The 115,343-nt window shown below is 63.0% G+C and carries 107 protein-coding genes and 1 tRNA gene (1 of these 108 only partly in view); 43 read left to right on the top strand and 65 right to left on the bottom strand.

Annotated elements, in window-relative coordinates; all coding sequences use genetic code 11:
- Positions 1-126 precede the first annotated feature (126 nt).
- Entirely contained in the window at positions 127-1,065 is a 939-nt protein-coding gene (gene rarD / locus AOP79_RS02375; RefSeq protein WP_062070058.1) for an EamA family transporter RarD, read from the top strand.
- Between the two features lie 6 nt (positions 1,066-1,071).
- Here rarD and AOP79_RS02380 read toward each other — a convergent pair whose 3' ends face one another.
- From AOP79_RS02380 to AOP79_RS02465, 18 genes are all read right to left on the bottom strand, one after another.
- Positions 1,072-1,488: a hypothetical protein gene (locus tag AOP79_RS02380; RefSeq protein ID WP_152647963.1), complete on the bottom strand. Its 417-nt coding sequence runs from the start codon at positions 1,486-1,488 to the stop codon at positions 1,072-1,074.
- Between the two features lie 437 nt (positions 1,489-1,925).
- Complete coding sequence (locus AOP79_RS02385; protein ID WP_161794210.1) at positions 1,926-2,456, bottom strand: GNAT family N-acetyltransferase; 531 nt, start codon at positions 2,454-2,456, stop codon at positions 1,926-1,928.
- A gap of 113 nt (positions 2,457-2,569) precedes the next feature.
- Entirely contained in the window at positions 2,570-3,601 is a 1,032-nt protein-coding gene (locus AOP79_RS02390) for a polyprenyl synthetase family protein (protein WP_082093287.1), read from the bottom strand.
- Positions 3,570-5,150 (bottom strand): NADH-quinone oxidoreductase subunit NuoN, encoded by a 1,581-nt coding sequence (gene nuoN, locus AOP79_RS02395; RefSeq protein ID WP_062070065.1) that lies wholly within the window; start codon positions 5,148-5,150, stop codon positions 3,570-3,572. Before nuoN ends, AOP79_RS02390 begins: the two co-directional genes overlap by 32 nt.
- Positions 5,147-6,640: an NADH-quinone oxidoreductase subunit M gene (locus AOP79_RS02400; RefSeq protein WP_082093288.1), complete on the bottom strand. Its 1,494-nt coding sequence runs from the start codon at positions 6,638-6,640 to the stop codon at positions 5,147-5,149. The genes nuoN and AOP79_RS02400 overlap by 4 nt, the downstream gene beginning before the upstream one ends.
- A 3-nt stretch (positions 6,641-6,643) precedes the next feature.
- Entirely contained in the window at positions 6,644-8,524 is a 1,881-nt protein-coding gene (nuoL, locus tag AOP79_RS02405) for an NADH-quinone oxidoreductase subunit L (protein ID WP_082093289.1), read from the bottom strand.
- 3 nt (positions 8,525-8,527) lie between these two features.
- The gene (gene nuoK, locus AOP79_RS02410) at positions 8,528-8,827 is read right to left on the bottom strand and encodes an NADH-quinone oxidoreductase subunit NuoK (RefSeq protein WP_062070067.1); all 300 of its coding nucleotides are present in this window, start codon (positions 8,825-8,827) and stop codon (positions 8,528-8,530) included.
- On the bottom strand, positions 8,824-9,585 hold the full coding sequence (locus tag AOP79_RS02415; RefSeq protein WP_062070069.1) for an NADH-quinone oxidoreductase subunit J: 762 nt from the start codon (positions 9,583-9,585) through the stop codon (positions 8,824-8,826). The genes nuoK and AOP79_RS02415 overlap by 4 nt, the downstream gene beginning before the upstream one ends.
- Positions 9,578-10,264: an NADH-quinone oxidoreductase subunit NuoI gene (gene nuoI / locus AOP79_RS02420; protein ID WP_062070071.1), complete on the bottom strand. Its 687-nt coding sequence runs from the start codon at positions 10,262-10,264 to the stop codon at positions 9,578-9,580. Before nuoI ends, AOP79_RS02415 begins: the two co-directional genes overlap by 8 nt.
- Positions 10,257-11,618, bottom strand: coding sequence for an NADH-quinone oxidoreductase subunit NuoH (gene nuoH / locus AOP79_RS02425; RefSeq protein WP_439644664.1), 1,362 nt, complete (start codon positions 11,616-11,618; stop codon positions 10,257-10,259). Before nuoH ends, nuoI begins: the two co-directional genes overlap by 8 nt.
- Positions 11,618-14,107 carry an NADH-quinone oxidoreductase subunit G gene (locus AOP79_RS02430; RefSeq protein WP_062070073.1) on the bottom strand — a complete coding sequence of 830 codons (2,490 nt, stop codon included), beginning with the start codon at positions 14,105-14,107 and terminating at the stop codon, positions 11,618-11,620. The genes nuoH and AOP79_RS02430 overlap by 1 nt, the downstream gene beginning before the upstream one ends.
- On the bottom strand, positions 14,104-15,432 hold the full coding sequence (nuoF, locus tag AOP79_RS02435; protein ID WP_062070075.1) for an NADH-quinone oxidoreductase subunit NuoF: 1,329 nt from the start codon (positions 15,430-15,432) through the stop codon (positions 14,104-14,106). Before nuoF ends, AOP79_RS02430 begins: the two co-directional genes overlap by 4 nt.
- Entirely contained in the window at positions 15,429-16,082 is a 654-nt protein-coding gene (gene nuoE, locus AOP79_RS02440; protein ID WP_062070077.1) for an NADH-quinone oxidoreductase subunit NuoE, read from the bottom strand. Before nuoE ends, nuoF begins: the two co-directional genes overlap by 4 nt.
- Positions 16,079-17,422: an NADH-quinone oxidoreductase subunit D gene (locus tag AOP79_RS02445; RefSeq protein WP_062070079.1), complete on the bottom strand. Its 1,344-nt coding sequence runs from the start codon at positions 17,420-17,422 to the stop codon at positions 16,079-16,081. Before AOP79_RS02445 ends, nuoE begins: the two co-directional genes overlap by 4 nt.
- Entirely contained in the window at positions 17,419-18,096 is a 678-nt protein-coding gene (locus AOP79_RS02450; RefSeq protein WP_062071023.1) for an NADH-quinone oxidoreductase subunit C, read from the bottom strand. Before AOP79_RS02450 ends, AOP79_RS02445 begins: the two co-directional genes overlap by 4 nt.
- A 14-nt stretch (positions 18,097-18,110) precedes the next feature.
- Positions 18,111-18,662 carry an NADH-quinone oxidoreductase subunit B gene (locus AOP79_RS02455; protein ID WP_062070081.1) on the bottom strand — a complete coding sequence of 184 codons (552 nt, stop codon included), beginning with the start codon at positions 18,660-18,662 and terminating at the stop codon, positions 18,111-18,113.
- Positions 18,663-18,665: 3 nt separating this feature from the next.
- The gene (locus AOP79_RS02460; RefSeq protein ID WP_082093290.1) at positions 18,666-19,025 is read right to left on the bottom strand and encodes an NADH-quinone oxidoreductase subunit A; all 360 of its coding nucleotides are present in this window, start codon (positions 19,023-19,025) and stop codon (positions 18,666-18,668) included.
- Between the two features lie 46 nt (positions 19,026-19,071).
- The gene (locus AOP79_RS02465) at positions 19,072-20,352 is read right to left on the bottom strand and encodes a geranylgeranyl reductase family protein (RefSeq protein ID WP_062070083.1); all 1,281 of its coding nucleotides are present in this window, start codon (positions 20,350-20,352) and stop codon (positions 19,072-19,074) included.
- Between the two features lie 216 nt (positions 20,353-20,568).
- Here AOP79_RS02465 and AOP79_RS02470 point away from each other — a divergent pair, with 216 nt between their 5' ends.
- On the top strand, positions 20,569-21,825 hold the full coding sequence (locus AOP79_RS02470; protein ID WP_062070085.1) for an FAD-binding protein: 1,257 nt from the start codon (positions 20,569-20,571) through the stop codon (positions 21,823-21,825).
- A 298-nt stretch (positions 21,826-22,123) separates the two neighbouring features.
- Here the strand turns inward: AOP79_RS02470 and AOP79_RS02475 are convergent, their stop codons facing one another.
- A complete protein-coding gene (locus AOP79_RS02475; protein WP_062070086.1) occupies positions 22,124-22,351 on the bottom strand; it encodes a hypothetical protein in 228 nt (75 codons plus the stop codon).
- Positions 22,352-22,538: 187 nt separating this feature from the next.
- Between AOP79_RS02475 and AOP79_RS02480 the strand changes: the two genes are divergently transcribed.
- The 4 genes from AOP79_RS02480 to AOP79_RS02495 all read left to right on the top strand — a co-directional run bounded on the left by AOP79_RS02480 (position 22,539) and on the right by AOP79_RS02495 (position 25,434).
- Positions 22,539-22,901, top strand: a complete 363-nt coding sequence (locus AOP79_RS02480; protein WP_062070088.1) for a hypothetical protein — start codon at positions 22,539-22,541, stop codon at positions 22,899-22,901.
- Entirely contained in the window at positions 22,898-23,551 is a 654-nt protein-coding gene (locus AOP79_RS02485; protein ID WP_062070090.1) for a hypothetical protein, read from the top strand. The genes AOP79_RS02480 and AOP79_RS02485 overlap by 4 nt, the downstream gene beginning before the upstream one ends.
- A gap of 586 nt (positions 23,552-24,137) precedes the next feature.
- A complete protein-coding gene (locus AOP79_RS02490) occupies positions 24,138-24,794 on the top strand; it encodes a hypothetical protein (RefSeq protein ID WP_062070092.1) in 657 nt (218 codons plus the stop codon).
- A 448-nt stretch (positions 24,795-25,242) separates the two neighbouring features.
- Positions 25,243-25,434: a hypothetical protein gene (locus tag AOP79_RS02495; RefSeq protein WP_062070094.1), complete on the top strand. Its 192-nt coding sequence runs from the start codon at positions 25,243-25,245 to the stop codon at positions 25,432-25,434.
- Positions 25,435-25,455: 21 nt separating this feature from the next.
- On the opposite strand, the gene AOP79_RS02500 is transcribed toward AOP79_RS02495, so the two are convergent.
- Positions 25,456-25,665, bottom strand: a complete 210-nt coding sequence (locus AOP79_RS02500; protein ID WP_062070096.1) for a hypothetical protein — start codon at positions 25,663-25,665, stop codon at positions 25,456-25,458.
- Positions 25,666-25,745: 80 nt separating this feature from the next.
- Between AOP79_RS02500 and AOP79_RS11665 the strand changes: the two genes are divergently transcribed.
- Positions 25,746-26,534 carry a hypothetical protein gene (locus tag AOP79_RS11665; RefSeq protein WP_152647964.1) on the top strand — a complete coding sequence of 263 codons (789 nt, stop codon included), beginning with the start codon at positions 25,746-25,748 and terminating at the stop codon, positions 26,532-26,534.
- A gap of 364 nt (positions 26,535-26,898) precedes the next feature.
- Here AOP79_RS11665 and AOP79_RS02510 read toward each other — a convergent pair whose 3' ends face one another.
- The 4 genes from AOP79_RS02510 to AOP79_RS02525 form a co-directional block, all read right to left on the bottom strand.
- On the bottom strand, positions 26,899-29,211 hold the full coding sequence (locus AOP79_RS02510; RefSeq protein ID WP_062070100.1) for a hypothetical protein: 2,313 nt from the start codon (positions 29,209-29,211) through the stop codon (positions 26,899-26,901).
- A gap of 1 nt (position 29,212) precedes the next feature.
- Entirely contained in the window at positions 29,213-29,521 is a 309-nt protein-coding gene (locus AOP79_RS02515; protein ID WP_062070102.1) for a hypothetical protein, read from the bottom strand.
- 139 nt (positions 29,522-29,660) lie between these two features.
- Positions 29,661-29,957: a WXG100 family type VII secretion target gene (locus AOP79_RS02520; RefSeq protein WP_062070104.1), complete on the bottom strand. Its 297-nt coding sequence runs from the start codon at positions 29,955-29,957 to the stop codon at positions 29,661-29,663.
- A 148-nt stretch (positions 29,958-30,105) separates the two neighbouring features.
- The gene (locus tag AOP79_RS02525; protein WP_062070106.1) at positions 30,106-34,704 is read right to left on the bottom strand and encodes a type VII secretion EssC family protein; all 4,599 of its coding nucleotides are present in this window, start codon (positions 34,702-34,704) and stop codon (positions 30,106-30,108) included.
- 210 nt (positions 34,705-34,914) lie between these two features.
- Between AOP79_RS02525 and AOP79_RS02530 the strand changes: the two genes are divergently transcribed.
- Positions 34,915-36,174, top strand: a complete 1,260-nt coding sequence (locus tag AOP79_RS02530; protein WP_062070108.1) for an isochorismate synthase — start codon at positions 34,915-34,917, stop codon at positions 36,172-36,174.
- A 56-nt stretch (positions 36,175-36,230) separates the two neighbouring features.
- Here the strand turns inward: AOP79_RS02530 and AOP79_RS02535 are convergent, their stop codons facing one another.
- Positions 36,231-36,662: a magnetosome magnetite crystal formation protein family gene (locus tag AOP79_RS02535; protein WP_062070110.1), complete on the bottom strand. Its 432-nt coding sequence runs from the start codon at positions 36,660-36,662 to the stop codon at positions 36,231-36,233.
- A 159-nt stretch (positions 36,663-36,821) separates the two neighbouring features.
- Between AOP79_RS02535 and AOP79_RS02540 the strand changes: the two genes are divergently transcribed.
- From AOP79_RS02540 to AOP79_RS02550, 3 genes are all read left to right on the top strand, one after another.
- Complete coding sequence (locus tag AOP79_RS02540; protein ID WP_152647965.1) at positions 36,822-37,481, top strand: class I SAM-dependent methyltransferase; 660 nt, start codon at positions 36,822-36,824, stop codon at positions 37,479-37,481.
- A gap of 81 nt (positions 37,482-37,562) precedes the next feature.
- Positions 37,563-38,540, top strand: a complete 978-nt coding sequence (locus AOP79_RS02545) for a zinc-binding dehydrogenase (protein WP_062070114.1) — start codon at positions 37,563-37,565, stop codon at positions 38,538-38,540.
- A 112-nt stretch (positions 38,541-38,652) separates the two neighbouring features.
- A complete protein-coding gene (locus AOP79_RS02550) occupies positions 38,653-39,078 on the top strand; it encodes an HNH endonuclease (RefSeq protein ID WP_062070116.1) in 426 nt (141 codons plus the stop codon).
- Here AOP79_RS02550 and menD read toward each other — a convergent pair.
- Together menD and AOP79_RS02560 are read right to left on the bottom strand one after the other, a co-directional pair.
- The gene (gene menD, locus AOP79_RS02555; protein WP_062070118.1) at positions 39,071-40,735 is read right to left on the bottom strand and encodes a 2-succinyl-5-enolpyruvyl-6-hydroxy-3-cyclohexene-1-carboxylic-acid synthase; all 1,665 of its coding nucleotides are present in this window, start codon (positions 40,733-40,735) and stop codon (positions 39,071-39,073) included. The two genes, AOP79_RS02550 and menD, sit on opposite strands and share 8 nt — an antisense overlap.
- Positions 40,732-41,622 carry an o-succinylbenzoate synthase gene (locus AOP79_RS02560; RefSeq protein ID WP_062070120.1) on the bottom strand — a complete coding sequence of 297 codons (891 nt, stop codon included), beginning with the start codon at positions 41,620-41,622 and terminating at the stop codon, positions 40,732-40,734. The genes menD and AOP79_RS02560 overlap by 4 nt, the downstream gene beginning before the upstream one ends.
- Positions 41,623-41,832: 210 nt before the next feature.
- On the opposite strand from AOP79_RS02560, the gene AOP79_RS02565 reads away from it, so the two are divergent.
- A complete protein-coding gene (locus AOP79_RS02565) occupies positions 41,833-42,762 on the top strand; it encodes a 1,4-dihydroxy-2-naphthoyl-CoA synthase (RefSeq protein ID WP_062070122.1) in 930 nt (309 codons plus the stop codon).
- 27 nt (positions 42,763-42,789) lie between these two features.
- Here the strand turns inward: AOP79_RS02565 and AOP79_RS02570 are convergent, their stop codons facing one another.
- The gene (locus AOP79_RS02570; RefSeq protein ID WP_062070124.1) at positions 42,790-43,866 is read right to left on the bottom strand and encodes a DUF3048 domain-containing protein; all 1,077 of its coding nucleotides are present in this window, start codon (positions 43,864-43,866) and stop codon (positions 42,790-42,792) included.
- Between the two features lie 35 nt (positions 43,867-43,901).
- Between AOP79_RS02570 and AOP79_RS02575 the strand changes: the two genes are divergently transcribed.
- Together AOP79_RS02575 and AOP79_RS02580 are read left to right on the top strand one after the other, a co-directional pair.
- On the top strand, positions 43,902-44,921 hold the full coding sequence (locus AOP79_RS02575; protein WP_062070126.1) for an AMP-binding enzyme: 1,020 nt from the start codon (positions 43,902-43,904) through the stop codon (positions 44,919-44,921).
- 2 nt (positions 44,922-44,923) lie between these two features.
- Positions 44,924-45,793 (top strand): 1,4-dihydroxy-2-naphthoate polyprenyltransferase, encoded by an 870-nt coding sequence (locus AOP79_RS02580; RefSeq protein WP_062070128.1) that lies wholly within the window; start codon positions 44,924-44,926, stop codon positions 45,791-45,793.
- A 10-nt stretch (positions 45,794-45,803) separates the two neighbouring features.
- Here AOP79_RS02580 and AOP79_RS11765 read toward each other — a convergent pair whose 3' ends face one another.
- Complete coding sequence (locus AOP79_RS11765; protein WP_062070130.1) at positions 45,804-46,061, bottom strand: DUF4229 domain-containing protein; 258 nt, start codon at positions 46,059-46,061, stop codon at positions 45,804-45,806.
- A 598-nt stretch (positions 46,062-46,659) separates the two neighbouring features.
- On the opposite strand from AOP79_RS11765, the gene AOP79_RS02590 reads away from it, so the two are divergent.
- The gene (locus tag AOP79_RS02590) at positions 46,660-50,748 is read left to right on the top strand and encodes a family 78 glycoside hydrolase catalytic domain (protein WP_161794211.1); all 4,089 of its coding nucleotides are present in this window, start codon (positions 46,660-46,662) and stop codon (positions 50,746-50,748) included.
- A 204-nt stretch (positions 50,749-50,952) separates the two neighbouring features.
- A complete protein-coding gene (locus AOP79_RS02595) occupies positions 50,953-51,231 on the top strand; it encodes a PLDc N-terminal domain-containing protein (RefSeq protein WP_062070134.1) in 279 nt (92 codons plus the stop codon).
- 68 nt (positions 51,232-51,299) lie between these two features.
- Here the strand turns inward: AOP79_RS02595 and AOP79_RS02600 are convergent, their stop codons facing one another.
- The 8 genes from AOP79_RS02600 to AOP79_RS02635 all read right to left on the bottom strand — a co-directional run bounded on the left by AOP79_RS02600 (position 51,300) and on the right by AOP79_RS02635 (position 58,231).
- Positions 51,300-52,025 (bottom strand): sugar isomerase domain-containing protein, encoded by a 726-nt coding sequence (locus AOP79_RS02600; RefSeq protein WP_062070135.1) that lies wholly within the window; start codon positions 52,023-52,025, stop codon positions 51,300-51,302.
- 185 nt (positions 52,026-52,210) lie between these two features.
- Positions 52,211-53,323, bottom strand: coding sequence for a glycosyltransferase family 4 protein (locus tag AOP79_RS02605; protein ID WP_062070137.1), 1,113 nt, complete (start codon positions 53,321-53,323; stop codon positions 52,211-52,213).
- 6 nt (positions 53,324-53,329) lie between these two features.
- The gene (gene ccsB, locus AOP79_RS02610) at positions 53,330-54,298 is read right to left on the bottom strand and encodes a c-type cytochrome biogenesis protein CcsB (protein ID WP_062070139.1); all 969 of its coding nucleotides are present in this window, start codon (positions 54,296-54,298) and stop codon (positions 53,330-53,332) included.
- Positions 54,295-56,031: a cytochrome c biogenesis protein ResB gene (resB, locus tag AOP79_RS02615; RefSeq protein ID WP_062070141.1), complete on the bottom strand. Its 1,737-nt coding sequence runs from the start codon at positions 56,029-56,031 to the stop codon at positions 54,295-54,297. Before resB ends, ccsB begins: the two co-directional genes overlap by 4 nt.
- A complete protein-coding gene (locus tag AOP79_RS02620; protein ID WP_236683230.1) occupies positions 56,031-56,789 on the bottom strand; it encodes a cytochrome c biogenesis CcdA family protein in 759 nt (252 codons plus the stop codon). The genes resB and AOP79_RS02620 overlap by 1 nt, the downstream gene beginning before the upstream one ends.
- A complete protein-coding gene (locus AOP79_RS02625) occupies positions 56,789-57,349 on the bottom strand; it encodes a TlpA family protein disulfide reductase (protein ID WP_062070143.1) in 561 nt (186 codons plus the stop codon). Before AOP79_RS02625 ends, AOP79_RS02620 begins: the two co-directional genes overlap by 1 nt.
- A complete protein-coding gene (locus tag AOP79_RS02630) occupies positions 57,346-57,966 on the bottom strand; it encodes a histidine phosphatase family protein (protein ID WP_062070145.1) in 621 nt (206 codons plus the stop codon). Before AOP79_RS02630 ends, AOP79_RS02625 begins: the two co-directional genes overlap by 4 nt.
- 31 nt (positions 57,967-57,997) lie before the next feature.
- Complete coding sequence (locus tag AOP79_RS02635) at positions 57,998-58,231, bottom strand: glutaredoxin family protein (RefSeq protein WP_062070147.1); 234 nt, start codon at positions 58,229-58,231, stop codon at positions 57,998-58,000.
- Between the two features lie 49 nt (positions 58,232-58,280).
- On the opposite strand from AOP79_RS02635, the gene AOP79_RS02640 reads away from it, so the two are divergent.
- Complete coding sequence (locus AOP79_RS02640) at positions 58,281-59,132, top strand: HAD family hydrolase (protein WP_062070149.1); 852 nt, start codon at positions 58,281-58,283, stop codon at positions 59,130-59,132.
- 96 nt (positions 59,133-59,228) lie between these two features.
- On the opposite strand, the gene AOP79_RS02645 is transcribed toward AOP79_RS02640, so the two are convergent.
- The 3 genes from AOP79_RS02645 to AOP79_RS02655 all read right to left on the bottom strand — a co-directional run bounded on the left by AOP79_RS02645 (position 59,229) and on the right by AOP79_RS02655 (position 60,505).
- Positions 59,229-59,597, bottom strand: coding sequence for a hypothetical protein (locus AOP79_RS02645; RefSeq protein WP_062070156.1), 369 nt, complete (start codon positions 59,595-59,597; stop codon positions 59,229-59,231).
- Between the two features lie 2 nt (positions 59,598-59,599).
- Positions 59,600-59,839, bottom strand: coding sequence for a hypothetical protein (locus tag AOP79_RS02650; RefSeq protein ID WP_152647967.1), 240 nt, complete (start codon positions 59,837-59,839; stop codon positions 59,600-59,602).
- 162 nt (positions 59,840-60,001) lie between these two features.
- Entirely contained in the window at positions 60,002-60,505 is a 504-nt protein-coding gene (locus AOP79_RS02655) for a hypothetical protein (RefSeq protein WP_062070161.1), read from the bottom strand.
- A 38-nt stretch (positions 60,506-60,543) separates the two neighbouring features.
- Between AOP79_RS02655 and AOP79_RS02660 the strand changes: the two genes are divergently transcribed.
- Positions 60,544-60,768 carry a hypothetical protein gene (locus AOP79_RS02660; protein ID WP_152647968.1) on the top strand — a complete coding sequence of 75 codons (225 nt, stop codon included), beginning with the start codon at positions 60,544-60,546 and terminating at the stop codon, positions 60,766-60,768.
- A 274-nt stretch (positions 60,769-61,042) separates the two neighbouring features.
- Here the strand turns inward: AOP79_RS02660 and AOP79_RS11520 are convergent, their stop codons facing one another.
- Together AOP79_RS11520 and AOP79_RS02665 are read right to left on the bottom strand one after the other, a co-directional pair.
- Positions 61,043-61,141, bottom strand: a complete 99-nt coding sequence (locus tag AOP79_RS11520) for a 30S ribosomal protein bS22 (RefSeq protein ID WP_005504750.1) — start codon at positions 61,139-61,141, stop codon at positions 61,043-61,045.
- A 68-nt stretch (positions 61,142-61,209) separates the two neighbouring features.
- Positions 61,210-61,449: a helix-turn-helix domain-containing protein gene (locus AOP79_RS02665; protein WP_062070165.1), complete on the bottom strand. Its 240-nt coding sequence runs from the start codon at positions 61,447-61,449 to the stop codon at positions 61,210-61,212.
- A gap of 184 nt (positions 61,450-61,633) precedes the next feature.
- Between AOP79_RS02665 and AOP79_RS02670 the strand changes: the two genes are divergently transcribed.
- From AOP79_RS02670 to AOP79_RS02680, 3 genes are all read left to right on the top strand, one after another.
- Positions 61,634-63,013 carry a TrkH family potassium uptake protein gene (locus AOP79_RS02670; RefSeq protein WP_062070167.1) on the top strand — a complete coding sequence of 460 codons (1,380 nt, stop codon included), beginning with the start codon at positions 61,634-61,636 and terminating at the stop codon, positions 63,011-63,013.
- Complete coding sequence (locus tag AOP79_RS02675; RefSeq protein ID WP_062070169.1) at positions 63,006-63,671, top strand: potassium channel family protein; 666 nt, start codon at positions 63,006-63,008, stop codon at positions 63,669-63,671. Before AOP79_RS02670 ends, AOP79_RS02675 begins: the two co-directional genes overlap by 8 nt.
- Positions 63,672-63,763: 92 nt before the next feature.
- Positions 63,764-64,882: a glycosyltransferase gene (locus AOP79_RS02680; protein ID WP_161794212.1), complete on the top strand. Its 1,119-nt coding sequence runs from the start codon at positions 63,764-63,766 to the stop codon at positions 64,880-64,882.
- Between the two features lie 14 nt (positions 64,883-64,896).
- On the opposite strand, the gene AOP79_RS02685 is transcribed toward AOP79_RS02680, so the two are convergent.
- The 3 genes from AOP79_RS02685 to AOP79_RS02695 all read right to left on the bottom strand — a co-directional run bounded on the left by AOP79_RS02685 (position 64,897) and on the right by AOP79_RS02695 (position 69,630).
- Positions 64,897-66,663, bottom strand: coding sequence for a glycosyltransferase (locus tag AOP79_RS02685; protein ID WP_062070174.1), 1,767 nt, complete (start codon positions 66,661-66,663; stop codon positions 64,897-64,899).
- Positions 66,660-67,781 (bottom strand): glycosyltransferase, encoded by a 1,122-nt coding sequence (locus AOP79_RS02690; RefSeq protein ID WP_062070176.1) that lies wholly within the window; start codon positions 67,779-67,781, stop codon positions 66,660-66,662. Before AOP79_RS02690 ends, AOP79_RS02685 begins: the two co-directional genes overlap by 4 nt.
- A gap of 103 nt (positions 67,782-67,884) precedes the next feature.
- Positions 67,885-69,630: a glycosyltransferase family 4 protein gene (locus AOP79_RS02695; RefSeq protein ID WP_161794213.1), complete on the bottom strand. Its 1,746-nt coding sequence runs from the start codon at positions 69,628-69,630 to the stop codon at positions 67,885-67,887.
- Between the two features lie 88 nt (positions 69,631-69,718).
- Between AOP79_RS02695 and AOP79_RS02700 the strand changes: the two genes are divergently transcribed.
- Together AOP79_RS02700 and AOP79_RS02705 are read left to right on the top strand one after the other, a co-directional pair.
- Positions 69,719-71,029 carry a glycosyltransferase gene (locus tag AOP79_RS02700; RefSeq protein ID WP_062071026.1) on the top strand — a complete coding sequence of 437 codons (1,311 nt, stop codon included), beginning with the start codon at positions 69,719-69,721 and terminating at the stop codon, positions 71,027-71,029.
- Positions 71,026-71,454 (top strand): hypothetical protein, encoded by a 429-nt coding sequence (locus AOP79_RS02705; RefSeq protein WP_062070180.1) that lies wholly within the window; start codon positions 71,026-71,028, stop codon positions 71,452-71,454. The genes AOP79_RS02700 and AOP79_RS02705 overlap by 4 nt, the downstream gene beginning before the upstream one ends.
- A 78-nt stretch (positions 71,455-71,532) precedes the next feature.
- On the opposite strand, the gene wecB is transcribed toward AOP79_RS02705, so the two are convergent.
- Positions 71,533-72,588, bottom strand: coding sequence for a non-hydrolyzing UDP-N-acetylglucosamine 2-epimerase (gene wecB / locus AOP79_RS02710; RefSeq protein ID WP_062070182.1), 1,056 nt, complete (start codon positions 72,586-72,588; stop codon positions 71,533-71,535).
- A gap of 102 nt (positions 72,589-72,690) precedes the next feature.
- On the opposite strand from wecB, the gene dcd reads away from it, so the two are divergent.
- Positions 72,691-73,266 carry a dCTP deaminase gene (dcd, locus tag AOP79_RS02715; protein WP_062070184.1) on the top strand — a complete coding sequence of 192 codons (576 nt, stop codon included), beginning with the start codon at positions 72,691-72,693 and terminating at the stop codon, positions 73,264-73,266.
- On the opposite strand, the gene gdhA is transcribed toward dcd, so the two are convergent.
- The 6 genes from gdhA to AOP79_RS02745 all read right to left on the bottom strand — a co-directional run bounded on the left by gdhA (position 73,263) and on the right by AOP79_RS02745 (position 78,189).
- Positions 73,263-74,606 (bottom strand): NADP-specific glutamate dehydrogenase, encoded by a 1,344-nt coding sequence (gene gdhA / locus AOP79_RS02720; RefSeq protein WP_062070186.1) that lies wholly within the window; start codon positions 74,604-74,606, stop codon positions 73,263-73,265. The two genes, dcd and gdhA, sit on opposite strands and share 4 nt — an antisense overlap.
- A gap of 78 nt (positions 74,607-74,684) precedes the next feature.
- Positions 74,685-75,095, bottom strand: a complete 411-nt coding sequence (locus AOP79_RS02725; protein WP_062070188.1) for a GreA/GreB family elongation factor — start codon at positions 75,093-75,095, stop codon at positions 74,685-74,687.
- 135 nt (positions 75,096-75,230) lie between these two features.
- Positions 75,231-76,007 (bottom strand): anti-sigma factor, encoded by a 777-nt coding sequence (locus AOP79_RS02730; protein WP_062070190.1) that lies wholly within the window; start codon positions 76,005-76,007, stop codon positions 75,231-75,233.
- Entirely contained in the window at positions 75,994-76,542 is a 549-nt protein-coding gene (locus tag AOP79_RS02735) for an RNA polymerase sigma factor (protein WP_062071027.1), read from the bottom strand. The genes AOP79_RS02730 and AOP79_RS02735 overlap by 14 nt, the downstream gene beginning before the upstream one ends.
- Positions 76,543-76,580: 38 nt before the next feature.
- Positions 76,581-77,300, bottom strand: coding sequence for a class F sortase (locus tag AOP79_RS02740; RefSeq protein WP_062070192.1), 720 nt, complete (start codon positions 77,298-77,300; stop codon positions 76,581-76,583).
- An 85-nt stretch (positions 77,301-77,385) separates the two neighbouring features.
- A complete protein-coding gene (locus AOP79_RS02745; RefSeq protein WP_062070194.1) occupies positions 77,386-78,189 on the bottom strand; it encodes a DUF4397 domain-containing protein in 804 nt (267 codons plus the stop codon).
- Positions 78,190-78,474: 285 nt separating this feature from the next.
- Here AOP79_RS02745 and AOP79_RS02750 point away from each other — a divergent pair, with 285 nt between their 5' ends.
- Positions 78,475-79,416 carry a DUF4349 domain-containing protein gene (locus AOP79_RS02750; protein WP_062070196.1) on the top strand — a complete coding sequence of 314 codons (942 nt, stop codon included), beginning with the start codon at positions 78,475-78,477 and terminating at the stop codon, positions 79,414-79,416.
- Between the two features lie 124 nt (positions 79,417-79,540).
- Here AOP79_RS02750 and AOP79_RS02755 read toward each other — a convergent pair whose 3' ends face one another.
- Positions 79,541-81,964 carry a glycoside hydrolase family 94 protein gene (locus tag AOP79_RS02755; RefSeq protein ID WP_062070198.1) on the bottom strand — a complete coding sequence of 808 codons (2,424 nt, stop codon included), beginning with the start codon at positions 81,962-81,964 and terminating at the stop codon, positions 79,541-79,543.
- 145 nt (positions 81,965-82,109) lie between these two features.
- Positions 82,110-82,664 (bottom strand): TetR/AcrR family transcriptional regulator, encoded by a 555-nt coding sequence (locus AOP79_RS02760; protein ID WP_062070200.1) that lies wholly within the window; start codon positions 82,662-82,664, stop codon positions 82,110-82,112.
- Between the two features lie 75 nt (positions 82,665-82,739).
- Between AOP79_RS02760 and AOP79_RS02765 the strand changes: the two genes are divergently transcribed.
- The 4 genes from AOP79_RS02765 (at position 82,740) to AOP79_RS02780 (ending at position 86,793) form a co-directional block, all read left to right on the top strand.
- Positions 82,740-83,096, top strand: a complete 357-nt coding sequence (locus AOP79_RS02765) for a DsrE family protein (protein WP_062070202.1) — start codon at positions 82,740-82,742, stop codon at positions 83,094-83,096.
- A 288-nt stretch (positions 83,097-83,384) separates the two neighbouring features.
- Entirely contained in the window at positions 83,385-84,476 is a 1,092-nt protein-coding gene (locus AOP79_RS02770) for a thiamine ABC transporter substrate-binding protein (RefSeq protein WP_062070204.1), read from the top strand.
- Between the two features lie 23 nt (positions 84,477-84,499).
- Positions 84,500-86,146 carry an ABC transporter permease gene (locus tag AOP79_RS02775; RefSeq protein WP_062070206.1) on the top strand — a complete coding sequence of 549 codons (1,647 nt, stop codon included), beginning with the start codon at positions 84,500-84,502 and terminating at the stop codon, positions 86,144-86,146.
- Entirely contained in the window at positions 86,143-86,793 is a 651-nt protein-coding gene (locus AOP79_RS02780; RefSeq protein ID WP_062070208.1) for an ABC transporter ATP-binding protein, read from the top strand. Before AOP79_RS02775 ends, AOP79_RS02780 begins: the two co-directional genes overlap by 4 nt.
- A 107-nt stretch (positions 86,794-86,900) precedes the next feature.
- Here AOP79_RS02780 and AOP79_RS02785 read toward each other — a convergent pair whose 3' ends face one another.
- Positions 86,901-87,425, bottom strand: a complete 525-nt coding sequence (locus AOP79_RS02785; RefSeq protein WP_082093295.1) for a rhodanese-like domain-containing protein — start codon at positions 87,423-87,425, stop codon at positions 86,901-86,903.
- Positions 87,426-87,509: 84 nt separating this feature from the next.
- Positions 87,510-88,082, bottom strand: coding sequence for a hypothetical protein (locus tag AOP79_RS02790; protein ID WP_062070209.1), 573 nt, complete (start codon positions 88,080-88,082; stop codon positions 87,510-87,512).
- A gap of 161 nt (positions 88,083-88,243) precedes the next feature.
- On the opposite strand from AOP79_RS02790, the gene AOP79_RS02795 reads away from it, so the two are divergent.
- The 7 genes from AOP79_RS02795 to AOP79_RS02825 all read left to right on the top strand — a co-directional run bounded on the left by AOP79_RS02795 (position 88,244) and on the right by AOP79_RS02825 (position 96,327).
- Positions 88,244-90,328, top strand: coding sequence for an LGFP repeat-containing protein (locus tag AOP79_RS02795; RefSeq protein WP_062070211.1), 2,085 nt, complete (start codon positions 88,244-88,246; stop codon positions 90,326-90,328).
- Between the two features lie 181 nt (positions 90,329-90,509).
- Positions 90,510-91,430 (top strand): DUF559 domain-containing protein, encoded by a 921-nt coding sequence (locus tag AOP79_RS02800; protein WP_062070213.1) that lies wholly within the window; start codon positions 90,510-90,512, stop codon positions 91,428-91,430.
- Positions 91,431-91,937: 507 nt separating this feature from the next.
- Entirely contained in the window at positions 91,938-93,815 is a 1,878-nt protein-coding gene (gene dnaK / locus AOP79_RS02805) for a molecular chaperone DnaK (protein WP_062070216.1), read from the top strand.
- 63 nt (positions 93,816-93,878) lie between these two features.
- On the top strand, positions 93,879-94,442 hold the full coding sequence (locus AOP79_RS02810) for a nucleotide exchange factor GrpE (RefSeq protein ID WP_082093368.1): 564 nt from the start codon (positions 93,879-93,881) through the stop codon (positions 94,440-94,442).
- A 26-nt stretch (positions 94,443-94,468) separates the two neighbouring features.
- On the top strand, positions 94,469-95,437 hold the full coding sequence (locus tag AOP79_RS02815) for a DnaJ C-terminal domain-containing protein (protein ID WP_062070220.1): 969 nt from the start codon (positions 94,469-94,471) through the stop codon (positions 95,435-95,437).
- Between the two features lie 49 nt (positions 95,438-95,486).
- The gene (locus AOP79_RS02820) at positions 95,487-95,933 is read left to right on the top strand and encodes a heat shock protein transcriptional repressor HspR (RefSeq protein ID WP_062070223.1); all 447 of its coding nucleotides are present in this window, start codon (positions 95,487-95,489) and stop codon (positions 95,931-95,933) included.
- Positions 95,934-95,958: 25 nt separating this feature from the next.
- Positions 95,959-96,327, top strand: a complete 369-nt coding sequence (locus AOP79_RS02825; RefSeq protein ID WP_062071028.1) for a VOC family protein — start codon at positions 95,959-95,961, stop codon at positions 96,325-96,327.
- Between the two features lie 70 nt (positions 96,328-96,397).
- On the opposite strand, the gene AOP79_RS02830 is transcribed toward AOP79_RS02825, so the two are convergent.
- On the bottom strand, positions 96,398-97,162 hold the full coding sequence (locus tag AOP79_RS02830) for a hypothetical protein (protein WP_062070225.1): 765 nt from the start codon (positions 97,160-97,162) through the stop codon (positions 96,398-96,400).
- Between the two features lie 170 nt (positions 97,163-97,332).
- On the opposite strand from AOP79_RS02830, the gene AOP79_RS11525 reads away from it, so the two are divergent.
- The gene (locus AOP79_RS11525; RefSeq protein ID WP_082093296.1) at positions 97,333-100,284 is read left to right on the top strand and encodes a sigma-70 family RNA polymerase sigma factor; all 2,952 of its coding nucleotides are present in this window, start codon (positions 97,333-97,335) and stop codon (positions 100,282-100,284) included.
- A gap of 28 nt (positions 100,285-100,312) precedes the next feature.
- Here AOP79_RS11525 and AOP79_RS02840 read toward each other — a convergent pair whose 3' ends face one another.
- From AOP79_RS02840 to upp, 5 genes are all read right to left on the bottom strand, one after another.
- Positions 100,313-100,918 (bottom strand): DJ-1/PfpI family protein, encoded by a 606-nt coding sequence (locus tag AOP79_RS02840; protein WP_062070227.1) that lies wholly within the window; start codon positions 100,916-100,918, stop codon positions 100,313-100,315.
- Positions 100,919-100,948: 30 nt separating this feature from the next.
- Positions 100,949-102,205 (bottom strand): multidrug effflux MFS transporter, encoded by a 1,257-nt coding sequence (locus tag AOP79_RS02845; RefSeq protein ID WP_062070229.1) that lies wholly within the window; start codon positions 102,203-102,205, stop codon positions 100,949-100,951.
- A 249-nt stretch (positions 102,206-102,454) separates the two neighbouring features.
- The gene (locus AOP79_RS02850) at positions 102,455-103,441 is read right to left on the bottom strand and encodes a ribonucleotide-diphosphate reductase subunit beta (RefSeq protein WP_062070231.1); all 987 of its coding nucleotides are present in this window, start codon (positions 103,439-103,441) and stop codon (positions 102,455-102,457) included.
- A gap of 29 nt (positions 103,442-103,470) precedes the next feature.
- Positions 103,471-106,473: a ribonucleoside-diphosphate reductase subunit alpha gene (locus AOP79_RS02855; RefSeq protein ID WP_082093297.1), complete on the bottom strand. Its 3,003-nt coding sequence runs from the start codon at positions 106,471-106,473 to the stop codon at positions 103,471-103,473.
- Positions 106,474-106,832: 359 nt separating this feature from the next.
- Entirely contained in the window at positions 106,833-107,474 is a 642-nt protein-coding gene (upp, locus tag AOP79_RS02860; RefSeq protein ID WP_062070233.1) for a uracil phosphoribosyltransferase, read from the bottom strand.
- A gap of 104 nt (positions 107,475-107,578) precedes the next feature.
- On the opposite strand from upp, the gene tadA reads away from it, so the two are divergent.
- From tadA to AOP79_RS02890, 6 genes are all read left to right on the top strand, one after another.
- Positions 107,579-108,022: a tRNA adenosine(34) deaminase TadA gene (gene tadA / locus AOP79_RS02865; protein WP_062070235.1), complete on the top strand. Its 444-nt coding sequence runs from the start codon at positions 107,579-107,581 to the stop codon at positions 108,020-108,022.
- An 8-nt stretch (positions 108,023-108,030) separates the two neighbouring features.
- Positions 108,031-109,173 carry an FUSC family protein gene (locus AOP79_RS02870; protein ID WP_152647969.1) on the top strand — a complete coding sequence of 381 codons (1,143 nt, stop codon included), beginning with the start codon at positions 108,031-108,033 and terminating at the stop codon, positions 109,171-109,173.
- A 33-nt stretch (positions 109,174-109,206) separates the two neighbouring features.
- Positions 109,207-109,297: transfer RNA gene (locus AOP79_RS02875), tRNA-Ser, on the top strand.
- A gap of 141 nt (positions 109,298-109,438) precedes the next feature.
- Positions 109,439-109,951 (top strand): LURP-one-related family protein, encoded by a 513-nt coding sequence (locus AOP79_RS02880; protein ID WP_062070238.1) that lies wholly within the window; start codon positions 109,439-109,441, stop codon positions 109,949-109,951.
- Between the two features lie 172 nt (positions 109,952-110,123).
- The gene (locus AOP79_RS02885) at positions 110,124-110,411 is read left to right on the top strand and encodes a helix-turn-helix domain-containing protein (protein ID WP_062070240.1); all 288 of its coding nucleotides are present in this window, start codon (positions 110,124-110,126) and stop codon (positions 110,409-110,411) included.
- Positions 110,408-111,643, top strand: a complete 1,236-nt coding sequence (locus AOP79_RS02890) for a type II toxin-antitoxin system HipA family toxin (RefSeq protein ID WP_062070242.1) — start codon at positions 110,408-110,410, stop codon at positions 111,641-111,643. The genes AOP79_RS02885 and AOP79_RS02890 overlap by 4 nt, the downstream gene beginning before the upstream one ends.
- Positions 111,644-111,729: 86 nt before the next feature.
- On the opposite strand, the gene AOP79_RS02895 is transcribed toward AOP79_RS02890, so the two are convergent.
- The 3 genes from AOP79_RS02895 to AOP79_RS02905 all read right to left on the bottom strand — a co-directional run.
- Positions 111,730-113,148 (bottom strand): aldehyde dehydrogenase family protein, encoded by a 1,419-nt coding sequence (locus AOP79_RS02895; protein ID WP_062070244.1) that lies wholly within the window; start codon positions 113,146-113,148, stop codon positions 111,730-111,732.
- The gene (locus AOP79_RS02900) at positions 113,145-114,842 is read right to left on the bottom strand and encodes a SulP family inorganic anion transporter (RefSeq protein ID WP_062070247.1); all 1,698 of its coding nucleotides are present in this window, start codon (positions 114,840-114,842) and stop codon (positions 113,145-113,147) included. The genes AOP79_RS02895 and AOP79_RS02900 overlap by 4 nt, the downstream gene beginning before the upstream one ends.
- Before the next feature lie 91 nt (positions 114,843-114,933).
- Positions 114,934-115,343: the 3' end of an SDR family oxidoreductase gene (locus AOP79_RS02905; RefSeq protein ID WP_062070249.1), read on the bottom strand. The gene runs 454 nt beyond the window's last position; the window shows 410 of its 864 coding nt (coding positions 455-864); its start codon lies off the right edge, out of view; its stop codon occupies positions 114,934-114,936.

The raw sequence follows: 115,343 nt of genomic DNA on the forward strand, positions 1-115,343 counted from the left end.
GGGCGGAGATGCGGGGGCGGGGCGAGCGGGCTGAGGGCAGGCCAGGCATCCACAGACTGGCACCGGAATGCAGGATCCACCCCCGGATCGGCCCGATGGAGAGCTCAGCAGTGCAACACTCAACGAGTGAACGCAACACTGTCCCGCTCCGGACTCGCCTTTGGCGCCAGCGCATACCTGGTGTGGGGAATGTTCCCCCTGCTGATGGTCGCGTTAAAGCCCGCTGGAGCAATTGAAATCACTGCGCATCGTGCCATCTGGGCGCTCGTAGTGTGCCTCATCATCGTGGCGTTGATGGGCGGCTGGGCGCGGCTGACATCGGTGCTCCGCAATCGTCGTACGGTGTTGGTACTCGCCCTCGCCGCGCTCTTTATCGGCATCAACTGGCTACTGTACGTCTACGCCACTGTCAACGATCAGGTCAATGCGGCAGCGCTGGGCTACTACATCAATCCGCTCATCACGGTCATGCTCGGCGTGGTGGTGCTTGGGGAGCGACTCCGACGAGCCCAGTTGGTGGCCATCGGAATTGCAGTGGTGGCCGTGATCGTGATTAGCGTCGGGTTGGGTGAAGTGCCATGGCTGTCGCTGGCGCTCGCCGGCTCGTTTGGGATGTACGGCTTGCTGAAGAAGCAGGTTGGCGCCTCAGTTGATGCGGTGACCGGGATGACCGTCGAGACTATGGTGCTTGCTCCCCTGGCGCTGGTGGGATTGTGGTGGATCCACGCGGCAGGGCTGCAGACCTTTGGAGTCCGGGGCGAGCCTGGCTTGGGTGTGGGCCACGATTTGCTGCTGATGTCGACAGGTATCTTCACCGCCGGTGCACTGATTCTGTTTGCTGCGGGCGCCCGGCGACTTCCGCTCTACGTGACGGGCCTTTTGCAGTACATCGCTCCGACGCTCATGTTCATCCTGGCGGTATGGCACTTCGGAGAGCCGATGCCCGTCTCACGCTGGGTGGGCTTCGCTTTGGTGTGGGTGGCGCTGGTGGTGCTGACGGTCGATGGCTTGCGTTCACGTCCCCGGAAGGCCGATGCCCGGGTGCAGCCTGCCGAGCCGGTGTGAGTCGCGCTACTGCTCTAGGGATTCGCTGCGAGCCACTAGAACATTAGGTCCGTCGTAGACCTGGAGCTCGACCTGATAGTCAGACGGAAGGTCTCCACCCACCATGTCCGCTAGGTCCGCTGCAGTCACGGTGGGTGTCGCTGTCGCCGCGACGTACATGCGGTGGCCCGACTCGTCCACCACCATCACGTACGGCTCCACAGGCGCGTCAAACTGCGCATCCACTTCATAGGTCACCTCTGCCCCGCTACCGGTGCGCTCCACCCCAGCCGGGCCCTCCGGTGGCGCAATGTCCTCTTGCCCGACCACCTCGCCATGCCACCGCACCTCCACCCGGGTCGCGCTCGCTGTCGTGCCGTAGCGAATGACGTCCGCCTGGGTGATGTCACCCTCCATCTCAGCGGAACTTGGGCCAAGAGGCACTGCTCCTGCCAGCGGCAAGCCCTCGGAATCGACGAACGTGACGATGTAGGAATCTTCGTCGCTGAACCCTGTGTTGTGGACGACACCCCCGCTGGGCTCCGCGTGAGATCGCGTGCCCTCAAAGCGAATGTGCCCTCGTCCGGCTGCCCTTCTAGCGACGCATCAAGCTCCACGAAGATCAGACCGTAGTGGTGATCGTGCATCACATCACCAGCACCTGCACTCACCGTTCAGGGGTCCAGTTGCACAACCGGCCAACACCAGCAACGCGGCGGCAAGCGGCGCCCCGCGCGCAAGCGTTCCGCCACAGCTGACACGCCTCAATGCCTGGATGACGTCATATCGCGACACTCTCCCACGCCCTATGCAACTCGTGCAATGCGCCGCTGAAGGAGCTCGCAGAACCGGCTGAGCATTGCGGCATCTGGTCGCCTGCTCTAGTCCTTGGCCGGGCGCTCCATGACCATGACCGGCACGATGTCTTTCCAGATCAACGACTCCCCCGTCGCGGTGAACCCGTGGCGCGCGTAGAACCTTAGGGCACGGTCGTTGTACGTCATGACCTCCAGACGGGCGGGCACCGCACCGGCCCACTCGTCGAAGACCCGCATGAGTCGCGACCCGAGGCCGCTGCCGTGGAGGTCTTTGCGGACGTAGATCGCTTCTAGCGAGACGTCCGCCTCCTGCCGCTCGCCGTGGAGGAACCCAACAACCTCGCCTCCCAGGTGCACCACGCGGTAGAGGACGCGCGCGGGGTCTTCCTTCTGTTGCGCGAAGACGCCCTGACGGTGCTCCGTCCCCGAGGGCTCAGCGACGAAGGCCAGGTTGTGCATAATCCACTCAGCAGTGATGCCTCGCTCGATGTTGACGTGGGTGTCCAACCACGCCTGCAGGTGCACAGGTCCGACGGCGGCGGCATCGGCTGCAGTGGGGATGTCGATCGTGGGCCCGTCGCCAGGTTCGTTCACTTTGCCCACGCTACACCAGTGCCGCGGGCGCCCCTGTAGCTGTACGGTCAGGGCGCGCGGGGCGCGGCACTCTCGCCGGGCAAGTCCAGCCAGGCGAAGGCCGGGAAACAAGGTTAGGCGGCGCGGGCGACGAGTGCCTCGGCGAACGAGTTGAGCGCATCCTTGACGGCGCCCGCAGGGAGCGAATCGATGGATTCGGACGCGCGCACTGCCCATTCACGAGCCTTCGCACTGGTCTCGTCGACCACTGGGTGACTCGCAAGCCGGGTGACGACATCCGCGAGAACCTCGTCCGAGGACAGATCCCCATCAATGTCAGCGAGCAGTTGCTCGTCTTCAGCAGTGCCTCGGCCGTCCGCGATCCGCGCACGTAGGAGCAGCACCGGCATGGTGGGAACGCCCTCACGCAGGTCTGTTCCAGGAGTCTTACCTGTCTCATCTGCGCTGGATCGAACGTCGATTACGTCATCAGCCAACTGGAACGCCACTCCGGCAAGTTCGCCGTAGCGCGTCAGGCGCTCAACGACCTGGGGCTCACATCCGGCGAACAGTGCTCCGAAGCGCGCCGACGTACCGATCAGTGAGCCGGTCTTGTCGGCCAGCACTTGAATGTAGTGATCGACGGGGTCTTCACCCTCGCGAGGTCCCACGGTCTCGTGGAGTTGACCCAGGCACAGGCGTTCAAAGGTCTGTGCCTGAATGCGCACGGCCTCGGGCCCAAGGCCTGCCACCACACGCGATGCGCGTGCGAACAGCAAGTCGCCCGTCAGAATTGCGACAGAGTTGCCCCAGACCTCGTGGGCTGCTGGCGCACCTCTACGGGTGGGAGCGGAGTCCATGACGTCGTCGTGATACAGCGTTGCGAGGTGGGTGAGTTCCACCACGACGGCGGCCTCGACCACCTCGGGACGCAGGCCGTTGCCCAGCTGTGCGGTAAGCAGGGTAAGCATGGGCCGGAGCCGCTTGCCGCCAGCATTCACCAAGTGCTTGGACGTGGAGTCCGCAAGCGAATCAGCTTGGCCGACGGCGTCCCGCAACCGCTCCTCAACAAGGTCGAGGCGCGGGGTCAGAACAGCGTCAAGCTCTTCGCTATCCAGAGGAAGTTTCATGTGATCAGCTGCCGCTGACGAGGAACACAGCGGCATCCTCCATCACGGTCAAGACACCCGCAGGCACGATGCCGAGAATCAGAGTTGCCGCGGCGGTCACGTAGATCACTGTGCGGGACAGCGGCTCCTGCTCGACAACGACCGTGTCCTCTGCGCCCTCGGGGATGTCCGTGAAGAACATCAGCACGATGAGGCGCACGTAGAAGAACGCGGCAACGGCCGATGCGATGACGGCGATGAGAACGAGGGGCCATCCGCCACCGGCTACAGCAGCGGAGAAGACCTCGAACTTACCGATGAATCCTGCGGTCAGCGGGATACCGGCGAACGACAGCAGGAACAAAGCCATTGCAGTCGCTAGCGCAGGTGAGCGCTTGGCAAGGCCAGCCCACTGTCCGAGACGCACCGCTTCAGCCCCGGCGCCGCCTTCAGCGCTACGCTCGCGCACCTGCGTGATGATGGCGAACGCTCCGATGGTGGCGAGGCCATAGGTCAGCAGGTAGAACGGCAGTGCGGAGATGGCTTGCTGTTCGAGCCCGGCGAAGGCCACGAGGATGAATCCAGCGTGAGCGACTGCCGAGTAGGCCAGCATGCGCTTGATATCGGTCTGGACAAGCGCCAGCACGGTGCCGACTGCCATCGACACGATCGCGACGGCCCAGAACATCCATGACAGTTCCCACTCGAGGGGGGCGAACGCAAGATACATCACACGTACGAGTGCCGCAGTGGCCGCCGCCTTGGTCGCAGCGCCCATGAAGGCTGTGACTGGGGTAGGTGAGCCCTGGTAGACGTCGGGAACCCACGAGTGGAATGGTGCGGCACCGATCTTGAACATGAGTCCCACGAGCACCATGACGGCACCAGTGAGCAGGATTCCGTCCTTGTCACCGATGACGTTGACGGCGATACCGATCGATGCCATATCCGTCTGGGTGGTCGCGCCGTAAATGAGTGCGGCACCGAAGAGGTAGAACGCGGAGGAGAAGGCTCCCAGAAGGAAGTACTTCAGCGCGGCTTCCTGTGAGAGGAGCCTGCGACGGCGTGCAAGCGCCACCAGGATGTAGAGCGGTAGCGAGAACAGTTCCAGCGCGACGAACAGGAAGATCAGGTCCGTGATGCAGGTGAACAGCATCATGCCACCTACGGCGAACAGTGCCAGCGGGAACACCTCGGTGACTTTGAGTCCCGCACGGCGTGCGAGTTTCTCTTCCACCGAGCCCGGCGGCACGGAACCCAGAGCAGTGAAGGACTCCTCCCCTGCGCTGGTGCGCGAGGCGAACAGCAGTACGCTCAGGAAGCCGAAAATCACCAGCATCAGTTGCCATACGAGCGACTGCCCGTCGACGGTGATCTTGGTAGCCATGACTTCTGTTCCTGCGGAACCGTCGAGCGCCATCCACTGGGCGACGATGGCCACGCCGGCAACGATGAGCGCGGCACCGCTGAGCCACAGTTGCGTCACTCTACGCAGGTGGGGGCTCTTGACGAAGGACTCGACGAGCACGCCAACAGCAGCGGCTCCCAGGACGATCATGATGGGCAACAGTGGTGCCCATGCGATCTCGGGGGTCACGAAGTTCACGCGTTCGCCTCCTCGATGGTGACGTGCGCCACTGTGTCAGCAGCTGGTTGTCGCACGTAGTCAATGGCTAGACCCGGAACGAATCCGAGGATGAGCATGGCAACGATCAGCGGCCAGACGACCAACTTCTCTCGCAATGTCATCTCTCGAGTCTTCTCACTGCCAGGCAGCGTGGGTCCGGTGAAGACCTTCTTGTAAGTCAGCAGGATGTACAGCGCGGCCAGCACCACAGAAATCGCGGAAACGATCACAGCGGCCTTGGCCACAGGGTAGGCGCCGACGAACACCATGATTTCGGAGACGAAGGGCGACAGACCTGGCAGCGCGGCTGCGGACATACCGACGATGAGGAACGATCCTGCGAACACGGGGATGACCTTCTGGAGGCCGCCGTAGTCGGCGAGGTCCGCGCTGCCCGTGCGTTCGATCAGGAAGCCCACGAGGAAGAACAGCGCCGCCGTGGAGAGTCCGTGATTGAACATGTAGAGCGCAGCACCCTCGACGGAGGTCTGCTGGAAGGCAAAGATACCGAGGATCATCACACCGAAGTGGCTGACGGAGGTGAAGGCCACGAGGCGCATCATGTTCTTCTGCCCGATGGCCAAGAGAGCTCCGTAGATGACCGAGATCACGGCGAGGACGATGATGACCGGCGCGGCCCACTGCGATGCGTTGGGGAACATCACGAGACACAGCGCCAGCATGCCGAACGTACCGATCTTGTCCAGGACCGCGACCAAGAGCGCGGTGGTGCCTGGGCGTGCTTCTTCGGCGACGGTGGGCAGCCACGTGTGCAGCGGCACCATGGGCGCCTTGATCGCAAAGGCGATGAAGAAGCCGAGGAACAGCAGACGCTCGGTGGTGGCAGACATCTCGAGACCGGTGAGGTTGTCGATCAGGAATCCCTGGTCTCCTCCGGGGCCCACAAAGTACAGCGCGACGACGGCGACCAGCATGATGAGTCCACCGACAAGCGAGTACAGCAGGAACTTCACTGCGGCGTAGCGGCGCTGTGCGCCACCGAAGCCACCGATCAGGAAGTACAACGGCACGAGCATCGCCTCAAAGAGGACGTAGAACAAGAAGACGTCGCGGGCGGCGAAGATGCCGATCATGAATGCCTGGCTCAGCAGGATCAATGCCAGGTAGTGGCGGCGGCGGTTCTCGTCTTTTTCCTCGCGCCAGCCAGCCATGATGGCCAGGGGTACCAAGATGACGGCAAGTGCGATCATCAGAAGCCCGATGCCGTTGACGCCTACGGCCCAGGAGGCGCCGATCTGGGGAATCCACGAGGTGGTCTGCTCGAACTGGAAGGCGCCGGCATCGGCCTTATCGAACTGTGCCGCCATGGCGACGAACAGCACGGCCACCAGCAGCGTGACGCCCAGTGCGATTTCGCGGGCCTTGCCGCGTGCTCCTTGTGGGAGTGCCCACAGCAGGGCTGCGCCCACTGCAGGTACGGCGATGAGAACTGTCAGGAAGGGGAACACGGTTTACATACCCCCCAGCACGATGACAAGTGCAATCAAGACGACTCCTACGAGCATGGTCAGGGCGTAGGAACGCACCTGGCCAGTTTGAAGCTTGCGGGACGATTCGCCCAGGCGAGCCCAACCGCGAGCTTGCTTGTTGACGGCGCCATCGACAATTGCCGCGTCTCCGTACACAAGCGTGCGGGTGAGGTGCTGGCCGGGACGCTGGAACACAGCGCGGTTGACCGAGTCCTGGAAGAAGTCGTTGCGCGCTGCGATGGTGACGAGCGAGCCTGCGGGTGCTTCCTCGGGGACGTCGGCGCGCCCGTACTTCATCCAGGCGATGACGGTGCCCACGAGCACCAAAGCCAAAGTAAGGCCGATGATCACGGGGATCGCAATCACGGGGTCGTGGTGTTCGGCGTGTCCGGTGACTGGCTCCAGGAAGTGCGCGAAGCGGTCGCCGGTGGCGAGGAACAGACCGAGGAACGCCGAGCCGACAGCCAGGATCATCATCGGAATGGTCATCAGGAGTGAGGACTCGTGCGGGTGCGCGTCGTCAGTCCAACGGGCCTTGCCGTGGAACGTCATGAAGAACAGACGCGACATGTAGAACGCGGTCAGGCCTGCACCCACCAGTGCGGCTCCACCGAGAACCCATGGCTGCCATCCGTCGCCCACAAATGCGGCTTCGATGATTTTGTCCTTGGACCAGTAGCCGGAGAACGGCGGGATGCCGAGAATTGCGAGCCACCCCAGACCGAAGGTCACCCAGGTGATGACCATGACACCACGCAACGCACCGAAGCGTCGCATGTTGACCTGGTCGTTCATGGCGTGCATGACGGATCCGGCCCCGAGGAACATGCCGGCCTTGAAGAAGCCGTGGGTCACGAGGTGGAAGATCGCGAAGGCGTAACCGATGGGGCCCAGGCCCGCGGCCAACATCATGTAACCGATCTGGGACATCGTGGAGGCGGCGAGCGCCTTCTTGATGTCGTCCTTGGCCATACCGATGAACGCACCGAGCAGCAGGGTGATGGCACCGACGACGGCGACCACCAGTTGCGCATTGGGCGCACCGTTGAAGATCGGTGCGGAACGCACGATGAGGTAGACACCGGCGGTCACCATGGTGGCGGCGTGGATCAGTGCGGATACTGGCGTGGGGCCAGCCATCGCGTCTCCGAGCCACGATTGCAGTGGGAACTGTGCCGACTTACCGCAGGCGGCAAGCAGCAGAGCCAGGCCGATGGCGGTGAGGGTGGCCGTGGATGCTTCCGGGGCCTCAGCAAAGACCGTGGTGAAGTCGAGTGCACCGAAGGCGGCGAACATCATTCCCATCGCGATGATGAGGCCGATGTCACCGATGCGGTTCACTACGAATGCCTTGTTGGCTGCGGTGGCGTATTCGTTCTTCTGGTTCCAGAAGCCGATCAGCAGGTACGAGGCAAGGCCCACACCTTCCCAACCGAAGAACAGCAACAGGTACGAGTCTGCGAGCACCAGCAGCAGCATGGCTGCGATGAACAGGTTGAGGTATGCGAAGAAGCGTCGGCGTGCGGGATCGTGCTCCATGTACGCCACGGAGTAGATGTGGATGAGCGTTCCGACGAAGGTGATGAGCATCACGAACGTGATGGACAGCGGGTCCACAAGCAGACCGACGTCAACACTCAACTCGGAGCCGGGAATGAACTCCCACAGCGTCAGCGTCGTGCCGGGGTGGGCTCCACCTTCGGAAATCATCTCCATCAGCGCGCCAGCGCCAATCAAGAAGGCCGCCGAGGAGGCGATGACGCCTACCCAGTGACCCCACGCATCTGCCCTGCGGCCGGCCAGCAGCAAGATTGCTGCGCTGGCCAGCGGAATGGCGATGGCGAGCCAGATCAGTGACTGCATTCCCTACCCCTTCAGCTCGGCGGGTTCGTCGAGCGAGATGGTCTGACGTGCGCGGAACACGGTGATGATGATCGCCAGCCCCACAACAACTTCAGCGGCCGCGACCACCATGACGAAGAACGCCATGATTTGTCCGTCCAGGTGCCCGTAAATCTTGGAGAACGCCACCAACGCAAGGTTGGCTGCGTTGAGCATGAGTTCCACACCCATGAAGGCGACGATCGCGTTGCGGCGCAGCAAGACTGCCGCGGAGCCGATCGAGAAGAGGATCGCCGCAAGGATGACGTAGTTCATCGGGTTCATTTGTCGTCACCGTCCTTGGATTCTGCGACATTGCCCGGATGCCCTGGATCCTCCAGTTGCGCGCGGAACTCTGCTCCGTCTTGCGTCTGGCTGCGGATCTTAAGGACACGCGACACCGAGTGCTCGATGGGCTTGCCCTCGGGGTCGAGTGCGGGAATGTCGAGCGCGTTGTGACGGGCGTAGACACCGGGCATCGGCTTGTTGACCGGGTCTGCGCCGGCAAGGACGCGAGCCTTGGCCACATCGACCTGAGCACGACGTGGCTTGAGACGCGGCACATGGGTCAGAACCAGTGCGCCAACTGCGGAGGTAATGAGCAGGAAGCCCAGCACTTCCATGACGAGCACATAGTCCTCGAACAGTTGGATGGCGATCGGGTATGGGTCACCGACGGGGCCTTCGTTGCGGGGTTGCACAGTGACTTTGCCGATGACCGCGATCAGCAGGATCGCGAGGCCGATGGATCCCGCGAACGCGATCCACTTCTGTCCCTTGATGGTTTCCTTGAGGTCCTCGGTGCTGTCCACACCGACGAGCATCAGCACGAAGAGGAACATCATCATGACCGCACCGGTGTAGACGACGATCTGCACGACGCCCAGGAATGGGGCGCCGAGCCCCACATAGGCGGCTGCGAGACCGACCATCACGGTGACGATGGACATGGCGATGTGCACGGGACGCTTCGCAAACAGCAGGCTCAGTGACGGAATCACCGTCATCACAGCCACGATCCAGAACAACACCTCGTTAACCACGGGCGCTCTCCGCCTTCCGGTTCTCGGGAAGAGTGGGCTCCTCGGGACGGTTCTCACGAACCCAGTCCACCTGCTCGTCCACTACCTGGGTCACATCACCCTTGTAGTAGTCGTCGTCGACAGTGCCGGGAACCATCGGGTGAGGCGCGTTGAGCATGCCGTCCTCGAGGGGTGCCAGCAGGTCCTGCTTCTCGTAGATCAGTCCCTCACGCGTGGGGCCAGCCAACTCGAAGTCGTTGGTCATGGTCAATGCGCGCGTGGGGCAGGCCTCGATGCACAGGCCGCAGAAAATGCAGCGTAGGTAGTTGATCTGGTAGACGCGGCCGTAGCGCTCTCCTGGAGAGAACTGCGCGTCGGGAGTGTTCGAATCCGCTTCAACGTAGATAGCGTCCGCGGGGCACGCCCACGCACACAGTTCACAGCCGATGCACTTCTCGAGCCCGTCCGCGTACCGGTTGAGCTGGTGACGGCCGTGGTACCGGGGCATCGCGGTGTCTTGGTTCTCCGGGTACTGCTCGGTGACAGTTGGCTTGAAGAAGTTACGGATGGTCACACCGAAACCAGCGACCGGGGCAAAGACCTTGCCTACTGCGCTGGGCTCGGGGAAGTTCGACACGAACTGCTCGGACTTGCCGTCGCGTTCGCGGTTCACCTTCCATACGTCATCTGACTCAGTCATCGTCGCCTCCTTCGGTGGCGGCTCGGCTGGCACTTGCCTCAACGGTGCGACCCGATCGAGGCGAGGGGGGCAAAGTCTGGTGCGGTAGCGGCGGCACGGGGTATCCGCCCGCAAACGCGTCGAGCACCTCGGGCTCGGGATCCGTTTCTTCTGGCTTCTTGGAATCCTTGGCGTCCTTCACGAAGCTGATCACGGAGATCGTGAGGAGAATTCCGACAAGTCCAGCGACAGCGTCGTAGACCGCAAGGTCGCGACCCCACGAGTCGAAGATCTGACGGCCAACGGAGAAGAACACCAGCCAGCCCAGACCCACGGGGATCAGGACCTTCCAGCCGAGCTTCATGAACTGGTCGTAGCGGAAACGCAGTACTGAGCCACGGATCCACACGAACAGGAACATCAGTAGCCAGATCTTGATGATCAGCCAGATCGGGGCAAGCCACCAGGAGTTGAGGAACTCGCCGCCCACCCAGTCCATAGGCCACGGCGCATGCCATCCACCCAGGAACAGTGTGGCTGCGACAGCCGACACGTTAATCATGTTCATGTACTCGGCGAGGAAGAACCACGCGAACTTCATCGACGAGTACTCAGTCATGAAGCCTGCCACCAGCTCGCCCTCGGCCTCGGGGAGGTCGAACGGCAGACGGTTGGTCTCACCAATCATCGAAATGACGTAGAGGACAAACGCTGGGAACAGGGGCCAAATCCACCATCGCGCATCTTGAGATTCGACGATGCCGGAGGTCGACATGGTCCCGGCCAGCAGGAACACGGTGACGAGCGAAAGGCCCATCGCCAACTCGTACGAGATGACCTGGGCCGTGGAACGAATGGCACCCATCAGCGGGTAGGTGGAGCCCGAGGCCCAACCACCAAGAACGATGCCGTACACACCGACTGCTGCGCAGGCAAGGATGTACAGCACTGCGACCGGGAAGTCAGTAAGTTGCATGGCCGTGGTGATGTCCGTTCCCGGAATCGTCACCACGGGGCCAAAAGGAATCACAGCAAAGATCAGGAACGCAGAGAACACGGAGATCATCGGCGCAGCGATGTACAGCACCTTGTCCGCGGCCCGCACGGTGATGTCTTCCTTAAACATCAACTTCATCGCGTCAGAGACGGACTGCAGCAAACCAAAGGGTCCCAGACGGTTGGGGCCGGGGCGCAACTGCAAACGACCGATGACGCGGCGCTCAAACCACACAGCGAACAGCACGCTGAGCAGCAAGAAGATCAGCAGACCGACGGCCTTGACGATCGGAATCCACAACGCGTCGTCCGCGAGGGCTTCCATGGTGTCGACCGGAACTCCGCCCGGGTCAACCGCAGTCAACAACGATGACACCATCACACGCCTCCCTTAACCATGACGCGAGCTCCCGGCTCAACACCGAGTTCCTGTGCCACCCACGAACCGGGCGACTTCGCTGGCACCCACACCACACCATCGGCCATCTCCGTGATGACGACAGGGAGTTCGAGTGCGCCCGTCTGCGTTGAGACCGTGACGAGACCGTCCTTGACGCCCACGGCATCGGCTGTCTTGGCGGACAAACGCGCCACTGCGGTGCGGCCGGTTCCTGCAAGGTAGGGCTCGCCGTCCTGTAGCGCGCCTTCGTCAACCATGAGGTGCCACGACGCCAGGATGAGTTCTTCGCCAGGCTTCGCGTCGACCTTGGGGGCGTCGATCTTGGGGGCTGCGGGACGGTGCTTGGTCGCCGCGGCGCCGAGCGCACCGAGCTGCTGGGAAACATCCCCCACCGTCGCGGTATTCAGCGTGACGCCAAGTTCGCGAGCAAGGATGTCGAGCACACGGTGGTCCGACATTGCATCGGTCTTGAGTGCCGTGGCGAATCCGCGCAGACGCCCTTCCCAGTTCACAAACGTGCCGGACTTTTCTGACGGCGGTGCAACAGGCAACACGACATCGGCGTACTCCGCGACCTCGGTGCGACGCACTTCGAGGGACAGGACAAAGCCCGTACGCTCCAGAGCGGCTGAGAGGTTGCTGGTGAGGTCGGACGGCGTCACACCACCGACGATGAGCGCATCGACCTTGCCCTGGTGGGCGGCAGCGATGATGTCGGCTGCACCACGTCCCTGCTTTCCGGGAAGTGCGTCGACTCCCCAGGCTTTCGCCACAGCGTCACGGGCCGATGCCTCGGACACCGCACGGCCGCCCGGCAAGAGACCAGGGAGAGCGCCCGCTTCGACGGCTCCACGTTCTCCAGCGCGGCGCGGAATCCACACCAGCTTGGCACCCGTGCGCTTGGCCAGCGCCAGTGCCTGCGTGAACGCTCCGGGCGAACCCGCGAGGCGTTCACCAACGATGATGACGGAGCCGGCTTCCTTGAGTGCTTCCGAAGCTGCGGTCGAGCCCTTCACTGCGGCGAGCGCCTTGCCTTCACCACCGGGTGCGGTGGAGAGCAGGGTCGCGTCGAGCTTCTCTGCACCACGGCTGAGGAACGGTGCCACGGTGAAGACCTGCTGACGTCCCAGCGCCTTGCGCAGACGCAGGAAGACGATGCCGCCCTCATCTTCAGGCTCGAAGCCCGCCATGAGCACAGCGGGAGCCTTCTCGAGGTCGCCGAAAGTGACGCCCAAGCCCGTGGCCGCTACCGAGGAACCTAGGAAGGCCTCTTCCTCGTCGGACGCGGTGCGAGTGCGGATGTCGACATCATTGGTGTCGAGAACCAGGCGCGCAAACTTTTGGTAGGCGTAGGCGTCTTCCATGGTGAGGCGACCACCGGGGAGCACTGCTGCGCCCTGAGCGTCCTCACCAGTGATGGCGGCACGCAGGCCCTTGGCGGCTGCGGCGAGAGCATCGGGCCATGAAGCCTCGTGCAACTCACCGTCGTCACCGCGGACCAGGGGTCGCGTGATGCGGTCGTTAAGGTTCTGCCACGAGAACGCGAAGCGGTCCTTGTCAGTAATCCACTCTTCGTTGACCACTGGGTCATTGTCCGCAAGGCGGCGCAGGATCTTGCCACGACGGTGGTCGGTGCGCAGCGCGGCGCCTGACGAGTCGTGCTCGGAAATGCCGGGGCTCGAGACGAGGTCGAACGGACGCGAGCGGAACCGGTAGGAGGCGCTGGTGAGCGCGCCCACTGGGCAGATCTGCACCGTGTTGCCGGAGAAGTATGAGGAGAATGCGCGGCCGGACTCGTCTTCCGCCGCGACACCGATGGGCTCGTAGCCATCGAACTCGAGAACGTCCTCGTTAAACGTTCCGATCTGCTGCATCGCGCCGCGGTTCTGCAGGTCGATGAACGCGTCGCCGGCGATCTCCTTGGAGAAGCGGGTGCAACGCTGGCACAGGATGCAACGCTCACGGTCGAGGAGGATCTCAGAGCTGAGGGCGAGGGGCTTTTCGAAGACGCGCTTGACGTCAATGAAGCGGCTCTCTGGGCGGCCGTTGCTCATGGCCTGGTTCTGCAGAGGGCATTCGCCGCCCTTGTCGCAGACGGGGCAGTCCAGCGGGTGGTTGATGAGCAGCAGCTCCATCACACCCTCTTGAGCCTTCGCGGCGGTCTCCGACGAGTGCTGGGTGTTGACGATCATGCCGTCCATCACCGTCATCGTGCACGATGCCTGGGGCTTGGGGAACGGACGAACGTTGCCCTCGCGGTCCGGTGCGGCAACATCCACGAGGCACTGGCGGCAGGCACCGGCAGGCTTCAGCAACGGGTGGTCGCAGAAGCGGGGAATGTCGATACCGACCTGCTCGGCAGCGCGAATGATCAACGTTCCCTTGGGAACGGTCACCTCAGAGCCGTCGATCGTCAGTGAGACGGTGTCGACCACTGCTGGGGTGGCTTGGTCCGCGGTCGAGGTCATGCGTGGGCCTCCTCAGTCGCCTTCGTGCTCTCGGTGACCTCAAAGAGGGCCGATGCGGAGTGGTCGAACGGGCACGCACCATCAGTGATGTGCTGCTCGAACTCCTCGCGGAAGTACTGGATGGAACTGGAGATACAGCTGGTAGCACCGTCGCCGAGGGCACAGAATGCGCGGCCCAGGATCGACTCACAGGTGTCGAGTAGCTGCTGGATGTCGGCGTCAACTCCCTGGCCACCCTCGACCCGCTTGAGGATCTGGGTGAGCCAGAAGGTGCCTTCACGGCACGGGGTGCACTTGCCGCAGGACTCGTGCTTGTAGAACTCGGTCCAGCGGGTCACGACGCGCACCACACAGGTGGTCTCGTCGAAGATTTGGAGGGCGCGGGTACCGAGCATCGAACCGGCTGCCCCTACAGACTCGTAGTCGAGCGGGGTGTCGAGGTGCTCGTCGGTGAAGATCGGCGTCGAGGAACCACCGGGGGTCCAGAACTTCAGCTTCTTGCCGCCGCGCATGCCGCCGGCCATCTCGAGGAGTTCACGCAAGGTGATCCCAAGCGGTGCCTCGTACTGTCCGGGGCGCTCAACGTGGCCGGACAGGGAAAACAGACCCATGCCCTTGGAGCGTTCGGTGCCCATCGAGGTGAACCATTCCACGCCACGATCGATGATGGCCGGGACGGAGGAGATGGACTCCACGTTGTTGACCACCGTGGGGCGGGCATACAGACCCGCGACTGCGGGGAACGGCGGCTTCAGTCGGGGCTGACCGCGGCGTCCTTCCAGCGAGTCCAGGAGTGCGGTCTCTTCACCACAAATGTAGGCACCGGCACCGGCGTGAACTGTGACGTCGAGGTCGAAGCCAGAGCCGTGGATGTTCTTGCCCAAGTGTCCGGCGTCGTAGGCCTCGCGCACGGCCTGCATGAGGCGACGGTAGACGTGGGTGACCTCGCCGCGCACGTAGATGAAAGCGTGGTTGCAGCCGATCGCATAGGACGTGATGGCCACACCCTCAACAAGCACCTGTGGCGCCGAGAGCATGGTCGGAATGTCCTTGCAGGTTCCTGGCTCGGACTCGTCAGCGTTGACCACGAGGTAGCGGGGGCCGCCATCGTCGGGGGGCAGGAAGCCCCACTTCATGCCGGTCGGGAAGCCCGCACCGCCGCGGCCGCGGAGACCGGAGTCTTTCACGGCCTGGATAATGTCTGCCTTGTCCATGCCGAGCGCTTTCTTGAGCGCACGGTAGCCGCCGTGTTCCTCATACGTGGAGAGCTTCCACGACTGCTCGGCATCCCACGTGGCCGAGAGCACTGGGGTCAGATCAGTCACTTGCTTTCCTTCCAGCCCTGCTCGCGTGCGACTTTGAGGCCCACCAGCGTGGGCTCGCCCACACCTTGGTCCTCGTCAACCTTGCCGTCTTCGAAACCGGCGAGCACTCGCTCGGTCTCCTTGAACGTCGAGACCTTGTTGGGGCCACGGGTTGGCTTGACGTCGCGGCCTTCGAGGATGTCATCCACGACACGCAGTGCGCGGTCGGGCGTCATGTTGTCGAAGAACTCCCAGTTGACCATCATCACGGGTGCGTAGTCGCACGCCGCGTTACATTCGATGCGCTCCAGCGAGATCTTGCCGTCCGCGGTGGTCTCGTCGTGGCCTACGCCGCACTTGTCTGACAGTTGGCGCCAAATCTCGTCGCCACCCATCGTCGCGCACAGAGCCGTGGTGCACACGCCCACCTGGTACTCGCCGTTGGGGCGGCGCTTGTACTGGGTGTAGAACGTTGCAACTGCTGAGACCTCGGCGCTTGTCAGATCCACGGCATCGGCGCAAAACGCGATGCCGTCGGGGCTGACGTAACCGTCGACCGATTGCACGAGGTGCAGCAGGGGCAGCAACGCGGAGCGCTGCACTGGGTAGCGACCCAGAATCTCGTCGGCATCCTTGCGCAGCTGCGCGAGGGTGTCTGCGTCGTAGGTCATCGGTCTACGCCTCCCAGAACCATGTCGATCGATGCGATGGCGACCACGACATCGGCTACCTGTCCGCCTTCGCACATGAGCGAGAGCGCCTGCAGGTTGTTGAAGCCGGGGTCACGGAAGTGTGCACGCCACGGCTTGGCGCCGCCGTCAGACACGAGGTGCACACCCAGTAGACCCTTGGGTCCCTCAGTTGCCTGGTAGACCTGGCCTGCGGGCACGTCGAAGCCTTCGGTGACGAGCTTGAAGTGGTGGATGAGTGCTTCCATCGACTCGCCCATGATGTGGCGAATGTGCTCGGGCGAGTTGCCCTGACCGTCGCCACCGATGGATAGCTGAGCGGGCCACGCAATCTTCTTGTCGGCGACCATGACAGGGCCGTCGCCGAGTGCTTCGAGACGGTCGGCACACTGCTCGACGATCTTGAGCGACTCGTAGCACTCCTCCATGCGCAGGACCATACGAGCCCAGGCATCCGCGTCGGTCGAGGTCGGGACCTGGAAGTCGTAGGTCTCGTATCCGCAGTACGGGTCGGACTTGCGCAGGTCGTATGGCAGGCCTGTGGCACGCAGAATCGGGCCGGTAATGCCCAACGACATGGCGGAGGGGAGGTCCACGACGGCGACATTCTTCAGACGGCCCTTGAGGATCGGGTTTTCCATCTGCAGCGCGACCAACTCGTCAAGGCGCAGACGCACCTGAGGAATCATGTCGCGAATGGCCTTGATGCCGCCCTCGGGGAGGCCCTGTGCCACACCGCCGGGACGGATGTACGCGTTGTTGGTGCGCAAACCGGTGATCATTTCGATCACCTTGAAGGTTTCTTCACGACCAATGAAGCTGGTGGTCATGATAGTGGTGGCGCCCAGTTCGTTACCACCGGTGCCGATGGCAACCAGGTGTGAGCCGATGCGGGTCAGCTCTGACATCAGGACACGCAAGATCGAGGCGCGCTCAGGGATGTCGTCAGTGATGCCCAAGAGCTTCTCGATACCGAGGCAGTAGACGAGTTCCTGTGCCATGGAGGCCACGTAGTCCATACGGGTGCAGAACGTCACGCCCTGCGTCCACGTGCGGTATTCCATGTTCTTTTCAATACCGGTGTGGAGATAGCCGATGCCGGCACGGGTTTCCGTGACCGTCTCACCTTCGATCTCGAGCATGACGCGGAGCACGCCGTGCGTCGAAGGGTGCTGGGGGCCCATGTTCATGACGATGCGCTGTTGGCCGAGGCGGACTGCCTCTTCGACAGTCTCGGACCAGTCCGCGCCGTACACGTTGTACTCGGGGACGTCGGGATCCTCGGTAAACGCGCCAGTGGCCTGTGCGGTGGGGTTGTTCATCGGTACTGCCTCCGCTCGCCGGGCGAATCTACTTCGGCGCCCTTGTATTCGATCGGGATGCCGCCCAAGGGGTAGTCCTTGCGTTGCGGGTGGCCGACCCAGTCGTCTGGCATTTCAATGCGTGCCAGTGACGGGTGGCCGTCGAAGATGATGCCGAAGAAGTCCCAGGTCTCGCGTTCGTGCCAGTTGTTCATCGGGTAGATGCTGCACACGGAGGGAATGTGGGGGTCGTTCTCGTCGACCGCAACTTCAACGCGCAGGTGGCGGTTGTGCGTAATGGACAGCAGTGGGTATGCGGCGTGGAGCTCGCGGCCCTTGTCTGCTGGGTAGTGGACGCCGGAGACGCCGAGGCACATTTCGAAGCGCAGGTCTTGGTCGTCGCGCAGGTGGGTGACAACTTCCAGTAGGTGCTTGGCGGCGATGTAAAGCGTCAGTTCGCCACGGTCAACGACCACCGACTCAATAGCCTCGTCGGCACGGTCGCCCAGCAACTCCGTGAGGATGTCAACGACACCGTCGAACCATTCGCCATAGGGGCGTTCGGTCGCGCCGGGCATCGGCACTGGCTTGATGAGTCCGTCGAAGCCGGAAGTGTCACCCTTCGCGGAGAACAGTCCCTCACGAACGTTGATGAGGGTCAGCGGCTCGCGGCCCTGCGGCTCTACAGCCTGCATGTCCTGGGAATCGGTCACCGCAGCAGACCCTTCTGATCGGAGGTCGGGGTGGCCTTGAGGGCAGCGGCCTCGGCGGCGGCTGCGATCTGGCGGCGGTTCTCGCCCATCGGCGTGGTCTTGACCTGCTCCTGCAACTCGAGAAGCGCGTTGATCAGCATCTCTGGGCGGGGCGGGCAGCCAGGGAGGTAGATGTCAACGGGAACCACGTGGTCGACACCCTGAACGATGGCGTAGTTGTTGAACATGCCGCCCGATGATGCACAGACACCCATAGAGAGGACCCACTTGGGGTTGGCCATCTGGTCGTAGACCTGGCGGACGATCGGTGCCATCTTGTTGGACACACGGCCAGCGACGATCATGATGTCGGCCTGGCGGGGGGAGCCTCGGAAGACCTCGGAGCCGAACCGGGAGATGTCGAACCGGGACGTACCCGTACCCATCATCTCGATCGCACAGCACGCGAGTCCGAACGTTGCTGGCCACAGCGAGCCCGCACGGGCCCAGCCAACAAAGTTCTCGACAGTGCCGAGCATGAACGGAGGTGCGCTTTCTTCAATACCCATAAGTCAGTCCCACTCAAATCCGCCGCGGCGCCACTCATACACAAAGGGAATCGTGATGAGGGCGAGGAAAGTCATGATTGCAATGAGGCCGAACCATCCCAATGCCCCGTGCGCGACAGCCCACGGGTAGAGGAAGACGACCTCGATGTCGAAGATGATGAATGTCATGGCCACGAGGTAGTACTTGATTGGCACACGACCGCCGCCACTGGCTCCGGGCGTGGGCTGCAGGCCAGACTCGTACTGGTCAACCTTGGCGGAGTTGTAGCGCTTGGGACCAGTCAGGTTGCTGATCACCAGGCCCGCTATCGCCATCAGCGCGGCAACGCAGACCATCACCACGATGGGGACGTAGGGATTCACTGGTCGACTCCTTTGTTCGCTTGCTCGGGACTGGGGTGCACCATCATCATGCCGCTGGTGCCACCTTAGTGAGAGTGACCATCAGGCGATCGGCCCAGTCCCCTCCGCTCGGTTCGTAGACGTCCGCTAGCAGTTTATGCGTAAAGTGCATCACTAGGGGGCGAGGTAGACCGTATCGCGTACACAGCCGCATGACGGACGGATGGTCAATCAGTTCGGCGAAAACGCGGCCGAGTGAGAAGTATCCGCCCAGGTCTTCCTTCATTTGGTCGGCATAGCTTTCAAGCGCCGCTTCCCGGGCGCCATCGGTGCGAGCTTCGCGCCACGCCACCACTGCTTCGCTGGCTCGGCGCGCAGACTGCATGGCGTATGCGATGCCCTCCCCGTTGAAGGGGCTGACCATTCCACCGGAGTCGCCTACCAGCATCAGGCCGGGAACGTAGTGGGGCTGACGGTTGAAGGCCATGGGGATCGCAGCGCCTTGGACCTTGCTGACTGGGGCGTCGGGGTCGATACCCCAGTCCTTGAGGTCTTCACGCACCCAGTTGTCAAAGAGCGCACGGTGGTCGAGTCCTGACGGTGCACCGTTGGGGCTCAGTGTTCCTAGGCCGATGTTCGCGGTGCCGTCGCCGAGCGGGAAAATCCAGCCGTAGCCGGGCAGGAGGTGGGATTCGCTGTCACGGATGGTGAGGTGTCCCTCCATCCACTCTTCGTCGTGGCGAGGTGTTTCGAAGTATGTGCGGACGGCCACACCCATCGGCCGGTTGTCCATACGCTCCATACCGAGGCCGAGCGCGATACGTGCGCTCACACCATCGGCCGCGATCACGAGCGGAGCGCTGTAGGTGACTTCGTCGCCAACCTTGCGCCCCTTCTCGTCCGTGGCCTTGGCGGTAACGCCGATGACACGGCCGGTGAGGTCGTCGCGTACTGAGCCGGTGACGAACCAGCCTTCGCGGATGTCTGCGCCGGCTGAGCGGGCGTGTTCCGCGAGTGTGTGGTCAAAACTGGAGCGGGTGAGGCTCAGCCCATAGTTGGGGAACGACTCTTGCTCGTGCCACGGGAACTCGAGCCGGTGGCCGCCGCCCACCATGCGCAATCCCCAGTTGGGGATCCATCCGTCTTCGCGGGGCGTTGGGAGATTAAGAAGTTGCAGCTCCTTGACGGCCTTGGGCGTCAGACCGTCGCCGCAGACCTTCTCGCGCGGGAAACGGGACTTCTCCAAAGCGATGACATTAAAGCCTTCGCGTGCCAAGTAGTACGCGACAGCGGAGCCTCCAGGCCCAGCGCCCACCACGATTACATCGGCTTGCGTTTTCACGCCCATAGCCTACGCGCTTTGGGACGATGGTCACGCACACAAAATGCGCTGAACATGCGGAGAAAACGCAAGAGTCGCGTTGCGTAAATCCGTGCATGGTGACCCGCTGCAAGCGCCTCCGGAGCGTGACTCGCCGACCCGTGACCCCACGTCACCACGCCCCCACACCTCTGCTGCGCTCGCAAAACTCCCTGTCAACGGTGACCCCCGTACGCTGGCCGAATGAGCATCGGCGCTAACTGGGCAGGCACACACTTCTTTGGCGCATCGGCGATGGTCGAGGCCCGCACCATTACCGAGGTACAGGAAACGGTCAGCACGACCCGTGGCCCTATCCGCGCGCTGGGGACCCGGCATAGTTTCAACGACCTGGCAGACACCGCCGGCACACTGATCACGGTCACACGCATCGACCCCAACCCTGTTCTCGACACCGCCACTCAGACGGTCAACGTAGGGGCGGGAATCCGCTACGGCGAACTTGCAGTGTGGCTGCAAGAGCGCGGCTGGGCGCTCCACAACATGGGCTCCCTTCCCCACATTTCTGTAGGAGGGGCCGTGGCCACCGGCACCCACGGTTCAGGCGTCACCAACGGCTGCCTGTCCGATGCCGTGGCCGGCCTCGAGTATGTCAACGCATCCGGGGCTCTGGTCAAAGCCACGCGAGGCGACCCCGGCTTCGAGGGTCTTGTCGTGGGCCTCGGCGCCTACGGCATCGTGGTACGAATCACCCTCGACATCCAGCCGACATTCCTGGTGCGCCAAGATGTCTACCGCGATCTGCCCTGGGCCACGTTCCTAGACGATGTGCCCGCCGTGATGAGCGCAGGATACTCAGTGAGTGCCTTCACTATGTGGGCCGAAGAGAACCTCCAGCAGATATGGCGCAAGACCCGCATCGGTGCAGACGAGACGCCCACAGAACCGTGGCTAGGCGCCCGCATGGAGCGCGCCAACGAAGCGGGGCTCGTAGGTGTTCCACCCGACAACCTCACCACCAAAGACGGCATCGAAGGCCCATGGCTGGAACGCCTCCCCCACTTCCGGCTCGACTCCACACCGTCCAACGGCGACGAGATTCAGACGGAGTACTTTGTGGATCTTGCAGACGCCGAGGCCGCCCTCAGCGCCGTCCGCCGATTGTCAGATGAGATTGCCCCGCACCTCCTCATCACCGAATTGCGCACCATCGCCGCCGACGGCCTCTGGCTCTCTGGCGCATACGGTCGCGCAACGCTCGCCATCCACTTCACCTGGCGCAACGATGAAGAGGCCGTGAGCCGCCTGACGCCACGGATTGAGAACGCGCTTGCTCCCTTTGGGGCACGTCCACACTGGGGCAAGGTGCACACCATGGACGCCGACGCCGTAGCTGCCGTCACACCTCGCCTGGCCGATGCTCGCGACGAGTTTGAGCGGCTGGACCCAGAAGGGCGCTTTGCCAACGCGCACCTCCGCAAGCTCGGTGTACGCCGCTAGCCGTGGCTGCACGTCGGCGAGGATGCGACGCTGCCCTCGGCAGCCCGAGCTCCACTGCTGTGCACATCCGAACCGGCATCGGCACACCATAGCGTTGCGCATACGGATACAGCGCCGACACCAACTCATTGAAGGCGTCCGTGCGGCCCACACGATCATGCTCAAGAGCCACCGGAAGGCTCCGCTCCAGCGGGGATTGCTCTCGTCCTCTTTGTTCTTCAGGAACAGCAGGATGCCTTGAAGAACCTCTCTAACGGCACCGCCGATGCTCTTGAAGAAATACACTGAGATCTCGGGTTCAGTCGCCATCAGGCCCTCCTTGACGGGAGTCGGGGTTGCCAGCCGGAGGGTCCTGGTGAATTGCCACCACTCCGTAGTTCAGTGCTCGGCGAGGGCGGGCGCGATCTAGGGCCGACTCGTACAACCGTGTCGCAAAGTACGCCGACGGGACCGCAAGCGCGAACACGAAGAGACGGCTCAACAACACCTGCCACCGAGGATCATCGAGCGTTGCCCAAATCTTCATGTCACAGACCCTGCGGCAATCGAAACCCCTGGCCACATGAGGTGACACGCGAGTCCATCGTCCTTACTCAGTTAACGGCCGCCCCGCGCGAAGTTACCGGCCATGAGATCCCTCACTGCGGACTTCTCTTGGATTGTCGAGGACACAGACTTCGATACGGTTGCGTCAGAACTAACAGGGGGGGACGATGCGTCACGCACGCCACACACTCACCGCCACACCCGTCGGCGCGTTGGCTTTGGCTGGGTGCTCAACAGAGGGCGCGGGGTCGGTTGAAGAGCCACTCGATGCAGGAACACCCGTCACGATTACTGTTCCTCAATGGCGGAAGGAGACGATGACGTCGGAAGTTGTCATCGACGGCATTGAGGAGATTCCAGTCGACCAGGAACGAGTCGTGAACGCCGCAGAGAACTGGCCCGACCTGGCGTGCTGGATAACCACCGCAACCCTCACCCAGATCGATGGGCCAGACGCGGGCACCAAGATTGGCGTAGGCGGCTACGGCGACGGCACCGCCTCCTACGTCACGATCCCTGAGCAGCGATGAAGCACTCAAAACCGCGCATTGCCGCATTCACTACAGTCAGCACGCTCGCAGCTGTTGGCATCGTCGCGATCGTCAGTTGGGCATGGCCCGCGCCTCAGGGGCCGGCGGGCACATGGGAAGACCCCATCCCGCTAGGCCAATCCGCCACAGTTGAGAGCCATTGGGCCAGGCCGGGGACCTGGGAACTGACACTGACAGACCTCAGTGCGACCGCCTACGAACACGACCTCGAGGCTGTACTTCCAGGACCAGCACCCGCCAGCCCAGGAGTGTGCTGGTTTATCTTCGGCACCGCCACCCGCATCAACGACGACAGTTTTCAAGGTGCGCCCTCACTAAAGTTCGCACCCACCGCGACTGACCGCGAGTATGAAACAGAGCCAAGCTACTGTCATGACCGGCTCTACGAGTCACAAGCGAGCACCGTGGTCAAAGGACTCGACGAGCTCGGTTTCCTCCAGTACGCCCACCTCTACGGTGTTGGGAGATCTTCAGACTTCCTGAAAACCCAGCGCACCTACTCGTTCTACTACACCGTCTGGACCGACAGTTACGACAACCCACCACTCGCGCTCACCTTCGAAAACAACGGCATCACCACGTACATGAGCCTCACAGAGGATGAGTGGGACTTGGCCCAAGACTCATGAGCTGTCAACGCACAGAAGAGTTCAAATAACTCGCGCGCGCGTCGGCGCACGCGCGACCACCCCGTAGGCGCGATTACCGAAGTCGATCTCGACGAGCAACTCGCTCGTCACAAGGTATCGTCCCCGCCCTCGTCGTCCTCACCCGTGACCCGGCGTTCCCAGCTGTCGATACTCAACTTGTAGCACTTCGCCCCACTCGAGGCTTGCTCCCTCAGATGCCCATCAATCTTCTCGGTGTCCGGGGTCCCATCAGGGTTGAAGTACTCGGTGCCGAGCCACCGTCGGAAGTCGTCCGAGAAGAGGCCGGTAAGGGCGCCAGCGTCAGCACGGGCAACATCGTCACGGAACTCTTGGGGGGGGGTGGGCTTGGGCGCAGCAACCTCCTTCCAGGCCCGCCCGATGGGCGAGCCAAATCAGATGTCACGCATCGGTGCAGCTGTCCCCCGCGCTTCACTCCGCGCGGCGCTTCCCAGACGATTCCACCATTAGAAGGTGAAGGCTTGGCAAATAGGTGAGGTACACCGATTAACTCGGTAGCGTTCTACACAAGTCACACTCAAGACCATCGTCACGCTTAAGGGGGGCCATGAAGTACTCAAAACCACGCATCGCCGCATTCACCACGGTCAGTACGCTCGCAGCTGTTGGTATCGTCGCGATCGTCAGTTGGGCATGCCCCTCACCCAAGGGGCCGGCGGGCACATGGGAAGACCCCATCCCGCTAGGTCAAAGCGCCACAGTTGAGAGTTCACAACTAGCGAAACCAGGAACCTGGGAACTGACACTGACAGACCTCAGCGCAACCGCCTACGAACACGACCTCGAGGCTGTACTTCCAGGACCAGCACCCGCCAGCCCAGGAGTGTGCTGGTTTATCTTCGGCACCGCCACACGCATCAACGACAACAGCTTCCAAGGTGCACCCTCAATCGGCGCCACCCCCACCGCAGCTGACCGCGAGTATGATACAGAACCAAGTTACTGTCATGACCGGCTCTACGAGTCACAAACAAGCACCGTCAACCAGGGGCTCAACGAACTCGGATTCGTCCACTACACCGAGCTCTACGGCTACGGGTACTCCGCTGACTACTGGAAGACCCAGCGCACCTACTCGTTCTACTACACCGTCTGGACCGACAGCTACGACAACCCACCACTAGCGCTCGCCTTCAAAAACAACGGCGTCACCACCTACATGAGCCTCACAGAAGACCCCAGCAGCCTGGTGCAGAACTCTTAAAAGCCCTCCACCAAGCGAAGTTCTCACGACGTCGACGGCTGACAGACGGCATTGCTGGAGTCCTCACAGTCATCGGGATTGACACGACAAACAGTTAGCGGTGGACTTTTGGAGGCTACTCAGGAACCCAAGACGACCCGGTTCCCTTGGGACAAACCGCCACCCTCAAGGACAGCACCTCCGGTGACGACTGAGACATCACCATCACCGATGTGAACGGAACCGACTAGCAATGGGACCCAAGTTGGGAAGTTGCCAACCCTGCCCCGTCCGAGACGGGCGTGTGCTGGTTTATCTTCGGCACCGGCAGACAAACGAGCGGCGACACCTTCTCAAGCGCCCCGAGCCTGCTCTCCGGAGTCACCCAGTCCAACCCGACCCTCCACATGGAACCCAGATCTGCGGCTCAGGGTCCCACGAATCGTCATCGTGGCAGTTCGAACAAAGTTTGCGCGACTACGGATACATCCGCTACAGCGATCTCTACGTGTTCGCAACTCGCTCCGACTACTGGAAAGTCGAACGGACCTACTACTTCCACATCATCGTCTGGACAGAGAGCTACGACGACCCACCCCTGGCACTAAAGTTTGACAACAATGACAAGGTCTTCTACTTCAGCCTCAACAAAGGGGCCTAGTTCCGAACTGGTGGTGTCCCATCATCGACGTTCTCGGTGATGATGGGACACTATGTCGGTTTCTTCCGGCAAGTACACGTCAGTAGCGTCTTCCCAGCCCTCAGCGAAGGCCTCGAGGAGAGCATCGCTGGAAGCCAGGTCCGGAGGCGGCAGCGCCTCCCAAGTCGGCAAGCACTCGGGAACCTCCTCCAACTGCACAACCGAATAGGTCTCAGCCAGCGCCGCGGCCACTCCGTCACCGCACCGGGCACCCGACTACCAGTAAGGTTCCCTGAGTTGAAGATCCCATGTCGTCTTACCCAGGGGGAAATGTGAAGTACTCGAAACGACAGATCGCAGGCGGCCTCGTCATTGCCCTGTTCACGGGCATCGGTCTCGTCACAGCCGTGATGTGGATATGGCCGTTCGATGGTGCACGCGGCACACTTGACGACCCCGTCCCCATCGGACAATCGGCGACACTCACGAGTATCTACGGAGGCGTGTGGGAGATCACATTGACCACAGTGAGCTCCGCCCGATACGAAGACGACCCCGGTTCCATCGACAACACATTCGATCCACCCTCAGACACCGGCGTGTGCTGGTTCATTTTCGGAACAGCCAGACAAACAAACGGAGACGAATTCAAAGGCGCGCCGGGTTTGACGGCCGCAGTCACCGCATCGGATGAGGACTACGACATCAGGCCAAGCCATTGCTCCCCCGCTGGCCCAGGCGACAGCCCCTCAACACTCACCAGCACAGGGCTAGACACCCTCGCCTTCCCCGACTACTACGACCTCTACGGCTACCTGTACCCAGAGGGCTACTGGAAAACTCACCAGACGTACTCGTTCTACGCAACCGTCTGGACAGAAAGCTACGAAGACCCACCAACCGAGCTGAGGTTCGACGATGACGGCAAAAAGTTCTACTTTAGCCTTGAAGCTGAACCCGGCTCACACGAAGTTCAAGCTCAATCTTCCTCAGTGAGTATGAACACTGTGCCCGTCTCCGGCGACACAAAGACCTCGATCGAAGCTTCCCAGCCTTCAGCAAACGCATCGACGAGTTCGTCGCTCGAAACGGCATCAGGAGGGATCGGAGCCTCCCAATAAGGCAACAACTCGGGCAACTCGTCAACAGGCTCTGCGGAGTACATCTCAGCCAGAGCGGTGGCATCACCATCGCCAAGCCACACCACAAACTCCACATAGTCCACGCCGTCAGCCACAGGTGTCTCGGGGCGCGCATAGTTGGACCCCACCGGCTCATAGTCCTCGAGCACCGGCCATTGTGTCGGCAATGCGTCCAGCTGCCACGTTTCCGCCTCCGGCACTTCCAACCACACCGCGTCAGGCGTGGCGGCTACGTCAGAACCTGCACCCGGCGCACAAGCCGATAGTCCAACCACCACAAGTGCAACCGCCGCAACGCTACGACTAACTCTTCGTCCGACCATGGCGCGCTCCTCTTCCTTCATTACTTATCCCCGCCCGAAACGTAGCGGGCCCACTCCTCACGATCCGTCCGATACTCAGCCGCGGCGTTACCCGCATGGCTCCTCAAGTGAGCATCGATTGCGCTCGCATCCGGAGTGCCGTCAGTCTCCAGGTACTCGGTTCCCAGCCACTTCGTGAAGTCGCCTCCGTACGACGCCATCAAGGCCTCGTGGCCTGTTCTCGAGTGAGTCTCGTGGGCGGTGTCTGCATGTGCCCGCTCGGTCGCCTCTGCCTCACCGGTTACCCAAGCATCCCCCACAATGTCAAAGAGGTATTCCGAAGCGGTGCCAATCGCAACCCCGGCACCTGTGGTCACAGGGATTTTCTTGAGGGTGTGGTCAACGGCAACATCGGTCAGGAATCGTGCGGTCCCGAGTACATTTGACTTTGCCGCATCGTCCTCACGCCCGTCAAGCATCTGTAGGCCATCGATAGTGCCGTCAGTAAAGGCAGCGATGTCGTAGACATAATCCAATGCCACTTCTGGATTGATCTCGCCTGCGTCAACCAGAGTTGCCAGCTCTTCACTGAACGTGGCAGCAAACGCCCCAAGCTGCGGCTCCGCACCGTCGGTTGAGAGCCGCGAAACCACCTGCGTCAACGTTTCTGATGGTACGTCCATGTGTGGCAACACGATGTCATCTTGCCCGAAGATCTGAATGTAGCCATTTTGCTTGATGCCCGCACCATCAACGGTTGCAATTGTCGATACCGAGAACTGCACGCTCTGTTGTTCGATAGTCTGCACAATTGCACTAGAAGCCTCGTCTGACACCACCCCGCGATCCCAACCGCCACCCAGGGGACCGCCAAATGCAATCTGCTCAAACGCGCGACCCAGAACGTCCGTCTGCTGAGCAATGACCTCCATCTGTGTAGCAGAGACATCAGTCAGGTCGAAGTCCTCGTGGGCTATGCCACCTTCGGCCCGCTGCATCCCAGCCAGTAACTGCGCGGGCGCTCCATAGCCGTCCAGCCACCAGTCGCGATCGCCGTACCAAAAGGCGATCCGGTCTCCCGGATCCTCAAACGGTTGAGCCATACCTTCACGCTCCAGTAGGTGGTCTCCGGGGGCGGTCAACCATGCCAATGCCGAGTCTGGGTAGTCGCTAAGTGAGAGGAACACTTGTCCGGCTAGGTCCGTACTCGCCGCCTGATAGCTACCCTCACGGCTTGCATACCCACCGAATTTGAACATCGGGTCGCCAATATTGTGCTTACTGGAGCCTGCCCAACCGCCATGCATGCGCTCCAGCAGATCAACCTCGTCGGCCACAGCGACCGTGAATTCTTCGCCCTGCAAGGCCCTCACTCTATCTTGGAACAGAAAAGCGACTGTCGATGGACTGATTTGCTCGGAGCGAATCAAGGCGAACAACTCTTGTGCAAAGTTTCTAGACCTCTGTGTCGACCAGTTTCCGGTTGCTATTGCCAATCCTTCTCGGAGATTCTGCCCGGATGCCACCGTTGCATCTACCAGCTCGGTACTCGCGCGGCTATCACCGTGCGCCCATACATTGGAGAGGCTAACAAGTGCGAGCGCCAAGGTCTCGCCGTCGACTCCGCCGTTCTCGCGGTAGTAGCGGTCCCACATCGACTTGTCTTCACCTAGGTCCGCGAGCTCTGATTCAAGCGCGATCACCGCGTCTTCATCGCCTGGATTCTGGACTACCCGCTCGGTCGCTTGGACGGCCTGTTGCACCTCGATACTGCGGTTCAACACGTCCCAGCCGCGGCCAACGCTCCATGAAGAACCGATGGTTGCGACGGATGCGAAGTTAAGCCCCCGAATGGTCCTGGTGCTTTCTAGTGCCGCGGTGAATGTTGCATCGACGTCATGCCGCTCGGCAAGCAACGCTTCGAGGCCCGCTTCAATGTTGCGTTGACCGGACATGATCTCGCTGAGACGGGCTTGGCCGTCCACACTGTTCTGATACTCGAGGGCGGTGTTCTGCCAGTAGTACAAGGCGCGCGCAAGCTCTGCCTTCTCCGTGTTGAGTTGCGATGCGCGGGAGCGAATGTCCTCGACGGCGGCCACGTACTCGTCCGCCGCGACCTTACGGTCATTGAGTTCACTGATCGTGGCATCAAGATCTGGTGTTAACGAAAACGCACCTTGCGACCACGCTGACACGGACGTTGCCACTGTCGTTGCTGTTGCGCTACCAGCCGCGGCGAGGAGTTTGACTCGAAACTCTCCCAGTTCGGCAGCGCATGCCGCGCTTGCTGCACCAAACGCTGTGATGCTGGCCGTGTCGCCGGACCCTGGATTGTGTTGGGTTGCGTCAGCCACGTCACACCGCCTGATGGCCGTGGTGGGAGCGTGGACCCGCGGCGACTACTTTCGCCTGGGCATCGTCAACGTCCGCAAATGACTCGCCCACTTCAGTCAGGCGTTCAGCCCAACTCGTCGCATTGCCCAAAGCACATGCTGTGGCACCTTTGCGCCACCGCTCTGCCTGCGCAATGGCCTCGTCGACGCCCACACCGCCGGACCCCGTGACGTCGCATGTAGTTGAAGTGTCGAGGCCATTGATGGCGCTCTGAACCTGGCTAGTTACCGTGCCCAGGTCCTTACTGTCTATTTGAAGTTCGCTGCTCACGAATCTTCCCCCCTGTGCTGTTCAGACAATCCCCATGCCTGAGATGAGATGCACTCTGCCGGTGGCGACCACTGTTGAAAAGGCGCCGCCGGAACCCGAGGTTCCAGCGGCGCCGCGATACATCAGTGATGGCAGGTAATCAGCGCCCGAGCTTCGCAGCAAGCTCCTGGTCCGTGGACTCGAGAGTCTGAGCGGCCGTGGTCAGGAACTGAGCCATACCGGTCAGGCCCTGGACAGTCTGCACAGCACCAGTGTTGAACTCCTGGTAAGCGGCATCGAAAGCACCCGACGCGCTGGTGGTGGTGAAGCCCTGGGCCACCAGGTCCTGCACAAGCTTGCGAAGTGCCTGCAGGTTGGATTCGATCTCTGCCTGGCCCGTCTTCAAACGAGCAGCGGCGTTGTCCATCTCCTGGTAGGAAACGTTCAAGTTCGACATTATTCCCCCTCTAAAAGTAGTGATTCTTCTCATCGCTTGACGCACCCATGCGACAAGTCCTGCTCAATGTATCCGTCTTCGCCCGCAAGTGCAACGGCGGACCCGACCGCCGGTAGCCCTCTTGTGTGCCTTACTCAGACTTGGGTTGTCAACCACGAGGAGGTAACACAGCCCAGTCGGGAAGTCCGCCCCCGTCTGACGCCGATGCCGGCTGGCTTACGTCGGCATCGGCTCCGGGCACTGAAGCACCACTTCGGCCGGCACCTTCCGTGAGAGGCCCAGCCGTCGAGCCGGGAATGATGCTGGCGTCAAGCGGCATCGGAAGTTGGACGCGCACCACTTTGCCTCCCCCAACCCACATACCCCGACCCGGAGAGAACTCGGCCGACTTGACGCGGGGGAACGGAGTGCGGAACGCCGTCTCGCCATCAGCGGCATCAGGCATCAGCGCTAGTCCACGCCGGCCGTTGCGCAATTCGTTGGTCAGCATGCCAAAGCCGCTGAGTTCCGTGACAGCGGTCTCTGCGACGACCAACAACTGGCCGCGACGCGCACGCTTGATGAGGTCCACGAGTGAACTCTCGGAGGGCGACTCAGCAAAGTCCGCCACGGATTCAATGACCACCATGACGGGCGGCCCCCCGGCATTGGCCAAGGCGATGGCGTCCTCCAGGCCGACGAGTTCCCGTGGGTCTGCACCGGTCCCGTCCCACCACGAGTGGGCCAGGAGAGACGATCGCCTTGCGCTAAGCCCAAAGATTCGGGCGTCTGGCCGCCAGCGACGGAACGATGCGACACTCCACACGAGCGCCGAACTTCGGCCACTTTCGGGTGGCCCAGACACAAGAACGGCGCCGGTGCCGTCGACCCCGAACGGCCCCAAATCAACCTCAGAAAGCCCCAGAACGAACTTCTCTCCCAGCCCTGCAGGGAGAGACACCGCATCGTACTGGCGGGGAAGTTCGCCCACGGGTGGTGCGGGTGGTCGCCCGGCCGATGCGACTCGGGTAGCTAGGTCGCTGAAGACCGCCGAGACCTCGCGAGGGTTGGTACGGCCTGCAGGCACGGCAATCTGGAACTCGAGGGAGCCGTGCAATCCGCGACCCACTGGCGAGTCCTCATTCAAGACATCCTTGGGGCTTCCGAGCGGAGGGTAGCCTTCCGGGTCCGACATTCGTAGCGCGAGGCGCTTCAGAACGCTCGCCAATGCTGCGTTGCCGACACCGACAACACGATCGGCAGTGACCACCACGTGAACACCGACCGAACGACCTTCTTGCATGACAGCCATGAGGTCGCTGTATGCCTGATTGCGGCCTTGGACGCCGTCGTACTCAGAGCGGAAGATCGCGAAGTTGTCGACAAGAACAATGATGCGAGGCTCGCCCGTGTTCCCGGTCGCCGCACGGTACTCGCTAATCGAACCTACATCCGCATTGCCGTACTTGGACGCACGTTCATCTACCGTCTGTCGCAACATTCTCATCATGCGAAGCACTCGCTCGGAGTCATCACCAGGGACCACGGAACCCACATGCGGCATCGACTCAATCATCCGAAGGCCCGAGCCGCCGGATTCAAGCCCATAAACGTACACCGGGTCAGAAGCACACCCAGCCGCGAACGCAATCGCACGAAGAACCGCGGTACGACCGGAGCCTCCGGCACCGAAGATCGCCATGTTTTGGTCAACGTCTGGCTCGAACTTCAGCACCTCCTGAGCTTGACGTTGCGGCATATCAATCAGGCCGAGCGACAGCGACGTGTCAGGACCGCCGACCAACTGCAACTGATCAATCACGTGCGGCAGTTCATCAAGCCAGGGCCGCCGCGGATGAGGCAACTTCAGTCCTGCATGCGCTTCCGTAATCCGCGCCACGAGTCGCTCTTGATCGTTGGGGCCCGTGGTGTTGTGGTCACCCTCGTCGCCCTCGGGCCACGGCTCGGGCAACCCAAAACCAAATGTCGCGAAGTCCACCTGCTTATGAGGGTTGGCTACATCGGAGTGCCCACCTGTGTACGCCGACTGGAACCGCGTCAAACGCCCTGGCCCAGCCTTGACGAGACCGCGTCCACGCTGCTCAGGAGGAATCATGGCTGCAGCTTGGTCACCGATCACGTCGGTTGAGTCAGACTCGTCGGCCATCCGCAATGCAACCCGCAGGTTGGTGTTGGCACGCAAGTTGTCACGAATCACACCAGCAGGCCGCTGGGTGGCCATGATCAAGTGGATGCCCAACGAACGCCCTCGCTGCGCGATGTCCACCACACCGTCGACGAAGTCGGGAACCTCACTCACGAGTGCGGCGAACTCATCGATGACAAGGACGAGCGCGGGTGGGCAATCCGGGTCACCACGCTTCTCAAACTCGAGAATGTCCTTGGCGCCCTTCTCATTGAAAAGGTGCTCCCGGTAATGCAACTCGGACCTCAAACTAATGAGTGCTCGCCGCACGAGGTGCGGCGACAAGTCCGTCACCAAACCCACACAATGCGGCAACTTGGTGCACTCAGCAAAAGCCGAACCACCCTTGTAGTCCACAAAAAGAAAGGTCAACCGACGAGAGCTGTACTCCGACGCCAACCCCAGCACCCACGCCTGCAAGAACTCAGACTTTCCCGCACCAGTAGTGCCACCCACCAGGGCGTGCGGTCCATCCTCACGAAGATCCAAACGGAACGCACCATGCGCGGCCTGACCCACGATGGCGCGCAAGCGCGGCGCATACCCCTGAGGCTTTCCAGAACCGTCAGGCAACGACCCGTTCTGCACCCAACGATCAGCAACAGACGACGCGTCAGACGCACTATCCGGACCCAAAAGATCCACCAAAGAAATCATGGACGGCAAGTCCGTCGTGTCTTCCTCGACAGCACCCGCGTCTTCGACCCGAGCCAAACCCAACGCAAAACGGCGCCCCTCATCGACAGAAAGGCCCTCGACCTCCATCGGCCCTACCGTCGTGCCCAGCCTCACAAAATGCGCCTCAGGCTCGTCAGTGTCCAACGTCACGTATGTCCGACACGCTGCCGGCAGATTCGCACGGTTCTTGACCATCCATATGGGGAAAACGCCAGTACCGACAGCCTTCTCCGACAACTGAATCAGCCGCGCCCGGTCCACCGGAGCATCGTCCGCAATCAACACCACCAAAGCCGGCGTAGGCCCCTTGTACCCCGCGGAAGCACCCAGCGACTCCCCAACTTTGGCGCCCGACTTCAGCGCCGACTCGTCCTCGGACAGCGCACCCAACCGCTGTTCACCGGCACGCTTAGGTTGCCGTGAAGCAACCAGTTCCTCCAACTGAGCCAACACATTCATTGCCCCATGCGGCGTAGCGCCGATGGCGTTGCCCAGTTGCGCTTCTCCAGTACGCACGTGCGGCATCCATTTGAGAGCTTTCATCTCCTCACCCCAATGGTCGCCCACAATCGCAGCAACACCTACATCCGTAGGACCATGAAGGCCCACCAACTGCGCCACCAAGCCCCGCGCGTAGTCGCCAGCAACTGGACCCTCCCCCACAATTCCCAAAGAACCAGCAGCAGCAAGATCCTCAACAATGGGGACATCCGAGACGTCCTTGTGGCGTTCAACCAGCTCGTCAAACTCCTCCTCGAACTCTTTGATCGCCCGGTCACGGCCCTGAGGCTCCTTCACCGCCACACGACTCGGTGCCGTGCCAACGCCCAAGCGCAAGAACAAGAACGACCAATGCTCAGGCCGGCGAGTCCACAACGGGTCACGCAACTCTCGAACCCCGTCCACCACCTCATCCAGGGCGGGCACCTCAGCACGACGAGTCCGGACCTCATCTTCACGGAGCGCCGCGATCCTCACCGCCAAGCGGTCAAGTTGCTCGCGGAATCGCGCAAGCGCCTCCTTATGGCTGCGCTTGCCTCGCGTCTTGCCCTGCATCCAGTTGCCAAGCATCATCAGCGGCGACATCGCAATGAAGATCAGCGAGTACGGCGACCTCGTGATCATGTACATCGCAGCACCCGCAACCGCAGGCATGAGGACCATCAGCCAAGGAAATGGCGGCTTCTCCGGCGGTGCGGGAAGGTCCGCAGACTGCAGCGTCACTGCGCCAAAACGAGTCTCGACACGGGGCGTGCGGGTATAGCGGTGGCGCTGAATCTCCACGCTCGGAGGCTCAGCGCTCTCCGCCAAATGGAACCACAACGTCGTGTCGCCAATGGTGACAGGACCCGCGTGCGACACATCGGCTCGCGGAACCATGGCATCCGTCAACCAGACGCCGTTCGCCGAGTTCAGATCGATAATCTCAATTCGCCCAGGGGCGGCACTGATGCGGGCATGGATCTTCGACACCATCCGGTCCCGCACCACAAGATCACAGGTCCGGTCACGGCCAATCAGCCTGCGACCGCTATACAGAGACTCCATACGACGGCGCCCATCGGGCTCCAGAATCTCAACCTCGCCGACGTAAACACTGGGCACCTGGTCTTGATCGACCACACGAAGCAACACCCCAGAGCACGGCTCGAGGTCCTCAAGAATCTCCTCTGCAGAAAACGCCTCAACCTCGTTGCTGTCGAGCGAAGACCGAATCTCCAGCGCAGAGCTCTCCGGCACCAGACCCTCAGCGGCATACTCGCCAGTCGGATCCGTCGCAATCAAGGACCGCACCAAATCGGCGACCGTAGCCCCCGGCTCGGCGACCATCTCAATGTCCTGCAGTTCCCCCGCAGGGCGGTGAAGTATCGCGTGCCAACGCATAGGTTCCCCCTTCTCAACAGACGTCGCATCCTCAGCAACGAGGGACCGCGAACGCCATCACGCATCTCAGCGGAACCTACCCTACTGAGCGCGAAGGCACGTAGCACCTCCGCACCCTTCGACTTCAGCCACGATGCGTATGGGAACACCAATTGACTCGTCGATGCCGGGTCGACCATCCCTGCCGCCAGGTCGGCGTAGGGTAAACGGGTGAGTGTTCAGTCCGCCACGCCCGGCCCCCTAACGGTGCGCACTGTCGAAATCGATCGACCCGACGATCTCCTCGGCCTACTGCCGCCTGGCGGAATGTCATGGGTGCGTCGCGGCGAAGGGTTTGTGGCCTGGGGTGAAGCTGCGCGGATCGACACGTCTGGCGCGCATCGCATTGACGAGGCCGACGCATGGTGGAGGTCCGTCAGCCGTCACGCTGTCATTCGCGACGATGTGCACGTCCCGGGCACCGGGCTCATCGCGCTGGGCTCGTTTGCTTTCGCGGACAGTTCCGCGGCGGGCGGCTCACTCATTGTCCCCCGCTACGTGGTGGGTGTTCAGGGGGACGATGCCTGGCTCACGGTGGTGAGCGAGGACGGCTTGGGCGAAGTCCCAGACCTCACCCAAGCATCGGCTGGGCGCACGGAACCCGAGCCGATGCCCACAGTCACCATTGACACGGGCGACAAGGAAGCCTGGTCCACGGCCGTCACGGCCGCAGTGCAGCGCATCGACGCCGGAGTCCTCGACAAGGTTGTACTTGCGCGCGCCGTTGAAGCGAAAGCCGATGCGCCCATCGACGTCCGTCCTTTGCTTACCCGCCTCGCGGCGGACTACGAACGGTGCTGGACATTCCACGTCGACGGTCTGGTGGGTGCAACGCCGGAGCTGTTGGCCCGCGTCGATCACGGCCTCGTCACATCACGAGTCCTCGCCGGAACCATCCGGCCCACAGGGGACGAAACCGCAGACCTGGCCCACGCCGCCGCCCTAGCGCGTTCCTCCAAAGACCTCGAAGAACACGAATACGCCGTGCAGTCCGTCACCCGCGTACTCACCACGCACTGCGGCTCCGTCAACGTGCCCGAAGCGCCGTCCGTCCTCCACCTGCCCAACGTGATGCACCTCGCAACCGACGTGACAGGCGTTCTCAGCCACAACGCTTCGTCACTTGAACTGATCCGCGAACTGCACCCCTCCGCAGCCGTGTGCGGCACACCCACCCTGACAGCGGCGGGTGTCATCGACGAACTCGAAGGACTCGACCGCGGACGCTACGCCGGGCCGGTGGGGTGGATCAACTCTGCTGGAGACGGCGAATGGTGCATCGGTTTGCGCTCCGCAGAAATCTCCCAAAATGACCCCAGCCGACTGCGCCTCTTTGCTGGCTGCGGCATCGTCTCGGCTTCCGAACCTGAGTCCGAGTGGGCAGAGTCTGAAGCAAAGCTAGAGCCGATGCATCGGGCGCTCGGACTGTAGCTGCGCCGTCCACGAGCGCTGCGCCACCCACGAACGCTGCGCCGTAGCAAGTCCTACTAGTCCTTGGGCGCGCGAAGGTACGGGATGGCGATCCGGGGGTTGAACACTTTCCCTTTGCCCGCCGTCAGGGTCCCTCCGACGACCACAATCAGGTGGGCCAGGGCGAGCAGGAAGTACACCACGACGATGATGCCCAGGGGGAAAAACCCTCGCTCTGCGTCATCGGGATACACCGCAACGGCGATGAAGCCGTAGATGACGCACACGACGGCGACGGTGAGAATAGTCAGGCCCCAGTTCGCGGCATGACGGGCGTTATCAACACACACCTGAGACACCTTGCGACGTGCACTTGGGTACGCCGCGATCATCGCGATTGCACCGATCAGCAGCCCCGCATAGGGGATGGGGATGCTGGCGAGGAAGCCGAGCGCCCACGCATAGCGGCCGGTCGCCGGAGCGGGAGGCTGGTCAGGAGTACGAGCCATGTGATGGGTCTCCCTCAGAGTCGTCTAGTCACCGGTGTCCACAGGTGCCACGCCCGAGGGTACAAGAACGCGCCACTCCCCTATGCAGACCGGCCCGTGCCGGGGCACAATCAGAAACGTCACTCCATGACGCCATAGGACCACGGAAGGGGACGCACCGTGCCACACCATCACTCTCATCCTGAAGAGCAGCCCACACCTCCGATGCCGGACTTCTCGCGGGAAAGCTGGGAGAGCCGCTACAAGTCACGGGAGTCTGTCTGGAGCGGCAAACCCAACGCGGTATTGGTGGAAGAGGTGGAAACCATCGAACCGGCTCACGCTCTGGACGTGGGATGCGGGGAGGGGGCCGATGCCGTGTGGCTGGCCACGAACGGGTGGCAGGTGACCGCAGTGGATCTTTCCGCAACCGCTATTGAGCGCGCGACGGCGCACGCTCATCGTGCGGGAGTGGACGGCCACATCGTCTTTACCGATGCTGAACTTGGCGAAGTGATAGCCAACGATGGGCCATGGAATCTGGTGTCCAGCCAGTACACGCACCCTGGGGAGGGCGGCCGATGGCTCGTGTCCACTCTTGCGGAGGCCGTCGCTCCTGGCGGCATGTTGCTGGTCGTCGGACACCACCCCACCGACCCTCACGCCGCTGAACACCCGGACCTGAAGGACGCCGCATTCGCCGCCGAGGACGTGGCCGACGTATTGAGCCGAGATGCCTGGGAGGTGTCGGCCACACTTCGCGAACGCACGAGTTATGAGGCTGATGGCCGCGAGCGCCTGTGGCGTGACTCAGTGCTGATTGCCCGGCGTCACGGCTGACGCTCACGCGGTGCTCGCGCTGCCGTCAACCCCGTCCTAAAGTCCCGGGTCCGCACTGACTGCCATTGCTAGGTTCCCGGTATGACAGCAACTGGCGGTCTCCCAGAGACGACGTGGGCGTACCGCCTCACGGCTCCGTTCACGTTTGAACGCGTCGACGTTCCGGTGCCTCGTTTGCATGCGCCGGGCGACATCCTGGTGGAGTTGACGGCCGGGGCCGTATGCGGTTCTGACTTGCCGTTTGCGCGTGGGGCGTTGGAGCCTGCTGCCGGTTTCGGGCAGCCAGGACGGCCGATGCATGAGGTCGTGGGCTTGGTACGCGCCAGCGCACACACGGACTTTGCGCCTGGTGACCGGGTAGTGGGGTGGGCCTCTCAGTGGGATGCACTCCGTGGATACTTCGTGACAGCCGGCAACCAGGTGGCGAAAGTGCGAATGGACACTACGGATGCGTTGGCAACCGTGGCTCAGTCCGTCGCATGCCTCATGACTGTTTTCGATCGCTTGGGACCGCTGGAGGGACGCTCGGTGGGGATTGTGGGCGTGGGTCCGTTTGGCCTCATGACCTCTGTTCTGGCACGCGAGCTTGGGGCTGGGCGCATCACGGGAGTTGACCCCTTGGACAGGACGGCGGACGCTGAGGGTCTGCCGTTCGATGCGCTCGTGCGCAAGAACTCGCGCATCTGGGCTCAGAGCATCGCGGAACACGAACGGCCAGACATCGTCATCGAGATGGTGGGGCATCAGCCGTCGACGGTGGCCGACGCCATGAATGCGGTAGCGCAAGGTGGCACCGTCGTCGCGTTCGGCGTGCCGGACGACGACTGGTACGCGCTGCCAATCCGCAGCTTCTTCCGCAGAAACGGCACCCTGGTCACAGGTGTCACGCGTGACCATCGCGCGATGTTGGAACGCGCCCAGGACTATCTGATTGACCATCCAGATTTCGCGGCGCGGATGGTGACCGACGTGATCCCCGTCGAGCAGGTCGGAATGGCGTTTGAAGCGGCCTGCCACCCCAAGCCCGGCCAACGCAAGATCGTTCTCGACGTCACCTGACCCTCGGCCGGGTCCCGCCGAGTCCCAGCCAAGTCACGCCGGGCCACGGCACGGCGCAGGGCGTCGAGCCGATGCTGGACGTAGCATCGGCGTTGTGGCCAGTCGTCGAAAAATGTCCTCCGCGAAACAGTCGGCGGCCACGCGCGCCCGCTATGCCAAGCGTCGCCAACGCAGGCTCGCCAAAGTCGACAATGACCTCGATGCCACACAGTGGCGGACGCTTGTGGAGGCATGGGAAGGCTGCGCGTACTGCGGCGCACAAGGAGTGCCGCTCCAGAAGGACTGCGTGCAACCCATCTCGCGGGGTGGCCGCTACACCCAAGACAACGTGGTTCCCGCCTGCGCATCGTGCAACGCCAGCAAACACAACAGCGAAGTGACCGGCTGGCTGAGGCGCAAAAAGCTCGACGAACGCGCATTCTTGCTGAAGCACGCCACCATCCTGCATGCCCTACGCCCCACGGAACCGGCCGCGACTGCCGCCGACGACACAGCGCCAGCGCCACCCCCACGCGACGCATCTGCGCCCGCTAGGTGAGCCGCGCCTCCACAACTTCCATACCCACCAAAGGCTGAGCAAGCGCCTTCGCCAAAGCATCGGCGTTCTTCACCGCCGTGTGCGTCACGCCGTAGCCCGCGCACAAACTCGCCAGGTCGGCTCCGTGAGGCGTGGTGAACACCCGCTCCACGTTGTCCCGCGGCGCAGACGCATGCTCAAGGCCACCAAAGATGGTGCCACCGCCGTCGTTCACCACCACGATCCGCACGCGCGGACGGCGCTCGCGCGGTCCCACGAGCAAGCCCCCCACGTCATGCAGGAACGTCACATCACCCATCAGCGCATGGGTGGGCCGCCCCGTTGCGAGCGCTACCCCCACCGCCGTCGCCACCGTGCCATCAATCCCAGCGAGGCCTCGGTTCGCGAGCAACACCGGAGCAGACCCAACCTCCCAGACAGGGCCGATGCGGTCCACGGCACGGATGGAACCGGAGGACCCGAGCACGGCGACATCGCCCGGCGCCAACGCATCCAGGAACTTCCGGGCTACTGCGCGACGACCCCAAGGCCGCTCCTCCGTCTCCACGGCATCGGCCGCCTGACGCCATTCACGAAGCCAGGTCGAGTCACCCAGCTCCATACGGCCGTCGTCCCTGCTAGTCCAACTGTCAGGCACAGCGTGAAGGACACGATCAGCGTGGCGTGGCGCTTCCCGCCAGCGCGCACCGTGGGCCGCAACCATGAGTGCGGGCGCGCGTGCAATCAGCGCCTGAATGGGGCGAGACAACGTGGGGCGGCCAATGACCACCACCTGATGAATCCGGTCGGCGAGGTCTTTGCCGGCAGGGCTTGCCAGCAGGTCGAGGTATGCGCCGATGCCCGCATCGCCGGCTCGAGCGCCGGAGGTGGGCTCGGCGAGCAACGGCCAGCCGTGCGCTTCCGCCACCTGGCGCGCTACGTCACCCGCACCATCGCCGGCAATGACGATGCCGCGTTCCACCTCGGGAAGAGGCTCAGCACGCTCCACCACCGGTATCCCATGGGAGGCCGTTGAGGGATGCACGTCCACATGAGGCGGGTCATTCCACACACCGTTATCCGCCCCAAGAGGGTCACGGAACTCCAAATCCAAATGGACGGCGCCCGGCGTTCCCGTCACGTCATCGCGCGCCGGACCACCCATCGCCACTGCCACAGCCTCCGCCGCCAAGCGCGCAGCCCGGCCCGGCTCATCACCCTCCGCAGGCGCAGCAGTAGTAGCGCTCCGACGCACAAAGGTGCCAAAAATCCCCGCCTGGTCAGTGGTCTGGTTGGCCCCCACACCCCGGAGCTCCCCAGGACGGTCCGCAGTCAACAAAATCAGCGGGATGCCAGCGTGATGCGCCTCCATCACAGCAGGCAACAAGTTCCCCACCGCCGTGCCCGACGTCGTGACGATGGCCACCGGACTCGGATGGCCCGCAGCCGCACGGCCCCGCGCCAAACCGAGCGCCAGGAACGCAGCACTGCGCTCATCAATCCGCACATGCAAGTCCACCCGAGGAGCACCGAGCGGCGGATTATCCGCACCAGCCTCCGCAAGCGCGTGCGCCAACGGGCCCGAACGTGACCCCGGGCACAACACAAAATCCCGGACACCACGGGCCGCCAACGACGCCACCAGTTCCCGTGCAAACACGGCCGAAGGGTTTTTCACACGATCACCTTAAGTTCACCAGCAGCGATTCGGCCGCTTTCCGGCAGCCACGTCTGCGCCACCGTGTCAGTTCGCAACAACGCCCCCGTCCCGAGACCACACGCCAACGGCTCTTGGGGGAGGGAGCGCGCCAATGCCACCCCTGCTGCGAGCCCCACCGAGGACTCCATGGCGCTCGACACCACTATTGGGCGGTCCCCGATCTGGTCAACGATCTCCAGCGCCCTCCGCACGCCCCCCAAAGGCTGGGCCTTCACGATGAACACGTCCGCAGCATCGGCCGCCACCACTGCGTCCGCGTTGCCCGGGAGCCTGATGGACTCGTCGGCCGCAACCGGTACGTCCACCCTGCGGCGAAGCGCGGCGAGGTCAGCGACACTTTCCACGGGCTGCTCCACATACTGCAGGCCCTCTCCCCCAGCACTGCGCGCGGCACGGTCCAGGTGCGGCAAGCATCGGACTGCTTCCTCGAGATCCCACCCACCGTTGACATCGACGCGGATCCGGCCGGCGCGGCCCAACGCATCCGCGACGGCCTCTACGCGTGCAATGTCCGCGGCCAGGTCAGAGCCGCCGCCGACCTTCACTTTGGCGGTAGTGCAGCCACCGCGCGTCGCAAAGTCGCGTGCCGCATCGGGGCCAACGAGAGGGACGATGCTGTTGACCGCCACGCTGTCACGTCGCGGTGCGGGCCACTCGCCGCGCGCAGCTTCCATGGCTGAACGCCACCAACGCCCAGCACGCTCGGCGTCGTAGTCAGGAAACGGGCTGTATTCACCCCACGAGTCAAGGCCCTCTGGGCTGCGGGTGTGGAGCAGGACGCCTGTGCGGACTGTCGTGGCGCGGAAACGCGTCGAGAGTTCAACGGTGAAGGGCCGGAACTCCATGCCACCAGCGTAGGCCCTTACCCTCGGGGGACGCGGCCCTTGGTCCGTTCCCCAACGCTACGAACCGCCCCTCTCCCCCGCACCCCAACGCTACGAACCGGTGGAGCGGCCGCCACGCCGGAGCATCGGCCCTATCGCGGTGAGCCAAGCGGCGTGTCGGCCCCACCTTTGGTTCAAAGTGAAAGAGAGTGCGCGGGCTAGGCTGAATCCATGAGCATCCCCGCGCCGGTTTCCGACACCTTTGACGCCCAACAGTGGCGCTCCATCGAGGGCTTCCCCGACGGCGACATCACCTATCACCGCTGGGTAGACCGCACCGACGGCACCGAACGAGACCTGCCCGCAGTGCGCATCGCCTTCAACCGCCCCGAGGTGCGCAACGCCTTCCGCCCCCAGACAGTCGACGAGCTCTACCGCGCACTCGACCACGCACGCATGACCACCGACGTTGCCGCCGTCATCCTCACCGGCAACGGCCCGGCCCCCAAGGACGGCGTATGGGCCTTCTGCTCGGGAGGCGATCAGCGCATCCGTGGCCGCGACGGATACCTCTACGAAGGCTCCGCAAGCGACGCCCCCGCACACGGCGGACGGCTCCACATCCTCGAAGTCCAACGCCTCATGCGCACCATGCCCAAGGTCACCATCGCCGCCGTCAACGGCTGGGCTGCAGGCGGCGGGCACAGTCTCAACGTGGTCGCAGACCTCTCCATCGCATCGCTCGAACACGCACGATTCAAACAAACCGATGCGAACGTCGGCTCCTTCGACGCCGGCTACGGGTCAGCACTCCTGGCGCGACAGATCGGAGACAAGCGCGCACGCGAGATCTTCTTCCTCGCCCGCGAATACTCCGCCACCGACGCCGAAAGGTGGGGCGTCGTCAATGAAGCCGTACCCCACGCAGACCTGGAAGCGACCGCACTGGAATACGCCAAGACCATCGCCACCAAGTCACCACAAGCCATTCGCATGCTGAAGTACGCCTTCAACCTTGCCGACGACGGCCTCGCAGGGCAGCAAGTGTTTGCAGGCGAAGCGACCCGCATGGCGTACATGACAGACGAGGCCCAAGAAGGCCGCGACGCGTTCCTTGAACGACGTGACCCCGACTGGCGCGAATTTCCGTACGCGTTCTAACCAGCCACGGAGAAGCCCGCTGGGCTCCTAGGAGATCGACACCGAGGGGTTGTCCGCGACACCCGACTGCGGCACCAACTCCACCCACGTCTTGCCGGGCTTGAGTTCCACCACATCACCCTCGGCATTTGTCAGAACATATGGGTCGTACTGGCCAGCCTTGGACCAGGTGATCTCGACATACGAGTCACCGGCAACGACATAGCCGGGGCCCTCGCGGCCAGCGACCAGCGTCTCTGGAACGGATGTGCCGCTCGACGCCGAGGTGTACTGCACGTCCACACGCAAGACCACGACGTTGTCCGTCCACAGTTGCGTGCCGTCATCCTGGGTGTGTGGCGTCCCGCCCTCATAGCGCTGCCACACTTCGCCGTCCCAGTCCCACGACGGGTTGGAATGCCCGGACATGTGGATGTCAACCGAGCTAGCCGTCGTGCCATCAGTGACCACGTTGGAGTCCTCGAACGGGTACGCATACGCAAACTGTTGCGGCGGCGTGTCAGCGCTGGTCTGACTCAAAAACGTCTCAGGTGAGCCGTACAAGTTGTGGGGCGCGTAACGCGACGACACTCGATAGAAGCCGGCATCACCACGGTCATCAACAATGATCTCTTGACCCGAATTGATGGTGTCGTTGATGAAACGGCCCTGCGCGCCAGAGAAAATCAGCGGCCCCTCAAAGGAACCCATGATGTTCTTGTCCATGGGACGCATCGAACGGATTGGCCCCACTTCCTCCGGGATGTCCGACTGGTAGATCGCCACCAAACGGGAAATGCCGGACTCTACGTACTCCTCGAACACCACATCGGCATTCACCAGGTTCTGCTGCGGCCGCGCCTGCGCAGAGTTCTCAATCTTGATGGACAGTGCCGGATTCGCCAGCAGCGTCGCATCGGCATCCTCTGCATCGGCGCCGGTCAGTGGCCAAATCACCTCGGGTTGCGGATCCTCCGGAGGCGATGGAACCGCTCCACGCTCCACAGCATTCGCGGATGCAGATGCGGTGACCGCTGCCCCGCCTTCCACGTTCGAGGTGCAACCCGCCAGCAACATTGCCGTGGCAGCCAGGGCCGCAAACGGAACTCCGCGTCCAGTCTTCATAGCCGCAAGTGTAGGCGCGCTCTAGGCTGAGAGGCATGACCTACGTGCGGCTTGTCGACGATGCGCAAGGAGCCGTCGCATCCACACTCTCTGGCGCAGCGGCCGGGTTGATCGCTCGCACCTCCGGTTCCACAGGCGAACCACGAGAGGTGCTGTTGAGCGCGGAAGCCGTCCGAGCATCGGCCCTCGCGACCCTCGAACGGCTCGGTGGACCCGGGAACTGGCTTGTGGCCCTCCCCACCGACCGCATCGCGGGCGCCATGGTGCTGGCCCGCGCCCGCATCGGCCAGGCAGCAGCCCTCGCCATGCCCGAGGGGCCCTTCACCGCGCAAGCCTTCTCCCACGCCGCGGCGGCGATGCCCGCCGGACGCCGCTACATCTCACTCGTGCCCACCCAGGTCAGGCGCATCCTCGCTGACCCGGAAGCAGCCGATGCCCTGGCAAGCTTTGACACCGTCCTGGTAGGTGGCGCTCCCCCCGGAATGGTGCTGCCAGCCAACGCCATCGAAACCTACGGCATGACAGAAACATGTGGTGGCTGTGTCTACGACGGAGTACCGCTTCCTGGAGTGAGCGTTCGGCTGCACGACGACGACCGGATCTGCCTCACAGGGCCGATGCTCGCTGACGGATACCTGGACGGCGAGAACTCCGCATTCGTCACCACACAAGGAAAACGCTGGTTCGTCACCAACGACATCGGCGACTGGGCTGACACGCTCACTGTGCACGGACGAGCCGACGACATCATCATCACTGGCGGCCACAACGTCCACCCCGCGCAAGTCGAGGACGCCCTCTATCAAGTACCCGGCATTCGCGAAGCCGTCGTTGTGGGTGTGCCAGACCACGAGTGGGGCGAGCGGATCACTGCCGTCATCACATGCGCAGATCCCGCCCCCACCACAGCCCATCTGCGCGAGACCCTCGACCTTCCCCGCTATGCCCTCCCGCGCCAGATCGTGCCCGTGCGGTCATTGCCCCTCACCGAGGCTGGCAAAATCGATCGCAACGCCGTGCGCCGAATAGCAGCGGCCGCCGAAAACGAGGAGTAGGAATGACAAGCACGTCCGACTGGGTGGCTGGAGCACGCCCCCGGACCCTGTGGACCTCCATCTCCGCCGTTGCTGTTGGTAGTGGAGCGGCGGCCGCCGTCGATTCCTTCGAGCTCATTCCAGCGGTGCTCGCGTTCGGTGTCGCAGTCGCCCTACAGATTGCCTCCAACTATGGCAACGACTACTCCGACGGAGTTCGAGGAACCGACGTCGACCGCGTCGGACCAGACCGCCTCGTCGCTACCGGCCGCGCTGCGCCGTCGGCCGTGAAGCGCGCCGCGTACCTGTCCTTTGGCGTGGCCGCAATCCTCGGACTCGCACTCGTGGCACTCACCGAGACCTGGTGGCTCATCATCATCGGCGCCATCGCCATCGTCGCCGCCTGGACCTACACCGGAACCGCACGCCCCTACGGTTACACCGGCTGGGGTGAGGTCAGCGTCTTCATCTTCTTTGGGCCGGTGGCAGTGCTCGGCACCCTTTACACGCAGGCAGGGGCCATCACGTGGTGGGCCACCGTTGCATCGTGCGGAGTCGGGCTCTACGCCGTTGCGCTACTGCTGGTGAACAACATTCGAGACGTCGAAACCGACGCCGCCGCTGGCAAGCAGACCATCGCAGTCAAGCTCGGCGAAAAGCGTGCTCGACGCCTCTTCATGGCCGCCGTGACACTGCCCGTGGTGTGCGCAATCGTCGTGTCCTTTGCCCACCCGTGGGTCCTGATCTCCACCGTGGTCGCGCTACCCAGCCTGCTCTTGGCAGGGGGCATGGCAGTAGGAGCCGAGAAAGTCTCCATGGCGGTGCTGTTCAAGGGTATTTCCGGAGTGGGCCTCGTGTACGGCCTACTGATGGCGGTAGGACTCGCGCTGTAGCAACCCCGCGCTACGGCTTGGAGTCACCGAGTTCCGCGTCCTCTTCCGAGTCCAACTCGCGCAAGCCCTTCTGCGAACGGTCGATGACGCCTTCCATCTGGAGGCTAGCCTCGCGACGCAATCCATCGAGTGCCAGGTACGAGATCATCCACGCAATAAAGAACGCAGCAATGACCGCGATGATGTCGAACCAGCCAATGAGATACAGCACGCCCACCACGGCAAAGAAAATCGCCGTACGAGCGCCCCAATAAGCCAGAATCTTCATAGTTACTAGAGTACGCGTCGCGCGGCTGACCCGGATTCGCCCTCCAGAGCTGCTCGCCCTGAGGGGGCTCGCCCCATACTTCTCCGTCCTTTGCGGCCGGCTGAGACGACATAAGTCAGTCCACTGAATCTTTGCTGAGAAGCGGCACCTGCCGGGCAGATTCCCGAACGAACGCCCCCTCATCGCCGCGGATCTGCCGAATGCGCACGCATCAAGTGAAGCCTCGAAAACCTGCGCGTCCGCGCGGGAGCACTCGGCAGCGAACCGGCCGCGCCCACTGTTGGTTCGCCCGGCATTTCTCGTGTGAGTTCCGTGTACCGACGGTTAGCGCGAGGCGCCGCCACCTCAGGGTTCAGTCTTTCCCGGAGCTTCCCACAAAACCGTGAGCCGTCTCGCGCCTCACGACACGACATCTCTTGACAGACATTCTCAAGTCAGCGAGGATGGCTCGCGTAGCACTGAATTGTAACGATTCAATTCCTGAAAGTAGATCCACCACAACTGGCCACAACGCCGTGGCCGATGACTCACAAGGAATGCGATGCAACTGGCAACGACGCCAATACGCCTTAATCCACCACGAACTATTGCCGCAATTGTGGCCTTTCTGCTCCTAGCAACGTCCTGGGCATTGGGGGGTGCCGCTCCCGCAGCGCACGCCGCGCCTGACGCTCAATCATCCCCGTCGGGATTACGCATTAACGGCCTTGAGCAACCCGCAGATTTGAATGACCTTGAGGAGCCCGCGTTCTCATGGTTCGTCAACACTTCAACGCAAACTGCCTACCAAATCCGTGTCTCGAGCACGGCGCAGAACGCCGCCGACGGCGTAGCTGACGTATGGGACTCAGGCAAGATCGCCTCAACGGCACAAACCGACGTGCCATACGGCGGCGAGCCACTCGACACGGCGACCCGCTACTTCTGGACTGTCACCACGTGGGACTCCGCTGACGCCGAATCCGCGCCTTCTGAGACAGCGTGGTTCGGTACTGAACTCGGCAGCGACTGGAATGCGGTTCCGGTTTGGGTCGCACCTCCCGTCGTTGACGACTCGGGACCATGGACCGACTACACCCTTGACACAACCATCACCGTCGAGGATGTTGCGCTCGGCATCTTTGTGCGAGGCGTCGACGACAAGAACGCCTACATGTGGCAGTTCCGTGCTGATACCAATCAGTTGGTACCCCACCTCCTGCAGAACGGCAAGTACACGGCGCTCGCTCCAGTGGCGCTTCCAGAGGGCGCAATCTCTGAGGACGTTCCAGTTGACATCCAGATCAAGGTTGCCGGATCAACCATCATCACCTCAGTTGCGGGCGTACAGGTCGACGAACGCACCGACGCCTCTTTCGCATCAGGCGAGGTCGGATTCCGTACCGGCCGTTCAGAAACGGGCACCGTGAGCGCACTCACCGTGACAGACGCTTCAGGAGAATCGCTGTACTCGTTTGACCCAACTGAAGCAACTCACTTTGACTGTGCAGACATCTCCGAGGGCGCACTCCACGTTGGCACTTCCGCGTCATGCCTGTACGCCTTGCCCGGATCGGGCGCGAGCGCAACCGACTGGGCGTTCATTCGCACTGAGCTGGAGCTGCCAGACAAGGCCATCACCGGTGCGACACTGTTTGCTACCGCAAGTGACTTCCGCGCACACAGTCAGTTTGCGTTCAAAGCCTACGTCAATGGCGCTTTCGTAGGTCTTGGCCCCACCAACCGGATCGGAAACGAAAACCGCTACGACGGCTTCGATGTCACTGAGTTTCTGAACCAAGGCGCAGCAAACGCGATCGCCGTCCAGGCATATGCGGCCGACGACTCACTCCAGAAATTCATCGGAGAGCTCGTGGTGACCTACGCCGACGGCACCACGCAGTCGTTCGGCACTGACGAGACCTGGAAGGCAAGCTCGGGCGCGCTGGCACTTCCCGACGCCGGCTCGTTGAGTTCATCCTGGTACACCGCCCCGAAGGAGAATCTCGACCTGCGAGAGTTCCCGACCGGGTACACGAGCACCGGCTTCGACGACTCCGAGTGGTCACCAGCAATCGTCAAGGACAATTTTGCTGACCTGCAGGCGACCCCGATCGCGAAGGTTGAACAGCAGCTGCACGAGCCGGTCGAGATCGTTGACAAGGGTGACGGCAATTACTTCGTCGATTTCGGTCGGACCTGGATTGGAGGTGTCAACTATGACATCTCCGAGGGAGAGGCTGGGGATACCGTCGAGCTCCGCTTTGGAGAGATTACCTCCGCAGAGAACACGGTCAAGTACAAACTCACCACGAACACTACTGAGTACCGAGATGTCGCGACCTTGAGGGATGGCGATCAAACCATCGAGACCTGGGGAATGCGAGTATTCCGGTACCTGGAGATCATCGACGCTCCAGAGCCTGTCACCGCCGATAACCTCCAGGCACTTGCACTGGTGTACCCGTTCGATGACGAGGCATCAGCATTCACTTCGTCTGACGACAACCTCAATCAGGTCTACGACTTCTCCAAGAACACGATTGAGTCAGTCAATGTGAACTTCTACACAGACTCATGGACGCGCGAGCGCATCAACTATGAGGCTGACGGCTATCTCCAACTGATGTCATCGCTCTACCTCATGGAGGATCTCTCTCTTGGGCGGTACTCCATGGACTACTTCTCTAACAACAGAACCTGGCCAACCGAGTGGCCGATCTATGTCGTTCTCGCCGTGCATGACGCCTGGCAACAGACGGGCAATCTAGAACAGGTTGAGGCCGCATACGACACGCTCGTCGACAAACTGCCTACCAAGTGGATCGACCCAGAGACAGGGCTCGTCAGGAAAACCTCGGGCTCCAATGGCTGCGCCAGTCGGACTGACTGTGACATTGTCGACTGGCCAACGAGCCAGCGCGACAATTACGAATTCCGTGAATACAACACGGTCCTCAATGCACTGTCCTACCGGTCACTGATCGACATGGCAGCAATGGCTGAAGCCCTCGGGCTTGACGAGGATGCTGCAACATACACAGCCCAAGCTGAGCGCATGCGCGACTCGATGAATGCGCTGCTGTTCGACGAAGAGAACGGGCGCTACGACGATGGCATGGACGCTTCCCACACGCCGACGGGCCACGCATCATTGCATGCGAGCGCGTTCTCCTTGGCGTTCGGAGTGCCAGAGCAGGACCAAGCTGCACGAGTCGCTGACTATGTGGCCTCAAAGGGCATGGCATGCAGTGTGTACTGTGCCGGGTTCTCCATCTCAGGGCTCTTCGATGGGGGTGCAGCCGATGCCGCCGTCGATCTCCTGACAGACGAAGGCACGTCAAGCTGGATGAACATGATCAATCTGGGCGCGGGATCAACCATGGAAGCATGGGATCCCTCCCAGAAGAACAACCTCACCTACTCGCATCCTTGGGCCGCCTCACCGGCGTTCCATGTGCCTGCGGGCCTCTTTGGAATCGAGCCGATCGAGGCAGGTTATGAAACATTCCAGATCAAGCCGCAACCGGGTGGCGTTGACGAAGCACGCATCACTGTGCCGACTGTCAAGGGACAGGTCGGGGCTGCGTTCAACCATGACGCACAAGGCACCATCCGACTTGCCGCGCAGATTCCCGGCAATACCACGGCAGATCTCCTGATCCCGGTTCCCGAGGGCACCGAGTCAGTCTTCATGAATGGTGTGGAGATCGACGTCGACGTGACCGACGGCTATGCCACGTTGTCGAACGTAGGCGCTGGCTGCCAGGTTGTCGCGGTGAATCACGATGCAACAATCAGCTCTGATGAGTTCCTCTCCGCGCTATGCGAACCTGTGCTAGTCGAGGACGACACCGCGCCAATCGTTAATGGGCTCACCTCGGGCACGATCTATGCTGACTCCGCGTTGCACCTCGCGGTAACAGCTGAAGACGAAGAGAGTGGCATTCGTTCACTCGATGTCACGTTCAACGGCGAGAGTGTCGAGGCCGACGCGACGATCTCACCCGAGCAACTCTCCTCACTGGTTGGCGGAGAGGTGCCGTTAACAGCCAGCGCGACCAATGGCGCCGGGCTCGTGACCGAGGAGTCAACCACGGTGTTCGTATTGCCGTTCGCTGATGATGCCGCCGCGCCACCCTCACGAGCACAACTCTCGAACACCAGTGGCTGGATCTATGGCTTACGGGATGGCAACTTCGACGTGCAGATGAACTTGTGGTGGGGAACGCCCGGCACAGTGTTCAACCTGTACGAGAACGGCGCCCTCATTCACACTCAAGTACTTGAGGAAGGGCCTGGCAACTCTCAAAGTGCCATTGTCGCTCTCGAGGGCAGGCCAAATGGTACCTACGAATACACCGGGGAGCTGGTCAATTCGAAAGGCACGACGGCCACAACCAAGACCACGGTCGAGGTGACCAGTGCTGCTCCCGGGCGTCCATCGGTCAGTCACGACAACTGGGCAAAGGAGCCATCGTTCACCGCCACTGCCAATCTCTGGTGGGGCACGAATGCCACGTCGTACCGCTTTGAACTCGATGGCGAAGTAGTCGCGACAGGCGAACTCACCGCAGCCACTCCCCGAGCACAGCGGGCCTCGGTGGACCTGACGGATGTCCCAGCCGGCGAACATGAGATCGTCGCCGTGTTCGTCAACGCCAACGGCGAAACTGCGTCGCACGCAGTTACGGTTGAGGTGGACTAGGTCAGACACCATAGAGATGCGCTAAGCGGGTGTCGCGGGCTAAGGCCTGTGGCACCCGCTCAGTGCTCTCTGCCTCTCAGCGGAGCGGCATGACCACACCTCTGTGTGTATGACGCGGATTGTCACTTTGTGGCCCGCCGGGCGCCAGGAACGAGTCCAGACACCGCGCTATTACGTTCGCCGGCTGGCGACTAGACTGGTTCGATGCGTTACTTGCTGTTCATCGGCCTCTACATCGCGCTGGCTGCGTATGCGGTCACAGATGTCCTCAACCGCGGACGCCAAGAGTACTTCGGTATGCACCGGACACTCTGGATCGCGATCATCATCCTGGCGCCCTACCTTGGCGCCATCATCTGGATTGGCCTGAACATGCGTGGCGGCGGCAACAACGCCCGGCCACAGCCAAGAGCTCCGGACGATGACCCTGACTATCTGCGATGGCTACGCCAGCAGGAACGGCGCAAGAAGGACGGCCAGTAGCAGCGTTGGCGCCGTGAGGGCATAGGCGCCCGGCCTGCGCGGCTGGTGCTGGTGCTGGTGCTGCGTGCTTAGGCGTTCGCAGCGTCGCCGATCGCCAGCGAGCTCGACACCCACAGTTCTGGCTCCCAACCTCGGGATGCAGCGCGCTCAATCGCCTCAGCCACGACAGCATTGACCAACGCTGCACCTACCACCGTTGACGTGGGCCCCAACCGCGTTCCTGCAGCATCGACGGGCACCGCCGCATCACCCGGCACGCCGTGGTTATCCAGCACAATGTCGGCAACTTCATGCAACTTCGGATGAGGCGTGGGGCGCGCGGCTGGGGACGTGGCGTGGGTCACGGATGTCACGGCGATGGTCGCGAGCCCGCGCTCACGGGCTTCCTGCACTGCCTCCACCGAGACCGCGTTGCCACCCGAATTGGACGCCACTATCAGCACATCTCCATCGCTGACCCCGTGGTCGTCGAGCAGTTGGCCCGCAAGCCCCGAAATGCGCTCCAGTTGGGTCGCAAGGGTGGCTGAGCCGTGGAGCATCAGCGCTTCGAACAACAGCGGCTTCACCTGCTTCAGGCCGCCAGCGCGGTAGTAGATCTCCTCCGCAAGCATGTGGGAATGCCCCGACCCGAAGGCGTGGATGGTTTTACCGGCCACGAGCGCATCAGCCACCACATCGGCAGCAGCCGAGATCGCTGAGGACTCTGCCTGAGCGGCGTCCGCGAGCATCTGTTGGGCGGTGGCGAGGTAGCGCACCCCGGCGCCCTCGGGGGTCAATGGAGCAACATCAGGCATGCGCACCACTGTATCTACCCGGCCCCTCACAACACTACGAACCAAAGGTGGCCCCGACACGCCGCTAGAGCGACTCGGTCAAACGCGCCACGCCGGGCCAGGGACGCACCTTTGGTTCAAACTGTCAGGGGGTGCCGCTGTCGGGGCGGGCGGCGCTGGTTCAAACTGTCCGGGGTGGCGCAGCATCAGGCGGCGTAGAGCTCCAGGATCTGTGCGCCCACAGTCTCAACGTCAAAGCGCATGACGCGTTCAGCCTGCTCAGCGTGAAGCTCCGCACGCAACGCATCGTCCTCGATCAGCCGCGCAAGCGCCGCACTGAATGCCGTCGTGTCCCGCGCATCGACAGACACTTCGGGCCGGTCACCCAACACGGTGAGATAGCCCGGATTCGCGCCACCAAACACGACCCCCGCGCCCGATGCCATCGCCTCGATCAGCACAATGCCAAAGCTCTCACCGCCGGTCGCGGGAAAAGCCGCGATGTCAGCACTCGCGTAGTAGCCGGGCTTGTCCTCCTCGGACACGAACCCATCGAACGTCACAATGTCACGCAGTGCAGACTGAGCGACCGACGTCTGAAGCAACTCGAGCATCGGCCCTTTGCCGCCAATGCGGACCTCAAGCCGATCTCTCAACTCCACCGGCAATGCCGCGAGCGCCGCGATCAACTCTGCGGCACCTTTGCGTTCAACAAGGCGTCCCAGGAACGTGATGCGGAGGCGATCGCTGTCCCGCTCGGCAGGCACGGCATCCGCAAACAACGAGGTGTCGATCGAGCACGGAATCACCTGTGGCGTGATGCCAAAGGAGCGCTGCGCAAACTCGGCGGCTGGCTGTGACACGGCACAGAACTCGTCAAACTTGCGCAGGTTGTTGCGCTGCAGCCAGCCCAGCGCACGCGTGCCATATTCGGACACGGTGCCGTCGGGCAAGATGTGGAACGTGCCGACGATCCGCACCGAGCGCCCCTGGATCGCTCGAGCCTCATCAACCACGCGGGACGCAAACAGCGGCGAATGTGGGATCTGCACATGGATCACGTCAAAGCGCTGCTGGTCCAAGAACACACGCAATGCCGTCCGGGACGTGGGAAGTGGCACGCGCAGATCGTTGCCGTTAAACCGCACGCCGGTGTTGCGTGCGAGCGAATGCACCCGTACATCGGTGCGCGTCGCATCCGAGCACACGTAATGGACCTCATGACCCGCGCGTTCCATGAACGCGCCGAGCGTCAGCACGTACTGCTGAACGCCGTCAGGACGGTCAATCGAATCGTCCAGAACGAACGCAATCTTCATCGCGAACTACACCCCCGCGTACGAGTGCAGGCCCTGGAACACGAGGTTCACCACCGTGAAGTTCATGATGAGCGCAACGAAGCCAATCAACGCCAGGTACGCGCTGCGGCGTCCGGCCCAGCCTTGAGTGGTGCGGGCGTGCAGGTAGGCGGCGTAGATCACCCAGATGACGAAGGACCAGACCTCCTTGGGGTCCCACCCCCAGTAGCGGCCCCAGGCGTGCTCTGCCCACACCGCGCCAGCCATGACGGTGAAGGTCCACAGCACGAAACCCACGGCGTGCAGGCGGAATGCCAGCGCCTCGAGCTTGTCCGCAGGCGGCGTGGCCTCAAGCCACTTCCACCGTTGGAGCCATTGCGTGTCACTGTCGCGGTAGTCGCGGAACAGTTGCAGCACGGTTGCTACCGCACCCACGGTGAAGATTCCCGTCGCGATGATCGCGATCGAGACGTGAATAACAAGCCAGAAGCTCTGGAGCGCAGGCTGCAATCCGGTGGACTGTGCGTACAGCACGGTCAGGCCCAGTCCCAGGGCGATGGTCGCGAATCCTGTGACGCCGGGCGCCAGGTAGGACACGTCGCGCTTGCGTTGCACGATGAGGAACACCACAACAGCAACCCACGTACCGGTGATCGTGTATTCGTACATCGTTGACCACGGCACGTGTCCTGACTCGATACCGCGGGCCACGACGCCCACACCCTGCAAGATCGCACCAATGAGCGTGGTGGCTCGGGCGATGCCTCGCGCGCGGTCGTTCACCGTCACTGTGCCCGTTGAGGTCACGGTGGAGGTGGAACCGGCCGATGCCGTGGCTGAGTCGCCCTCAGAGGTGACCGCACCATCGGCTTGCTTCTTGGCGGCGACGCGTGCGTCGGCCACACGTGCCAGGTGTACGGCAGACGCCACCATCGCAATGGCGTACAGCGCAGTCGCACCCCAGAGTGCGAGCCAACTGAGTTCCTGGGCGGTCATGATTCCTCCGGGGATGGGGCTTCACTCGTCGGGCGGCCTAGGGCGGCCTCGATGATGCGGTCACGTTCTTCACGCACGCCTTGGTCGTGGGCCGGAGCCCACGCGGCAGCGGTCACCACTGTAGTCTTCTGCCCCGCGCCAGGGTTCAGGGGTGCCACGAACCAGAGCCGTCTGCGTGCACCAAACAGGCTCATCGACAGACCAATGAGGGAGCCGATCGATGCGGCTAGCAACCATGGCAGCGAGGGGTCGCGACGCAAGTCGAAGGCCGCGAATCGGGGCGTTGACTCCCACGTCACGGTGCCTAAGCCATCGGGCAGCGTGATGGTGTCACCCATTTCCATGCGGACCAGGAGCGGGTCTCCGTTGTCCCCACGCACAGGGCTGAGCTGAGACTCGTCAAGTTGGTAGACGTTCTGCGGCACACCGCTGTCCAGGCCAAGGTCACCGGTGTACGCCTGCAAGTAGATCACCGGGTTCGTCAACTGCGGGTGCCCCGAGATTGGGCCCGTCTCTGCCATCACTTCCGTGGGCAGCAAAGTGGCTTTGAAACCCAGTTGCTCGCCCTCGGAAACATCCGGAACCTTGAGCACCCCTGTCGAGGTGTACACGGTGTCTTGGGGTAGGAACGGCACCGCGCCTTCGAAGGCCACCTCGCCGTTCGAGTCCGTCACAGTAAAGCGCGGCGCATAGCCGTTGCCTTGAAGGTAGATCTTGGCGCCATCAACTTGGATAGGGCGGTTGACCTCGGCCTCGACTTCACGGCCCACAAAGCCGGGCTCGATGAGGGTGCCATGCGCGGTGAAGTTCTGCGGAGTGCCGTCCGCACTAAAAGTCGCGTCGAACTCATCCAGCGACAGGATCCAGGGATCCAACTGGTTCTCGTCAAACAGTGCGCCAGACTCGTACGAGTCGTATGCGACCACAGCATTCGTGAAGGAGTCGCCTTCTACGATGAGTGCCTGACCTCGGTACGTCAGCAACGACCCAGCAGCGACAGCCAACAAAATTCCGATCAACGACACGTGGAACAGCAAGTTGCCAAGTTCCCGAATGTGCCCCTTGTGGGCAGACAGCGCCAGCTCACGCTTCGCATCGTCTGTACGCCGAGGCCGCTCATCCACGCGCACCCGGTAGTCAACGAGCCAGCTCCACCACCGGGGGCGGCTCCACTTGCGCCCGCTCCGCTGAGCGTCGTCCTCCGACGCCGCCTCGGCTTCGGTCGCTGCCGACGTGGGAGTCTGGGACTTCTGCCACGACCAGGTGTCGGGTGTCAGCACAGAGCCGATGGACGCGATCGCCACGCGCGCGCCCTCGGGCGCGGGGAAGTCCTGGGGTTCGTAACGGTCGAGGCGGCTCGGTGCTTCCGCAACGGGCTCGTGCAGTTCCCGCCAATACACCCCGATCCGGGGAACGATGCAGCCAATCAGTGAAGCGAACAGCAGCAAGTAGATCGCGGTGAACCAGGCTGACCCAAAGACGTCAAGAAAGCCGGTGGCGTCCAGGAGCGGCCCCCAGAATGGGTTCGCATCAATGAACGCCTGCGTGTCCCCCGCGTTCTGTGGCCACTGCGGCAACACTGAGCCCGGAATGGCCGCAAGCGCCAACAGGATCAGCAGAATCAGTGCGACGCGCATCGACGTCACCTGGCGCCAGGTCCACCGCAGCCAGCCAGAGACACCTAGGCGTGGAACCTCGCGATACGCGTAGTTATCGATTTTCAGACGTGCCATTAGATTGCCACCCAGAATCCATCAATCCAGCCCTGCAGTTCCCCCGTCAGCGCCCCCCACAGGCCAGTGACCAGCATCACACCCAAAATCACCAGCATCGCTCCACCAAAGATCTGCAAGCCGCGCCGATGCTTGCGCAGCCAGGCAAGAACCTTGCCTGAGCGCTCAAACCACACGGCGAGGGCAAGAAACGGCAGACCGAGCCCCAAGCAGTACGCCACGGCCAAAAGCGCTCCGCGGCCCACCGTGCCTTCGGTGAGTCCGAGAGTGATCACCGCCGAGAGCGTCGGGCCAATGCACGGTGCCCAACCCAAACCAAAGACGATGCCCAACAGCGGCGCCCCCGCGAGCCCAGCCTTCGGGCTCACATGGAGGCGGCGTTCGTTCTGCAAGAACGGCACCGCACCCATGAACGCCAAACCCATCAAGATCACGAGGACACCGAGGACGCGCGTGATGATGTCGATCTGCGCCTCGAAGGCAGCCCCCGCCGCAGACACCACAATCGCCAGCGTCACAAAAACGGCAGAGAATCCAGCAATAAACAGCAGGACCCCCAACACCAAGCGAGGGCGAGACTTCTTGCCCCCAGCATCGGCTCCCGCCATCCCCGAGACATACCCCAGATAGCCAGGCACCAACGGCACCACGCACGGGGACGCGAAACTCACCAGGCCGGCAAGCATGGCGATGGGGATAGCAAGCAGGAGTGAACCCGACAAAACCGTCGAGGCAAACTCCGAACCGATGGACTGAATCACTCAGCAGCCCCATCGACGAGGGCACTCAACGTCGACGCCTCAACGCGCCCCACGACACGAGCCGCCACGCGGCCCTCAGGGTCCAAAATCAGGGTCGTCGGCACCGCGTTGATCGACACCAGCCCCTGCATCTGAGCTACAGCCTGACCACTCGCGTCGTCAATGCTCGGATACTCCACATCAAAGGTGCGTTCGAAGGCTTGAGCCGTCGCGGCATCGTCCCGGCTGTTCACACCGATCAACTGCACGTCGTCACGAGCGTCCAACTCCACCAACTCAGGCGCCTCCGCACGGCACGGCGGGCACGAGGCGTACCACGTGTTCACCAGCACCACTTGGCCCGCATAGTCGGCAGTGTCGACCTCATTGCCGTCATAGTCGGTGCCCATCAAATGCAGCGGCTCACTACGTGCATCCTTGTCCCACTCCGTGACAGTGCCATCCCCCGACACATAGCCAGGCGATTCCGCGATATCACCAGGAGCACAAGCGGCCAGCCACAACACCACCGCAAGAATGATCGCGCCCAGCACCACCAGGCGGGCACTGCGCTTCACTTGGGCACCTCAATGTGCGCCGCGGGCTCCCGGTATGTCATCGACACAGGGATTCCGTCCTCCATGGTGAAGCTCGTCAACGACGCCAAACCACACTCGCGCGAACGCGGGTCATGGAACATCGACCGGCCCTCAAACGAGCACCGCGTCACCCAAATCGGCAACTGGTGGCTCACCATGACGGTGTCAGAGTCGGGATTCGCCTCAGCGGCATCGCGCACCGCAGACCACATTCGCGCCTGCTGCTCCTTGTACGGCTCACCCCACGACGGCTTCCACGGATTACGCAGCTTCCACCAGTCACGCGGGTGCATAAAGTCGCGAGCGCCACGAGTGAGGACCCGGCCAGCGAACTCATTGCCCGCTTCAATGATGCGTTCCTCAGTAGCGATGTCCAGGTCAAAAGCCTTCGCGATGGGCGCAGCAGTCTCCTGAGCACGCTGCAGTGGCGATGCAATGATGCGCCCCACGGGAACCTCACGCGCGACCAAATCATCGGCCACCGCCTGTGCCATCGCCTGACCGGCATCGGACAGACGGAACTGCGGGAGGCGGCCATACAGAACCTTGTCCGGATTGTGGACATGGCCGTGGCGAAGCAAATGGACTACAGGCATGCGCCCTATTGTCACCCAAACCGGACAGATGCTATAACGCGCGCTTCAATCGCTCTGCGTCAATGCGCCAAAACCCCACGACCTCGCCGTCAACTGCCACCACAGGAATCTGCTCACCATACGCGGACGTCAATGCGGCATCGGCCGAGATGTCGACCTCATCCCATACAACCTTGCGTTGTGCACACACGGAACGGACCGTCGCGCGCGCATCGTCACACAAGTGACAGCCTGGACGTGAATACAAGATGACGCGTGGAGCCATATCCCCAGGGTACGTTCAGCAGCGAGCACAAGGTCGCTAGAGTGGGACGGTGACGTCCGACTCCCCCTCTCAGGACTCCCGTGCCGCGGCATTTTTTGATGTCGACAACACGGTGATTCGTGGAGCCACGTCCTACCACCTCGCACGCGGCCTTCAGCGCCACGGATTCTTCCGCGCACATGACGTACTCCGGTTTGCCTGGGAACAAACCCGCTACGTTCTGTTGGGCGAAAACCGCGACCAAATCAATAGCCTGCGCGAAGAAGCCCTCTCGATCATCAAGGGCTGGACCGTTGCCGAAATGGTGGCAGTCGCCGAAGAGGTCTACGACGAAGTTCTGGTGTCACGCATCTTTCCCGGCACGCGGGCGCTCATCGACGAGCACCTGAGCGCCGGCCGTGAAGTGTGGTTCATCACCACGGCACCGCAAGAAGTCGGCACCATCATCGCCAAGCGCCTCGGAGCAACCGGCGCACAGGGATCACAAGCCGAACACGTGGACGGCCACTACACCGGCCGCCTCAAAGGCGAGATGCTTCATCGCGAGGCCAAAGCCACCGCTGTACACGCTCTTGCCGAGGAGCGCGGATTCGATCTCAGCAAGAGTTACGCGTACGGCGACTCCATCAACGACGGGCCGATGCTGGAATCGGTGGGCAACCCCTGCGCCATCAACCCGGACAGCAAACTGCGCAACCTGGCCTCGCAACGCGGTTGGGAAGTCAAGGAGTTCCGCAAGCGCCGCAAGAATGGACGCCAGGGCTTGATGCGGGCTTCAGCGGCCGGTGCAGTGTGGGCGACCGTTGCCGTGGGGCGCGGCGTGAAGGCTACGCTGAAGGGCGCCCTAGGGCGTTCCGAGAAGAAGGCGTCGGTTCACGACGACCAAGCGACGCACCTCTAGCCGCACGCCTCCTCGCCGCGCCACTCACGCGCCACCGCCGCTCCCGCCTGAGTAGGCACTGGCGGTCACTTTTGCGCGGAATGTAGCACTCAGTGCCTACTGAGGCGTGCGGCCGTCGCTATGGGGTGAGGGGCCACGGCCATCCGGCGGGACGTCGCGCTCAGCCCAGGGGTCCACGGCATCGGCCGACCACGCATCCAAGCGCCCTCGACGCTGCATCACATCGAGCCGCGTCTCACCACGCGCCTCGGGCTCTGGATCCGGGTCCACGGCGGGCTGGACATTGCGCACTAGGCGCCAGATCACGGCCAGGTAAATGATCGTGAACGGCAAACGCAAAATGAAGTACTGGGCGTTCGCTGTGTTGTGGCCACTGGACTGGACATTGAGGGTGAACACAATCCAGTCCGCCACGATCACAAACCCCATCACGGCCATCACAATGACCCAGAACCACCGCTTCATCGCTACCCCTCTGGCGCAAACTGGTGGCGGTTGCGTCCCGCCGCCCACCACAGCGCTTGACCCAGTATCACGACCGCCACCAACATACTTGTGGCGCCAATTGTGCCGCTGGCCAATGACTCTAGTGGGACACCGCGGCTCGTTGCCCACAACGTGACAGCCGCACTCGCAGAGAGCCAGGGGATCGCGATGAACGTCACGGTGTCCACGATCGCCATACCGGCCACGTCTGCGCGGCTCAAGCCCAAGAGGCGGTAGATGGCTCGGTCTCGCCGCCCTCGTAGGTCCGTAGCGCGGCAACGGACGCGAGCGCGAGCATCGCTACGGGGGCAACAAGGGCGGCGATGAGCAGGCCCATCGTGGCAAGGTACGCCGAGCGGCTCCGCGCCGCCGAACCGCGTCGGTTAAAACGTGAGTACATAGTCTTCTGTTGGATACAGGCGCTCGGCACTCATTTGCACGCAGTTCAACACGACCTCCATGGTGAGGCCCTGATCAGCGCCGGCGAGCAATAGTTCTCGATGGTTATGGATTCCCTCGCGGTCGACGACGATTCCCGTGTCCGCGACACACTCTTCGGTCGCGGCCAACAGCGCGGCATCGGTGTTGTACTCGCCCCAAGAGGCCATCGCCAGCTCTATCTCCCCGAGAGAATCGTTAAAGCACGCCTCGTAAGCGGCGTTTCCATCCGCATCGGACATCCCTTCCCAGGAGACGTCGTATGTCCACCGGAAGCCGTCCACACGATTGCGCACCGGTTCGCTATGCGTCAGGCCAGCATCTGTAAGACAGGCCAAACCGCGTCGATGCGCCTCGTCATACTCGGCGAGTGTAACCTCACCATCGCTCAGGGCATCGGCTTGAAAGTCGTGTCCCTTGCCTTCGGCCTCGGACGCGAGCTGCTCCATGCTGGGGGGGTTGAAGGTACCCGCCTCCCCAGACGATGATGAGCAAGCGGCAAGCGAGATCACTAGAAGCGGCACAGTACCGAGACGCATCAACGCGGTTGCGAGCATTTTTCTGTCTACCTCTCGGCGAGATCGATGACGGCTTGGTCACCGTGAACACGCAGTACGACTGCTTGACGCCCCGCAACCCCCTCGACCAACAAGCGCTGCTGGTAAACCAGCCGTCGCTCGTGGTCCTGGCGACAGGCTACTACAAGAACTGACAGCCGGTATGTAAGTTACAGCGGCACCCAGCCCGAGCACTGCCGTGAGCCCAAAATTCGTGACCTCAGAGCGTGCGCCAGCCCTCAGCCACCGGGCCTTCGCCCGGCGAACCGGTCGCGGGCTTCACACACACCTATGTCGCAACGCGGTCTCACCACATGGCGGAGGCCTGCCCCCTGTGCAGGCAGCGTCAAGACCCTCAGACATGACAAAGCCCGCGCCACCATCAGGTGACACGGGCTTTCTCTGTGTCCGGCGTTGGGCCGGACCGTACTACTTCTTGTTGCGACGCTGGTGGCGAGTCTTACGAAGCAGCTTGCGGTGCTTCTTCTTCGACATACGCTTGCGGCGCTTCTTGATGACGGATCCCACGGAACCTACCTCGAATCGATCAGTGTGCTTTCGGCGTCCAGTACGCGCTGGACGCGACAGACAAGGGTTTATCCTACCGTGCCTGAGCGGCGGTCGTCGTCCGCGATGTCGTAGCCCCCTGCGAAACCGGCTTCTTCCATGAACTTATCCACCGCTGCACGGGGCACGCGATAGGAGCGTCCGAACTGAACAGCCGGGATTTCACCTGCATGTACCCACCGGTACACAGTCATCCGAGACACACGTAACAACTCGGCCACTTCGGCCACAGTCAGGAACGTTGTCCGGGAACCGCCGTTGTCTGCCATGAAGTCCTATTCTCCCTCGTCAACCCATCCGGCAGGTGTATCGGCCGAACCCTCCCTCTACTGTAGGGGCAGAAGTGACAGTTGTGAAGAGTGTGAAAGATGCCGATGATGAGGGTGACGGGAAAACAGCCGTCGCGGTAAGTTCATCAAGTGCCCATTTTCCGGGGCACTCGTGAGGAGATGCATGGAATCGCTGCGCGAGGCCTCGTTGCGCAAAAGGTGGGCTGAATGGTTCGGCCACGCCGCACTTCGCTCTCCCTCCCGCCTCGCCCTCGCATCCTTCGGGCTCGTCATTTTCCTGTTCACAGCCCTCCTGTCGCTGCCAGCCGCGACCACCTCCGGCACACGCGCACCCTTCATCGACGCCTTGTTCACCGCAACATCGGCCGTGTGTGTGACCGGACTCGTCACCGTCGACACCGGCACCTACTGGTCCCCCTGGGGTTTGACCATCATCGCGACCGGAATCAAGGTCGGCGGGCTCGGCATCATGACGCTCGCCTCGATCATCGGTCTCGCCGTATCGCGGCGCCTAGGCCTCACTCAGCGCCTCCTCGCCGCGGAGGAAGCCCGTGCCACCGGCCTCGGCGACCTCCGCTCGATGCTGCGCACCGTGATGATCGTGTCGTTCTCCGTGGAGTTCATCATTGCCGCGGTGCTGTTCCCCCGCTACCTGATGCTCGACTACGGATTCTGGAAATCACTCGGCTACTCCGTGTTCTACGGCATCTCCGCATTCAACAACGCAGGGTTCACACCAGATCCGGTGGGCCTCTACCCGTACTCGCATGACTTCTGGATCCTCGTACCGATCGGACTCGGTGTCTTCATTGGTGGACTGGGCTATCCGGTCTACCTGAACCTGATCCGCCACTGGCGACGCCCCCGCACCTGGTCACTCCACACCAAGCTCACGCTGGTCATGGTCAGCGCACTCGCAGTGATCTCCGCAGGCCTGCTCGCTATCTTTGAATGGTCGAACCCCAAGACGTTGGGTGACCACAGCGCCGCTGAGACCGCGGGCAACCTGTTCTTCCAGTCGATCAATCAACGCTCAGGCGGTTTCGCGTCCTTTGACATCGGCGATGCCCGTGAACAGACGTGGCTCCTCGAGGACGTCTTGATGTTCATTGGCGGCGGCTCTGGATCAACTGCAGGCGGTATCCGCGTCACCACCGTCGCGGTGCTGCTCCTCGCCATCGTGGCCGAGGCGCGTGGACGCCGCGACATGGAAGCGTTTGGCAAGCGCATCGGCACCGAGGTGCTGCGCGGAGCAGTGGCAATCACGATGATCGGAATCGCCGTGGTGATCATCGGTACCGGCATCTTCATGGCGCAGACGGACATCCCGCTGGACCGGTCGCTGTACGAGGTGATCTCGGCATACGCGACATGCGGATTGTCGACGGGCATCACCGCAGACTTGCCCGACGATGCCAAAACGACGCTCATTGTGCTCATGTATGTGGGGCGTGTGGGATCCATGACCATGGCGGCAGCGCTAGCGTTGAACAAGCACCGCCGCGTTATTCGCTACCCGTCAGAAAGGCCGATCATTGGCTAGCAACGATTCCACCGCGTCAGGCGTCCTCGTCATTGGCCTGGGCCGGTTCGGCTCTGCCCTGGCGGACAACTTGGATGCCATGGATGTTGAGGTGTTGGCGATTGAACGCGATCCCGACCTTGTGGAGCGCTTCGCAAAGCGCATCCCCGTGGTGGAAGCCGATGCCGCTGACCCCCGCGCACTCGAACAGATCGGCGCCAAGGAGTTCTCGGCGGCTGTGGTGGGTGTCGGTACCAGCCTTGAAGCTTCCGTGCTGATCACGGGAAACCTCGTGGACATCGGCATGCCGGAGATCTGGGCCAAGGCCATCTCCGACGAGCACGCTCGCATCCTGCGCCGCATCGGCGCCCACCACATCGTGCTCCCCGAGTCCGATGCTGGCGTTCGCGTTGCCCACTCCGTCGGCGGCCGCATGCTGGACTACATCGAGATCGACGAGGGCTTCACGATTGTGAAGATGAGCCCTCCCAAGGAGACGCACAACTTCACGCTCCGTGAGCTCAACCTGCGGGAGCGCTACGGCATTCAGGTGATTGGTGTCATGAGCCCCGGCGAGGACTTTGAGTACGGCTCCAAAGAGACCGTGATCCACGCCAACGACCTCCTCGTCATCGGTGGAAACGGTGACCTCGTGGAACGGTTCGCGCAGCGGCCGTGAGCGGCGCCAACCTGAAGGGTCGCGTCCGGGCCATCCAATACGGTGCAGGCCCGCGCCTCAACCGTGTCATCGAGACCATCCGATGGCGGCCCATGAGGCGACGAGCGCGCACCGCAGCATCCCCGTGGGCCGGTGTTCCTGTCAGCGACGCTCAGCATCGGCTCCTGATTGCCCCGGCAAACTTTGCTGGCCAAGGTGCCGCGTGGGCGCACGCGCTGAACAGTCGGCACCCCAACGTCGCAGCAGAAACGTGGACACACACCGCCGGGAGTGGCTTTGCGTTTCCGAGTACCCACACGAGCCCGCGGGACATTGCGGGCCTGCCCGCCGCGTGGCATCGGCGCGTCTTTGATGATGTGGCCACCCACTTCACACATGTGGTGATGGAATCGGGGCGGCCGCTCTTTGGTCCGCTCTTGGGCTTCGATCCGTTGGCAGAGGCACGAGCGCTCGCTGACAGGGGCGTCACGGTGGCGATGCTGTGGCACGGGACGGATATCCGTCAGCCGAGCATTGATGCACCAGCGAACCCGCACTCCCCGTTCCATGACACGAGCCGCCGCGGCCACATCGCCGCACTGCAAGCTCGCGCACGCCGCAACCATGCACTGGCGGAGGCGTGGGAGGGCCCGCAACTGTTCACCACCCCTGACTTGGCCGCGCATGTGCCGCATGGCACGTGGGTCCCCGTCGTGGTTGATCCCGCACCGTGGACTGCGCTGACGCCGGCAGCGTGTGAACGGCCCTTGCGCGTGCTGCATTTGCCGTCAAATCCGTGGATTAAAGGCACCCATGATCTGGGCATCGCGGTTGAGTCCCTTGACCCGGAACGTGTCTCGTGGCTGACGCCTGGTCGCATGGACGCCTCAGAGGTGCCCGCTGCGGTGGAGAGGGCCGATGTTGTCGCGGACCAGTTCCGCCTGAACCTGTACGGCGTGGCGGCCGTTGAGGCGATGTTCGCCGGACGTGCGGTCGTGGCGCTCGCTGGGGAACCATTGCGCGACGCGGTGCGGCGTGAGACTGGGGAAGAGCTCCCGATCGCGGCCACCACCCCAGCAGAGCTCGCAGACCGTCTCCACGAGTGGAGTGACGTCCCCGCGGCACCTCGTGAACTCGCCGCGCGTGCACGTGACTATGCGTTGCGTTGGCACGACGGGAAAGAGACCGCACGGCGACTCAGTCAAGCATTGGGGTTCGCACCGTCTAGGTGACAGTTGCGCACCTTCTAGGTGACAGTGGGGGTTCCGTCAGCTGGTCCGGTTCCCAAGTCGCGTAGCCACTGCTCGAGGCGAGCGAGGTCGACCACTGTCGCGCCGCAGGTGTCCGCCACCGCGAGCGCGAGCGGCACACTTTCCTCGCCTGCCGCGACAACAAGTGCGGGCGCTCGGCCCGCAAGCGCCGCGGAAACCTTGTCGCTGACGGCGCTCTGCACTCCCGGATCGGCTGCCGCGGTCTCCGCGAGGACGGCGCGGCGCCCCGACCGCCGGCGCTTCCAGCCGCGTTCAATCCGCGCGATCCAGCGTTCCGCACCCACGGTGTAGCGCTCAACGGCCTTGGCGTTGCGTCCCACCAGCCGAGCCACACCTGACGCCACTGCGGCACCGGAACCTGGCAGAGCGTCCGCGAGCGCGGACTCCACGTGGATGCGGGTAACGGAGTTCCACGAGCGGGCGAGGTCGATCCCGTGTGCACCGGGGTCAAGCATTGCCATGGCGCTCGACCCGGTCACGCCCACCAGGGTGGGGACGCCGGCACGGACCAATTCGGGAACCACGTACCGCACTTCGTGTGAGGCGTCGTCGGTCACGGCCACCACAATGACGTGATCCGCGGTAGGAGCCGGGGGCACCGCGCGGAACGGGAAGCCCTCTGAGGCGCGCCGTACACGTTCACCAAAGGCCGTGACACCGAAGGCCGCCACGACATCGGCCCGTGCGGCCTCAGCGTCACGGTGGCGCGCGTCGATGTCCTGCCAGGCATCTGCCACGACGTTCGCGTCCGCGTCGAGCGGCACCAGGACCGCTTGCCCGTGGCGCGCTGGCGCACGGAGCGTCTCTTCTGGCCCGGCACATGCGGTGACGATGACCGGCAGCCCCGTCGCGACGGCTTCAACGACGGTGAGCCCAAACGTCTCGAACTGCGACAGATGCACCAGGACATCGTGTTGCCGCATGGTGTCCGCAACCTGGGAGGGCGTCAGCGGTCCTGGGAAGTCCACGACGTCGGAGATCCCTGCCTGAGCGATGCGTGCCCGCAGTGTCTCTTCCAGCGGCCCTGACCCCACGAGAGTGAGTCTCAGTGGGCGCTCAGGGGCACGCTGGTGGGCCTCAATGAACGCCTCAACGAGGGTGTGCACGCCCTTGCGTTCAATGAAGTTACCGACGTAAAGCCACCGGTCGAGTGCGCCGACGGGCTGATCCCGCAGGCGGAACACATCTGTATCCACGGGATTGCCGACGGCGGCCACGCGCTCACGTAGGTCGGGGAAACGGTCTCTCACCATCCGTGCGGTGTCTTCACCCACAACGAGGTGCTGGTCGGTCGCCTCAAGCATGTCCCGGTAGGCCTGTGCAGCGGTGGGGTGGGCAAGCAGGGTGGGCAAGTATGTCGCGTGTTCAATGGTGAGGAAGCGCTGGTGGGGTGCGACGAGAGAGGCCACGGCAGCACCCGACGGCATACCAACGTGGGCATGGATAACGTCCGCCGCTTCGAGGAGCGGCAACACGTGACGTGTGAGCTCCTCACGGTGTCGCGTGGCGGTCGCGGCGCGAGGCAGGGACGGCTCGTGGGCGACAGGCACGCGAACGAGCGTGCCCCAGTCATGCGCTTCAGTGACCACGGCGGCATCTGTTCCGGGTGCTACGTCGAGGCAGTGAACAATGGTGACGTCGTGAGCCGGCAACGCCATTGCTGCGGTCCACTGGCGCACAAAAACACCGGTGTACGGCCGCTCCTCGTCAGGAAACCAGGGAGTGACCACCACAAGCTTCATGAGTCACGGCCCAGCAACGTCACCATAGCCTCGGCCAAACGGACGCTTCCCTCAGCGTATTGAGGGGCGTTCGCGACCCAATCGACCGCGTTGTGAATACAAGTTTCGTGCGCATCCGGAGCGGCCTCCCAACTCTTCAGCGCTGCCACACTGCCCGCGATGTCGGTCACGACCACGCCCGCGCCCGCATCATTCACGATGCCGGCCTGCACGGGCAGGTCCGTTGCGACCACGGGAATGCCGTGAGCCAGGTACTCATAAATCTTGGACGGGGCAGCATCCCTAAAAGCCGGGGTGTCGTGCAACAGGCTGAAGCCAACCCAGGCCCCATCGGCCAATGCCCACGACGCATCAGGCCGCATTCGTCCGTGGATCCTGACGCGACCATCGAGCGCGGCAACACGCTCATGAGCCAGGGGCGCATCCTGCGGGGCAACGGGCCCCACGAGGTCCAGTTCCCAGTGGGGACATTGCTCCACCACATCGAGCATGTCGAAGAGCCCACGGCTACGGCGGAGGTCACCAACATAGACGGCACGCGGTTGCGGGTCCCGGGTGGCAGGCGCAGGCAAGTTGGGCACGTTGCGCACCACCACACGGTCCGGCACCTCAGTCATCAAATGGATGTCTGCCACGACAGTCAGATCCGCGTTGGCCGCTGCCCGGTTCCCCAGACGCGCCAGAAGCGAACCACCCCAGCGAGCCACTCCCTTGGACCAGGTGCGGTCAGAGAGCACGGCCACATAGTCTTCGTGCACATCAGCCACAAAGCGCTTGCCCGATTTTCGGGCCACGCTCCGGCACATGAAGGCGCTCTCGGGATCCAGAGAGATGAGGACATCGCCGATGGCCTGACGGGCATACTCGCGCGCCAACGCCACCCGCTTCCACAAAGAAGGACGCGCGCGTGTCACGGCCCTAACCACGCCGTGGGGCGCGTCTTCCGCGTGACCCAGCGCAAGAACCTCGACGGTGAATCCCTGCTCGCGGAGAGCGGCAACGTGGCGGTGGAGACGCGCATCGGCGATGTCGTGTCCGGAGGTCACGATGCTGATGTCGGCAGACATCGGGGTCGCCGATGACTGCGGCGTGCCTGTCGCGTCACGCAGCTCAACCACCAACCCTTCCAGCGCTTGTTCCGAGGATACTCAACAGGCGGCGGCGCGGAGACAACACCAGCGCTGCGCGCAGAGATGTGTGCGTGATTCGTGGGGGACGGACTTAGCTACCCACCGTCACGTCAACCACAGCCCGCGCACTGGGGAGAATGCGTTCCGCCTGGAAGCCATGCTGCTTTTCCAAAGCAGCCAGCAATCGTTCGGCAGGTCCATCGCATGCCATCCAGCGGGCACCATCCGTCAAAGATTCTGGGGCGACGGCCGCAACGGCGTGTCCGACTGGCGCACTCACCAGACGGAAGGGACCAGCGATCCCCGAGGGTTGAGATTTCAGGGCCCTGCGCTTCGCTTTCGCATTGCCCACACTCAAGCCGGCCTTACGGCGGACACCGCGCGCGACCTTGCCCACAGCCCCTGGGGCCTTGCCTGCACGCGCGGCAATCCACCGCACAGGCATGCCGACCGCAAGAACGGGAACCACGTAGCCCACCGTCAGATACGCGCCGGCACCGGGTGCAGTACCAAGCCCTGTCAGATCGACGCACAGAGCGCGCGGGTCCAGTGCGTCGAGCGCGGCCTTGGGCTGCATCACCACTACCGGCTGGGCATGGGAATCGAGGATCAGTGCAGACATCTGCTGTGCAAGCCGATTGCCTTTGCTGGAGGTCGACACGACCGTCACCCGTGGCTCACGCCCCGCAGACTGAAAGAAATCCCCACCGGCCGATGCTCGCTGAAGCCTCTCGCCAAACGCGTGAGCGCCGTAGCGCTCACGCAGGTTCACGGCCGCCGAATCGTCGCTGTCCGCGAGTTCACCCGCAAGGTCGTCGAGGGCATCGAGATCATCGTCCTCAGGTGTCACCTCAAGAATACGAGCACGCCCAGTAGCCACTGCGATTGCAAGAGTGTCCTCGGGCCCACCGCACGCTGTCGTCACCACCGGGGTTCCACACATCGCCGCTTCCACGACCGTCAAACCAAACGTTTCCTTGTGCGACAAATGGACCAGAACATCGGCCTGGCGCATCATGTCGCCAAGTTCTTGAGAGGTCCTCGAGCCAACACAGCGAATCTCGTCCGCCCATGCGCTCTTACGTGCCAAATCCTCAACGACCTCTTGTTCCGGACCCTGGCCCACGAGGGTGAAGGACCCCTCACGGTCAGGATGGCGGTCACGCCACGCAATGTAGAGCTCGACAGCGCGCTTAATGCCCTTGGCCTGAATGAGGTTCCCCGCGTAAAGCCAATGTTGAAGTTGGGTCGATGGAGTCTCACGCGGGAAGAACGCCGTGTCGTCCACCGGGTTTCCCACGCCAAAGATCTTGTGTGAGTGCTGGGGCAGGTAGGAGCGAAGCATGCGAGCCTCGCGCTCCCCGGCAGCCAGATGCAACGCAGAACCATCGAGCATCTGCGCATACATCGCGCGGGTCGCGTCCTGATTCATCAACGTCGTCAAATACGACGCATGTTCAATCGTCACGATGCGGGCACCCGCTGGCGGATGCTGAGTGACAGCCCACGCTGTAGGCATTCCCACGTGGGCATGCACCACCTCGGCCGCGTAGTACTCCGGCGGTGCCTGAGTCTCGAGGGCATGCGCCTGAGCCTTGGCGACGTCGACGCGTGAGGTGGCGGGGTCCAGCGGAATGGGGATCCGGACCACGGTGCCGAGGTCCGTGGTGCGGCGCTCCACCGTGGCATCGGCGTCGGGCGCGACCGTGTGGAGATGGATGATCGTCACCTCGGCTGGATCCCAGTGCATAGTGCGCGTCCACTGCGCCACGAAAATGCCCGCAAATGGGCTGTCAGGAGTGGCGAACCACGGGGTCACGACAACAAGGTTCGGCATGGCGGGAATCATAACTGACCAGGGCCCGCTCCACCGGGCGGGCGCCCAATCCCCATCGTGTTCGCTAAGGGTGCAAGAATGGTTCACCGTGACCAAGCATCTGCTTTATATCGCGTGGGGCTTTGCCCCGGCCCGCACCGGGGGCGTGTACCGCGCTGTCGCCACCGCCAACGCCTTTGTTGAGGCCGGGTGGAAAGTGACCGTGTTGGCTGCGCCCGAAGACTCATATGAGCGCTACATCGGCGTCGACATGTCCATGAACGACGCCGTCGACCCACGTGTCAACGTGGTCCGTGTGCCGTTTACGTGGGCTACCCAGGAAACCGACGTGCGAGAGTTCTCTCGCGCACGTGCATACCTCGGATCGCGCTCGTACAACCGGATCCGCAGCCGTCTGGACCGCATCCCCTTCCCCGAGCACAACTACGGGCAGTGGCGCGGAGCGCTTGAAGACGCCGTAGAAAAGGTGCATGCCGAAGACCCGGTGGATCTCACGATCGCCACAGCAAACCCCAACGTCGACTTCCAAGGCGCGTATCACCTGAACCGCAAGGCTGGGGTGCCGTTCGTCATGGACTACCGCGACGGCTGGCGTCTTGACGTGTTCGATGGCGGCTACCTCTTCCCCGAGAAGTCTCGCGTCGCACGACTCGAGAAGCGCTACCTCGAGGCCGCGCAGGAGGCCTGGTTCGTCAACGACGCCATCCGCGTGTGGCACCAGAAGGAATACCCCTTCGCCGCAGACAAGATGCAGGTCGTCATGAACGGGTGGGACCCGGCGTTGTTTGGAGAGCGCGAAGCAGCGACGCCTCCCGCAGACGGGCCGATGCGCTTCGGTTACCTCGGCACCATCACCCCCAAGGTTCCACTCGAGTCCCTCATGAAGGGCTGGACTCTCGCCAAGGAACAAGGCCACCTCCCAGCAGACGCGACCCTCGAAGTCGGCGGCTACTTGGGATACTTCGCGACCCCCCGTGGCGACCTGGCCGCAGTGCTCGACGCCGCGCGCGACGCAGGGGTGACGTTTGTGGGTCAGGTACACAAGGGCCAGGTGCGCGATTTCTACGCACGGCAAGACGCCCTTGTGCTTGCGCTCGGCGAGGGCCGCTACGTCACCAGTGGCAAGGTCTTCGAATACGCCGCGACAGGCAAACCGATCATCTCCGTTCACGCCCCCACCAACGACTCCTCCAATGTGCTGCGCGAGTACCCCTTGTGGACCGCCGTGCCGGAGGTGACGCCAGAGGCCATCGCCACGACGCTTGGTGAGACCGTCACCCAGCTCAAGCAGGCATCGGCCGAGGATTATGCCGCCGCGCTCACGTTCGGTGAAGCGCTACGGCGCGACGCGCAACTTGCCCCCCGTATCGACGCTCTTGCCACGGAGGTGTCCGCGTGACCACTGTTGCCATCCTCAGCGCGATGGAACTGCGACGCTCCAGCGCCCTCCAGACCTATGTGGACCAATTTCGCGAAGCGGGAGCCGACGAGGTCACCATCATCACCCTTGGCCCACTCACGCACTGGCGCGAGGACGATCCCAAGCCGCTCGTACTCGATGCCGGAGTTGCAGCACGGCGACGGAGCCGCCGCCCGTGGAACAAAGCCAAGGCCGAGCGGCTGACGCTGCGCGGACCACGCTGGCGCATGGCACGGCTCCTGAAAAGCAACGCCGCCGCACGCCGCATCATCGACGACGCCGACTACGTGTACGTCGACCAGCCGGCAGCGGTGCTGGGTGCCTGGAAGCTCGCTCAAAAGCGCAAGTCAACGCCGTTCGTGACGAGCCCCACCCGCGTGATCCGCCTGCTCGAGAACCAGTAGATTCACCTGCACATGACGAAGGGGCAAGCGCCAGCGCGCTTGCCCCTTCGTCATTCGCGTATCGACGCGTCCGTGCCCTTAGGCTCCGGCGCGGTGAGCAGCGAGCGCCTGAACCGCGGCCACAGCCGCGTGACCGTCGCCGTACGGTGCCTGACGCGGTGCAGTAGGTCGAGGACGCGCGAGTGCAGAAGCGAGGTCCGCAGGGTCCGCGACCAGGACGTTCCATCCGTCGTGCAGGGTTTCCACCCACTCGGTCTCGGTGCGCAACGTCGTGCACGGACGGTCCAGGAGGTACGCCTCCTTCTGCAAGCCACCAGAGTCAGTCACCACACCCACCGAGCCCAGCACTGACGTCACCATCTCCGCATACGGCACGGGCGTACGCACGTCGATCGAACCGCGGTCAAGAGCGATACCAAACTCCTCCGCCTTTGCCCGCAAGCGCGGGTGAGCCAGGAGCCGCACCGGAACGGGAGCGTCAGCGAGGGCATCGATGATGGTGCGCAAACGCTCAGGATCGTCGGTGTTCTCAGCGCGGTGAATCGTCGACAGCAGATACGGCTCGCCCTCGTCCACTGCACCCTTCGCGAGAACCGCGTCGCGCACCGTGAAGCACACATCAACCATCACGTCACCCACCACCTCGGTGCGTTCCGCAAGGCCCTCAGTGGTGAGGTGTTCGCGCGCCACATCAGTAGGCGCCAACAGCAGGTCCGAGCAGTGGTCCGTCATGACGCGGTTGTGCTCCTCCGGCATACGGCGGTTAAAACTCCGCAGACCGGCCTCAAGGTGGGCCACCGGGATGTGGATCTTGACGGCCGCAAGGGCCGCAGCCAGCGTCGAATTGGTGTCGCCATACACCAGTACCCAATCGGGCTGGTGTTCCTGGAATACCGGTTCGAGCTGAGCCAGCATGGCACCCGTCTGCGTGGCGTGCGAACCGGATCCCACCCCAAGGTGCACATCAGGCGTGGGGATGGACAAACCATCAAAAAACACGTCCGACATGTCGGCGTCATAGTGCTGACCTGTGTGCACGATGATGTGCTCCACGCCAGCCTCATCCATGGCCTGAGCCACAGGAGCAAGTTTCACGAACTGGGGCCGAGCGCCCACCACACTGATGACCTTCATGGTGGACAGCCTAGGCGCAAGCGGTCCCTCGCCCAAGAACCGCGCACACCAGTCTTCGGACGGGACTAACAATGCGAGGCCCTGGCCGATAGGATGCGAGCCATGCTGCTCAGCGATCGCGATATCCAGGCCGAACTCGACTCTGGCCGCGTGGCCCTCGACCCATACCTCCCCGAGATGATCCAGCCCTCGTCGATCGACGTGCGTCTCGACAAGTTCTTCCGGGTGTTCGACAACCACAAGTACGCGGCCATCGACCCGGCGGCTGAGCAGCCCGAGCTGACTCGCCTCGTCGAGGTTGATGGCGATGGCCCGTTCGTCCTGCACCCCGGCGAGTTCGTGCTGGGGTCCACCTACGAATCCGTGACGCTTCCCGACGACATCGCTGCACGCCTGGAAGGCAAGTCGTCACTAGGCCGCCTGGGTCTACTCACTCACTCCACTGCAGGGTTCATTGACCCAGGCTTCGAGGGCAACGTCACGCTCGAGCTGTCCAACATGGCCACGTTGCCCATCAACCTGTGGCCGGGCATGAAGATCGGGCAACTGTGCTTCTTCCGCCTCTCTTCCCCTGCCGCGCACCCGTACGGCTCAGACAAGTACGGGTCGCGCTACCGCGGCCAGCGGGGCCCCACAGCCTCGAAGAGCTTCATGAACTTCCACCGCACCGACGTCTAAATCACTCCGAAGGCCAACATCGCGTCGGCCACGCGGGTAAACCCGGCGATGTTGGCGCCCGCTACGTAGTCCCCGGGGACGTCATAGTCGTCTGCTGTACTGAGGCAGCGGTCGTGAATCTCGGTCATCGTCGAACGCAAGCGCTCGTCTGTGTGAGCAAAGGTCCAGGAATCACGTGACGCGTTCTGCTGCATCTCCAGTGAACTCGTCACCACTCCCCCAGCATTCGCGGCCTTACCTGGCGCAAACGCCACGCCAGCGTCCCGGAACACGCGGACAGCATCGGGCGTGCACGGCATGTTGGCACCTTCCGCGACGACGGAGACCCCGCCTGCGACAAGCGCCCGCGCCTCGCGCTCGCCGAGCTCGTTCTGAGTCGCGCACGGGATCGCCACATCGCAGTGCACATCCCACACGCTGCCTGCGCTGATGTGATCCAGGCCGCGTTCCCGCGCATAGTCGGACATGCGCCCCCGCCGCACATTCTTGATGTCCTTCAGCAAATCAATATCTAGCCCGGCTTCATCAACCACGTAACCGCCCGAATCAGAACAGGCCACCACTACGGCGCCAAGTTCTTGAGCCTTCTGTGCCGCATGGATAGCCACATTGCCGGACCCGGACACCACCACGCGTTGGCCTTCCAGATCGCGTTGGGACAGCGCCAACATGCTTTGCACAAAGTAGACGGCACCAAAGCCGGTGGCCTCGGTACGCACCTGCGAACCACCCCACGTGAGGCCTTTGCCGGTCAGCACACCTGACTCATAGCGGTTCGTCAGGCGCTTGTACTGGCCAAAAAGGAATCCCAGTTCGCGCGCTCCCACGCCAGTGTCTCCGGCGGGAACATCGGTGTATTCACCGATGTGGCGGTGCAACTCCGTCATAAATGACTGACAGAACCGCATGACCTCGCCGTCGGAGCGGCCCTTGGGATCAAAGTCCGAGCCACCCTTGCCGCCGCCCAAGGGCATGCCGGTCAGCGAGTTCTTGAAAATCTGTTCAAAGCCCAGAAACTTCACGGTGCCGGCATACACATTGGGGTGGAAGCGCAGTCCACCCTTGTACGGTCCCAGCACCGAGGAGAACTCCACCCGGAATCCGCGGTTGACCTGCACACGCCCGGCATCGTCCACCCACGGCACTCGGAAGATGATCTGCCGCTCAGGCTCACACAATCGCTGCAGTACCTGGGCATCGGCATATTCGGGGTGCTTCACCACGACGGGGCTGAGTGTCTCGAACACTTCCCTGACAGCCTGATGAAACTCGGACTCACCAGGGTTGCGTTGGGTGACCTCGTCGTACACCGAGACCAGGCGGGGGTGCAATGCAGTCATACGAACTTCCTCATTCCGTAAGGTCCGGGAGGGAATCCGCAGCGTGTGTGCCGGGACCCAATCCCGGCATCAGGGGGATTAGGTGACGGGCTGTGCCTTCACGATGGTGACGGTGCGTGCACCACGAGGCGCATCAATGGTGGCGGTGTCACCCTGGGACATGCCGTTAATGGCAGCACCCAGAGGTGAGGTCGGCGAATACACGGGCAAGTCGAGGTCGGGATCGAGGGCAAGCATGGAACGCTCGCCGAGGATGAACTCCATCGTCTCCGCACCGTCGTCAAAACTGACAGTCACACGCATGCCTGGCTCCACCAGCCCGTCGTCAGGCATCTGCGAGATCTCTACGCGCGCCAAGAGGTCGCGCAACTCCGCCAGTCGCACAATCTCGACGGCAGTGAGTTCACGTCCCTCAAGGGTCAGTTCGGCGAGTTCGTCGTTGAGCCGCTGGTGTGCAGCGGCAGTCATCCACACCACGTCTGTGGCCATGGGGCATCGGTCCTTATATATGCGAGAAGCCCGGAATTCCGGGCCTTTCTGCGAAGCCTACGCCCGTCTCAACAAAAGAGCCAATGGCGGTGTTTCGACGGGGTTCGCACGGCCTGAAGACGGCCGATGCCGGGGTTAGGTTTCGAGGACTCCGCGCGTCACAGAATCACCGGAGTGGGTAGGAACTCCGTCGGTGGGCTCAATCGAGATGTCGACGATTGGGAACAGTTCGACGTCAAACCCTTCAGGCAAGGTGAACTCGGTTCGGTCACCCGTGAGGTGCCCGAGGCTGACCATGCCGTCAATGTCCTCATCGATCAGCCACACCTCAAGATAGGCGTCTGTCAGTTCCTCGTAGTCGGTCTCGACCACAAGGATTTGAGTGCCGTCTTCCCTCACCTCAAGGTCAGCAGTTCCAGCCGAGGACTCGGTCTGCAATTGAGCAAGCGGGGCGCTGGCCACCACATCCGCGGGCTCTCCCCCATCGGCTGAGGCAAGCGACACTCCCACGCCACCGACGACGACACCGGCTGCTGCGGCACCAGCGAGCGCCCACCAGGACGGGCCAGTGGAGCGACGAGCCCGGCGCTGTGCGAGCTCATCAGTGACACCTCCGGGTGCTGGCTCAGGCTCGGCAGCAGGCGCAAGCGTCGGTGCAGGCGCAGGCGCATCTGGTTGAGCAGACTCCGTCGACGCGTCCGCGCCAGTCGCAGCAGCGATCGACTTCCACACAGAGACGGGAGGCGTCTGCAGTTCGATGGTCCCGTCAAGAGCACCGAGCGACTGCGTGAGACGCTCGTAGTCGGCCACAGCAGTGGCGCAGGCTTCGCACTCGCGGGCGTGTACGGCATCGGCATCCGACCCGTCTCCCAACGCAATCGCGGCAAGCGACTCTTCATCAAGATGCGACATCTGACACCTCCCATCGGTGACGTAGTTCCTGCAAACTTCGGCGCAAGTGACTCTTGACTGTCCCTAGCGGCATATCAAGCTTTGCGGCGATCTGCTGGTGAGTAGCGCCTTCAAAGTACGCGAGGGCAACGATGGTCTTTCGTGGGTCGCCCAACGCTTCAACCTCGTACGCCAGCAAAACGTTGTCAGAGTCATCGGACGTGATAGCTGTGACGTTTCCTTGCGCGGCCTCAGCCCGCCGAGCCTCACGTCCGCGAGCCGCGAGCGCATCGGCAATCCGTCGCTTGGCGATCCCCACAGTCCAACCGCGAAGGTCACCCCGGTCAGGGTCAAAACTCTCGCGCGCGTTCCACGCTGACACGAAGGTCTGTTGAGTGACGTCTTCAGCATCGGCCGGTGAACCCAGGGAACGCAACGCCATGGTGTAGACCAGGGCAGAGACGTCCTTGTAGAGCGACTCCAACGCACTGTGGTCGCCGGCCGCGAACGCATGCGCGCGCGCTGCGTCATTCACGACAGCCGGACCAGTGGTCATTCGTGCGTCTCCTGGGTTGCGTACCAACTCGATGACGCTCACGATATGCCATCTGCCAGGACAGCGGTAACGATGACGTTGTCGTTGTAGTGTCCACGGTCACCATCCCACTGGCCTCCACACGTGACCAGAACCAGTTGACCAGGCCCTTCCGGCACAAAGACTCCGGACAGATCTACCTCACGCTTGTCTGTCTGTTCCACCTCCACAACCTCGTAGATCAGCGTGTCGCCGCTTGCCGACTCGACGTCGATCTGAGCCCCCAGTTCCACATCCAGGAGCCGACTGAAAGGGCCAAGGCCTTCAAGCGAGTCGACGTGCGCCGCCATCACGGCGTTGCCGTTTTGCTCCGCTGGAGCAGGACCGTACTCGTACCATCCCGCCACATCGGCGTCATCGGGTATCTCCATTGCGCCGTCCGGTTCCACGCCGACGGAGGTGACCGGCATCTCGATACTGAGCGACGGCACGGACAATCGTTGCGGTTCATCGACCTGGGGAGCCGCTTGAGCTTCGGGTGCCGATGAGCGGATCGGGATGTCGAGCGCCACCGGCGACGGGCTTGTGACAGGTGTCTGGCTTGGCGCCAGGTTTGTCGTGACGCTCGCGGCTGGGCTTGGCTCTGCAGCGGCGGTGATCTCGGCAGCCGTTCCCGCTCCCGAGCAACCAGAGACCACCACGGCCGCCACGAGCGCCAACGTGACACTCAGACGACGCGTTGAACGAGCATCGGCCCGATGCCTAGGTGACGTGGTCATGGCGGCTCCCATCCGTGGTGGTCTAAAAAGGGAAACGGGGAGGGCGCGCGGCAACAGCGCGCCCTCCCCTCGTCAGGGGACAGTGTTAGCGACGTGCGTAGCGCACACCCAGGCCTGCAAGGCCAAGCAGGGCGAGCACTGCAGCAACGGCGGGCAGTGGCGAGGAGCCTTCGTCAGCAAAGCCGTACTGGCCGGCCTCCACTGCGGTGGGCGATGCCGAGTGAACGTCGACGGTCTGGACCGCGAGGTCAAGGTTGCCGTCTTCAGCGGAACCCCAGGCGTAAACGATGGTGTTCACGCCGTCAGCGATGTCCACGTCTGTGGGGCCAAGCACCGGGTCAGTTTCGCCTGTGAGCGACACTGCTGCCTCGTAGGTTCCTGCGGGGACGTCACCCATGGTCTCGTTGGGGTTGGCGAGGTTCTCAAAGAGGACGCTGCCGTCTGCCCAGATGTCTACTGCAGGTGCGGCGGCCACGTGGCGTACCGTGAGGCGTCCTTCACCAGCAGCGGTTTCCGAGATGTCGTTGGTGAAGAGGTTCGCGGTGGGCATGCCGTCGGCGTCGAGGTGAGCGACTGCGGTGTAGCTCATGCCTTCTTCAACGGTGATGTCGATGGGGCCCAGGGCGGGGTCAGAGTCGTCGGCGGCATCGGATGCGGTCAGTGCGACCGAGTAGGTTCCGGGTGCCAGGTCGAGTGGGCCGGCGAGGTCGCCGGGGGCGAAGTCGTCGATGGTGTTGGCGCCGTCAACGTAGACGTCAACGGTCATGTCGGGGATGCCGTGCAGAACGGACAGTTCTGCCATTCCGTCCTCGACGGCGAGGGCGGGCGCTGCAAAGCCAGCGGCGAGGAGCGTGCCGGCTGCGGCGCCGGCGATCAGTGACGTGCGCATGATGCTCTCCTTCAGTAGTACGTTCCGAGGCCACCGGGGTGTGACCTCTTATGAACCACTTCCGACTGAGGGATGCGTTTGGATGCGGCGATCTCAAATTATGCTCACAGCGAACCTCCCCCACCCCGCCAAATGGCTCCATTTCGCTGTCTAGAGGCGCCAAAACAGCGGAATATTGCCACTTCGCAAGGGTTTGCAGGGCTTTGCAGGGGTTCGCAAGTGTTTGCCACAGGGATCACGGTTGTCTCACCCCAACGGTTTGCTACCCGTGGTCGTCGACCTTGTATGGACACCTTCACCCCGACCCACAGCTTCCCGGCCCCGCAGCGCCAACTCATACGACTCCGCGCCGGCGTCCTCGGTGCCGTGCTCATACTCGCGGCCTTGCTCATGACGGGATGCTCTGCGAGTAGCGAGGACAGCAGCTCGGCCTACTCGGGTCAGGATGACGCGCTCGTTGATCGCGAAGCGCTGACGACGGAAGAGTCCATGGCTGACGCCTCGGGCGGCGGCGACATCGGCATTGAGCAAACCGAGAGCGTGGTGGATGACCGCTCGGTGATTGTCACCGGGTCGATGTTCATGACTGTTGACGACCCCGTTGCTGTCGCGGACGACGCGGCAGCAATTGTCACCGATGCGGGTGGTCGTATCGATGGACGTAGTGAGACTGCCCCGACGGACTACGACGGCGGCTCGGCCTGGATGACGCTCCGCATCCCCTCGGATCAACTCGACGCCGTGGTTGACGACCTTCGCGCACTTGGCAGCGTCGACGAGTTCAACACCCACACGCTCGACGTCACCCGCGAGGTCACCGACCTTGACGCGGAGATCTCTACGCTCACCGCATCCACGGATCGCATCGAGGCGCTGCTTGATCAGGCGGAGGACATCGAGGACATCATCGCGCTGGAGTCGGAACTCGATAGCCGCCGCTCGGAACTTGAGAGCCTGGAAGCACGCCAACGTGGCCTCAGCGATCAAGTGTCAATGTCGACGGTTGACCTCTCGCTCACCACGGAACCGGCTGTACTCGTAGACGACTCGCCCAGCACCTTCCTGGGCGGTATTGAGACTGGCTGGAACGCGCTCACGGGATTCGCGTCGGCAGCCCTTGTGTCTCTCGGAGTCCTCTTGCCCTGGCTTGCCGTGCTTGGCATCGTGGCAGCGGCCGTGATCGTTCTGGTGCGTCGCCGCCGAGTAAAGCGGACACACACGGCGTAACCCAGGCATCGGCTGGGCTCACTGCCCGACCTCATTCGCCCCCACCCATGCCAAATGGCTCCTTTTCGCTGTCTTGCCGGGGCATAACAGCGAAAAGGAGCCATTTCGCAGAAAGAGGGTGAGGCTAGACGGTGACCTCAACCTTGACCGTCGAACCGGCCGATGCGTAAGGCACCACAGTGCCGTCGATCGCTTCGCCGTCAACGGTCAACGAAGCATCGGCGCCACCGGAATTCGTGACGGACACCTCGTACGTAGCACCACGAATCACACGCGTCACGGTGTACTCACCGATCTCGGCGCCAATGCGCGGCTCAACGATCAAGCCGTCATAGCCGGGACGCACACCCAGAAGGTACTGGGAAATGGCCACGAAATTCCACGACGCCGTTCCTGTCAACCAGGAGTTCTTGGCCTCGCCGTGACGCACTGCGTCCTTGCCCGCAATCATCTGGGCATACACATACGGCTCAGTGCGGTGCACTTCGGACTGGTCCTCGCGGAATGCGGGGGCAATCTGCTTCCAGTACTCCCACGCGTACTCGGTGCGCCCCAGCATGGCCTCACCGATGATCACCCACGGGTTGTTGTGGCAGAAGATGCCTGCGTTCTCCTTGTAGCCCGGCGGGTAGGTCGTGACTTCACCCAGCTCCACGTGGTACTCGGTGTACGCGGGGTTCAGCAGCACGATGCCGTGGGGAGTGTTGAGGCGTTCACGCACAGAATCCAGCGCGGCCACAGCCTTGCCGTCCTCGACGCCGACTCCACCCATGACGGCCCAGCCCTGCGGCTCGATCCAGATTTGACCTTCAGCGGTCTCGTGCGTGCCGACCTTGTCGCCAAAGTAGTCGTAGGCACGCAGGAACCATTCGCCGTCCCAGCCGTGCTCGGCGGTCGCGGTGCGCATCTGCTCGATGGCCGCATCGGCACGGTCTGCTTCAGCGGTGTCTCCACGGCGGCGTGCGAGCTCGGCGTACTCGGGGCCGATGGCGCAGAACATCGCGGCGATCATGACGGACTCGGCAACGCCACCAGTGCGGTTCCCGGTGGTCTGGAAGGACTCACCGGGCTCGGTGGAGAAGCAGTTGAGGTTCAGGCAGTCGTTCCAGTCCGCGCGTCCAATGAGCGGCAGTCCGTGAGGTCCAGCCTTCTCCAGTGGGTGGTTGAACGAACGGCGCAGGTGCTCCATGAGCGTGTCTGCCTGCGATTCGTCGTTGTCGAACGGCACCATCTCGTCGAGGATCGACTCGTCGCCGGTTTCCTTGATGTAGGCCGCGACGCCCAGGATGAGCCACAGCGGGTCGTCGTTAAAGCCGGAGCCCAGCGTGTGGTTTCCACGCTTGGTCAGCGGCTGGTACTGGTGATACGCACTGCCGTCGGGGAACTGTGTGGCCGCGATATCGAGGATGCGCTCGCGGGCACGCTCGGGCACCAAGTGCACGAAGCCCAGGAGGTCCTGGCTGGAGTCGCGGAAGCCCATGCCGCGTCCCATGCCGGTCTCAAAGTAGGAGGCCGAGCGGGACATGTTGTAGGTCACCATGCACTGGTACTGGTTCCAGATGTTGACCGAGCGGTCGAGGCGCTCTTCGCCGGAGGTCACGGTGTACGAGCCGAGGACGTCGTCCCAGTACTCCTGGAGGCGCGCGAACTCTGCGTCGGCAGCTTCGGAGGTGGAGAAGCGGTCGAGGAGTGCCTTGGCTCCGGTCTTGTTGACGACGCCTGGGGATTCCCACTTGTCGTCGCGGTCGTTCTCGAGGTAGCCGAGCGTGAAGACGTACTGCTTGGATTCGCCGGGCGCGAGTTCTGCCTTGAGGTGGTGTGAGCCCACGGGGTACCAGCCCGATGCGACCGAGTCTCCGCTTTCGCCAGCGTGCGGGACGGCTGCGTCATGGAAGCCGTTTCCGAATCCGAGGAAGGTGTCGCGGTCGGTGTCGAATCCGTCGACAGGTGCGTTAACGCCGTAGACGGCGTAGTGGTCGCGGCGCTCGCGGTATTCGGTGACGTGGTAGATCGCACTGCCATCAACTTCAACCTCGCCGATGGACAGGTTGCGCTGGTAGTTGGTCTGGTCGTCTTCCGCGTTCCACAGGCAGAACTCGACAAAGGAGAACAGCGAGACCGACTTGGGGGCGTCGGACGTGTTGGTCAGCGTGACGTGGTGGATTTCCGCGGTGGTCTCGACGGGCACAAAGAACAGGACCGATGCTTCGAGGCCGTTGCGTTCACCGGTGATCCGGGTGTAGCCCAGTCCGTGACGGGTTTCGAAGCGGTCGAGTTCCGTCTTGTAGGGGCGGTATGAGGGGCTCCACACGTCGCCGCCGTCGTTGATGGAGAAGATGCGGCCGCCGTCGTCCACGGGGGTGTTGTTGTAGCGGTAGCGAGTGAGGCGGCGCAGCTTGGCGTCGCGGTAGAAGCTGTAGCCACCACCGGTGTGCGAGACGAGCGAGAAGAAGTCCTGTGTCCCCAGGTAGTTGATCCACGGGTAGGGAGTGTGGGGGGTCGTCACAACATACTCGCGTGCGCCGTCATCGAAGTGGCCGAACTTCATCGTCATACCTTCCGGAAAAGTGGAGAACTAGGGACATACTAGTCACGGAATCGAAACGTTGCGACTCTTCCCTCGGATCGTTTCGATTCCGATGCCAAAGCCGGCCTCCGGACGGCCGCGATTGAGCCTTGCGAGAGCGACGCGATCACACGGTCGCGAGCGCCACGGCAGAGGCCCGCGCTCGCTTCACTGGCACCGATGTGCCTGCGGCTTTAGCGGCGATGGTTGCGCCGTCATAGAGCATGGCAATGGTCTCCGCCACGGGCTCGTCGCCGGTAATCCCAGTGAGGTGAGCCACGAGGTCGGCCGAGTGCTCTCGAACCACCTCCATCGCTTCCGCGTTCCCCGGGACTTCAATCGCGGCCTTGGCAAACGGGCAGCCGTGAAAGCGCTCGGCCTCGATGTCACCGAGGAGCGCATCGAAGATCGCAGCTACGCGCGCGCCGTCGGTTGCGCTGGGGTCGTCGTTTGCCGCGAGCCGCTCGCGAGAGCCGCGGAGCTTTCCACGGAGATACTCGGCAACGAGCTGATCCTTGCTACGGAAGTTGTTGTAGAGCGTGGCTTTGGTCACGCCGGCCTTCGTGGCAACCGCATCGACACCCGTGGTGTTGATGCCCTGCGCATAAAACAGTTCACCTGCGGCGTCCAGTAGGCGCTCGCGTGCACTCCCCCTGGGGGTCGAAGCGGTGTCGGCGGCCATGACTTGACTATACCGATCGGTACATCTAGAGTCCAACTATACCGACCGGTATGTTCACCAACGAAAGGACACCTCATGTCTGACAACAAGATTGCAGTCGTCATCTACGAGCCCGACTCTGGCGACCTCTCACGCGTCTTCCGTGGCCTCAAGGTGGCGTCCGAGTTCAAGTCCGCAGGCGACGACGTCGTCGTGGTCTTCGACGGCTCCGGCGTGGAATCCCTCGCCGCACTGAGCAACTCCGACCACAAGCTCCACGCTCTCCTTGAGTCCCTCCGCGACAACGTGCACGGAGCCTGCGCCTACTGCGCCAACGGCCACGGCGTGAAGGACCAGATCGAGGCTGCTGGCTACGCACTGAAGGCTGACGCCGACGGAGAGGTCAGCATCCGCGACCTCGTCAACGACGGCCGCCAGGTACTCAACTACTAACCAGGTGCTCAACTAACCAGCAGCACCTCTCAGCGACGAGGTACTGCCTCGGCGCGCTCGATTGAACGGCCGGTCCGCCCGCATTTCGATGCGGACGGGCCGGCCGTTGTTGCGCGCTATGCTGGCCAGACACGACAGGGGAGTGCTTCGCCCAACCGATCGCAGCATCGGCTAGACGAAATAGAGCGCTGAGAGTGCGGAACCGCCGCAGACCCTCGAACCTGATCCGGATCATGCCGGTGGAGGAAGTCGAGACTCGTCCCCTCCTTTTACCTGGGAGGTTCACCCATGCGCACCTTGCGCACCACGGCCATCGCGGCCCTATCCATGTCCACACTTGCCCTCGCGGCATGCTCGACCGACTCCACCGACGCCGACACATCGCCCACGGAGAGCACCTCGGCTACCGCAGCCGCCAAGGCCGACTTCACCGGACAAGAAGTCACGGTCGTCACACACGACTCCTTCGCTGTCCCCGACGACGTCCTTGCCGCATTTGAGGACGAGACCGGCCTGACTGTCGAGTTTGCGGCCCCGGGCGACGCAGGCAGCCTCGTCAACCAACTGGTCCTCACCAAGGATGCGCCGCTCGGCGACGTGGTCTTTGGCATCGACAACTCCTTCGCCTCGCGCGCCATTGAGGAAGGCGTGCTCGCGGACTACACCTCTGAGGTTCCCGCCGCAGCAGACGCAGCCGCGTACGCGATCCCCGGATCCGAAGCACTCACGGCCATCGACTACTCGGACGTCTGCCTCAACTACGACATCGCCGCGTTCGAAGGCGACGTCGAGCTCCCCACGGAGCTCGCGGATCTCACCGACCCCGCCTACGCAGGGATGCTGTCCGTCACCAACCCCGCCACCTCCTCCCCCGGCCTCGCCTTTGTGCTCGCTACCGTCGCTGAGTTCGGCGATGACTGGGAGCAGTACTGGACGGACCTTGCCGCCAACGACGTACGCGTCACCGCATCGTGGTCGGACACCTATTACACGGACTTCTCCGCCCCCAACTACGGCGGCGACTACCCGCTGGTGCTGTCGTACGCATCGTCCCCGCCCTACGAGGTCATTGACGACGAGCCCACCACGGCCGCGCTGCTCGACACCTGCTTCCGTCAGGTCGAATACGCCGGTGTCCTTGAAGGCGCTCGCAACCCCGAGGCTGGCCAGGCAGTGATCGACTGGATGCTGTCGGACGACTTCCAGGCAGCAATCCCAGAGAACATGTACGTCTACCCCGTCTCCGAGCAGATTGAGGTCCCCGCCGAGTGGGCCGAATACGCTCCCCTCGCTGAGGACCCGCACACCCTCGACCCAGAAGAAATCGCCGCCAACCGCGACGAATGGATCGAGACCTGGAACAGCATCGTCCTGGGCTAATCCCCCACGACTGAAGCCGGGGAATGCCAGTGCACGCCCGCCACTCACGCCGCCACCTCCTGTGGTGGTCTGTGGCCGCGCTCCCACTGGCATTCCTCGGCATTTTCTTTTTCTGGCCGCTCATCACAGTTCTGGTGCGCGGCCTGTGGGATGGGGGCTTCGACTGGCCCGGCACCTGGGCCGTCGTGGTGGATCCGCGCACAGTCGACGCAGTGCTCACCACCGCGGGGCTCGCGACACTGGGCACGCTGGGCTCGCTCGCGCTCGGCATCCCCGGCGCGTATGTGCTGTACCGCCTCCGCTGGCGCGGCCAGGCAACGGTGCGAGGCATTGCGTCCGTGCCATTTGTGCTCCCCACAATCGTGGTCGCCACCGCATTCACCGCGCTGTTTGGCCGTTCCGGGCCTCTAGGTTTTCTGGGCTGGGACCAGACCGTCTGGGCGATCGCACTCGCGATGGTCTTCTACAACACGTCGGTGGTGTTGCGCATTGTGGGCGGGACATGGGCGGCGCTTGATCCGCGGACGGCCGATGCCGCACGCACCCTGGGTGCCAACCGACGCCAAGCGTTCACTCACGTCACGCTCCCGGCTCTTGTGCCTGCAATCGCGTCAGCGGCCTCGGTGGTGTTCCTTTTTTGCGCCACGGCGTTTGGCATTGTCCTCGTCATGGGCGGTACGCGGATCAATACGCTCGAGACGGAGATCTGGCTGCAGGTCAACCAGTTCCTCGACATGCGGGCAGCTGCCGTCCTGGCCATTCTGCAACTGCTCTTTGTGATCGGGATTCTGGCGGCCTCCGCCTGGGCACGCCGCCGCCGCGAGCGCGTCCTGGGGACACGCACTGTCGACGGCACCCGAGCCGCACAGCGCCGCGACCTCGCCCTGACCATCCCCGTGCTGACGGTGCTGGGACTCCTGATGGCCGCCCCGCTGTTCGCCCTCATTGAACGGTCACTGCGCACTCCAGACGGCTACAGCTTTGACTACTACGCCGCCTTGTTCACTGACCCACCCGCCGCGGTGCTCCCCGTGAGTGTGTGGCAGGCAACACTGAACTCGTTGACCACCGCCGCCATTGCAGCCGTGGTCGCCACCGGACTCGGGCTCATCGTGGCGTCGCTCCTTGCACGGCGCGGCCGGAGGGCGGCGGTACTCGATGCACTCGTCATGATGCCGTTGGGCGTCAGCGCCGTCGTCGTGGGTCTAGGAATGCTGCTGACTTTGAACCGTGTGGTGTTGGGCGTGGACCTGCGCGGCTCCTGGTGGCTAGTTCCCATGGCACAAGCTGTGGTCGCACTACCGCTCGTGGTCCGCACCCTCGTGCCGCCCGCGAAAGCCATCGACCCCCGCATGAAAGCCGCCGCGCGCACTCTTGGCGCAGGACCCACCCGGGAATGGGCCACCGTTGAATGGCCACTCCTGCGACGCCCGTTTGGGCTCGCACTCGGGTTCGCCTTCGCCATCTCCATGGGCGAGTTCGGCGCAACCTCGTTCGTCGCCCGCCCCGACCGACCCACCTTGCCAACAGCGATCTACCGGCTCCTCGGCAGACCCGGGCCCGAAAACATCGGCATGGCGTTCGCCGCCGCCGTGCTGCTTGCAGTGTTGACCGCGTCCGTGATGATGGTCTCGGAGCGTATGCGCACCCAAATAGGAGGAGACCTATGAGTGGCCTTCAGGTATCCGATCTGACCGTCAAGTACGGCGGCGCACACCCCGTGACAGCCGTGGACGGCGTGTCGCTCGACGTCACGGCCGGTGAGACCGTCGCCCTGCTTGGCCCCTCTGGTTGCGGCAAGTCCTCTTTGCTCGGAGCCATCGTGGGCATCGTGGACGTTGCGTCCGGCGCCATCACCTGGGACGGCGACGATGTCACCGAGGTCCCCGTGCATCGGCGCAACTTCGGCCTGGTCTTCCAAGACGGACAACTCTTCCCCCACCGCTCGGTCGCCCGCAACATCGGCTTCGGGTTAGAGATGGAGGGCCTACCGCTAGACGCACGGCGCGAACGCGTTGAGGAGATGTTGACGCTGGTGGGGCTCGAAGGCTACGGCTCACGCGCCGTCACCGATCTCTCCGGCGGACAGCGTCAGCGGGTGGCGCTCGCACGATCGTTGGCCCCGCGACCACGACTGCTTGCACTCGACGAGCCGCTCTCCGCACTCGATGCGGACTTGCGCGGGCGCCTCGCCGTTGAGGTCCGCGACATCCTGGCAGCGGCCGGCACCACCGCCATCGTCGTCACACACGACCCCTCCGAAGCCGACGTCATGGCATCACGCGTGCTCCGCATGGAGGAAGGACAACTGGTCTAGCGCCTCCCGCGCGCTACCGGTTGCCGCCTCCCGCGCGCCAGCGGTGGCTTAGTGCCCAAAATCCCCCGATGTGAACACTGAGACACCGCTAGCGCACATGCGCGAGGTCAGCAGTCGCAGGCGATCCGTCCAGTACCCCCGCCCAGAGCCGCTGCCCCCGGCGTGACCAGTCCAGCCCCAGCATCGTCCCTCTGCAGGGTTACGGGCGCCGTCAACGGGTCGGGCGCACGGGTAGCGTCCACGGCCACTTCATGACCATGCTCGTCTGCCACCACACGGTCCACGTCGAACCCTTCGCGAGCCCAGTACTCGAACCCGCCAATCATCTCTTTCACCGCGTAACCGAGCTCAGAAATGATCAGGCCCGCACGGGTGGCGCCATTACAACCTGGACCCCAGCAGTACACAACGAACCGTGTGCCAATGGGGTACTCGGGGATACGCGACGCCATCTCTGGCTTGGGCATGTGGACGGCACCGCGGGCGTGCCCCTGCTTCCACGCATGCTCGTTCCGGGTGTCGACGAAGACAAAGTCTGCAGTGCCGCCCTCGAGAGCGGCAGCAACGTCGGACGGGTCCGTCTCAAAGGCGAGCTTGGAGCGGAAGTGTGCCGCAGCATCGGCTGTATTCATAGGGCCGATGCTAGTTGTTCAGTATCGGTGCCAGAGGGGCCAAAGTGGCTGGTTCTGGCCACCTGCCGCGGATGATGCGCGCCGTTAGTCGACCTGGGTTGACACTGCCACGTCCTTGAAGTCCGCCAAGACCTCAGGTGACAACGCCTCTTCGGAGATCAGACGCCCCACCACTGTGACGTCGGGGGCAAAGATATAGAAGACCGCTTCTCCCCGATCGGGTCCGTACTCGGCCATATCCGAGGACACGACGAGGACTTCATAGCCCTGATCACTGGTGAGCACCTCATGGTCAAGTTCCGCGCCCTCGTCGATCGAGGCACCCAGCACCTGCTCGTAATACTCAGAAGCAGTCAAGCGGGGTTCGCGCGGTGCGACACGTTCAAGAGTCACATCGTGCTCAACACCGCCTGGCACCTCGACAATCCACGATCCCTCTGCGCCCTCGTTGCCCTCCACATCACTGGACGCGGTGGGTTCCGGCGAAGGCTCCCAGTCCTCGGGAACTATCGCCACCACACTTGCCTCCGGAGCAGGGGCAATGCTCTCTTGCCACGATGTCGTCTCAGAGTTATCGGGATCCGCATCAGTGCTTCCCGTGCATCCCGTCGCCACCAAAACGAGCCCGGCCAGACTTGCCCCAACCCAACGTGTCAACGGAATTCCTCCTCGATATGAGATTCAGCACAACTTTCGCACACGCGCCGCGTGATGCAGACGCGACACCTTACAACGCTTATCCTTACCCAATCACTGCCCAGAACCTTTTTTGGGCCATTTCGTGTCACGGCGGCATTGCTGCCATTTGAGAGGTATGCATGTTTCGAACGATTGCGCGCCGCGTTTCGCTCCTCGGCGTCATGATCGCGATGGCTGTGGCAGGTATGGCTCCCGCGGCCAACGCCCAGCTCAACGGCGATGACTTCGACCCCGGATTCATCATCTCTGATGCCGACTTCTTTGCCGGCTCGGCAATGTCGTCTTCGCAAGTGCAAGCCTTCCTCAACGCCAAGGTGCCCGAGTGCGCCAGCGGGTACGTCTGCCTGAAGGACTACCGCCAACACACCCCCAACATTCCTGCAGACAACTACTGCGATGGATACAGCGGCCGGTCCAACGAGTCCGCGGCGACAATCATCGCGAGGGTGGGTCAGTCCTGCGGTGTCTCGCAGAAGGTCCTTCTTGTCCTCATGCAAAAGGAAATGAGCCTCGTCACGCACACGTGGCCCAGTAGTTGGCGTTATGACAAAGCGACAGGATTTGCATGCCCTGACACGGCGCCCTGCGATTCCACCTATGGCGGATTCATTTACCAGCTGTTCTATGCGGCACGTCAATACCAGCTCTACGCCGCTTTTCCTGACCGCTACCGCCACCAGGCAGGCACCACTGAGAACGTCTACTGGCACCCGAACGCAAGCTGCGGAACCGGCAAGGTCTACATCGTCAACCAGGCAACCGCTGGTCTCTACAACTACACGCCGTACCAGCCGAACGCTGCAGCACTAAACAACCTTTACGGAACGGGCAACAGCTGCTCCTCCTACGGAAACCGTAACTTCTGGCGCATCTACACCGAGTGGTTCGGCGACTCTCAGGGTGGCGGTCACGAAGACATCGCCCTCCACTGGAAGGCCAACAGCTGGCTCGGAAGCCCCACCTCCAGCATCACCGAGTACGACTACAACGGCGGAGGCCTGGTTCAGGGCTACGCGAACGGCGCAATCACGTGGACCTCGTCGTCCGGCGCTGCGACACTGTCCGGCGCAATCCGCACGTACTACGGCTCACACTCGGGAGTCCGCGGAGACTTTGGATGGCCGGCCGATGACCCGGTCACCAGCAGCGTTTCCGGCGGCGGTACTGCACAGGAGTTCGACAACGCCTCCATTTGGGAGTCGCCGGCCGGAGTGTTCCACTCTGAAGGAAGCCTGCGCACTGCCTACAAGCGCTACAACTCTTACAAAGGTGGCTTGGGTTGGCCTACCAGCAACGCCTACACGGACTCCACCACCGGCTTTGCTGCCCAGAACTTCCAAAACGGAACGATGCTGACGAGCGGCTCGAAGTATGGATGGACTCGTACGGCAGACATTCCGGCCTTGGTCTCGATGGGTGCCTTCACCGGTAGCCTCGGCTGGCCCGCGGGTGATGTGAACTCCACGACCGCTTCCGGTGGCGGAACAGTCCAGGCCTTCACCGGCGGCGCCGTCACACGTGCAAAGAACTCGTCACAGATGTTCCTTCTCACTGGCGACTTGCGTAGCGCGTTTGGTGATGAAGGCGGACTGGGCGGCGAACTCGGTTGGCCCACCAGCAACGCCTACACCGAAACCGCCACCGGCTTTGCTGCCCAGGACTTCCAGGGCGGAACGCTCCTGATCGACGGCTCCAAGTCCGCCATCGTGGACCCTGCAGACCTACCCGAACTGGTCAACCTCGGCGCCTTCACCGGTTCCCTGGGATGGCCAGCCGGACCGGTCAACACCAACACCTCCTCCGGAGGCGGAACAGTCCAGGCCTTCACCGGCGGCGCCGTCACCCAAGCCAACGGCTCCGACTCGAAGTACTACATCACCGGAACCCTGCGCACCGCATTCGGTAAGACCGGCGGACTCGCAGGCGAACTCGGCTGGCCCACAAGCAACGCCTACACCGAAACCGCCACCGGCTTTGCTGCCCAGGACTTCCAAGGCGGAACGCTCACGCTGACGCCTGAAGGTGCAGTGATGACTCCGGTGGCCGCGGCGGCGTCGCGTTCGGCATCTCCTGATTCGGATGTGTCAGACCAGAAGGCATCTCCGAGCCCCTCGCCTAGCGCGAGCTCGTCGGCGAGCCCGAGCCCGTCGTCGGCGCTCAGCCCGTCTCCGTCGGCGAGCCCAAGTGTGAGCCCGAAGCCTTAGGCCTCTGCAGCCTCACCCTGATCCGCTGAGAGTCCCTACGGGGACCCTCAGCGGTTGCTAGCGGTGTCTGAGTGCCCAATCGGGCAGCATCTGGGCACTCAGGGACCGCTAGCGCGCGAGCACTATCCACAGATGCTCGTGACTCTTACCGTTGCACAGGAGCGCTCACTTCACTGGGTGCATGAGACTTCTCCCTAGGCTCACCTTGCAGGACGCACCGCTGGCGGACTTTCTCGGCGCAAATTGCCACGCATTCACCCGCGGGGAGCTGATTACTGGCTGGTCGCGGCGCCAGCTCGATGCCTGCCTACGCGACGGGCTGTGCGTCAGGATCGCTCCCGGCGTCTACGCGGCGACAACCCACGCAAACGCGCCGGCGGTTCGCGGCGAGGCACTCGCACTGTGGCAACCGCGAGCCCTCGTCACCGGGTCGCTCGCGCTGCACTTGGCAGACAATCGGATCAGCCATCGCAACCGCGCAGACCTCATCCTGGCAGCGAACACTCACCGGATCGGCCCGGGTTGGGCTCAACTCCATCGCACGGGGCCGGTCAGGATCCGCACCGACCATGACGGCGTCCCCTGCGTGACGGCAGAGAGGGCGCTCCTTGATGCCTGGCGCTACGCGCTCCGTCCACAGCGGCGCGACGTTGTGTGGGAAGCACTCTGGACGCGGGTCTGCACCTGGCGGCAATTGGCTCGGGAACTCGATCGCGCCGAACGGGTTGCCGGCCGGCGAGATTTGGAGCGGATGCTCGGATGGTTTGAGGGCGGAGCGACCACGCCGTTGGAGGTGCGCGCTCAGCATGAGGTGTTCACGGGGCCGCAGTTTCGTGGCTTCGAATGGCAGGCAGCGGTGAGCGCGGGATCCAGGAGGGCGGTGGTGGACATGCTTCACAGGGGCGCTTGTGTTGCAGTGGAACTGGATGGCGACCGGTATCACTCAACACGCGAGGCTCGCGACGCTGACCGCGAGCGGCAGACTGATCTTGCTGCGGCGGGACTTGTGGTGCTCCGCTTTGGGTGGAACGACATTGCCGGGCGGCCTGAGTGGTGCCGCGAGAAGGTTCTGGAGGTACTCGCGCGGCGATCTGTTGCGTGACAGGAGTCTGCGAGGGTGGCAGGGACGTTCGCGTGGGTGACAGGGACGTTCGCGTGCGTGACAGGGACGTTCGCGTGCGTCGCAGCGGTGGCTGAGTGCCCATTAGCGGGTCCGGCGAGCACTCAGGCACCGCCAGCGCGTGGAGAGCCGATGCTGGGGCTGGGCCTACCGGGCGGCGGTAGGTGGGCGGGGACTGCGTCGCAGCGGTGGCTGAGTGCCCAATAGAGGGTCCGACGAGCACTCAGGCACCGCCAGCGCGTAGAGAGGGCCGATGCTGGGGCGGCGGTAGGTGGGCGCGTCGTGCCGTGTCGAGCCGAGGGCGTGCCGGACCTCACAAATTCGCCTACGGCAGAAGTTGAGCAGGGTTCACTCAACTTTCACGTTTTCCACTTGACATCCCCGCCGGGGCGTGGATACTTGAGTGTAGGCGGCTCAACTTTGACGAAGCCGGCACCAATTCACGGCGCGACCTCCCGGCCACGCCTCACGAACCAAGGAGGACATTCAATGTCACGTGCAGTAGGTATTGACTTGGGAACCACGAACTCCGTGGTGACCGTTCTTGAAGGTGGCGAGCCCACCGTCATCGCAAACGCCGAGGGCGCACGCACCACCCCGTCGGTGGTCGCATTCTCGAAGACCGGCGAAGTTCTGGTGGGCGAGATCGCGAAGCGCCAGGCCGTCACCAACATCGACCGCACGATCACCTCCGTCAAGCGCCACATGGGCACTGACTGGTCCAAGGAGATCGACGGCAAGAAGTACTCCGCACAGGAGATTTCCGCTCGTATCCTCGGCAAGCTCAAGCGTGACGCCGAGGAGTACTTGGGCGAGAAGGTCACTGAAGCAGTCATCACTGTTCCCGCGTACTTCAACGACGCCGAGCGTCAGGCCACCAAGGACGCCGGTGAGATCGCAGGCCTCAAGGTCCAGCGCATCGTCAACGAGCCCACCGCGGCAGCACTCGCATACGGCCTCGACAAGGGCAAGGAAGACGAGCTCATTCTGGTCTTCGACCTCGGTGGCGGTACGTTCGACGTCTCACTCCTCGAGGTGGGCAAGGACGAGGACGACTTCTCGACCATTCAGGTCCGCGCCACCGCCGGTGACAACCGCCTCGGTGGAGACGACTGGGACAGCCGCGTTGTCGACTTCCTGATCAAGGAAGTCAAGAACAGCGAGGGCGTTGACCTGTCGAAGGACAAGGCCGCTGTGCAGCGTCTGCGTGAAGCAGCCGAGCAGGCCAAGAAGGAACTGTCCTCGGCCACCAGTACCAACATTTCGCTCCAGTACCTGAGCATCGGCGAGAACGGCCCTGTCCACATGGACACCCGCCTGACCCGTGCGAAGTTCCAGGAACTCACCGAGGACCTGATCGAGCGCACCAAGGCTCCGTTCCAGCAGGTCATCAAGGACGCTGGCATCCAGTTGTCCGAGATTGACCACGTGGTTCTCGTGGGTGGCTCGACCCGTATGCCTGCTGTCACCGACGTGGTCAAGGACCTCACCGGTGGCCGCGAGCCCAACAAGGGCGTGAACCCCGACGAGGTTGTCGCCGTGGGTGCAGCGCTGCAGGCCGGTGTCATCTCCGGTGAGCGCAAGGACGTGCTGCTCATTGACGTCACTCCCCTGAGCCTCGGCATCGAGACCAAGGGCGGCGTCATGACCAGCCTGATCGAGCGCAACACCGCGATCCCGACCAAGTCGTCTGAGGTCTTCTCGACCGCCGATGACAACCAGCCATCCGTGCTGGTGCAGGTCTACCAGGGTGAGCGCCAGTTTGCTCGCGACAACAAGCTCCTCGGAACCTTTGAGTTGGGCGGCATCGCACCGGCTCCTCGTGGAGTTCCGCAGATCGAGGTCACGTTCGACATCGACGCCAACGGCATTGTGCACGTGGGCGCCAAGGATCGCGGCACCGGTAAGGAGCAGTCCATCACCGTGACCGGCGGCTCGGCCCTGTCCAAGGAAGACATCGAGCAGATGGTCAAGGACGCTGAAGAGCACGAGGCCGAGGACAAGGCACGTCGCGAAGCACAGGAGACTCGCAACAACGCGGAGACCTTCGCTTACTCGACCGAGAAGATCTTGTCCGAGAACGAGGACAAGGTTCCTGCCGACGTTGCTGAAGACGTCAAGGGCGCGATCGCTGAAGTGAAGACCGCTCTCGAAGGCGACGACGACGAAGCCGTGAAGACTGCGCACGACTCCCTCGTGGAGAAGGCACAGAAGATCGGCGAGGCCGTGTACGCCGCTCAGCAGGCCGAGGAAGCAGCCGGCGACGGCGCTCCCGCAGGCGATGAGTCCGCACAGGAGTCCTCTGACGAGGACGTGGTGGACGCTGAGATCGTCGACGACGAGACCGACGAGAACGACAAGAAGTAACAACCCGACTGCGGAGGGCCGATGCACATCGGCCCTCCGCTACGGTCGCTCACGGAGGCCAACATGACAGACCAGAACCCCACACCCGAACAGGGTGATGACCAGGATCCACTCGCTGAGGCAGAGTCGATCATCAACGAGGCAGCACAGCGTGCGGAAGCCGCTGGCGAGGCCGTCGAGGCCGAGGTCGCTGATCTCGAAAGCGCGGCGGAACTGCGTGCCGCCGAGCACCTCGCTGACCTGCAACGCCTTCAGGCGGAGTACGTCAACTACCGCAAGCGCGTCGATCGCGACCGGGAGGCCGCCAGTGGACTCGCGACCACGAAGGTCGTCGAATCTCTCATTCCGATCCTCGACGACATTGCCGCAGCACGCGAGCACGGCGAACTCGACGAGGGCCCATTCGCGTCGATCGCGAACAAGCTCGAGGAGACGCTCGGCCGTCTGGGTTGGGAAAGTTACGGAGCCGTGGGCGACGAGTTCGACCCTCAACTTCACGAGGCTTTGACCTCCCAGCCGTCGACCGAGGTCGAGGTTCCCACCGTGCAACTGGTGGCACAGCCCGGCCACCGTATCGGTGACCGTGTGGTCCGCCCCGCACGAGTCATCGTTGCCCAACCTGAATAACACCACCCACGAAAGGAGGCGCTCGCATGTCGAGTCAGGATTGGTTCACTAAGGACTTTTACAAGACGTTGGGCGTCTCCAAGGACGCGTCACAAGACGAGGTCAAGAAGGCGTACCGCAAACTCGCCCGCGATCTCCACCCGGACCGTAACCCCGGCGACTCTGCCTCCGAGCAGAAGTTCAAAGAGGTGGGCGAGGCGTACGGCGTTCTGTCTGACAAAGAACAACGTCAACAGTACGATGCCGTTCGCGCCATGGGAGGCGGAGGCCCGCGCTTCCAGGCCGGTGGGCCCGGAGGTCAAGGCGGCGCTGGGTTCGAGGACGCGTTCTCGAACATGTTCGGTGGCGGGGGCCGTGGCGCGGGAGGAACCGGCCAGCAATACCGTGCCCAGGGCTTCGAAGACATGCTGTCCAACATGTTTGGCGGTGGATTCCAGCGCGGACCACAAAAGGGCACCGACGTTGCCGCAGCCACGGAAGTCAGTTTCCGTCAAGCCGCACAGGGCGAGACCGTTTCGCTGCGCACCTCCACCGGCACCATCAACACCCGCCTGCCAGTCGGCGTCTCCAGCGGCAAGAAGATCCGTATCGCAGGCAAGGGCCGGCCTGGCACCAACGGCGGACCTGCCGGTGACCTGATCCTGACGGTCCACGTCGCCAAGCACCCGGTGTTCACCATGGACGGCAACAATCTGCGGATGTCCCTGCCCGTGACGTTTGATGAGGCTGCGCTCGGTGCCACGGTGGAAGTGCCCACACTCGAAGGCGACCGCGTGAAGGTCAAGGTACCGAGCGGCACTACCTCGGGCACGACGCTGCGGGTCAAGGGCCGCGGACTGCAAGCAAAGTCCGGCACCGGCGACCTCTTAGTCACGGTCCACGTCGACGTCCCCCGCAAACTGGGCCGCAAAGCTAAAGAAGCACTCCAAGCGTTTGCACTGGCATCGTCAAAACACGATCCTCGCTCACGCCTCTACGACGACGCAGCCAAGTAGCAATACCGTGGGACTACAGGCTCACTGACGAGGCTTAAGGAGGACTGCCGTGCAACAACCCGACGTCGACGAACCGGTCTTTCTGATCTCGGCTGCCGCGGAACTCGCCGGCATGCACGCTCAAACCCTCCGTCAATACGACCGCATGGGGTTAGTCGTCGCCCGCCGGCGAGCCGGTGGAGGACGCCGCTACTCGTTGCGCGATGTGGCCGTGCTTCGCGAGATCCAGCGCATGAGCCAGGAAGAGGGCATCAACCTCGCCGGCATCAAGCGCATCCTGGACCTTCAGCACAAGGTTGACCGTCTCACCGCTGAAGTAGAAAAGTTGCGCCCCCGCGCCGACACCGGCTCACGGGTCTTTACCTCAGGCCCCGCCGGGCACGTGGTCATCGTGGAACGCGGACGCCGTGTCCGCCGCAACGAGGGACGCTCCATGGTGCTGTGGCGCGATGTCGGGCAAGACGACGACGGTCGCGGGGAGATCCCGCGCGCCTGAAAAGTCGGAGCGCTACCGTGAGTTCATGGCCGACTCCGAGAACCCTCACACCCACCACGCACCGGACTATGTCGAGATACCGGCAACAGATCTCGAGGCATCCGCACAGTTCTATCGAGACGCATTCGGGTGGCGTTTGACGGCCTACGGTCCCGGGTACTACGGATACACGTGCGCCGATGGCAAGGAACACGGCGGCATCTCCCAGGTAGGGGAAGTCAAGCCGGGAGGAGCACTCGTGGTGCTGTTCTCGCGCGACCTCGAGGCATCACTTCAGGACGTGGTGAACGCCGGCGGCACCATCAGCCACCCCATCTTCGACTTCCCAGGTGGTAGGCGCTTCCACTTCATGGATCCCAGTGGCCTCGAACTCGCCGTGTGGGGTCTGCCGTAATCCATCGACCAAAAAAGAAGTCCGGTACCGCCCTCAGCTCGGTACCGGACCTCTCGTGTTTCTCACCTCGTTAGCGCTGAAATCCCTCAATAACGGCGGGAACGAAAGAGTGAGTTTCTGGCAGCGATTCCACCCACACACGAGGTGGCTGTCGCAGCAAGTCATCGACGCGCATCTGCACTGCGCGATCAGAAATGTGATTCCGGAGTTCAGCGAGGCCCTCGCCGAGAGCATCGTCCCTCGCTACCAAGACGGCGTAGAGACCGTTGCCCAAGCGAGCGATAGGGAAACCAGGGCCGTACGCCCCGAGGAGCGCGTCACCGATGGCGGCATTGCGCGTCATCCGCTTCCACGGATCCGCATCTCCAGTGCTGACATCAACCATGATGAGCGCATGCGTGCGCGGTACGCGAGTCCCTTCGCGAGCGGCGGCGCCATACACCTCGGCAAGGCGCTGTACGAGGTATTCACTCGTACCCAAACCAGACTCGGCGTCCTTCATCGCGGGCGGCCCCGTCACGTCGGGCGAGCCCTCGGTCCAGCCCTGGCACAGTGCCCTGACGAAAGAGACAGGAGCGGATCCGTATCCGGCCGATTCAAACAGGACGCCCACATCGTCAATGGCTTCTGTAATCCCCACACCAGCAGCAGCGCGAGCCTGACCCAAGCGATACACCGCAGGCGCGGCGTCAAGGTTCGCTGCAAGCGCCTCAGTCACGGCTTCCGCAGCAGGCGTATACCAATCACCGGGGCGCAACCAGACCCGATCCATGCTCGCCGACTCCCAGCGACGCAGCAACACATTGCCGGCCGTCGGAGCTTCAAGGTGACTCATACACAATGAGACGGCCTGGTCCCCGGCCTATGACGCGGTTTCACAAGAAACTTTTCACAACACCCACGCGGCAGGTGTGAGCAATTGGGCAGACCAAAGCCTTGCTTTCACAGGTATAGCCAGGAAGCATAGGGGTTTAACTGTATTTGTAGGCGAGAAAGGCTGTCCCCATGAGCTCCGAAGCGATCGCGATATGGACGGAAACGTCCAGCGATCCTGAGCTGATCGCTGGTGTGCGCGCCGGCGATCCGGGTGCCTTTGGCGTGCTCTACGAACGTCACGTGGATGCCGCCCGCAAGGTCGCGACGCAGTACACCAACTCCCCCTCCGACGTCGATGACGTGGTGTCCGAGTCGTTCTCCCGCATCCTGCGCGCGTTGCAGCGGGGAGATGGCCCGGACCTCGCATTCCGCGCTTACCTCTTCACCATCGTCCGCCGCACAGGCATGGACATCATCAACAAGGGGATCCGCACCAAGCCACGCGACGACATGTCGCCCTACGAGGCCGCCCTGGGCCACGAAGCGTCCTCCGACGAGCCCGCATTGGCCGGCTTTGAACAGTCGATGGTGGCCGACGCATTCCGTTCCCTTCCCGAGCGTTGGCAAGCCGTTCTCTGGTACACCGAGGTCGAGAAGAAAAGCCCGAAGGAAATCGCCCCGCTGCTGGGACTGAGCGCCAACGGCACGGCCGCGCTCGCCTACCGCGCACGCGAAGCACTGCGTCAGGCATACCTGCAGGAGCACCTCAATACGTCCGACGAGATTGGCTGCATGGAAGCCAACTCTCAGCTCGGCACTTATGTACGTGGCGGACTTTCCAAGCGTGAACACCAGCGTGTAGATGACCACGTGAACCAGTGCGCGCGATGCGCCGCTCTGGTGGTCGAGCTTCAGGACGTCAACCGCGGCATGCGCGCCGTCATTGCTCCCCTCATGCTCGGCACGATCGGCATGGGCGCGCTCCAGGGTGGCCTACCTATTGGAGGCGCTTGGGGCCCAGGCGGCGCAGCTGCAGGCTCGGGTTCCGCGGCCACTGCTGGCGGTGGGGTCGCCGCGACGACGGGCACCGGCGTGCTCAACAGCTTTGGTGCTGCAGGCATCATGGGCACCCTCACACAACTCGCGCTCCCCACTGCGGCCGTCGTAGGCGCGGGCGCACTCGTGTTCGGTGGGGTTCAACTCTTAGGGTCGAACGGCGACGTTTCCAATGACAGCGCACTTACGGACGGTGAGCCAGACAAGATCGTGCACGTGCTCGGCGATGACGAGTTCCCAGCAGACGGCAACGGCGACTCCGCCAGCACGGATGCTGGCACGGATACCGCCAGCGACGCCTCAACCGATGCCGATGAGAACGATGCCGCCAGCGACGCTATCGGCAACGACACGTCCCCCGGCGGCGCTACGGGCCCCGGCTCAACGCAGGGCGGCTCAGCATACGTGCCCGGTTTCGGAACCCACAGTGGTGCCAATACGAATAGCGGCGCCGGAACGAACAGTGGCTCTGGCATCGTCCCTAACTCGGAACCAGACGGCGCCACGGGCGGCTCAGGTACGGGCAGCGACTCCTCTACACCAGGCGACAACTCTGAAACCCCAGACACAGGCACCAGCACGGGACCAGACCCCGCACCTCAGCCAGATCCTGACCCGGACCCGACCACCGACCCGACCGCGGACCCCGCCCCCGTCCCTCGCGACGCGTTGCGAATCAGCCGTTCTAGCCTCGACTTCCTCGAGATTCCACGAGACGCTCCAAGCATCGCTATGGAACTGTCGAACATCTCCTCCGTCTCCGTGGATGACGTCACCGCATCAATCAAGCTTCCCGATGGCCTGACCTTCGGCCTCGGAGGCGGCGGCGGTGGCAACGTCGCCGGCGATAGCGTTGCGCTCCAACGCAGCGTCTCAGCAGCGACCGCAGCAACGTTCGCAGTTGGCGACTGGGACTGCACCCTGTCAACGGATTCACAAACCGCGCTGTGCACCTCACCCCAGGTCGCTGCCGGCACCACGACAAGCCTCGACTTCCCCATCGGCATCACTGCCGATGAACTGGCGGCCGATGCCGCAACCCTGTTCACGGTCAATGCAGGCGACGTGAGCGACACCTACTCGCTCCGTACCGGCCTGCGCACCACCGACGATGACCTCGACGACGGCTTCGAAGATCAGGGCGGCCTCGCCGTCTCCCACTTCGGTGCACCCCTCATGGGATGTGAGCCTGAAACCGACAGATGCGACGAGACCATGGGTAGCAGCACACACCCCAACTCTGTCCTGGCCATCGACAACAACGCGGTCGCCATGGTGCCTCTACGTGACCTCGATGACCAACGCAACGGCGGCACCACCACTGTCGAACTCCCCGAAGGCGCAGTCGTGACTCACGCCATCCTCGAATGGTCCGCCAACCGTCACGCACCCGGTACCGGCAACTCCTCGCGATACGGCGACGACTCCTGGGATGGCGCACTTGATTCGGCACTTCTCCGTGTGCCAGGCGGCGACTTCGCCCAGGTCGAAGGCGTCGAAGTCGAACTCATCAATCAGGGAGGGCGTGAGTACTATCGCTCGCGCGCCGACGTCACCGCGCTCGTCGAAGCCGCAGGCGACGGCGACTACTCACTCGCAGACGTGGCACAGGCCGCATCGCAACTCGACGACGTTCCCACCTACTACTCGGGCTTCGCGCTCACCATCGTCTACGAGGACCCCGCAGTCCCCGCCACCACAGCCGTCAAGCTGCTCGAAGGCCCCCACTGGGTGTCGACGTCCGCACCCGTGCAGCGTGCGCTAGAAACCCAAAACGCCGCCGACGTGACCGTCTCATGGACAGCATTCGAGACGGATTATGGCAACCGCGGCGACTCCGTCAAGGTCGACCGCACAGCGTTGACCCCGCTGCGCGGTGATTCGCTCGGATCCTCGAACAACGCCGGCGACTCCTTCGCCAATGGCTCGGTGTTCGCCAACTCGCTCGGCACCGACGCGAAGAGCTTCTCCCCCATTCACGTTGAAGCTGGCTCACACACAGTGACCGTGGCCACCTCCGGGGACAACTTCTTTGTCGGCACACTCGCGATCACCATCGCGCCCGAATCGACTGAAGCACCCTAGAAGCCTCGCGGGCGGTCGGGCCTGTGGGCTAGCGCGCGGGGCGCGGACTCCAGTCCATATCGAGCTGACGTGCTGTGGCGGTGGCAAGTTCTTCATCCACGAGGCGGCTCACCACGTGAAGCGCCATGTGAATCCCTGACGTCAAACCACCGCTGGTGATGACATCGCCTGCATCAACCCAACGCACTCCCGCGACGGACTCGGAAACGTTCTCTTCCGCGAGGCCGTCAACATCCTCCCAGTGCGAGGTGGCAGGAAGACCCTGCAACGCTCCAGCTCGTGCGAACAAGAATGACCCCGTGCACACCGACGTTGGCAACACCGATTCCGCTGCAAGGTGCCGCACGGCCGCAAGCAAAGGCTCATTCGACAGCGCCACACCCAGGTCAATAGTGCCCGGGACCACAAGGACGTCGAGATCACTGACGGTGTTGGTGTCGACCAACTGCGTGAGCGTCATGCCACCAAACGCCGTGACGTCCTTGCCGCCCGGGCTCATCATGACGACCTCGAATGGTGCTTCCATACCGGCGCGTTCACGCAGTCGCGATGCCGTGAGGAACACCTCATACGGCCCGCCAGCATCGATCAGGTCAAAGTCGTCAAAGACCAAAATTCCCACGCGCAGTGTCATGGCCCAAGCCTATGACCTTCAGCGGTGCTGCTAGACGATGACGGCGCTGGTAGTGCGCGGACGCACCACGAACCACAGTGACGCAGCACCGATGAGGAGCGCACCGATCATGACGGTCGCCATCGAGAGCGCGGACATGCCGAGCACACCGATCAGTGGCGTCACAGCACCAGCAACGACGTTGTTGCCGGCACCGATCAGCGATGCGGCGGTGCCGGCCTCGGCACCGTGACCGTTGAGTGCCATCACCTGGACGGATGGCATCACCAGTCCGAGCGGCGGCACAATGAAGAACAGCGGCACGATGACGCCGATGAGGCCTACGTCCACGATGGAGCAGATCGCCAATGCGATAGCGCCGAGCGTCATGAGCGTGATGCCAATACCGGCGACGGCTCGTGGTGCGAGGACACGCATGAGCCGGCTCGCGATTTGCGTGCAGGCAATCTGTCCGGCGGCATTGATGCCGAAGATCACACCGAACTGCTGCGCCGAGACGCCGTACTGATCCTGGAGGACGAATGACGAGGAGGACAGGTAGCTGAACAGGGCCGTGAATCCCATGGCGCCCACGATGGCGATTCCCACGAAGGCGCCGTCTCCGAGCAAACGTCGATAGCGTCGGGCGACTTCGCCCATGGTCTGCTTGCCGCGCATGTGGGCTGGACGGGTCTCGTGGAGTGCGAACTTTGCCACCAGCAACATCAGCACACCGTAGGCGGCGAGGACCACGAAGATTTCGCGCCAGTCGACGACCCGCAGCAGTTGCGAGCCGATGACGGGTGCGATGACCGGGGCAACGCCGGTCACGAGCGCCATGTTGGCGAGCATTCGAATGAGCGCTTGGCCGTGGAACATGTCGCGCACCATAGCCATCGCGACGACGGCACCACCTGCAGCGCCGATGCCTTGGAACACGCGTGCCACCATGACCCACTCGACGGTAGGTGCGAACACCACTGCGAGCGACGCGAGGACGTGGACTGACGTGGCGATCAGCAGGGGCCGCTTCCGGCCAACGGCGTCGGAGAGCGGTCCCACAATGAGCTGGCCCAGCCCGAAACCGATCATGGTCGCGGTGAGCGTCATTTGGATTGCCGCGTCAGAGGCTTGAAGGTCTGCCGCGACGGTGGGGAAAGCCGGGAGGTACAGGTCGACGGTGAATGGCCCGAGGGCGATGAGTGCACCGAGGATCAGCACGTACGCCAGTCGGCGTCGTTTGGTGATTCCGCCCGGGTTGGTGACGGGAACGTCAACGCTGGGGGCGACCTGCGTGGGGGCAGACAAAGGGCACACTCTTTCGAGAAGAAGGGAACATCATCGGTTTGCGTCGGCCGGTCTCGGCTCGAGGGGGACTCCTGTGCCAACGCTGTTGCTGCTCAGTCTAATCCCGACCAGTTGGTAAAAAGTACCTTGACTTGCTCTTGCCTCGCCTATGGCGAGCCGGCCGGGTGCTGGTTGGTGAAACGCAACGCAGCGAGGGGCCCCAGCATGATGCTGGGGCCCCTCGCTGCGTTGCGTCTGCGCTGGTGTGCGCTACTTCTTGGTGGCCTGTGCGTTGACCTCGTAGGAGGTGTTGGTGGCTTCGAAGAAGTTCACCAACTGCAGGGTGTCGTTGGCGGTGGCCATCCACTTGGCGGGGTTGGACACGTTGTAGTGCGCTTCGAAACCGAGCTCTTCCAGGCGGCGGTCTGCGAGGTATCGCACGTACTGGTTCACATAGTCGGCGTTGAGGCCGAGGATGCCCTTGGGCAGGAGGTCGTGGTTGTACTTCTCTTCCATCTCCACGGCGCCCAGGATCATCTGGCGAATCTCTTCGGCGAATTCTGGGTCCTGCAGGTCTTCGTTTTCTTCGAGGACAGTCAGGATCAGGTTGATGCCGAACTGGAGGTGCAGTGACTCGTCACGGATCACCCAGTCCATGAGCGATCCGAAGTTGCGCAGCAGGTTTCGCTGGCGGAACGAGAGCGCCACCATGAAGCCTGAGTAGAACCAGATGCCTTCAAGGATGACGTTGTAGGCCACGAGGTTGCGGACGAAGTCCTTCTTGCCCTCGGTGGTGGAGATGTCGAGCGTCTCCTCCGTCATGCGCTTGATGAACTTGACCTCGAACTCTTCCTTGGCCGCCATCGAAGGCACGGTCACGTGGGACTCGTAGGCTGCTTCGCGGTCCAGCGGGAACGTCTCAAGGACGTACTCGAAGGACATGCAGTGGTTCGCTTCTTCCCACATCTGCTTGGCCAAGTACAGGTGGCACTCGGGGGCGTTGATGTACGGGTACACGCCAAAGGCGAGTGCCTTGTTGACGAGCAGCTCGTTGGGGTTGAAGTAGGACATCAGGAAGGTGACGGCGTGCTTTTCTTCGTCCGTCATCTTCTTGAAGTCTGCGAGGTCTTCACCCAACTGGATCTCGTTGGGGAACCACGTGTTGGCTACGGCCTGGTTGTACAGGTCGTATGCCCACGGGTAGGTGATGGGCTTGAGGAGCAGCCCGTCCTGAATGCCGGTGCCAAGAATTGCCATGACTGTGCGTTCCTTTTCCGTCTGCCGACTTACTGGCAGGACTCACATTGAAGAGCTTCCATCGGGTCTACTGGGCAGGCGACGCCGTCGACAACCTCCGTGTCTCCGATGGTCACTACAGAGGGGCCAGCGACGCTTGCTGCTGCGGCAGGAGCAGCGCTTACTGACTCAGGCTCTGGGTTCGTTGCCGGCAGAGACGTCGGCGGGACCTCGGGCTGCTGCTGCGGCGGAGTGGCCAAAGCAGCGGGCGCGGCTGCGGGAGCGGCGGCAACAGCGCCGAATCCCTTGCGGGGAGCCGATGCTGTGGCTGGCGCCGAGGCGGGAGCAGGCGCTGCGCTCTCAGCGGCGGGAGCAGCAACGGGTGCTGCTTCTGCCTCTACTGCTGCGGAGGGTGCCGACGCTGCGGGTGCCGAGGCGGTCGCTGGCGCGGCAGCCTTTGCTGCACCGAAGCCCTTGCGAGCACCAAAGCCACGTCGCGACGGGCCACCTGCTGCTGCGCCCGTGCCGGAGCCGGATGCCTTGTTGAGCTTTTCCGTCTTGTTGACGCGCACCGTGGACTGCTCCGCGGTGTGGCGGGGCTTCATGTGCAGGTAGTAGGTGGTCTTGACGCCACGCTCCCACGCGGAGGTGTAGAGGTCCATCATGTTGTCTACGTCGCGGTCTGCGAGGTAGATGTTGCGGCTGATGGCCTGGTCGATCCACTTCTGCGCACGCGCTGCGACCTCGATGAAGGCGTAGGGCGAGAGCTGGAAGGACGTCTTGTAGACCTCCTGGAGGTGTGCCGGAACGTTGTCGAGTTGCGACAGGTCGCCCTGTGCTTCAAGAAGGCTGTCACGGGTCTCTTCCCAGATACCAAGTTCCTGCAGGTCTCGAACCAGGTTGCGGTTGACCTCGAGGAACTTACCCGAGGAGGTTGCGCGGGAGAAGATCTGTGAGAACTGGGGGTCGAAGCCTGGCGTGGTGCCAGCGACAAGACCGATCGATGCGGTGGGAGCGACTGCCATCAGCGTGGCGTTGCGGATGCCGCCCTTGACCTTTTCGCGGAGCACGTCCCAGTCGTGACGCATGGTGCGGTTGACCTTGATTTCGACGCCACGGTCGGCCTCCGTCGTGGCGATGGTGTCGAACGGCACCATGCCCTTGGACCAGCCGGAGCCTTCGAAGTTGCTGTAGGAGCCGCGCTCACGGGCGAGATCTGCGGAGGCGTCGATCGCGTGGTACGACACGAACTCCATGATCTCGTCGATGAGGTCGTAGCCCTCTTCAGACTCGTAGGCCATGCCCAGGCGCTCGGTGAGGTCCGTGTAGCCCATAACGCCCAGACCGATGGCCCGGTTCTCACGGTTGGCGAACTCGGATTCAGGCACGGAGGACAGCGTGATGTCGACGAGGTTGTCGAGCTGACGCACTGCGAGGCGCACTGACTTCTCCATGCGGTCCCAGTCGATCTTGCCGTCGACGAGGTGGGTGGAGAGGTTGACCGATGCCAGGTTGCAGACTGCGATGTTCTCGCGGTCCTGCGGTAGGCAGATCTCGGTGCACAGGTTGGACAGGTGGATGGTGCCGGTGTTGGTGTTCAGGGCACGGTTGTTGATGGTGTCCTTCCACGTCAGCCAGGGGTGCGACGTGGTCTGCAGCATGATGAGGATCGACTTGTACTGCTCGCGTGCCTTCATCTTCTTGAAGGAGCGAATCTTGCCGGCCTCAGCCTGCTGCACGTAGTGCGCGTAGCGAGCGGAGAACTCGGAGCCGGTCAGTTCAACGAGGTCGGGTGCCTCGGCGGGGTCGAAGAGGTACCAGTCGTCGTCTGCCTGGACGCGCTTCATGAACTCGTCCGAGATCCATACTGCGGTGTTCGCGGTACGGGTACGGCGGTAGGGGTCACCGGAGTTCTGGCGCAGGTCGAGGAACTGCGCGAAGTCCATGTGCCAGTTCTCCATGTAGAAGCACAGGGCGCCGAACTTCTTGCCACCGCGGGACACTGCGCGCAGCGTCGAGTCGATGGTGTGCATGAAGGGGATGGGGCCGGTCGAGGTGGTGTTGTTCGACTTGATCGGCGAGCCTTCGGAGCGCAGTTTGGTGACTGACAGGCCGATGCCGCCGGTGCCCTTGGTGAGCCACATGACGTCGCGCACGGACTTAGCGATGTGCTCGATGTCGTCTTCCATCTGCATCACGAAGCAGTTGGAGAGCTGCGGGTACGAGGTTCCTGCGTTCACCAGCGTGGAACCGGCGGGCAGGTAGTCGAGGCGCGAGATCTTTTCGTAGAAGGAGATTGCGGCCTCGGTGGGGTTGGCCTCGTTGAGCGACAGGCCCATGGAGACACGCATCCAGAAGTACTGGGGAACCTCAAGCGCCTTACCGTGCAGATCCGTGATCATGTAGCGGTTGCGCATGGTGACGGTGCCGATGTACTTGAGCAGGTCGTCACGCTCGTGGTCGAGGGCTGCTGCGAGTGCGTCGAGGTCGAAGATCTGCTCGAGACGCGTATCCAGGAGTCCTTCTTCGACGGCGTCGCGGATGTAGCCGGGGAAGCGTGCCTGGTGCAGGAGTGCGAGTTCCAGGTTGGTTTCGTAGCCGCCTAGGACGCGCTTGTAGATGACCTTGCGCAGCAGGCGGGCAGCGATGACATCGAAGCCCGGGTCGTCCTTAACGTTCTGGATGGCGACACCGATGGCTGCTTCATCGAGCTGCTCGGTGGTGATGCCGTCGAAGAGCGTGATCGCGAGCTCGGAGGCCACCTGGGTGACCATGGAGATGCGGTCATCCAGACCTTCGGCTGCACGCTCGATCGCCTTGTTAATGCGGTCTGCGTTGTAGGGCTCACGCGTGCCATCGCGCTTAGTGACATGAATGCCGGTGCGGGACGGATTTGCCTCTGCGACCGCCTCAGCAACAGCGGCGCCATTGACGCTGTTCTGAGCGGTGTTCTCCGTAATCGTCACGATTCTCCCCTCGCTTGCGAGCGACGTTTGCGACCCCGTGAAGGTCGCGGTTAGTACATGGGCTTTGGTGCCTCCGACCGGGGTCATGCACGTCCTTGTGAGACGTGCCTGCCAACTTCGGGGGTGTGTTCACAGTAACGCACCACACCCCGGCTAGCAACTAGATATAGGGGTGTGTTTTCGGTCGAGACCCTACATCTTGTGGTGCTGTGGAGAAACCTGTGAACTTCCTGTGGATACATCGGCGTGTCCTCCACAGCCACGCGCCATACCTGGGGAACACTCCGGCTCCACGTCGAAAATGTCACATCCACAGACTCTCACCGGGGTCTGACATCGGCCCGCACACATAAAGAAGGAGCCGGGGCGATAGCCCCGGCTCCTGACTTCTCAATGCCCATGCAGCACCAGCATCGGCCCAATGCCGAAAGTTCGTGGAGCGCTCCTTACAGGTCGACGATCCCGTACAGCCGGTCGCCAGCGTCGCCGAGCCCGGGCACGATGTAGCCCTGCTCATTGAGCTTCTCGTCAACCTGCGCGACGACGACCTTGACGTCGGCACGGTCCCCGACCGCATCTTGCACATTCTGGATTCCCTCGGGCGCTGCGAGCAGGCACACGCACGTCACGTCTGTGGCGCCACGCTCCAATACGTAGTCGATCGCCATGATCAGCGATCCACCGGTGGCCAGCATCGGGTCGATGAGAAACACCTGACGACCTGTGAGGTCCTCGGGAAGACGGTTCGCGTACGTGATGATCTCAAGGGTTTCCTCGTTGCGCTTCATTCCCAGGAAGCCCACCTCGGCACTCGGGATGAGGCGCTGCATTCCGTCAAGCATGCCCAGGCCGGCGCGAAGAATTGGCACGATGATGGGCGCGGGGTCCGCGATCTTGGTGCCGACCGTTGGAATCAGCGGGGTTTCCACCTGGCAGTCCACCACGCGCACTTCTCGGGTTGCCTCATACGCCAGGAGCGTCACCAATTCGTCGACCAGCAGGCGAAATGTCGGGGACGGGGTGTCCTTATTGCGCAGCACCGTAACTTTGTGACGGATGAGCGGGTGATCGGCAACGTGCAGTTCCATAGCCCTACGGTACCTGGGCTACGCGGGCTCCGACGTGTGCGCCCCACGGGGAACGCGCCCTGAGCGCCGGTAACCTGGAAGGCGTGAACACTTGGGAAGGGCCGATGCTCGAGGCACTTGATCTCGCGGCCCAGGCACGCGATGGGGACGATGTCCCCGTGGGCGCCGTTGTGGTCGACGCGAGCGGTGCCGTGATTGGCCGCGGGCTTAACCTCCGCGAAGCATCAGGGGACCCCACAGCTCACGCCGAAGTGGTCGCTTTGCGCGAGGCAGCAGCCACCCGTGGCCAATGGCGACTCGATGACTGCACCCTCGTTGTCACCCTCGAACCGTGCCTGATGTGTGCTGGTGCGGTCCTCGCGGCGCGTGTCCCACGCATCGTCATTGGCGCCTGGGACGCCAAGGCCGGTGCCACCGGCTCCCAGTGGGACGTGGTCAGGGATGCCCGCATCGGCTCCAAGGTAGAAGTCATCTCGGGCGTTCTCGAACACGAATGCGGCTCCATCCTCACAGAGTTCTTTGCAGCCCGCCGGCAGGCACCGCAATAGCCGCGCCGATGCCACCGTCACCTACCTCTGCCCCCGACCCTCGGGAGCCCGCACCCAAACGCCTCGACCTATGGCGTTCCGGAGCCCGCCGAGCCGTGGCGAGCCTGGGCACCATCTCACCAGCAGCCGAGCCACGTTGGCCCATCGCACTCCAAGCGGCCATCACGCTGATGATTCCGTTGCTCGTGGGTATCGCTGTTGACCGCATCGACCTCGGACTACTCGCCTGCGTCGGCGCTTTCACCGTGCCCTACTTCTCGTCACTCCCCCGGCTCGAACGTCTACGCCTACGCCCCATCGCAGGCCTAGTGCTAGTCGCGAGCGCCGCACTCGGCGCAGTACTCGGACCGCACCCCGCCGCCGCGGCATTCGGTCTCGCGACCGTGGCAATCGCCGTGGGCCTCGCCGTGCACGGATACCGACTCGGCCCGCCAGGACCCCTCTTCCCCGTCATCGTCTACGGCATGTCTGCGCACGCCACCGGTGAAGGTGTGCCAGCGACCACAGTGATCGCCTGCGTGGCTGCCGGCTGCGCACTAGCCGTCGTCGTCAGCATCGTCCCTCTGCTGCGCAGCAAACACTGGAAGATCACCCCGCGGCCACTGTCGGTACTCCTCGCCCGTCCCGTCTGGGATGCCGGGGCCAAAGAACTCGCACTCCGCACCACCATTGTTGCCGTGGCAGGCACGCTCCTCAGCGTCCTGTACGTCGACCCCGAACGCGCCTACTGGACGGTTGCGGCCGGAGTGGTGGTCGTTGGCGTGGTGCCCGGACGCGGCCCCGCCGTCAGTCGCGGACTCCACCGCACCGTGGGCACCGTGGCCGGCCTCGGACTCTATGTGGCCGTCACGACGCCACCGTTCCCGGCCGTGGTCATCGCGATCATCCTTGGCGTCCTCCAGTTCGTTACAGAAGTAGCAATCACGCGCCACTACGCCATTGCCACAGCAGCCGTCACGCCCCTCTCGCTTATTCTCGTGAGCTCAGCAGCAGGCGACCTCGGAGCCACTGAGTTCGTGAGCGAAAGGCTCTTCGACACCCTCGTCGGTGCAGGTATCGCCGTGGCCACCGCCCTCATCCACCGACCCGCAGCACCAGACCCCCACCACCGCTTCGCACCCCCACATCCCCACCCCAAGTCCACCGATTAGGTCTCACGCGGGCAGGCAGGTATTCTTTTTCGCGGTGACGTGTCCGAGCGGCCGAAGGTGCAGCACTCGAAATGCTGTGTACGGCAACCCCGTACCGTGGGTTCAAATCCCACCGTCACCGCCACTGAGAAGGGCCTGTTGTTCCTGAGTTTCCAGGGAGAACGGGCCCTTCTTTTCTTCCGGGCCACCGCATTTCCGATGCGCCGATCTATCCGTGCACTGCGCTTTCTCGCTACTGTGAACTCAGACCCGAGGAGAGGAAGCCATGGCCATCCCCCCAGCACCCGAGGGCTTTGCCCGGTTCGTCATGAAGAGCAAGTTTGGCGCGGGGCGTGACTTCCGTGTCCTGGATCCTCAGACTGAGGCAGAGTTGTACTACGTCGACGGGCACATCGGGACTCGCCCTAAGGCCGAGGTTCTCGACCCCCAAAAGAATGCGCTGTACTCAGTGCGTGGCAAGTTGTTCGGCATCCCCAAGCGCATGGACATCACGGACGCCGCCGGGCAGCAGATCGCACACCTGCACTCGCCCGCCTTCAACTTCGTGAAGGACAAGATCGAGATCACGATGGAGTCCGGTGAGCAGTTGCTCCTCAAGGGCAACATCATCGAGAAGGACTACAAGGTGCACGATGCCCAGGGTGCGATGCGTATGCAGATCACCCAAAAGTGGGTGACGATCCGTGACAGCTACACGGTCGACGTTGACGCCACTGTTGCCCCTGCCCTCGCTTTTGCGCTGGTCTGGGCGATTGACCGCTGGGTCGAGCGCGACTAAGCCGGGGCACCGAAGCATCGAGCGGACGGTGGCGGAGGCGTGCCACTAGCACCGCTCGTACAGACACGGGCATGTCGTGCCGGCGCCGCTTCTTGCGAAGCCTCGTCACTATGTTCAGGTTCCTGGCCTTTAATACTCTTAATGGCTACAATTGTGAACATAGGAGGTCCAGATGGCCGGCTACAGGATCGATCGTCAGATGCACGAGTTTGGAGAGCACGTGCGCGGCTGGCGGATGGTGCTCAACCTCACCGCCCAGCAGGTATGCGAGCGCGCAGACATTTCGCGGACCACACTTCGGAAGATCGAGTCGGGCGACGGCGGCGTGAGTTTCGCCTCGATGGCTCAGGTTCTGCGCGCACTGGGGCAACTCGATAGCGTCCTCGATGCCCTGGATCCGCTGAACAGTGACGTTGGCCGACTACGCGCGGATAGTCTCACCAGGAAGCGGGCTCGATGACGACTATCGAGACACTCATCGAGATCGACGGCCGCACGCGCCTCGTTGGGCGCGCTGACTTCACACGCTCGCGCGGCACCGTTTCCACCACGTTCCGCTACGACTCCGGGTATCTTTCAGACCGCAACGGCGTCAACGTTGACCCTGTGCTGCAGCTCGTCGAAGGCGCTCAGCATGTCTCGGGCCTACTGCCCGCTTTCGCGGACACCGCACCAGATCGCTGGGGGCGCGGCCTCGTCGACAAGGCGGAGCGCGCACGGGCGCTCGAGCAGAACCGTCGGCCGCGCGCCATGGACGATGTCGATTATCTCCTCGCAGTCTCCGACAACACCCGGCAAGGGGCACTGCGCTTCCGGCTACCCGGTGGCTCCAGTTTTGTAGGTGAAGACTCGGTGGTTCCGAAGCGGGTTGCGCTACCGCATCTTCTCCATGCCAGTGACCAGGTCACGGCCAACGCTGTTCCCGCTGCGGCCGTCAAGGAACTGCTCGACACTGGCACTACCGGACTCGGTGGCGCCCGCCCCAAAGCATCAGTACTACTCGCAGACGAGAGCCTTGCGATCGCCAAGTTGCCGCATGCAAGCGATCGCTGGGATGTCATGGCGTGGGAGGCCGCCGCGCTGGAGCTCCTTAGCAAGGCAGGCGTAGCCGTCCCGCCACATCGCCTGGTGCGCGTCTCCGATCGAAGCGTGTTGCTGGTGCGCCGTTTTGACCGCGGCCCGGCCGGCCACCGGCTCCCGTACGTCTCGGCGATGACCGCGACAGGCTCGCGCGACGGCGACCAGCGTGACTACGTCGACATCCTCGACGCCATGCGTGACATGAGCACCCGACCGCGCCAGCAAGCAGCGTCGCTGTACGACCGCATCGTCGGGTCGGTTGCCCTCGGAAATACGGACGACCATCTGCGCAACCATGGCTTCATTAGCGATGGCGTTCGATGGAGGCTCAGCCCTGTCTTCGACGTCAACCCCAACCCAGACCTCGCCAAGGCTCGGTCCACCTCGATCGCCGGGGCGAGCACCATCGGCGACGAGGCGGAGGGCCTCCTCGCACTCGCCGGCGACGCAGGCCTTACTCTCGATCACGCCCGTCAACGCATAGCCGAGATCGTGAACACGCTGAGCGACTGGCGCGACGTAGCACAGGGCCACCAGATCGCGTCGCGGGAAGTAACGATGATGGCCGAGGCGATAGAGCCGCGGCTCGAGAAACTGTCGGCGCTGGGCTAAAACGCGCGTCGACGCGAGGCTACCGAGAGCGCTGAGCCCCCTCCCCCGACCAAGGAGCCACGGAGACCTCTATTGATAGAGCGCTTCTAGTGAGTTTTCCGACCACCTACTACTTTGCGCCCAGTAATCGCCTGTGTCTTGCGGCGGCCATAGGGCGGGCGGACCACCGGGGTGAAGTCGAGGCCACGTGTCTTGCGAAGGATGGAGCGGTCGTGGCTGAACGTCTCTACGCTGGCCTCGCCGTGATACGCCCCCATGCCGCTGGCTCCCACCCCGCCGAACGGCAACTTGGCGACGCTCAGTTGCACCACGGACGTGTTGAACGTGAGCCCCCCGGAACTCGTCCGCGCCTCGAACGCCTTCCGAGTCTTGCGCTGGCGCGTGTACGCATAGAGCGCCAGTGGTTTGGGCCGGGCGTTGATGAAGTCGATGGCGGCATCGGGGCCATCGACAATGACGATGGGAAGGATGGGGCCAAAGATCTCGTCTTGCATGACTGCGGCGTCGGGGGCCACATCCAAGAGCACGGTGGGCGCAACATACTTGGCCGCAACATCGGCAACTCCCCCGGTGACTACCTGGCCACTGGTTGAGTCTCCGTCGTCGAGCAACCCAGCGAGGCGTTCAGCGTGGCGCTCGTTGATGATGCGCCCGTAGTCCTTGGACTGGCGCGGGTCTGTGCCGTAGAACTCTTCGATGGCCTTCGAAACCTCATCAGCGAGTTCCGCGCCGACGTCCGCAGTGGCGAGCACATAGTCCGGGGCCACGCACGTTTGACCACAGTTGGTGAACTTGCCCCACGCAATGCTGCGGGCGGCTTTTTTGATTGACACGCTGCTGTCGATCCACAGTGGCGACTTGCCTCCGAGCTCGAGAGTCACGGGCGTGAGGTGTTCCGCAGCGGCCTTCAGCACAATGGAGCCCACCGCGCCGTTGCCGGTATAGAAGATGTGGTCCCACGCATGCTCGAGCAGCTCGGTGGTCTCGTCGACTCCGCCTTCAACCACCTGGATAGCGTCACGGTCCAAATACTGGGGCACCAGTTCTGCCAGGAGTGCGGAGCATGCGGGCGCCATCTCGCTGGGCTTCAGCACCACCGAGTTTCCGGCCGCGATGGCTCCGGCGAGTGGCATGAGCATGAGGTGCAGTGGATAGTTCCAGGGCCCGATGATGAGGACGGTTCCCAACGGTTGACGTTGCACCGAGGCACGGGAGGTCCCCATGAGCGCCGACGACCTCACGCGCCGAGTTTTGGTCCACGATTTGAGGTTCCTCAGCAGGAGCGACACTTCCATTGATACGGCTCGCACCTCAGTAAGGTGCGCTTCCGCCGAGTTCTTCCCCAGGTCCTCCACGACCGCCTGCTCGATCCGCTCCGCAGATTCACTCAGCATCGTCCCCATCGCGCGTAACTGCTCCCGGCGCCATTTCAATGGAACGGTGCGCCCGGATGCGAAGGCTTCGCGGGTTTCGTCGATGGTCTGGGGGATCGTCGGTATCGTCATTCCTCGCGCTGTTCCTCCTCGGCAAGCTCCAGGTCCGCGATGGCTTCCCGATTGGTGGGGTAAATCGCATAGTCATCGATCAGACCCATCCGGTCGAGCCTGTCAATCGCGTCGTCACGAACCCGGCTGAAGCTCATCACAATATCTTGCTCCACCAGCCACCGTTGAAGAGCCTCGAACGACTCGGCACCTGTGACATCAATGTCGGTGACGGCTTCCATGTCCACCACCAAGTAGTCGACGTTCTCGACACCGGCGGCATGAATGGACTTCTTGACGGCCTGCGAGAAGACGTCGGCATTCGCAAAGAAGAGAGGGGCAGCCAGACGCACCACAATCACTCCGGGTGCGGTGGTGTCCCCGCGAGGAGCGTCTTCAAGCAATGATTCACCGGGGTCACCCGAGTGTTCGAGCACGTCAATGGCCGGGTTTGACGCCCGCCGTGCAAGGTTGGTCAGCGCGAGCACAAAGGCGACGAGGATCCCCGGAATCGATCCCACAAGCAATGTGACCAGAAAGCACACGACCCCAATAAAGAACTCGGTGCGGTCGCGGTGCCACAGATCTTGGAAGTCACGGAATCCAAGAAGCGGGATGATCGCCACAGCGACGATGGCGCCGATCGCCGGAGAGGGAATGTCGGCTAACAGGGACGTGCCAAACACCACAAGCAGTAGCGTGCCGGCCGCCAGGACGATCGACGGCAACTGGGTGCGCGACCCTGCTTGGTCCATCGCGGCGGTGCGCGACGTGGACGAACCGACAGTGAGACTCGCAGAGAGTCCAGCGACGATGTTGCTCGCGCCGTACGCGAAAAGGTCCCGGTTGGGTTTGACGGGGTAGCCGTTCTTTTCACTGTAGGCGCGGGAAATCAAGAGACCCTCAGCAGTGGTGATCATGGTGAGCGCCAGTGCCGAGGGGATGAGCGCGAGCCACATCGACCAGTCCAGCACTGGGAGGGTGAACTCCGGCGGACCTGACGGCACTTCCCCCAGCACGTCGATGCCTGACTCCTCAGCGCCCACCGCGACCACGATCACGGTTGCAACAATGAGCACCACGAGGGCCCACGGCACCATGGGCCTCCAGCGGCGGCCGAGCAGCAAGATGGCCACAGCAATCGCGGACAGCACCAGTGACCACACATGGAACTCACCCATGTCCCCCACCAGCGTGGACACCTTGTCAATGAACTTGCTCCCGGCCTCCTGGGAAATGCCGAACATCTTGGAGACCTGGCTCACCATGATGTCGAGCGCCAGACCGCCCACGAATCCCACGAGGATGGGTTTGGACAAGAAGTTCGCCAGGAAGCCCAACTTGAAGTAGGACAGCGCCAGGAACATGACGCCGACGATGATGGCTTGAGCAAGGGCGAGCGTCGAGTAGTCCTCGCTTCCTGCGACAGCCAAACCACCCAACGACGATGCCACCAGGGCGGCGGCCGCTGCATCGGGCGATGCCACCACTTGCCGCGATGAGACGGTCAGCGCATAGACGATCGTGGGCAGGATCAAGGCATAGAGCCCTGCTGTCACAGGCAGTCCCGCGATCTGCGCATAACCAATGTTCAGAGGCACGGCGATGGCGATCAACGTGACGCCTGCCATGACCTCCCGCGGGAGGTTGTCGCGCGTCAGCCCAGGCAAGAACCGACGCCGCGCCGCTGTGTCCCCTTCGACCGCATCGGCCATGTGCCCGCCTTCCGCTCCATCACGCATCCACTACGAGTGGTTTTCAGCGTAGCCAGCAGGCGGGCTGTCCGCGCGGTGGCGGCGGGAGTGATTACTGGGCGGGGGCCCACACTTCTGCACGGTCGCGCACGTATTCGGCCATGGTGGTTGCCGGGGATCCCGTCAGCTTGCGGATCTTCCTATTGGGGAAAGCCGAGACGTTCATCCGCACCACACGGTGGATCATCTTTTGCACTGCGATGTAGTCCTCGGGATACCCCTGGCGGCGAAGGTCATGCAGGTATGACTCCTCCGAGGGGCGGTTGTACACGATGGGGCGTCCCAGTTGTGCGCTCATGATCTCTGCAACCTTGGCGTAGGTCAGCGACTGTTCTCCCGACAGCGTGTACGCCTTGCGAACGTGACCGGGCTCGGCGAGCACTGCCGCAGCGACACGCCCAATGTCGCGAGCGTCAATGAAGGCCGTGCGTGAACGCCCTGCGGGCACAAAGATCTCGCCGC

It is taken from the genome of Demequina sediminicola (assembly GCF_000975055.1).
GTDB lineage: Bacteria > Actinomycetota > Actinomycetes > Actinomycetales > Demequinaceae > Demequina > Demequina sediminicola.

Coding starts and splice junctions, on each gene's coding strand:
- AOP79_RS11765 (WP_062070130.1), bottom strand. CDS start 46,061: ATGAAGATTCTGGCTTATTGGGGCGCTCGTACGGCGATTTTCTTTGCC.
- AOP79_RS02630 (WP_062070145.1), bottom strand. CDS start 57,966: ATGCCTGTAGTCCATTTGCTTCGCCACGGCCATGTCCACAATCCGGAC.
- AOP79_RS02785 (WP_082093295.1), bottom strand. CDS start 87,425: ATGAATACAGCCGATGCTGCGGCACACTTCCGCTCCAAGCTCGCCTTT.
- AOP79_RS02760 (WP_062070200.1), bottom strand. CDS start 82,664: ATGGCCGCCGACACCGCTTCGACCCCCAGGGGGAGTGCACGCGAGCGC.
- AOP79_RS02895 (WP_062070244.1), bottom strand. CDS start 113,148: ATGACGATACCGACGATCCCCCAGACCATCGACGAAACCCGCGAAGCC.
- AOP79_RS02580 (WP_062070128.1), top strand. CDS start 44,924: ATGACAAGCACGTCCGACTGGGTGGCTGGAGCACGCCCCCGGACCCTG.
- dcd (WP_062070184.1), top strand. CDS start 72,691: ATGCTGCTCAGCGATCGCGATATCCAGGCCGAACTCGACTCTGGCCGC.
- wecB (WP_062070182.1), bottom strand. CDS start 72,588: ATGAAGGTCATCAGTGTGGTGGGCGCTCGGCCCCAGTTCGTGAAACTT.
- AOP79_RS02575 (WP_062070126.1), top strand. CDS start 43,902: ATGACCTACGTGCGGCTTGTCGACGATGCGCAAGGAGCCGTCGCATCC.
- AOP79_RS02775 (WP_062070206.1), top strand. CDS start 84,500: ATGCCAGTGCACGCCCGCCACTCACGCCGCCACCTCCTGTGGTGGTCT.
- AOP79_RS02840 (WP_062070227.1), bottom strand. CDS start 100,918: ATGACACTGCGCGTGGGAATTTTGGTCTTTGACGACTTTGACCTGATC.
- AOP79_RS02520 (WP_062070104.1), bottom strand. CDS start 29,957: ATGTCGAACTTGAACGTTTCCTACCAGGAGATGGACAACGCCGCTGCT.
- AOP79_RS02810 (WP_082093368.1), top strand. CDS start 93,879: ATGACAGACCAGAACCCCACACCCGAACAGGGTGATGACCAGGATCCA.
- nuoH (WP_439644664.1), bottom strand. CDS start 11,618: ATGGTGTCATCGTTGTTGACTGCGGTTGACCCGGGCGGAGTTCCGGTC.
- AOP79_RS02635 (WP_062070147.1), bottom strand. CDS start 58,231: ATGGCTCCACGCGTCATCTTGTATTCACGTCCAGGCTGTCACTTGTGT.
- AOP79_RS02445 (WP_062070079.1), bottom strand. CDS start 17,422: ATGAACAACCCCACCGCACAGGCCACTGGCGCGTTTACCGAGGATCCC.
- AOP79_RS02750 (WP_062070196.1), top strand. CDS start 78,475: ATGGACACCTTCACCCCGACCCACAGCTTCCCGGCCCCGCAGCGCCAA.
- AOP79_RS02490 (WP_062070092.1), top strand. CDS start 24,138: ATGAAGTACTCAAAACCACGCATCGCCGCATTCACCACGGTCAGTACG.
- AOP79_RS02725 (WP_062070188.1), bottom strand. CDS start 75,095: ATGGCCACAGACGTGGTGTGGATGACTGCCGCTGCACACCAGCGGCTC.
- AOP79_RS02430 (WP_062070073.1), bottom strand. CDS start 14,107: ATGACCTCGACCGCGGACCAAGCCACCCCAGCAGTGGTCGACACCGTC.
- AOP79_RS02670 (WP_062070167.1), top strand. CDS start 61,634: ATGGAATCGCTGCGCGAGGCCTCGTTGCGCAAAAGGTGGGCTGAATGG.
- AOP79_RS02800 (WP_062070213.1), top strand. CDS start 90,510: ATGAGACTTCTCCCTAGGCTCACCTTGCAGGACGCACCGCTGGCGGAC.
- nuoE (WP_062070077.1), bottom strand. CDS start 16,082: ATGACCTACGACGCAGACACCCTCGCGCAGCTGCGCAAGGATGCCGAC.
- AOP79_RS02655 (WP_062070161.1), bottom strand. CDS start 60,505: ATGGAGCAGCTCGCGTCCGAGGCCGAAGGCAAGGGACACGACTTTCAA.
- AOP79_RS02485 (WP_062070090.1), top strand. CDS start 22,898: ATGAAGCACTCAAAACCGCGCATTGCCGCATTCACTACAGTCAGCACG.
- nuoL (WP_082093289.1), bottom strand. CDS start 8,524: ATGCAGTCACTGATCTGGCTCGCCATCGCCATTCCGCTGGCCAGCGCA.
- AOP79_RS02735 (WP_062071027.1), bottom strand. CDS start 76,542: ATGACCACTGGTCCGGCTGTCGTGAATGACGCAGCGCGCGCGCATGCG.
- AOP79_RS02470 (WP_062070085.1), top strand. CDS start 20,569: ATGAGCATCGGCGCTAACTGGGCAGGCACACACTTCTTTGGCGCATCG.
- AOP79_RS02855 (WP_082093297.1), bottom strand. CDS start 106,473: ATGACCCCGGTCGGAGGCACCAAAGCCCATGTACTAACCGCGACCTTC.
- gdhA (WP_062070186.1), bottom strand. CDS start 74,606: ATGACTGCATTGCACCCCCGCCTGGTCTCGGTGTACGACGAGGTCACC.
- AOP79_RS02465 (WP_062070083.1), bottom strand. CDS start 20,352: ATGGGCGTGAAAACGCAAGCCGATGTAATCGTGGTGGGCGCTGGGCCT.
- dnaK (WP_062070216.1), top strand. CDS start 91,938: ATGTCACGTGCAGTAGGTATTGACTTGGGAACCACGAACTCCGTGGTG.
- nuoI (WP_062070071.1), bottom strand. CDS start 10,264: ATGACTGAGTCAGATGACGTATGGAAGGTGAACCGCGAACGCGACGGC.
- AOP79_RS02770 (WP_062070204.1), top strand. CDS start 83,385: ATGCGCACCTTGCGCACCACGGCCATCGCGGCCCTATCCATGTCCACA.
- AOP79_RS02390 (WP_082093287.1), bottom strand. CDS start 3,601: ATGCCGCTGTGTTCCTCGTCAGCGGCAGCTGATCACATGAAACTTCCT.
- AOP79_RS02850 (WP_062070231.1), bottom strand. CDS start 103,441: ATGGCAATTCTTGGCACCGGCATTCAGGACGGGCTGCTCCTCAAGCCC.
- AOP79_RS02480 (WP_062070088.1), top strand. CDS start 22,539: ATGCGTCACGCACGCCACACACTCACCGCCACACCCGTCGGCGCGTTG.
- AOP79_RS11525 (WP_082093296.1), top strand. CDS start 97,333: ATGAGCTCCGAAGCGATCGCGATATGGACGGAAACGTCCAGCGATCCT.
- AOP79_RS02475 (WP_062070086.1), bottom strand. CDS start 22,351: ATGAAGATTTGGGCAACGCTCGATGATCCTCGGTGGCAGGTGTTGTTG.
- AOP79_RS02645 (WP_062070156.1), bottom strand. CDS start 59,597: ATGAAGCGGTGGTTCTGGGTCATTGTGATGGCCGTGATGGGGTTTGTG.
- AOP79_RS02550 (WP_062070116.1), top strand. CDS start 38,653: ATGTCCTCCGCGAAACAGTCGGCGGCCACGCGCGCCCGCTATGCCAAG.
- AOP79_RS02870 (WP_152647969.1), top strand. CDS start 108,031: ATGCCACCGTCACCTACCTCTGCCCCCGACCCTCGGGAGCCCGCACCC.
- tadA (WP_062070235.1), top strand. CDS start 107,579: ATGCTCGAGGCACTTGATCTCGCGGCCCAGGCACGCGATGGGGACGAT.
- AOP79_RS02685 (WP_062070174.1), bottom strand. CDS start 66,663: ATGAAGCTTGTGGTGGTCACTCCCTGGTTTCCTGACGAGGAGCGGCCG.
- AOP79_RS02695 (WP_161794213.1), bottom strand. CDS start 69,630: ATGCCGAACCTTGTTGTCGTGACCCCGTGGTTCGCCACTCCTGACAGC.
- AOP79_RS02595 (WP_062070134.1), top strand. CDS start 50,953: ATGCGTTACTTGCTGTTCATCGGCCTCTACATCGCGCTGGCTGCGTAT.
- ccsB (WP_062070139.1), bottom strand. CDS start 54,298: ATGACCGCCCAGGAACTCAGTTGGCTCGCACTCTGGGGTGCGACTGCG.
- AOP79_RS02600 (WP_062070135.1), bottom strand. CDS start 52,025: ATGCCTGATGTTGCTCCATTGACCCCCGAGGGCGCCGGGGTGCGCTAC.
- AOP79_RS02780 (WP_062070208.1), top strand. CDS start 86,143: ATGAGTGGCCTTCAGGTATCCGATCTGACCGTCAAGTACGGCGGCGCA.
- AOP79_RS02830 (WP_062070225.1), bottom strand. CDS start 97,162: ATGAGTCACCTTGAAGCTCCGACGGCCGGCAATGTGTTGCTGCGTCGC.
- AOP79_RS02740 (WP_062070192.1), bottom strand. CDS start 77,300: ATGACCACGTCACCTAGGCATCGGGCCGATGCTCGTTCAACGCGTCGT.
- AOP79_RS02660 (WP_152647968.1), top strand. CDS start 60,544: ATGAGCAAGCGGCAAGCGAGATCACTAGAAGCGGCACAGTACCGAGAC.
- AOP79_RS02885 (WP_062070240.1), top strand. CDS start 110,124: ATGGCCGGCTACAGGATCGATCGTCAGATGCACGAGTTTGGAGAGCAC.
- AOP79_RS02535 (WP_062070110.1), bottom strand. CDS start 36,662: ATGGCTCGTACTCCTGACCAGCCTCCCGCTCCGGCGACCGGCCGCTAT.
- AOP79_RS02545 (WP_062070114.1), top strand. CDS start 37,563: ATGACAGCAACTGGCGGTCTCCCAGAGACGACGTGGGCGTACCGCCTC.
- AOP79_RS02890 (WP_062070242.1), top strand. CDS start 110,408: ATGACGACTATCGAGACACTCATCGAGATCGACGGCCGCACGCGCCTC.
- AOP79_RS02450 (WP_062071023.1), bottom strand. CDS start 18,096: ATGCAGGCTGTAGAGCCGCAGGGCCGCGAGCCGCTGACCCTCATCAAC.
- nuoK (WP_062070067.1), bottom strand. CDS start 8,827: ATGAACCCGATGAACTACGTCATCCTTGCGGCGATCCTCTTCTCGATC.
- AOP79_RS02730 (WP_062070190.1), bottom strand. CDS start 76,007: ATGTCGCATCTTGATGAAGAGTCGCTTGCCGCGATTGCGTTGGGAGAC.
- AOP79_RS02525 (WP_062070106.1), bottom strand. CDS start 34,704: ATGCGTTGGCACGCGATACTTCACCGCCCTGCGGGGGAACTGCAGGAC.
- AOP79_RS02680 (WP_161794212.1), top strand. CDS start 63,764: ATGAGGCGACGAGCGCGCACCGCAGCATCCCCGTGGGCCGGTGTTCCT.
- AOP79_RS02825 (WP_062071028.1), top strand. CDS start 95,959: ATGGCCGACTCCGAGAACCCTCACACCCACCACGCACCGGACTATGTC.
- AOP79_RS02570 (WP_062070124.1), bottom strand. CDS start 43,866: ATGAAGACTGGACGCGGAGTTCCGTTTGCGGCCCTGGCTGCCACGGCA.
- AOP79_RS02755 (WP_062070198.1), bottom strand. CDS start 81,964: ATGAAGTTCGGCCACTTCGATGACGGCGCACGCGAGTATGTTGTGACG.
- AOP79_RS02455 (WP_062070081.1), bottom strand. CDS start 18,662: ATGGGTATTGAAGAAAGCGCACCTCCGTTCATGCTCGGCACTGTCGAG.
- AOP79_RS02765 (WP_062070202.1), top strand. CDS start 82,740: ATGTCTGACAACAAGATTGCAGTCGTCATCTACGAGCCCGACTCTGGC.
- AOP79_RS02665 (WP_062070165.1), bottom strand. CDS start 61,449: ATGGCAGACAACGGCGGTTCCCGGACAACGTTCCTGACTGTGGCCGAA.
- upp (WP_062070233.1), bottom strand. CDS start 107,474: ATGGAACTGCACGTTGCCGATCACCCGCTCATCCGTCACAAAGTTACG.
- AOP79_RS02815 (WP_062070220.1), top strand. CDS start 94,469: ATGTCGAGTCAGGATTGGTTCACTAAGGACTTTTACAAGACGTTGGGC.
- AOP79_RS02565 (WP_062070122.1), top strand. CDS start 41,833: ATGAGCATCCCCGCGCCGGTTTCCGACACCTTTGACGCCCAACAGTGG.
- resB (WP_062070141.1), bottom strand. CDS start 56,031: ATGGCACGTCTGAAAATCGATAACTACGCGTATCGCGAGGTTCCACGC.
- AOP79_RS02605 (WP_062070137.1), bottom strand. CDS start 53,323: ATGAAGATTGCGTTCGTTCTGGACGATTCGATTGACCGTCCTGACGGC.
- AOP79_RS02560 (WP_062070120.1), bottom strand. CDS start 41,622: ATGGAGTTCCGGCCCTTCACCGTTGAACTCTCGACGCGTTTCCGCGCC.
- AOP79_RS02795 (WP_062070211.1), top strand. CDS start 88,244: ATGTTTCGAACGATTGCGCGCCGCGTTTCGCTCCTCGGCGTCATGATC.
- AOP79_RS02880 (WP_062070238.1), top strand. CDS start 109,439: ATGGCCATCCCCCCAGCACCCGAGGGCTTTGCCCGGTTCGTCATGAAG.
- AOP79_RS02745 (WP_062070194.1), bottom strand. CDS start 78,189: ATGCGCACGTCACTGATCGCCGGCGCCGCAGCCGGCACGCTCCTCGCC.
- AOP79_RS02900 (WP_062070247.1), bottom strand. CDS start 114,842: ATGGCCGATGCGGTCGAAGGGGACACAGCGGCGCGGCGTCGGTTCTTG.